The organism is Corynebacterium sp. ZY180755, assembly GCF_054331495.1.
In genome coordinates, this window is the sequence record NZ_CM135811.1 from 691,323 (window position 1) to 800,940 (window position 109,618).

Genomic DNA, 109,618 nt, shown 5'->3' on the forward strand with positions numbered 1-109,618 from the left:
TTATTTGGCCACTGACGTGCTCTTTTTTGTGAAGGAATGAGATTCATGGGATTCAAGTGGCGTGGCAGGCTTTTGCTGTTATATAGTTATCGTTTCATCACCGCTTCGGCGTCGGTTTCGAAGCGGAATAAAACTCTTCTCCGCACGGTAGTACTAAGTGTGGGGTTTAATTTTTATCTACCCCCTGGGTGGCTCGGGAGAAAGGACGAAGCAGGTGCCTATTGGCAAAGTGAAGTGGTATGACGCGGAACGTGGGTTTGGGTTCGTCTCGAATCCCGATGGCGAGGATGCGTTTGTGGGAAAGCAAGTCCTGCCAAAGGGAGTCAAAGAACTGCAGCCGGGCCAGCGGATTGATTTTGACTACGCAGCAGGGCGCAAAGGCCCGCAGGTTCTGCGTATGTCTGTAGTGGAAGAGCCAAAGCGGCGTGTTATTCACAAGTTCAGCCCTGAGGAGCTGAACTCCATGATCTCTGATCTTGCAACGCTGCTAGAAACTAAGGTTCAGCCTAGTTTGCAGAAGGGGCGTTACCCTGAGCGCAAAGATGCCACTCAGATTGCCAAGATCCTCCGCGTTGTGGCTAAGGAGCTTGACGCGTAAAAAAATCGCCTTCCTGTTGAGGAAGGCGATTTTTCTTATTCTTGGTAGTCGTCTGCGTAGTTAGTGCTTAGTGACCACGTGGTGGAGTATGGGGTTTCTTCGCCGTTTTCATCCTGGCCAATCATGACGGAGTTAATTTCCACTACGATCAGCTTAGGCCGCTCGGTGTCTTCACCAAGAGGGTCAACGGTTGCTGGGATGTCCACGCTGGTTTGCTGGTTGGCAGTGAAGTACGTTTCATCATTAGCTGCTGGATTGTCGTAGATCTTCAGTAGCGCCCAGTCATGATCGTGAATATCCTCTGGAATGTCCAAATGAATGGTGTCATTCTCACCCACGGTGACCTTAGGGATGTCATTTTCCTGACACTCAACTCCGGGGGTGCACATTGAGTAGGGGAAAACCTCGAGCTCTTGGTCATTGACTGCTGCCTTTACTGCCACCTCTTGTGGTGGTGTATCAGGGCGGGAGTTCCACCAATTCTGGAACAGGACGCTGACAACTACTACAAGGGCAACGGCAACGATGAGACCCAAAAATTGGATCATGTTCTTGCGCTTGGTTTTACGGCTGGCCATGGGTCACATCCTACTAGCTTTGGGGAACAAAACGGACTTCGTAGAGATCCGGCCAGCGCTTGCCAGTGACATAGAAGGTTTTGCTGCCGGGCGCGGTCTGGGCAATACCGTTAAGCACATTGTTGAGTGCGGCGTCTTGAGTAGATGCATCCGCGTTGTTGGGGAGGGTGGAGGCGTCGATAAGCCCAGTGACGGAGCCGGTGGCTGGGTCGATTCGAGCGATGGTGGTGTCCATGAAGATGTTTGCGTAGACAATCTCATTGCCGTTCGCGTCAGTGGAACAGTCCAGCTCATTGATCTGGTTGAGGGGCTGGCCCTCGAGGGTGACGCTAATGCGGCTGTCCTCTGCGAACGTCTCCGGATCGAGGAATCGGAGTTGGTCGGTGCCATCGGACATAATGAGGCGGTCTTGATAAGAACATAGGCCCCAGCCTTCGCCGTCGTAGCTTACCCGTCCCACTTCTTTAAGATCGTCAGCATTGCGTTTGATGGCGGTTCCGGCTTGCCACGTCAGCTGCCAGACTGTGTCCCCGTGGCGGGTGATGCCCTCCCCAAAGAAGTTGGAATCTAAGTCATGGGAATCGGATTCCACCCCGTCCAACGTAGTGCGATAGATGTGGCTTTCACCCTGCTGCCCGGTGCCCACCAGCAACCTTCCGTCTTCTTCTGCTTCAAGGCCTTGGGTGAAGGATTGTTCGTTGAAATTGTATGTTTTGATAATTTCTACGTTCAGCCGTTCCACCGTCGCAGCTTCCGGGGAGGTTGGGGCGGAAGATTCGGAATCAGAAGCGGAGCATGCGGCCACCGCGCCAGCAGAAATAATAGGTATGCCAATCACTGCAGTGGCTATGCGCGGGATCTCTCGGAAGGTCATGTTACCCATGATGCCTAACAACTGTGGTTTTCCCAAGGTAGTGTCCTAATTAACTAAAAAGGTATGGTTGCTACCGAAAGTAGCAGTCTAGGTAAGAAATAATAGAGCCCGTGTCCAGCAGACGAAACCGCAACAGAAATGCCTCCGGCCCTCTATTGAGCTCAAAGGCGATTGAGGTCGCCCGCCGTGCACTCATTGAATTAGGTGAGGGTAAAGTCGGCCGCCATATCGGCGTGGGCCACATTGGCAAGCATGTAGCCACCCATCGTTTTGCCGCAGAGGTTGCCGGCTACAACGGTTGGGAGTGGAACGCTGTTGTGGCGGTTGCTGATGGGACGAACTGGATCACGGTCAGTGAACTGGCATTGGTGCCTGGAGGCAAGGCGCTGCAGGCACCTGAGTGGGTGCCCTATGAGGACCGCGTGCTGCCGGGTGACTTGGGGCCTACGGATTTCCTGCCACCGGCAAAGGATGATCCGCGCCTGACTCTGGTTAATGAGGATCGGGCGTTCGACCAGGCGTCGGAAAAGAAATTGACGCACTACGGTCTGGAGACGACGAGGCGACGCTGGGGTAGTGGTGATACCGGGCCAAACTCGCTGTTTGCAAAGAACTCACGGTTGAAGTGCGCAACGTGTGCCTTCTTCGTGCCGCTCAGTCAGCCGCTCGATACGTTCGGTGCGTGTGTGAATGAGTTCTCCGCGGACGGGTCTGTGGTTGCCCATGATTACGGCTGTGGCGCGCACTCGGCTACTCCGCCCACGGAGCCACTGAGCAATAATTCCGCGGTAGCGTTCGATGATGAAAAGACTTTGGAGATCTAACGCCTATAACAAGTAGGGTGTCTCTGCAGCTTAAAGGTTATTACCAGTTTGGGTGCAGAAAACTTTCAGTGTTTTGCATGTCTTTATCTATCAAGGGGTAGAAAAGGTGTTACCCCTTAGCTTTTCAAAAACCCTAGTGAAGCTGCATTTTTGTCAATAAAGCACGCATAACGTTTGAAAACGCCAGTTCAAGGTGCAAGTCTATTACCTGAGATTATTCCTTCGTTCTCATGTACTTAGATTTATCTTGGAGAAGTCAATGGCATCTGCGTCCTCCACCACACCTCAGGGTGCTCTGGACAGTTACTTTAAAATCTCCGAGCGCGGTTCCACTGTTGGGTCTGAAATTCGCGCCGGAGTGGTCACGTTCTTCGCGATGGCCTACATCATTATTCTGAATCCACTGATCTTGGGCGGCATCGAGGATGTCAACGGTAAGATCTTGGGCACTGCTCAGGTCGCTGCAGCCACCGCATTGGCCGCTGGCGTCATGACCATCGCCTTTGGCCTCATCGCGCGTTACCCATTCGGTATCGCGGCTGGCCTAGGCATCAATACCCTCGTTGCTGTAACCATGGTGTCGACTGAGGGGCTGAGCTGGGAAGAAGCCATGGGCCTTGTGGTCTTGGACGGTATCATCATTGTCGTTTTGGCTATTTCCGGTTTCCGCACCATGGTGTTCGAAGCAATCCCAAAGCCAATGATCGCGGCCATGAGCGTTGGTATCGGCATGTTCATCACCCTGATTGGTCTGGTGGACGCGGGATTTGTTACCCGTCTTCCTGACGCCGCGATGACCACCGTTCCGGTGGGACTGGGCCAAGGTGGCTCCATCTCTACCTGGCCTACTTTGGTATTCGTCATTGGCCTCGTTATTTGTGGCACCATGGTGGTCCGCAACGTGCGTGGTGGCCTGTTTATCGGCATTGTTGTCACCACTATCATCGCCATGATCGTGGAGGCGCTGACCGGTTCCGGATCATCCGCTGACAACCCTGGTGGTTGGTCTCTGGCTGTCCCCGTCATTCCAGACTCCCTAGGTGGTATCCCTGACCTCTCCCTCGTAGGGGATTTCTCCCTGTTTGGTGCATTCACCCGCGTTGGCGCGTTGGCAGCAACCCTGCTGCTCTTCACTTTGGTTCTGGCAAACTTCTTTGACGCCATGGGCACCATGACCGCGCTGGGTAAGCAGGCCAACCTAGTTAATGAGCAGGATGTTTTGCCAGACATGAAGAAGGCTCTGGTGGTTGAAGGCTTTGGTGCAGTTGTTGGTGGTGGCGTATCTGCTTCCTCAAACACTGTCTACGTTGACTCTTCCGCTGGTATCGCAGACGGTGCGCGCACCGGCCTAGCAAACGTTGTTACCGGCCTGCTGTTCCTAGGCGCGATGTTCCTGACCCCGCTCTACTCTGTGGTTCCTATTGAAGCTGCGGCACCAGTTCTGGTTGTTGTTGGTGCGCTGATGATTTCTCAAATCAAGGATATTGACTTCTCCCAGTTCCACATCGCATTCCCGGCTTTCCTGACCATCGTGATCATGCCGTTCACGTACTCCATTGCTAACGGCGTTGGTGTGGGCTTCATTGCTTTCACTGTGATGGCAGCAGCTGCCGGTAAGGTCAAGGAGATCCACTGGATCATGTGGCTGATCTCCGCTCTGTTCATTGTTTACTTCGCGTCAGATCCAATCATGAACGCCCTCGGCTAACTCATCTCGTTCTTTGACCTCCAGCTCCTAGGGGCTGGAGGTTTTTGCGTTGTAGGATATCGGGGTGCACATTACTGATCCCTCCGATTCCCGCCTTAATGATTTCCGTAACCTCAAGCGCAATGAGCGTGGTGGTCTGGTTATAGCTGAAGGACCACTGGTCATTGGACGATTGTTGAGGTCGCGCTTCCCAGTGCGCCGGATTGTCGGTTTCCCCGATAAAGTTGAGGCCTTTCTTGCGGATAACCCAGTGGGGGACACCGTGGAAGTGCTCACGCTCGATAGAGAGACCCTCGCCGCGGTGGCTGGCTACGACATGCACCGTGGGCTGCTGGCGTCGGCAGATCGTCCCGAGCCGCTGAGTATCGCCCAAGCCATCAGCGGTGCGCACACCGTGGTTGTGCTGGAGGGCGTAGGTGATCACGAGAACATCGGCTCCATGTTCCGTAACGGAGCGTCGATGGGAGTTGATGCGGTGCTGTTTGGCAATGGCTGCGCGGACCCACTGTTTCGCCGTAGCGTTCGCGTGTCCATGGGGCATGTGTTGGGCACGCCGTTCGCCCACTTTGAGGGCAAATCCACCAATTGGCACCACTCCATGGCCGAGCTGCGTGAAGCAGGCTTCCGTCTGGTCTCTTTAACACCTGATGAGAACGCTGAGCACCTAGCTTCTGCGCTTGTCGACGACGCCGGCAACCCTTACGAGAAGGTGGCTCTGCTCGTTGGCGCCGAAGGGCCGGGGCTCACCGAGCGCACCATGCGCTACACCGATGTTCGCGCGCGCATCCCTATGGCGCCCGGAACTGACAGCATCAACGTGGCGACGGCTGCAGCCATCGCGTTCTATGAACGCGCGCGCAGCCTAGTCTTCTAACACGTTGTCATCCAAGCCGTTCCTCGGCTTGGATGGCCGGTCTGAGTGCCGAATCTTATCGCCTAAAATGCTTGCCCCACGCGCGACCGCGGTGCCTAGGATGCGGGCAATCCTACGCGCCTTAACCGAGGCGGAGTCCACAAAGCGTACAAGCTCATCACCATCGGGTCCTTCTGCGTCGTAGTCCTCGTAGTCGTCGTAATCATGCTTGGATCCGATGCCCAGCTTGGTGGTGGACACCGCAGTGACCTCATCAATACTCGCGGTGGATTTCGCGCGCGGAGTGATCTTGGGCTCAGGGCGTCCGTCGATGGCGTAGGCAACCACATTCACATCCGGGCTCGTTTCTGGGTCGAATCCTAGCCATGCTCGCTGAGCCTCAGCGACCAGATCAATTGGAAAGAACGGAAGCGCAATGCCACCCTGCGGCTCGGCCTTTTCCCCTGCCCAGTAGGGAGCCTCAAAGGGTTCAGGCAAACCATGATCCTCATACACCCTGGCCCTGCGTGCGGAGAAGCACCGGCGCAAGTTTCCTCCCGACCAGTGTGCAAACCCGCCTACACCCGTCTTGTCGTTGACTGCAAAGGCGTAGACGTCTGCTGCTGGGAAAGAGTTGCGCAGCTTAGGGTCGATTTCGCTGAGGAGAGTAGCGTCTTCAATGACCGTCTGCACAATGGCGACGCCCGGCAGGCCGGCGATGTAGAACTCGCCTTTGGACGCTTGCGCCGAGCGGTTCAGCGCAAATTGGCCGATTGGTGTGATGGGCCACGAAGGATTTAGTTGGGCCAAATACTTGCGACCGAATCCGCGATCTGCCTTAGGGGAGGAAGCAATCACCTTGGCTGGTTCGGCGGCAGTGACAAACCACAACGTCACTACCGCATGGTGGTCAGTGCCTAAATAAAGATCATCGTCTGCGGCAGAAAACACGGCGTCACGTCCTTGCATAAAGTTCGTACACAATACACCTAAGAAGTTTATAGAAGCACCCCTGCTCAGCGCCCCAGAAACGCCAAAGACCACGGTTTTATCCGTGGTCTTTGGTGCATTACTTGCGTGGGCGCTTGGTGTTAGTACGGACGCCCAACAGGACATCCTCCCAGTGAGGGGTCACTGCCTTACGCTTGCGCTTTGTCGCCGGCTTGGAATCAGGGTGTTGGAGGAATTCATCGCCCTCTACCTCTTGAGTCTCATCGGCCAAGTGTTCATCCGTGACCACAGGGATATCGTCTCGAGTAGTGTCCGTTACTGGCTCACGCTCATCGTCGTGGCTAGTGCCAGGGCCAATGAGGGCGTCCAAACCACGAGGTGCTTCGTTGCTGCGACCAACTGGGCTTAATGTTCGCACTGGCTGAGCGAAGTCAGGGTCGATGAGATCCGCCGCAATGCCGTTGCGGGCAACAGCGGTGGCACTGGACATGCCGTGACGCATGAATGCCCACTCCGCAACGTTTTCAGACAACCCAGCTTTCCAGCTCATCTTAATGACCCACTGTCCAGCAGGATCCTTGTAGGAGTCCCATTCAGTGGTGGTCAGGTCAAGGCCACGGGCAGCGAAAGCAGTAGCCAGCACCTCCCAGAGTGTGAGCTTTGCTGGGCCGTCATCACGTACTGGGTGTGCTTGCTTTGCCATCTGAGCGATGCGGGCACGCTCCAAAAGAACAGGATGCGCATAGGCCTCAATACGGGCTTCAGTCACCCCGTTTTCCTCAGCCAGTTCTGCTACAGACGCACCACCGCGGACCTTTTCCTGGATCTCGCGTGGGCGCATCTTTAGAGGCGTGGATACGCGTGGATCTACCTCACGCTGAGGCCGTGGCTGACGAATTGCGACTGGTTCAGCAGGTTTTTCCGATGCCTCTGCCTCCGCTGACTTTCCCGAATCTTCAGGCTCCGCTTGCGGAGGCTGCTCGTCATCGACAGGTTGCGCCGGGGACTCTTCGGTGGTGGGGGTGTCGGAAGGCGACTCGCCCAAGAGAGTGGCGCGGAGGGAATCATCTACAGCAAGAAAGAACTGCTCATCACCATCAACGGCGCTAAACACCAAAGACTCGCGAGTGGACTCGCTCGGACTGAGAATCAGTTCCCTCATGCTAGAAAACTCCCTTGTACGAATAAAAGGAAGAGCCCAAAGGCCCTCCGGTGGCCAACGTGACGGCCACAATCAACGCTGCGTTCGATCCAACAATAACCCATGTTGGAGCCCATTTGCGCAATTGGGGCAGGAAAACTAGTTGAAGTGAACAAAGTTAAAGCTGGTGCTAAACCCTGAAGGGTTTTAGCACCAGCTTCACGCTGACTTACTGTGCGGCGTAGCCGTTGTCGAGAACGTGATCAATAGCCTTGGTCAGAGTCTCAATGTCTGCAGAATCAATCGCAGGGAACATACCGATGCGTAGCTGGTTACGGCCCAGCTTGCGGTATGGCTCAACATCCAAGATGCCGTTAGCGCGCAGGATCTTCGCCAGCTTCGCGGCATCGATGGAATCATCAAAATCGATGGTGCCCACAACGAGGGAACGCTTAGCGCGCTCAGCAACAAATGGAGTGGTTTCTGCGCGCTGCTCAGCCCAGGTGTACAGGATGTCAGAAGACGCGGTCGTGCGCTTGACCATGCCATCGAGACCACCATTGTCATTCATCCAGGCAACCTGGTTCTCAAGCATGAGCAGGGTTCCCACAGCTGGGGTGTTGTACGTCTGATTCTTGCGGGAGTTCTCCACTGCCGTCTGCAGGTTCAGGAATGCAGGGATGAAGCGATCAGAGGAATTGATTTTCTCAATGCGCTCGATTGCGGCAGGGCTCATTGCGGCCAGCCAGATTCCGCCATCGGAAGCGAAACACTTCTGAGGGGAGAAGTAATAGACATCAGCTTCCTGCATATCCACTGGCAGGCCGCCAGCGCCGGAGGTTGCATCGATAACGATCAGGGAGCCCTCAGAGCCGGATGGGCGAACGACAGGAACCATCGCGCCGGTGGAGGTCTCATTGTGAGCCCAGCCCAGAACGTCGCAGTCGTCCATGGCAACAGGATCTGGGGCGTCGCCAGCGGATGCCTCGATCACGGTTGGGTTCTCCAACCATGGAGCCATCTTTGATGCCTTTGCGAACTTGGAGGAAAACTCGCCGTAGCTTAGGTGGCCAGAGCGCTTTTCAATGAGCCCAAAGGTAGCAGCGTCCCAGAACGCGGTAGCGCCGCCGAGTGAGAGGACGATCTCGTAGCCATCAGGCAGATTGTAGAGGGAAGAAAGGCCTTCACGAATGCTGCCAACTACGTCCTTGACCGCGGCTTGGCGGTGAGAAGTTCCGATGATGGTGTCTTGGCCGTAAACGATTGCCTGAATCTGCTCAGGGCGGACCTTGGATGGGCCACAGCCGAAACGTGGGTCAGCTGGGATGAGTTCAGATGGCAACGTTGGGAACTGATCGCTCATATCTTGCGCTTTCTTGGGGTCCATGGTGCTGTGCTGGCACCAAATCATGGATTAACTATGGAGTAAGAGGTAAGGAAACAATTGGGCGAAGTGCCGTTCCTCAATTAAACAGTGAGTTGCCTTAACAATTCACGGTTAAACGGGAATCTTACGCCCTGAATGTTCGAATCTTCTACAGTTCTTCTGTTATTTTTTGTAAATTATCACCCGTTTGGGGCAAGGGGAGTTGTGGCGCCTGAATCAGTATCATTCACACAGCTTTGTAAAGTTTAAGGTTGCGGTGAGTGGGGTGAGTGTCTAGCGGTAAAACTGCGGGATGTGCCGATAGACGGGGGAGCCGCAAGGCGTCAGAAGTGAAGCCTTGCGAAGTAAATCTTGAAAAAATGTTGGTTGGGTCACAAAATTTGATAGACTGTGCACTATCCCACGAGGACGGTGTGATTTTTAACTGCCGTTCAGTCCCCAAAATGACTTCCGGCTAGCACGGGAACGTGCTGGTTAACGCCAGAGGGGAAGTAAGTTATCGTGTGGTGGAAAAACTTGATAAAACGTAATAGGGAAGCATTGCTCATTGCTCTTTCCTTACCTCTACAACGCTGGCGTGAATTACAGAGTATTTTGGTAGTGGAAGGGCAGTCGGCTACCTCGAGGTGGCCGATTTTGTGTGTCGTCACTGCAGAGCATCTTGCGGTGTCGGCGTCCCTAATGAGCGATGCTCGTTGCCTTTATTTACCTTAAGAAGGCAGTGGGATCTCTAAGACTCAAATTGCATATCATCTGTCGCTTCGAGGATCTCGGGGTGGCAAGACTATTCACATAGATTGAAAGGGAAGCTGTGGCTAACGAAAACAAGGCTGTACTCCATTACCCTGGTGGCGAGTACGAGATGGACATCATCAAGGCTACCGAGGGCAATGACGGCGTCATCCTCGGTAACATGCTCAGCGAGACCGGTCTCGTAACCTTCGACCCAGGCTATGTATCCACCGGCTCTACCGAGTCCAAGATTACCTACATTGACGGTGACCAGGGCATCCTGCGCCACCGCGGTTACGACATCGCTGATCTGGCTGAGAACGCAACCTTCAACGAGGTTTCTTACCTGCTGATCAAGGGCCACCTTCCAAACCAGGAAGAGCTGACCAAGTTCAACGATGAAATCCGTCATCACACCCTGCTGGATGAGGACTTCAAGTCCCAGTTCAACATCTTCCCACGCAACGCACACCCAATGGCTGTGCTTGCTTCCTCCCTGAACATTCTCTCCACCTACTACCAGGATCAGCTCGATCCACTGGATGAGGAGCAGCTGGACAAGGCTACTGTTCGCCTCCTGGCTAAGGTCCCAATGCTCGCTGCTTACGCGTACCGCGCATCTAAGGGCCAGCCTTACATGTACCCAGATAACTCCCTCAACGCGCGTGAGAACTTCCTGCGCATGATGTTCGGTTACCCAACCGAGCCATACGAGGTCGACCCAATTCTGGTTAAGGCTCTTGACAAGCTTCTCATCCTGCACGCTGATCACGAGCAGAACTGCTCCACCTCTACCGTTCGTATGATCGGCTCCGCACAGGCAAACATCTTCGTTTCCATCGCAGGCGGCATCAACGCACTGTCCGGCCCACTTCACGGTGGCGCAAACCAGGCTGTTCTCGAGATGCTCGAGGAGATCCACGCAAACGGCGGCGACGCAACCGACTTCATGAACCGCGTGAAGAACAAGGAAAAGGGCGTTCGCCTGATGGGCTTCGGCCACCGCGTGTACAAGAACTACGACCCACGCGCTGCCATCGTTAAGAAGACCGCACACGAGATCCTCGAGCACCTCGGTGGCGACCCAATGCTGGACCTGGCAATGGACCTCGAGAAGATTGCTCTGGAAGACGATTACTTCGTATCCCGCAAGCTGTACCCGAACGTGGACTTCTACACCGGCCTGATCTACCGTGCGATGGGCTTCCCAACGGACTTCTTCACCGTTCTGTTCGCAATTGGTCGTCTGCCAGGCTGGATTGCACAGTACCGCGAGCAGCTCGCAACCACCACCAAGATCAACCGCCCTCGCCAGATCTACACCGGCGAGCCACTGCGCAAGGTAACCCCTCGCAGCGAGCGCTAAATCTTGCCACGCTAAGCCCTTGCCGGCCTAAGCGTTAACCCCATGGGCCAGCCACTTCACTGCGAAGGTGGCTGGCCCATTTTGGTAGTTTGATGTCATTTACTGCAATAATTGTTAGTTGAAACTTTTACCTAATACTCAAGGAGAGTATCACTCATGGAAAAGCCACAGATTGAGGTGCCAGAAGGCCCAGCACCTGAAGACATTGTCATTTATGACATTGTTGAGGGCGACGGCGCAGAAGCACAGCCAGGTGGCGTAGTTGAGGTTCACTACGTTGGCGTTGACTTTGAGTCCGGCCAGGAATTCGATTCCTCTTGGGATCGTGGCCAGAGCATTGAGTTCCCTCTGTCCGGCCTGATCGCAGGTTGGCAGGAAGGCATCCCAGGCATGAAGGTTGGCGGCCGACGCCAGCTGATTATCCCACCAGAGGCTGCTTACGGCCCAGCCGGTGGCGGACACCCGCTGTCCGGCCACACCCTGGTCTTCGTCATTGACCTCCTTGGCACTAAGTAGAATGAAAAATGATCCGGCTTAAAGCCGGATCATTTTTTGCTTTAGAACTCTTTAGTGCTGCCTGTGAGTGTCATAGACAGTAACTCGTAGTGACGGAATCGCTGTTCGCGGCCAACGCGGGCAGGATTGTTCTCTAGATCGTGTAGAGCTCGGGTGACGTGCGCGAGCACGGTGTCTGCCCAGCCTTCTGGGTCTTCGTCGGCGTTAGCCTCGGGGATGATGTCATCGATGATCTCAGAGGCCTTGAGCGCAAACGCACCCACCTGTTGTTCCTCCATCATTTGAGGTGCGTGCTCGGTGTCACGGTAGATGATAGCGGAGGCACCCTCTGGTGGGAGGGGGCTGAGCCAGCCGTTTGAGGTGGCCAGTACCTTGTCAGAAGGCAGCATGGCCAGCGCGCCACCGCCGCAGCCCTGACCCAAGATAACGGAAACCGTTGGGACGTCTACATACACCAATTCGCCCAGGGTGCGGGCAATGGAACCTGCCATGGCATGCTCCTCAGCATGCTGGGAGAGTTCGGCCCCGGGGGTATCAATAAAAGAAATAAGCGGGATCTGTAGATCGTGGGCCAAAGCAATGCCGCGTCGGGCGAAGCGGAGGGCCTCTGTGCCCATCTCCACGTCTGCATGTGGCTTCTGCGAATGACGGTCCTGGCCGATAATAACCACCGGACGTCCTCCAATGCGGGTGAGAGCCACCTGAATTGCGGGGGACTTACGTCCGTCACCAGAGCCGGATAGCGAAATTACATTTTCTTGGCCGATCCGATCCAAGATGCTCTGCAGTCCAGGGCGTTTTGTGGATCGAGTGGTCTCAATGGCAGCCCACGTGGACTCAGGCTCAACTAGCTCGGCTTCTTCAATCTCTGGAGGGGTAGCGTAATCGCGTGGAGAAAGTAGAACACGCGCCATCTTCTCGATAGCCAAGCGAAGCTCAGAAGGGGAGATTACGCCGTCGATGATGCCTTTGTCTGCCAAATTCTCACCGGACTGGACTCCGTCTGGGATTGGGGTTCCGGTGGTTAGCTCGACCACGCGAGGGCCCAAGAATCCTAGGAGAGCCTCAGGCTCTGCAAAGGTCAAGTGGCCAGCAGAACCCCAGGAGGCCATCACGCCACCGGTGGTTGGATTGCGCAGATAGACCAGGAATGGAAGGTGGGCTTCCTTGTGGCGGTATACAGCGGTGGTGATGGAAATCATCAGAGCAAAGGCTGGGGAGCCCTCCTGCATTCGCGTTCCACCAGAAGAAGGGGAGATCAGCAACGGAAGGGACTCTGCGGTGGCGCGATGAATTCCCTTGATGATGCGCTGGGCAGTAGTAGCGCCGATAGAACCACCGAGGAATCCGAACTCAGATAAAACAACAGCCACGCGTTGGCCAGCTACCAGGCCTTCACCGGTGACGACGGCCTCATCCACGCCAGTCTTCTCTGCTGCCTTAGCGAGCGTGGCCTTGTAATCGTCGGAGATATCCCCGTACTGAGGGGGAGTGTCCCAGCTGACAAAAGAACCGGGGTCCAAGACTTCTTCAATTAATTGTTTCGCGGAAGTTCGTGTCATACGTACTACCTTAGCTGGCATTTTGGGCACAATCTGAAGAACGCCGTGACGAGTTTTAGCCAAAAGGTGTTCAATGGTGTCCATGAGCAACTACACCGAAGTACCAGTTTTCGAACTCAACGACGGGCGAGAAATGCCCGCTGTGGGATTTGGCACCTACAAGCTCACCGGTGACCAAGCTGTCAGTGCCACGCGTTCGGCTATTGACGCTGGGTACCGTCACATCGACACCGCGGTCTTGTACGGTAACGAGGCCGAAGTAGGCGCAGCAGTCAAGGAAGCCATCACCGCAGGGGATACCACGCGTGAGGAACTTTTCATTAATACCAAGGTGTGGCACGACCATCACGAGAAAGCCAAGACGATCGATAGCGTCAAGCAGTCCCTGTCTGCCATGGGACTCGACTACCTAGACAGCGTGATGGTGCACTGGCCATGGCCGCAGGGAGGAAAGTTCCTCGAATGCTACGAAGGCCTTCTAACATTGCGTGAGCAGGGTCTTATTAAGTCCGTAGCAGTAGCTAATTTTTATCCTGAGGTCCTGAAGGAGCTGATTGATGCAACCGGCGTGGCTCCAGTGCTCAATCAGGTAGAGCTGCACCCAGGCTTTTCCCAGAAGCAACTGAGAGATTTCCATGCTGAGCATGGCATCATTACTGAAGCGTGGATGCCCATCGCACGGGGCAAGCTGGTCGATGAACCTGCAATCGTTGAAATTGCGGAGGCCGCGGGCAAGTCCGTATCCCAAATTGCGCTGCGCTGGGAATACCAATTAGGAGTATCTGTGGTGCCAAAGTCTGGCAATCCCCAGCGTCAAGCTGAAAATATCGATATCTTTGATTTTGAACTCAGTGAAGATCAGATGTCTGCTATCACCGCCCTCGACCAGACGGGAGGCAGGCTATCCGGTGATCCACTGACATTCCCAGGCGAAGGCTAAAACCAAAAGATAGAGGATAACGTGGCTGAACTCATTGCGGAACTAACCAACCTACGCATCGAGCAGGAAAACAAGGTACGCATTATTACCATTGTTCGCGACGAACGTAGGAATGCCCTCAACGAAGACATTTGTAACGGCATTGCTGATGCGGTTGACCAAGCCAGCAAGGACGCAGAAACAGATGACTCCGTTCGCGTGGTTATGATTCGAGGCGAAGGAAAAGCCTTCTGCGCGGGTGCTGACCTTGGATCATCCACGCCAACAGAAGGCGCCGACGGCGCAGTCTATGGCGGCGGCTTCCACGATGCACTGTGGCGCATGCTGCATTCCATCACCCATGCCAGCATCCTCGTCGTGGGAGATGTTCAAGGGCCAGCAGTAGGCGCAGGATCCCAGCTCTCCCTTGCTTGTGATCTCATCTTTGTGGGAGAGGACGCGTGGTTCGGTGTACCGGCGGCGCAGCTTGGTTTTGCTCTGGATGCATGGACGATCAACCGTGCGAAGGATCTTCTAGGTGGTGCTAATGCGCGCCGGGTTCTGTTGGGTGCCGCCCGTGTGACCGCTCAGCAGGCTTTAGACGCTGGTTTTGCCTCTGGCCTCGGCACCTCGGAACACGCCATGGCGTGGGCGCAGAAGCTGGCGAATAATGCCCCGTTGTCCGTGTACTCACTAAAGTCCGGGTTGAATACTAATGACGCTAGTTACTCGCTGACGCAGGAGCAGCAAGAGCTTTATGACCTCTGCTGGGCGAGCGAGGATGCGGCGGAAGCTCGCTTGGCTCGTAAGGAAAAGCGAGATCCGGAGTTTAAGCGTCGCTAAAAATTAGAAATAGGGAATTTGCACCAAACTCACCGTAACTCAGAAGGGATGCGGTGAGTTTTTGCTTTGCATAGCGTTGATTCACACAGAGCGGCTAAGGCAACAGCGAAGGGATTGTATACAACATTGCCGGTGAGTGAGTTTATTTTCACGCCTTGACAGATAAGTATTCTTTGCAAAACTACTCTTAACAACTTTTGCAAAGCAGGTGTGGCGTTGGTCATGGGGGTGAGTGACGCGCCGCACAAATGCCACTGTAAGCGTGTGGTGGGGGTAGTAGAAAATCTGCGAAATCTTAAATTATGTGGAACAGTTCACAATTGCAATGTGATCGCGGTAACTTTTTCGCATGGCGAGCTTAGTGGCCCGTATCTGATGTCTGCGAAGAAGGCTACGTGCCTTTTCAGCATGAGATTCGGGGGATTCATTGTCACGCCGTTTCCAATTCTCGGATTAGTGACAGCAAGCACAACACATTTCGCCGCAACGAAATCTATCCATATGCCCTCAAAAATTGGAGTGTGCCCGGAGGCTAGACCTTCCGCGGTGCACCGCCAGGTCTTTTTAAAGAAAGGGAGGATCTGACATGAGTGCACATCCACCAGCGGGACAATCAACCCGCCGCGAACCAACTGCAGCGCAATGGCGTGAAATGCAGAACAGCTCGGAATTTCAGGATCTTAAGAAAACATTCCGCTCCTTCGCGTTCCCAATGTCTATCGCATTCTTTGTGTGGTACGTGTTCTACGTGGTACTCGCCACCTACCAGCCAGAACTGATGGGTAAGGACATGTTCCTTGGGATGAACCTAGGAATCTTCCTAGGCATCCTGCAGTTCGTGACCACATTCATCATCACCGCGGTATACATCAAGTTTGCAAACAAGAATATTGAGCCAAAGGCTGCTCGTATTCGCGAGATTATGGAAGGCTAAGGAGGCGAACAACCAATGAATATTACTTACCTAGCTCAAGAGGACAACGCTGGTAACCCAGTACTGAACATGGTCGTGTTCGGTTTGTTCATCGTAGTGACCATGGCTGTCGTTCTCCGCGCCGGCAAAAAGACCTCCGAGGCATCTGACTTCTACACCGGTGGCGGTTCGTTCTCCGGTAAGCAAAATGGTCTCGCCATTGCAGGTGACTACCTCTCAGCAGCCTCCTTCCTCGGCATCGTCGGTGCAATCGCACTCTCCGGTTATGATGGCTTCCTTTACTCCGTCGGCTTCTTCGTTGCCTGGCTAGTGGCTCTCCTTCTCGTTGCAGAGCCACTGCGTAACGTTGGTCGATTCACCATGGCAGACGTTCTGTCCTTCCGCTTGAAGCAGAAGCCTGTACGTGTCGCCGCTGCATTCGGCACCCTGTTTGTGTCCTTGTTCTACCTGATCGCTCAGATGGCAGGCGCAGGAGCCCTAGTTTCTGTCCTCCTCAACCTGCATGACAAGACTGCGCAGTCCATCGTTGTTGGCGTTGTGGGCGTTCTGATGATCATCTACGTTTTGGTCGGCGGTATGAAGGGCACCACCTATGTGCAGATGATTAAGGCTGTTTTGTTGGTCGGTGGTATTACCATCATGACCGTTCTGGTGTTCGTGGCCGTCAAGGGTGGCTTTGGCTCACTGTTCTCTGAGGCTGTTAACGCTCACGCGGCATCCCAGTACATTACTGAGAAGGGGTACGAGGCATCTCAGCTCATGGAGCCAGGGCTCAAGTACGGCGAAAGCGCTACTACCAAGCTTGACTTCGTTTCCCTCGGCATCGCGCTGGTTCTCGGTACCGCTGGTCTGCCACACGTTTTGATGCGTTTCTACACCGTGCCTACCGCTACCGAGGCTCGTCGCTCCGTCGTGTGGGCAATTATTCTCATCGGTTCTTTCTACCTGATGACCCTGATCTTGGGTTACGGCGCAGCTGCGCTGGTTGGTCCGGACCGCATCATGGCTGCACCTGGTACCGCAAACGCTGCGGCACCGCTTCTGGCGCTCGAACTTGGTGGTTCCGTATTCATGGCGGCCATCTCCGCAGTGGCATTCGCTACCGTTCTGGCAGTGGTTGCAGGCCTTGCAATTACCGCATCTGCATCGGTTGCGCACGATATCTACGACGCCGTTATCCGCGACGGTCAGTCTACTGAGGAGGAGCAGGTTAAGGTTTCCCGCGCTACCGTCATTGTTATTGGCGTTGTTTCTATCATCCTCGGCATCTTGGCAATGGAACAAAATGTTGCGTTCCTTGTTTCTCTGGCGTTCGCTATCGCAGCATCCGCTAACTTGCCAACCATCCTGTACTCCCTGTACTGGAAGAAGTTCAACACCATGGGTGCTCTGTTCTCCATCTACGCTGGTCTGGGCTCCGCGCTGATCCTCATCTTCCTGTCCCCAGCGGTATCTGGATCACCAACGGCTATGTTCCCTAACGCTGACTGGGCTATCTTCCCGCTCACGTCACCAGGCATCGTTTCCATTCCACTGGCGTTTATCGCAGGCATTGTGGGCACCATGATTGGTAAGCCAGACAATTTCGATGATCTCCAGGCTGAGATGGAAGTTCGTTCCCTCACCGGTGTTGGTGTTGAAGCACCTGTTGACCACTAAAACCGGTAGTTAGCTCGGAGCACTTCTTCTTCCGGTATTAGCCGAATCTACAACCGTCGCCCTCCAAAAAAGGGTGGCGGTTTTGTTGTGTTGGAATTAGAACTAAGGCGATTGCAAACACTAGGATGTTTATGGTGGAAAGCAAAGCACATAAGCCGCACATGCGAGGTGATGGACGCCTCAGCACTGTGCTCATCTTGCTCGTTCCGCTTGTTGCCGTCATCGCGCTTCCGTTCGTGGCAGTTGGTTCTGGTGGGGAAGGAGACTTCCGTGCCGTTGCAAGTGTTCAGGGGGCTGGGCAAGGGGCAGCCTCTGGGCAGGCAATTCGCAATGTTCCCAGCATCTTAGGGGATGCGCCAGCAATCGATGAAGACGAACGTGTTCAAGATTCCCTCACCTCCCAGTTGACGTATGTCAATATTGATACCGGTGAGCACATTGGGTCATCGTCGGAACGTTTCATGCGATCGTCTCTTAGTCTTTCCAAGCTTTACATTGCTGATTACGTGTTTGAACACGGCACGAAAAGAGAACGTGCGTACGCCATGAAGATGGTGTCAAGTTCTAGCGATATGCTGGCTAACCGCTTATATGCCAAGTATCCGAATTCCATTACTGAAACTGCCAAGAAGTATGGATTGGAATCAACCCGCGATGAAGATCGGTGGGGGTACTCGCTAACTTCTTCATTTGACGTCGTTTCCTTCATCTCCCAGTTGCTTACTGAACATCCTGACTCGCAGGTGCTTCAGGCTATGCGCAACGCCTACCCATTTGGAGCAGATCGCACCCGCCAAAACTACGGCACGTATATCCTTGACGGCGTTGAGGGGTCCAAGTGGGGATGGTCTGATGACCGCAGTCTGCATTCTTCCGTGAGCTTCGGTCGCAATGAGAAGGGCGAGTTGTTTGTTGCTGCAGCTATGGTCACCGGTACGGCGGAGGATCTGACCACCTACGTGGAAAGCCATCTAGGTGAAACTGTGGGCATTGACGAGGAAAAAGCTAGCCGGTTCAAAGGAAAAGTACAGAAATAAGCAATGCGCCGCTCAGCACATGAGCGGCGCATTGTGTAATGGGTAGCCTTCTAGCTAGATAGCTTGATCAAGGTAGTGATCAAGTCAAGCTCCTGCTGTGATGGGACAGGGAAGGGGATTGCGCCTTCAGGTAGGAGTGAGGAAAGCGCATTGAGTTGCTCTGCCGTGATCGTTGGATTCGTAGCAGTTGGTGAAAGTGGGCTGGTTTCTGTGATATCGACCAGACTCTGATCCTTGGCGGGTGCGCCAGGTAGCCACTGTCCCCAATCCTTAGCGTAGACATTGTTGATGTCCACGGTGATGCCGTCGATGACGCGCTGCTGTGATTGTGGGAGCTGGTGGATGGTGGTGCGGGGGTGGATCTTGCCACCGGATCCCCAGTCATGCATCCAGAAGTATTCGCCCAATCCGTCTTGAGTTGCCCATTCAATGACGTTGTAGTTGCCGTACACGCCTAGTTTGAGGCCGGCTGCTTCCAGTGAAGTTTTGAAGGACTGAAGGTAGGGCCGGATTTGGCCGGTGTACTGGGCGCGGGTTGGATTGTCATCGATTGCGACATAGATAGGCACGCCTGTTGGTCCGCCCGCAGCCTTGTGGATAGCGATGGCTTGCGGTGCATGGACAACCGCACCCGCGGCGCCTTTGAGCCAGTCGGCAGTGTTGGCGCGGCCGTACTGGTACACGGAAGCGGTGGCTAGGCCAAGCGCAGCGTTGGCGGTGGTCTCCGCTAGCCGTACTGGCTTGCCCGCCATCCACTGTGCGTCTGGGCGAGGTTGGGATACGTAGCGAACTGTGCCGAGGTGGCCAGCGGCCTTGATGGAGCTTGCCGACGGCACGCCAGCGGAGAAATCGATCACCGTTCCCAGGATTGGTCCCAGCTGCGCGTGCGCCTTGGGCGCACCCGCGATACCAAGGGTCGCGGCTGCAGCGCCTATGGCTGCGAATTGCAGGAATGAGCGCCGAGAAATTTCGGTCATGATTCTCCCTTGAGTTGTGAAAATGCGTGTTCGGCGATGTATTAACTCACAAAATACATGACAATAGTCCCATAATTCACACTAATTAACAATAGTAACAAGGTTGTTATGGGTTCATTGGTGAGGGTGGGCAGAGATTCGCGTTCACGAGATGGGCGCTGCACGTAGCGCCTAGTCAGTGTCTACTCGGCCTCTTTGCTGGGATCCTCCCCAGCATCGTCAGGCAGGCTTACCTTGTCTGCTGGTTTGATCAGGGAAGCGACAAGCGGGAACAGTAACACCGTGGCTGAGCCGGCAGCCACCAAAATTGACGCGTGATTAGAGTCTAAGATGCCCGAGCTGACTGCCACCTCGGTCACCGCAACGATGATCGGCAGTGCGGTGGCCGAGTACAGGGAGAGCTGGGCGCGCTCGCGCCAGTCGACAAGCCCAGAGCCAGTATTTGTAAACTGCTCCCGCAGGAAGATGGGAAGACCGCGGGTGATGTAGAACAGTGGGACGAGAACGGCCAGTAACCACGGTTCCTCTGCCACTGCTTGTGGGTCTAGGGTCATGCCAGAGCATACGAAGAAGACTGGGATAAGAAGGCCGTAACCTAAAACGTCCAACCGCTGTTCCAAGGCGTAGCTGTAGCGTTCCGGCACTATTGTGCGGAGGATAAAGCCAGCAGCAAAGGCGCCCAGAACTACATCCAGCTCAAATACGGCAGCCACCGCCATGAGGATAGCGAGCATGGTCAACACCATGCGCAGGATCGTTTGATTTGTGGCGCTGGCGCCGTCCACCATAGCTTTAGTAATCCATGGTGCCACGGCTCCCAGGGTGCGCGGAACAATAGCTACCACGACTGCGATAGCTGCGAAGGTGAACAAAACTGTCGCGGTCAACCACGTAGCTCGTGTGGATAGTAGTAGCGCCATAGCCAAGATGGGCGATATCTCACCGATTGCCCCATGGAGCATTAAGGATTTACCTACCTTCGTCTCCAGCATTCCTTGTTGTTTAAGGATGGGGAGGAGGGTGCCAATAGCGGTAGATGTCATGGCAATGGCAAGCACAATCGCTGGGGCGTCTGAACCGATAATCAAGAATGCGCCCGCGAAACTCAGCACCGCGCAGATAAGCCAAGTAGAAAGCCCGGCGCGTGCCTGTTTGCCGCGCAGTAGTTGTGGGTCAATCTCGTAACCGGCCAAGAGGAAGAGCATGCCTAGGCCGAGTTCTTTGAGGATGCTAACGCCGGGCCCGATCTCCGCCAATGACAAAACGTTGGGCCCAATGATCAAACCGAAAGCAATGAGAAGCACTACGGCGGGAATGCGTTTTCCTGTGGCGTAGGAAACGGTTGGGGCTAGCAACGCGGCCACCATTATCCATGCGAACGCCACCAACGGTCCGGGGTCAGTTGCGCCGGCTGCAATCAAAGATACGTGGGTGGCATCGAAGGTCATGCGGCAATAATATATATCGAACGACAGAAATTGGAAATTTTTGAGGCAATATTCAAAGAGAGTGCACTCGACTTACGGCTGGCCATCGTGCAACCTTGTGCACAAAGACATGTGGGCGCCGGCTTCTTCACGCCGACGCCCTACCGCCATAGACGGTGCTCAAGGGTGTTAGATCACGTTGTTACGCTGAGCAAGCAATCGTTCGCACCCGTATACCGAGTTATTCAGACTCAACTCCAACCTCGTTAGAGTTAACGTCACCCATCAGGTGCCCGATTGCAATCTGGGCGTGCAGGCGCACACCGTACTCCAGTGCAGCATCGTTGACATAGAACTGTGGGCTGTGGTTTGGCACAAACCCGCGGCTTGACTCGTCGGTGGGCTCGATAGAGCCATCCTCAGTAAAAACGATATCCTGGCCGCCAAGAAGGGCGTACACACCGCCGAAACGGGCGATGAATTCTGACACGTCGTCATAACCCATATTGACCGGTAGCTCCATCACAGGGTTATCCCCAGCAACCTGCTCGTATACAGGCAGAACTGCATCAATCCATTCTGGAGTGTTGACCACTGGTGGGATCTGATCAAAGAACTCCACTGTGCCGGTGCAGCCGTGTGCCGCAGCAAGATGTTCGACGTAGCGGGAGATCCGCTCGTTAACATCCTCAACCACCGCAGAAGTCACGGAACGCACGGTACCCCAGATCTCTACTTGGTCGCCCACAATGTTGAAGCGTCCTTGGTCTACGATGTGGCCGAGCGAAATGGAGAAGCTCTCCTTAACATCCACCTGACGGTAGATCTGGCCAATATTGCTCAGCACATCACCGACTGCTGGCATAGGATCAATACCCTGCCATGGGGTAGAGCCATGAACCTGCTTACCCTTGATCGTGATTTTCACCGTCTCCGATGCGGCGTGTTGAACGCCACGCGTGTATCCGATGCTTCCCACTGGGCCTGGGGAAATGTGGATTCCAAATGCCATGCTTGGTTGCGGCTCTAGCAGGCCTTGCTCCTGCATCTGCGCGACCATGAAGTCTGCGCCACCATCCTCGCCCTGTGGTGGGCCCTCTTCGGCCGGCTGGAACACGAGCATGATGTCACCATGGATGTCGTCGCGAAGCCCGAAGAGAACCTTAGCTGCGCCCAGCAGCATGGCCACGTGGGTATCGTGGCCGCAGGCGTGCGCGACGGGGAATGGTCCGCCTGGGTAATCCTTATCCACCTTGGTAGATGCGAAGGACTCACCGGAATCCTCACGCACAGGCAGCGCATCAATGTCCGCGCGCAGAAGGACGGTCTTCTTTGAGTCTGAATCAGCTTCGCCGCGGATGAATGCCACAACGCCGTGGCCACCAACACCGCTTGAAATATCGCTGCTGTCGATTCCGATGGTCTCGAGCTGCTTAATGATGAACTGTTCGGTCTCAGTTTCCCGGTTGGGGAGCTCAGGATTCTCGTGGACGTGGTGACGCCACTCAATTACCTCGTCAGCTATCGAGGCTGCGGCCTCATCTACGCGGGTATAAAGCTCCGATAGGTCTGTAGTAGTCATTAGTCATACTCCCATCTCAAACGGATTGTTGCTGACCTAATCCCATACTTTCTATGCCCTGAGTTCTTCTCAGCTTTTACGTATGGGCGATAATCCGAAGTGTACGCCTAAACGCGCAGGAACCGCGGTGAGGAGTGGTTTGCGATTGCTGGTAGAACGTCATTCTCGTCTCTAGTCCTGAAACGCTAAAGTTGATGCTTCCTAGCCTTATCGATGTGCAGAATCTTAGGCGTACACGCAGTTTGTAGTGAGTTTTGTTGTGAACATGTCATCGAATCAAGTAGCCGAGGAAGATGGTTGCCGGAGATGCGTTCTTCATTTCTTCGTTGCCCGCCCGATTTACCCATTGGATTTGAATTACGTTCGTGAATGGATCGTTCGCGGCCATAAGTTAGCGTAGGGAGCCAGTTCGGCAGCGCTCGGGAAATCGTGGCAGGATCCGTCTGTTATGAGGAACGCGGCCGCGGTCTGTGGCAGATATCTAGCATGCCTTGAAGGAATTCTGCCTCAGGTATCTGACCGGTGTGTCTTCTACTTGAACTGCGATAACTTCGCAGTGCTCGAGCTTGGTAAAGCAGTCCGTGCGCAGATTTTCACACCTAAGTTTTCTTCCATATGGCCTCTGATGGCCACGGTTTGTGCGGTTTAAACAAAAAACATTGCGTTGATGGCCGGTTGAGGGGTTATTTGCGCCGTTGCCAGGGGAGGGATTTACCTTCCAGTGTTTGACACAGAAATACCCAGAGAGGATATGTACCTGACCGGGGCTTTAGGCACTGCCCACATCGCGGTGCAGGCTCGGGTGGCCATGGTCCAGCACAGCATTCTGCTGGTGATGTAGCCTGTGGTGCACAGGGACTTGGGGGTGATCTGTGGGGAGGCCGTATCGTGAGTTTCGCCTTTTGTAAGGTTGAGGTTGAAATTAGACGTAGATTTTTGCTTCCTGATTGATGAATGTTGGCAAGTGATTGAGGACGGGTTCGAGGACTCGTTGGCACTCTATGCGTCTTATACGGCTTCGAGAAAAACGCTCTGACAAGGGATTTTGGTTCAAATGTAATCCGTTTGCACTTGAACATGTCTGGTATCGTGTAGAAAAGCTAGCTCGCCCACCGAAAAGCTTCTTTCTCTAAGACTGAAGTTCTGTCGTTGATAAGGGAAAGCTTTTAATCCGTCCTTTGAATACAAGGGAGAGGTTGCTTTTATGGGAAATGGGAAGAAAGAACGTCTCTTACAGTCAGACGGTGTCGTCTTTGCACTACTTGCACTCTTCGTTGCACTTTTTTATGTAGCCTTGGCCTCTGGTGGCGGTATATTCCGCATAAATCAGGCTGTACTTGCGTTTATGTTCGTGCCAGCGGCTTATTTTTGGCGTATGCGACCTGTCTCCTCGGCAATTGCGATGTTGCTTTTGTTATATCTATGGTCCATCAATTGGATAATGGCTCTACCGGAGAACTTAGGTGTAACCCCTTTCATTCTTTTCTTACTGGTAGCAGCTTTTTCAATTAGCCGTTATTTAAAAAGTACTTCGTTCTTGCTACTTTTTGCTGGGTTGTCGTTCGTATATTGCCTCATTTCCCCCTTGATGTGGCAACCTACTGAAACTGGTCTTTTATATAGGTCTTTAGGCCAATCTGTTTCTTGGACTTTGGTTCAGTGGCTCTTGCTACTTGTAATAATGCAGGCAGGGCGTCGTATACAAAGAGAGTCAGAGCATAAGCAGCGAGAACAAAGGGAAAGGGAACAAGCCGCTATTGATGCCATGGCCGTAGTGCAAAATCGTGAGCGTCTGGAGACCGCTCGGGAAATCCATGACGTTCTTGCTCATAGCCTAACCTTGATAAACGTTCAATCATCAGCGGGTATAGTTACTGCCCAAGCTACGTCTTCAGGCGCAGACGAAGATGTTATCGAAATACTGAAGAATATCCGTTCTATTAGCGCAGATTCATTAAGTGAAGTCCGTGGAATTGTAAAGACGCTACGCAGTAGATCAGATACCAAAGAGCTTGGCGGTATGGGGAAAATTGCCGATATCCCACTACAGATTGAGCGGTTTACGAAAACTGGCATGGAAATTAAAACTTCTCTGCCAACTGAAGTTAATCTTTCTCAACTCATTAACACATTGCCAGTACTAGTGCAGCTAGCCATTCGAAGAGTGTTGGATGAATCTCTCACGAATGCGCTACGGCATCAGGGCCATAATTCGAAGGTTGTTATTGAGATTAATGTAGATAAAGAGAAAGGTGAGATTCTTATCTCTATTAGCAGTAGAGGTAAGAAGACTGAACCCAGCAAGATTAAAGGATCTGGAAGCGGCTTAATTGGAATGAAAGAGCGAGTCGAAAGCCTAGGGGGGTGGATTAGTTATCAGCAAGACGGTGACTTGTTTATCGTCAAAGCGATGATCCCTACGGTTCTTGAGATCTAGGTAATAGTTTCAATTATCGGCCTCCGCCCATGTAAAGAATTGAGTTCCTGTGAGTGAAAATATCCGCATCCTTATAGCTGATGACCAACCGATGATAGCGTCTGCATTAAAGACGATATTGAGTAGTAGTGAGGATCTAGAGGTTGTTGCTACAGCTGGTGATGGCTTGAGGGCTGTAGAACTCGCCCGAGAATGGGACATAGACGTCGCTGTATTAGACATTCAAATGCCTCGGATGGATGGCATTGAAGCTGCCAGGCTCTTGTTGAAGGAACATGAGGATCTGAAGGTCCTCATGTTAACTACCTTTAACTCTGAAGATTTAGTTGGGGAAGCGTTGGAAACAGGAGTTCATGGTTTCCTTTTGAAGGATGCGGACCCCGAGGTTCTAGCTGATGCTATTAGAAGAATTCATCAAGGAGCATCGGTTCTTTCTCCAGACGTTACCCAGTATGTTATAGACGGATTTCGTTTGGGTCATATGAAGCGTACTCGGTCGGAGGAAGAAACCAACCTTGTAAGTTCCTTGACTGCGCGCGAAAAGCAAGTCTTATCGCGTGTCGCCAGAGCAGAAACAAATGCTGAGATAGCTGAAGCGCTGTTTATTGGTGTTGCTACCGTTAAAACGTACGTTTCACGGCTCATAACGAAGCTTGGTGTTAGGGACCGCGTAGGGCTTGCTGTATGGGCTCATAAATTCAACGTGGTTGAAAATTAAAGAGACTCTATTCCTCCTCGAGGATGAACGAGAATCCCCCTCACGGATGAAAAAGAATTTCAAAAAATCACTCGCCGGACTGATGTATGGACACTGCCGAGTAACGCACTATTAATACATGATTTCAAATGACTCTTTTTCTCCCGCAATATCCTGTCAAGATCTCCGCATTAACTACTCCGGAAACCAAGTGCTTGATGGATTTTCGATGGATGTAGTTCCCGGCCGTGTTCACGCACTTCTAGGACGAAACGGCGCCGGTAAGTCCACTTGCTTCCGCATGATTCTAGGATTGGAATATCGCGGCGAGGGGAAGGTCGAAGTATTAGGCCGGACACGCAGCAGAGAAAGTTTGAAGGATATTGGTGCATCCATCAATGGCCCTGCTCTGTATCGCCATCTTTCTGCAACAGATAATCTTCGTATCCATGCCAAGTTGTTGGGTTTGGATCGCTCAGAAGTTGATCGAGTACTCGCGGCCGTGGGGCTTTCCATGGCGGGGCGCAAGAAGACCCGAGACTTCTCTACCGGCATGAAAGCTCGCCTAGCAATCGCAATTGCGATGTTGGGAAATCCAAAGATTCTTATCTTAGATGAGCCTCAGAACGGCTTGGACCCCCAGGGAATCGCCGATCTCCGAGGATTCATTCGAGGTTGGGCTCGTCAAGGTGGCACTGTACTTATTAGTTCTCACCAATTGGGTGAAGTTGCCAAGTTAACAGATGACATCACAGTGCTTGCATCCGGCAAGACCCTCTATACCGGCACTTTGAAAGATTTTGCACCGGCTGGACAACTAGAAGAGAAATTCTTAGCTATGACCCAAGGTGGTGTTTCTGTTGCTGCGCACTAAGGAAGATTCTTCGCATCCGCAGTTCAGTGCTGGTTTTCTGGCTTTGATTCAAGCAGAGCTTATTAGAACACGGAATTCCGCCCTCCAGTGGTTCCCTCTTGTCGGGCTTTTGATTGGCGTAATTAGCTCTACTTTTTCATTCTGGTCTTCTGGAGCTGACGACGCATCTGGGGTTCTTAGCTGGCAAGCGATGTTTGTAACAGGAATGGCCGCGCCACTTCTAGCTCTACTAGGCGGACTATCTGAAGACCGTGAACGCTCCGCGCGAAATGGTGGTGTAGACCTTCGGTTTGTTTCGATGCAAGGAACTCGAGCCGCTCGACTGATTGTATTAATTCTGATATCAGCTTTGCTTCATTGCCTAAACTTCGGAACTGCCTGGATGTTATCCGTTCTTGCAGGTAGAGATGGTGCCGGATTGCTACTTGAAGCGGGATTACTATCGTTCATTGCAAACATATCAACAGTTGCTATTTTCGCACTGATCGCACGATTTATTCCGCTTATCGCAGTCCTTTTGCTTGCCATGATCTACCAGCTAATTGGTACCTTGACTGCAGAGAATACGCTCTGGATGTTTATCCCGCCGAGCTGGTCAGTCCGTGTAACGCTTCCAGTGCTTGGTATTCATGCCAACGCTGTGCCCATCGAACCAGGCAACACCCTTCTTGAGGAGTCGCTGGTCCTAGCTCTGGTGCTCTGCACTATTTTTGGTGCCATTGCCTGCTACTTGGTGATAATTGTTTCCCCTAGGCGCCCTAAGGCAATAAAAAATAGAAGAAGCGACAACAATTCTAATTCTGATGGAGACACAGAACTCGAGCAGCTTGGCAAAACCCTAACAGATTCCACTCTTGATGCAGAGACTAATCTACGAACAGAAGCTTCCGCATGGCAGTCGCTGTTAGCCGTAAACGTTGCACTGTTGAAGAGCAGTGCAACGTACCTCTCGGTATTCGCAGTAATTTTGCTTCTAGTGGTTGGTTACGTCTATGACTCTGACTACGTGACCGGTCTCTACACTTACTTTCTCCTACCAGTTGGGGCCGGATTCCTACCTGTTTTGACTTGGAGAGGGGTTTCTACGGCTTGGGCGCTATCAGTTACCGAAAATGCAAAACTGCGTACCGCTTTTCTTGCCTGGCATTTCTTACTGATTCTAATCATCTCAGTAGCAGCCGTTGGTGCATGTATCTTCACAACTAGTCTGACGGGGGATGTGCTTCGAATGCTCCTTTTGTGGGGAACAACAGGAACAATCCTCACCTTTCTGAGCGCAATAATTTGCATCAGATTTGGCTCAGGAGCGGCTATTGCTTGGACAATTTTTGTCACGGTGCTTGCAGCTACATTGGGTGGAGATGTTCTTGCAGAAACTGCCCTCTGGATTGTGGCCCTCCCTGCTTGGCCCGTTATTGCAAATACCCAGATTCGGTTCTGGATAGCTATTGCTATGCAGATTCCTCTTTTTGCAATAGCTATTCCCATTGTTTATAAGACAATGCGCAGCCACGAACGTGCTTCGTAACCTGGAAATAAGGACATCGAGAATAGTAAACACTCTGATTGCAACTAGGTGCGTAAAAGATCTTAAAAGTCGTTTGACTCAAACCGCCGGAGAGCTTCAAATTAATGGAAACAAGATTTCAAGCGACCGCGCGGTTGAGCTTCGTCTCCAAGTAGTTAATGCCGGCTATCGAATGTCAGGGGCCAAAGAGCTTCAGAAACACTTCCACGGAGGATTCTGTGGACATTCATCTCTCTGGCACCCGCTGGAAGTATGTCTGAAAGCCAGCACTGATATTCACTACGACCTCAACCATGTTCGTTAGGCACCCAATCACCCGTGAGTCCTGCAAGATCCATATCTTCGTAGCCGTATTCAGGCATGCTGTTTGAGCACGGTTTCCTTGATGAGAAGCAGCCATGATGGCGGGACGGGCATCGCCTTGTTTTTGAGTATTTCGGTGGGGTGCTGATGTTGTTCTGCCCGACAACGCCTCTACAGCATCCGCCCAGATCGCTAAAGGTGATAGGGGCATGGAGCGGGAATGGTAAGGATTAGGAATTTCTCGCACATGACTAGATGACCACATTACCAACGAACTCATTGCATTCGCGTGAGAAAGAAAACGTGGAATAAGGTCTAACGGTATTGGCGAGCTGGGTAATCAACTAGCTCGCTGATAAATTTTTTCCGCCTTGGTGGCCTGAATGAGGCGGTGCTTACCTAGGAAGATGCCGTTAATGAGTGCACCTCGTTTCGCAAGCAGCAGCGCTGCCGAAGCATGATTTTCGCCGAGTACGAGCAGTAAGAGCTTGGTGATTCTCCTGCCACTGATTGGGCCGATACTGTGTGGAAGGAGGGTGTCCAGCGATGTCGCCAAGCTATTCAAGGTCTCACGCGAATGGGTCTACAACCCTGCTCAAGCGTTACGATCCGAATGGTGTACCCGAAATGATCGGGTGGATAAAGCAGGCCGCGTAACCATCCGATACGCAGGAAAACTATTCCACCTAGGCATCGGACGCGGCTACGCGGGACAGGAAGTCACCATGGTGATCACCGACAAGTACATCACCACAGCCCTAAAGGACACCGGCGAAATCATCGCAGAACACATCATCGATATCTCCCGCGACTACCAAAAACCAATAAAGCGCCAAGAGTCCTAGACAAACAATAAACCGGCGGGTTCAGAACAAAAATCTGAACCCGCCGGTTTGTCCATCATGTCCCGACTCATACTGTCAAGTATGACCCGACTGGTGACAAATGCGCCCCAGAGAGGAATCGAACCTCCGACAAAACCCCACCTACCAGCATCAACCAGCAGATTTAAGCGACTTCCACGACAATCCCACGACAGTAGAAACAGCAGCAGCCACCGCGTCTAAATCGTCCTCAAACAAGTGCGAATACTTATCCAGCGTGACTTTAGCCGACGAATGCCCCAACTGCCGCTGCACTACAAGCACCGACGCCCCGGCACTAATCAGAATCGACGCTGCAGCATGCCTCAAATCATGCGGCGTAACACTCGGGAAAGTCACATCCGCCGCCTGACACTCGCGTATCGCGGTATGCCACCACGACCGCTTAGAAGGGGTGGTGACAAAACCGCCCCGCTGGTTTGTCCACAGCAAAGCGGACGGCAGTTTTCCTCGCACCACATCCCGCAGCGCATCGACCACAATCGGAGGCAAGGCAATCACACGCGCCTTACGATTTTTCACCTCACCAATGACAAGTCCCGACTCGGTCTTTACCACGGACTTGCTAATCATCGCGCGCCCACGCTCTAGCTCCACGTCACCTACGGTGAGCGCCGCGGCTTCACCCCACCGCGCCCCGGTGTAGGCCAAAAACACCACAAGAGATTGATAGCGGCTAGTAGTTCGAATCAGCAGCTCAACCTGCTGGGGCGTGAGCGTCGTGAGCTTCGCCCGAGACTTCGATGGAAGCCGGATACCATCACACGGATTACGGCGCAGCAGACCATCACGCACGGCCATGACACACAGATTCGACAGCAGATGAAAAGCACGCTGCACAACAGTAGGGGATTTACCAGCTTCCACCAGGCCATTCACCCAGCGCTGAACATCCAGAGGTTTGATGCTCGAAATAGACACAGCGCCCCAGCGGGGTTTGACATGAGTATCCCACGACGAGGTGAGCGCCATCAGCGACGATTCGGCGAGGTGGTGCTGAGACGCTTTCCACACAGGCCATAGCGTGGATATCTTCACCCGCCCTGCGTTCGGGTCGATCCAATCACCCTCGCGTACTGCGGTGGCGTTTTTCTCCGCCCAAGCCTGCGCCTCGTTTTTGGTGCGGAAGCCCTGTTTTGTGCGTGACCGCCCATCGGGACTACGGTACTGCACACGCCACGCCGTGCCCTTCGCAGTCGCATATTTTCTAATGCTTGCCATGCTAAAATATCCTTTGCGTACACGCCCACCACTCACCCTGTGATGTGAGCGTTATCTACGATTCACCCCGCTGGTTTTCCGCCAAGAACACCCAGCGGGGTGAAATTTTTATGCCTTAAGCCGGTAGATCAAACACCCACCGGAAGCCAAATGCAGTCAATCGAAGTTCCTGAGCACCTTCTGGAATGTCAAGGTGAGTAACGAACTTCTCTGTATCTCCAGTCCGAAGATCAACCCACCACGGTTTAGTGCTCATGTCCTCAACTAGACACGACTGACTCTGTAGTAAGTCGCGGTTGACGCCATCCTTGTCAAGAACAGACCACTGGGCTGCAAACATGAATGAAGCAGCATCCATATCGTCGAAAATGCCCGCGTTCTCTGCTGGCGCGGAGACTGTGGAGTCCATACGCACTAGGTAAGTGCCGGGGGCTTGTGGATCGAGTGAAGTTTCATCGCACGTGTCTAGCTTCTCAAGAGCGTCGATGGTGAAAAAGACTTCACATTCTTGATCTTCGTTACACATGGTGCCGTGACGTTTGCCTACCTCACCTTTTGTCTCTGTTTCTGGATCTAGTTCCCGGCCTGCTGGAACCGTGTTGCCTTCTTGCTGGGTGGTGGATTCCGCCTGTGTGGTTGCTTCGTTGGCGGCTTCAGGTTCGCTGGTTTCGCCGCATCCTGTTAGTAGGAGTGTGCTTACGGCTAGTGGTGTGATGAGTTTCTTCATGTTGTGATCCTTTCGTTGAGTGTTCTCCACACCTCTAGGAGGTATGTGGTGACGCCTAGCTCGTTGGCGAGGGCGTCGAGGGCGGTGCCGTGGATTTCCTCCGCTAAGGCGTACTCCACGGGGCTGATCAAATAGGTGGCTGCGAAGTGGTCGGCTGCGCGTTCCGCGCGGGCGTCGAACACGGTGCCGGTGGGCACGTCCCCGCGGATGGCATGGCCGATTTCGTGAGCCAACGTTGAGACTAGCTGCCGGTCTGTCAGGTCGTCCCTGAGTGAGATGACCTTCACATGGTGGAGGTAGTAGCCGGTGCCCCTGCCTGCGTGGTATTGGACGTGCAGGCCAAGGGCTTCTGCTAGGCCGAGTAGGTCGTTAAGCTTCGTAATCGCCTGGGTCTCCTTCCTGCTCCTCTGGGGCGTGATTTGCTGCGGCTTGGTCAATATACAAATCGAGTGGGACATCCTCGCGTGGAGCTTTCGAACGCCTACGCGCCTGCAGCTCGTTCATGGTGTCGAGCTTTGCTTTCGCTACTGCGCCCATGGAGACAAGTTCCGTAAGTGACATTTCTTCTTCCGCTAATCGCTTTACAAGTTGAGCGGTGGTAGCTGCTGCCAAGGTGGTGCCGTCGCCTTCGAAGAAGTCGTAAACATCCTCAATTCTTACGAATCCGAGTTCTTGGAGTGCTTGAACTGGGTTGATTTCCCATGCCTCACTGAGCTTAAGAACGTCATCTGCGGTGAGTGCTCCGTTTATTCGCTTGTTGGCTGTTTTGCGCGTGACTTTCAGAATTCCAGCGACTTCCTGGTCGGTGATTGGGCTTCCGACTTGCTGCGCGAACCATTGCTTAATGTCCATGAAATTCATTCTAATGGGTAAAAAACTTCTCATCAAGTATGGGGGTAGCAGGAAAAAGAGAAATTGAATACCCCCATGTGTGTAGCAAGGCTTGACTCTCCCTAAAGGGTGAGTAATCTAATACACATCAACCCAATAAACCCAAGGAGATAGGGAATGTTTTTACTCTCACTCGATGAGATTGACCGCATTAAGCGAATCAATCGGATTGACGGGGTTGTCGATCTAGCCGAAATCACAGGGGTAAACCGCAAGACATGGAGCGAAGCCCTGAAATACAGGACTCCCACACCCAAGGTTTTGCAAGCACTAGCGACTCTAGGTGCTCGCCCTGATCGAATCCTGATCTACGAACCTCAAGACGTAGCCGCCTGATTCAGGAGCCTGGTTGGAAACCTCCGAGGTTCGAGGCCTCGGCAGGCACGAGGGCTAACGCCCAATGTTGTATGTGAACTCAATAGAGAGACCAACCCCGTCGTAGAACGGTAGACGGGGAAGTGTCCTAGCGGGACTACTTACTAGTGCGAGCCGGTGTCTTAGAAGGCCATGACCACTGGTGCCGACAGGCAGAAACCACCTAACCACCGTAGCGGGTCAAGGGTGAGGCAACACCGCGTAAATGGGCACTAAAAACACATGCCGGTAAGTAGCCACTCGTGGGGTGCAAGTCCCCATCCGGCACGGTGAGTAAACTGGGGTGTACTTGCCCGTTTCTTCAGGCGTTAAACGGGACGTTGGAACCACAATAGTGTTGTGAGGTAGCACCCTTTTTTGCTCACTATTTCCGACCAGAACGGGTAGAAACTCACATTTCCTTTTGTCGGAAAACTTGGGGGTCAGGCAGGTACATGCCCCATTTTTGGGGACGCTGGAACGTCGGCTCGCGTCGGCAGGTAGAGACTGATCCCCACTCATGAAATGTAAACCATTTTTATGATTACGTTTGCTGGCCTTTAGGCCGACGCTGGTGAGGGAGATTTTTCCATATCAGTTGGTAATAATTACGCCCTTCCTCACCAGCACAGGGCTTGTCTGATCGGCTGGTGCCGATGCCCAGCAGCTGGGGCTGGGGTTTGGTCTTAAGGGGGTTCGATTCCCCCGCAAGCCACCAAGGGGTAACCTGCACTTATAGCCGTTGCACGCAGCAGGCACGCCCCCCCATCCCAAAAAGAATAAGGAGCCAATCATGGGCATTTTCGAGCATTATGACGAGTCTGATCCTATCCGCGATTTCAACAAGTACGTCGAGCGTAATCCTATCTGCTGTCTCGAAATTGAGGCACTACGAAAACTCCAGCGAGGCGCACAAATCTTCTACCGTGGAGACGCCGGGCTGAAAACGAGCCCCAGTAAAGACGAGAAAAAATACCTCGACTACTACTACCAGGAGACATGGGAAGAGTTCGCACAAAAGTTCGACAAGACGGTCGAGGAAGCAAAACAAGAAATGCTCGACGCCCCCGACGAGATCGTGGATCACCGCGGTGAGACAGTCAGCTTCCATGATCTTGTCTATACCACCGGGGAATATACACCGATTTTTTACCGCGAAAATTGGTTGGACGAGCCCACGCCACTGATTTGGTACTCACATGTACTTAAAGATGACGCGCTGAAGATTTACCTGCGGATTTGTGAAGAGCATGGCGTCACACCCCGATAAACACACCCACCACACATTTTTTACCCACTAATGCCCCTGAGCTACCGCCATAGCTCAGGGGCTTCATTGATCTAAAAAAAAGGAGATCACCATGGATGATACACGGTGGCTGCTCACGAAAGAAGCAGCAAATTACCTCGGTATGCACCCCGATACTCTGCGCGAGAAATACCGGAGGGGCGAGATTCGCGCTGAGAAACCCAAAGACGCCAAGCCTTGGCGCACCCAAAAAGCATGGCTCGACGACTACCTCATGGGAGCTGCAGCATGACCACACCACTATCCACACCAGAACTACGCGAGCTGGAGTACTGGCAGACCACCGCAGAAAAGCGAATCCGCCTCGCATGGGCAGCCTTTGCCGTGGGCATCATCGTGGGCTGCTTCCTGTGGGCATGGCTCACCATCGAACCAGCATGGGTAGGTGAGCTGAATTGTATTCCGTACTGAGCCAAAGATTCCTGAATTGGTACGCCGCGACCGCTGAGCTGGTATCTGACCTTGATTTTGATGAGGGCGAATTCCCACACGACATAGTCAACGTCGTGAACAAAGCCTTCGACGTCGTAGACGACTACGAGCTGCGACCGTTGCTCCCAGGTCTCAGTAAGCAAGGCAGGGAGCTTTTGAAGCAGATTGAGGCCGACTATGGCGAATGAATTGAAGATTCAGTATTGGCTACGCGACATTGAGCGCCTTGACCGTGAGATCACAGAGCTGATTCAAGGTGAGCGCACCACGAGGGCCTACTCCATGTGCATGGAGCGGCTGCGATCGCGTAAATCGATTGCGCAGAACCTCGCTGACGAGGGCATTGACGTGCCGGAGCCACCAATCAGGGGGCTGGTATGAGTCGGTTTGTTGATGAGTTGGAAGAGCTGATCATGCGGTTGCAAGTCGAATACGACGCGCACTGTCACGAGGACGCTAAATACGCGAATTACATTGACGGCAAGATTGCGGGCGCTGAGGAAGCGCTGCGCATTTACGAGGATTTTGGAGACTAGGTATGAGTGAGATTGAACGCGCCGGGGATTTTGAGAAGCTGGTTTTGCAGGCTGCTGTTTTGAAAGTTCTGAACGCGAAGCATAAAGCTTTCAAAGCTGAGGTTACTAAGGCTTTTGAAGCTGGTGATAAGAAGGCTGTGAAGAATGCGCAGGGCGTGGAGCTGGGTAGCGTGTCGATGACCGCGCCTAATATGCGCGCTGTGTGCACGGATGATGCGATTCTGATGGCCATGGCTGATGAGCGTGGCATGGAGATTATCGACGGCTTACCTGCTGACCCAGAGGATTTGCAGAAGTGCTTGAATCTGATTTTTGAGCACGCGCCGGCGTTACTGTCCCAGTCGATTAGTACTGATGATCGGAAAGAGATTGAGCAGGAGGTGCTGGAGCAGTGGCAGGTGACGGGCAAGCTGCCTGTTGGTTGGGAGATTAAGCAGGCGAGTGAGCCGAGTTTGCGCGTGACACCAGCCCGGAATGCTTTGGCGAAAAGGGCGATTGAGTATCAGGTTCAGCAGCATACGGCGCTGTTGGAGTTAGAGGCAGGGGATGACTGATGGGCAGGTTTAACCTGAATGATTATGAGCCTGTTGAGGCTCGTATCCGCCGGTTTAAGCAGGACTGGCCGGACTCGGATATTCTCACTGAGCTGGTGGAAGTGGCTGGTGAAATTGGGCAGTCGCGGTGGACGGTGAAGGCGAGTGTGTGGCGTGAAAAGGGATATGATCGCCCGGATTCCACTGGCTACGCTTTTGAGGTTGATGGTACTGGCATGGCGAATAATACGAGTGCCCTTGAGAATTGTGAGACTTCTGCGATTGGCCGTGCACTGGCGAACCTAAATTATCATGGCAATCTTCGTGTGACGCGCGAGGAGATGGCTAAGGTTCAGCGGGCGGAGCAGCGCACGGAGTACGTCAAAACGCAGTCTCAGAAGATGCTTGAGGCGGAAAAAGCCGGTGACATTGAGGTGCTGCGCAAAGCGCTCGACTACTACTCAAAGCAGAATGACCGCGAACTAGCTTTAATTGCGAGCAACATGGTTAAGCGCATGCAGAAGGCCGCAGAGCAAGTCGTGGAGGACGTTCTAGGTGGTGAAGTGGTTGATGGAGGAGATTAGGCCACTGAACCCGGTGGAAGTTGAGGCTTCTATCCGTGAGCTGACTAATCGTATCGCCAAGGGTATTTCTGTGGTGTCGAAGCGTTACGGGGAGTTTCTGGAAGCCGATCGGCATTTCGATCGCGAGTACGCGACAGCATTTCTCACAGCAGAAGGAAGTATTAAAGATCGGGAGATGGCTGCCAAGTTGGAGTCTATGCCTGCTCGTGAGGAACGTGACCTCGCTGATCAGGCGTACAAGCATGCTGACCGTTTGCGGAGAGCTTTAGAGCTTGAGTTGAGTGCTATGCAGTCTATTTCGGCGAGTATTAGGCAGGCTTATGGTGTCGCTGGTCGTGGTGAGTTCTAGTGGCTAAGGAACGTGTTCCTGAGAAGGTTGCTGCACGAGTTCTTGCCCGCGCGCAAACGATGTGCGAGTTCATGATCCCTGGTGTGTGTACGGGCATGGGGGTGCACCTGCACCATAGGAAGATCAGTGGTCGTGAGCACCGCGTGAGCAACATGGTGTTGGTGTGTATGGAGTGCCACCAGTATGTTCACGCCCACCCTGCTGACGCGTATGGGCAGGGCTGGTTGGTGAAGATGAATTATGAGCCTGACCGGGTGGCTGTGAGCTACAGGGGCAGGCTTTCTTTTTTGGGTGATGAAGGTGGAGTAGAGGAGGTGATTTTAGATGCCGAGGATTCGGACGATTAAACCAGAATTTTGGTCAAGCCCAGACGTGGCAAGAGCTTCCGCAGTAGCTCGATTGACTTATATTGCGATGTGGAATTGGGCGGACGATTACGGTATAGGGACGTTCAATCTCAAGGAGCTTGAGGGGTTTGTTTTCCCGAATGATGATGTTGAAGAACTTAGCGGAGGAAAATCTAGGAAGTTCCGCGACGTAGCGAAGGAAGTTGTTTCCTGCTTTGGTCTGGTCATTTTCGAGGCGGAAAGACGGCTGTTTTACGCGATTCCTGGATGGGAGAAGCATCAACGGACTGAGCGTAAAGCTAAGGGCAAATTTCCTACCCCAGATCAGGGAAAAATAGTTACTGACCAGTGGGTTTCTAAAAGTGTAGGAAGTTCCGAGGAAATACTAGGAATTTCCTACGCTAGTCAAGGAAGTTCAGGCACTGGAACAGGGGAACAGGGGAACAGGGGAACAGGGAACAGTATTTCTATTGCGCATCCTCCGGAAGCGCGTGAGAAAAACACCTACCCGCGACGCTTCGAAGATTGGTACGCGATGTGGCCACGGAAGAAATCTAAGGGCGATGCGCTCAAGGCTTTCAACGCGGCGTTGAAGCGCGTTGGGTTTGATGAGTTGATGTCTAAGACTGAGAGGATTGTGGAGGCGTGGGAATCGCAGGGGAAAGACCTCCAATACATTCCGTACCCAGCGTCGTGGCTTAGGGCTGACGGCTGGGAGGATGACATCACTGAACCCGCAAGGCGTAACAGCAATAGCTTCCTCGAATTCTCGCAAGCCTTAAGGAGCGTGGATGGTGACCAACGAGCAATTGGCTAAAGCGTCGGACGTGCTCGCGTTGGCTGCTGAATACGATGATCGTTTCAGGAATCTTGACCCGCAGGCTACTCGCCAGAAAATTCAGGCGTGGGCTTTCCAGATTGGTGAGACAAGTCTTACGCAGCAGGAGTTGGCTGAAGGGGTGCGTAGAGCCTATTCCCTGCCGGATCGGCCGTTTAATCCGATTGGGGCGATCTTGGCTGAGGCGAAGGAAGCCCGCCGGATTGCTCACAGGGGTGACGCGGTGCGTGAGATCACGGCTGGTGGGGGAACCAAGTCCGGGATTCATGGTGATCCAATCATTGAGGCTTACGAGCATAACAACGCGATCGGTTTGCGGTGCTTCCATTGTGGCGCGCCGGCTGGTGAGTTCTGTGCGGATGGTGAGCAGGATTGCAAGATTCCTCATGCGAAGCGTCTTGCTGACGCTTATGCGAGGACTCCGGAGGGACGGGAGCGTATCGAATCGCGAGAAAAGCATTTACAGCACCATAGAGCGACTTATGTTGCAAAGTGGCACAACTAGTCACAAACCTTATTTCAGGCCGTCACAGCAAAAGCTGGGCGGTGTTTTTCGTATCTTTAGGAGGATACACACAATGGCATTTGATCAAATTCAGATTTTCGGCGCGAAAGTCACCGACAAAGGCGCGGAAATCAAGCAAGCTTCCACAGGCAAGGATTACGCCCAACTCACAGTCATGTGGTCTAGTTCTCGCAAGGATAAAGCCGGTCAGACTGAATACGGCCCAACGAAGTTCGTCACTGTCCGAGTGTTCGGTTTCGAAGCCCAAGATGTTGTCGCAGCAATCCAACCTGGCGACCGCGTAAACATTGTTGGCACGATTGATCATTTCGAATGGCAGTCGCAAAACGGCCCTAAGGATGATTGGTCAATCAAGGGCAGTGTTTACCCGGTTCTTCCACGTGCCCAGCGACAGCAGCAGCATTATTCGCAGCCCACCCAACAGTCAGCGCAGCCGGACGTGTGGAATTCAGCCCCAATGCAGCCACCAGCTGGCGATGAGCAGCCACCGTTCTAAGCAGGAGACAGCATGGAAATTCTGATTCATGAGGAACTCCCTAAAAAGGCTTTCAACCGCGCCCGGAACCCGTTCACCAGAATCAATCTGGAGAAGGCTCAAAAGTGGATTGACGCGGCGGTGAATAACGCCGGGGAGTGGGTGAGCGTTGATGTTAGAGACATTTGCGACGCAGGCCGAATTGAAGGTGAGCCGACTTTGAAGCAGTGGCGCACCCGCGCTGGGAATCTTCGTGGGCGCATTAACGCGGGTATGGCTCCTTGGGATGAGTATGAATTCCGCTGTTTCGTGAGGGATTACACGGTGCTGTGCCTCATGGCTGTGGCTGAGGAAGATGAATGAGCTGGGAGCAACTCGCCCTGTTTGACGACCCGCAGCTCATACCCGTGGAATGTGAGCGCTGCGGTGTGGTGGAGCCTAACGCGTGTATCCGCAGGATTAACCACGGCGTTGTCAGCACCAACCGCCGTTACTGTTTTCGGCAACAAACAGCGATTTGGCGACTCCAAGCCGCCCTGAGAAACCCCTGCTTGAAGTACACCGTTCAACGCCGCATTGACGAAGCCCGCGCGCTAAGGCTCACAGAAAAAGACTGGGAGACCACATGTGACTGATTATGAGGCGCGACGAGAAGTCGTGAGACTCTGCCGGAAATACAAATACGACACCCTGACCATCGAGCTAGCAAACGCACTGGTCAGGGTGTTTCTTTCACTAGAAAGCGATAACCATGAAACTACCAATCATTGTTGACAGCGGGCGAGTGCCGACCCGCGCCCACGCCACCGACGCCGGATTAGACCTGTACGCAACTGAAACAATCCGCATCGACCCACACGAGAACGTCCTCATCGGCACCGGCGTTCGCACAGCAATCCCAGTCGGCTACGTCGGGAAGCTGCATATCCGCTCCAGCCTGGGAGCGAACAAGAATCTTGGGTTAGCCAACGACGTGGGAATCATTGATTCAGCCTACAGGGGTGAGATCAAAGCAGCTGTACAGAATCGTGGTCGTATTTCCCAGTTGGTAAGCGCTGGTGACAAGATCGCCCAGCTGATCGTGGAGAAGATTGAGCTTCCTGATGTGGAGATCGTAGACGAACTACCACCCACGGAACGTGGCGCTGGCGGATTCGGGAGCACCGGCAAATGATCTCACCACGCCTATGCAGCACCTGCAGGCAACTCAAGCCAATTACCGAGTTTTACCGAAGCACCTGCCACGCCGGCGGCTATGAGCGCCGTTGTAAAGCCTGCAGAAGATCACATGGGCGCAAGTCGAAGGAGCGCCCTAAGGATCCTCTCCGGGCTGAGGAAATCCGCTTGTCCATCCGCAAGACCGGTGATGAGCTTTTGCCGTGGGTGGTGAGTGACGGCCAAGAAATCAACGTGGCCTGCGTATCCGTAGGACAAGCGATCGGAGTGAAAGACGTGGTGCTGAAATACCTCACCGACGAAATCCCTGATAACCCGATCAAGGTCGAGTACAAGACCCTGACGGCTTTTGCGCTGCGTAAACGGCAAGTTAGGGCACAAGCGGCATGAGGTGGCGTGTGAAGAAAATCGACGGCCTGTGGACAGCCACTAACCAGACCACCGGCCTGTGCCTGTGGTGCGACACGTTCACCACTGCGCATTCCATGATCAATGGGCTGCGGAGGGCACGATGAGCTACCGAGAAAATCTGATAGCAGACTACGCCGAGTACCTGTCTGGTAACGCGAATAAAAGCCCCGAGTACTACGCCCGCATGCATTTGAGCCGTGGCGCTAAAACCGCGCTCATCAAAATCTACGAAACAGGGGAGTGGACAACAGACCCGGCGATCTTGCATCACCTTCGGCATCACGGTCTTGCGGTAAAAGCGCGCGGCTACCGGCTCACTGACTTCGGGCAACGCCTTGCCCGCGACCTTTCGGAGAAGATGAATGGACTCAGACGATAAGCGCAAAGAAAACATCCTCTACCAAGAAGAAATCAAGGAAGATCACGCTCGCACCGTCGCAGGAACCGGCTGGCACGACCACTACACCGGCCAGCTCGCCACATTCCCAGGCGCCGGTAGACCACCAGTCACCATGCTCGCAGGCACAAACGAGCGCGTCCTCATCCGAGAAGAACGATGGGTACCAGCCCACCTACTCACACCACTAGGAGACAACCCATGGAGCTAACCAGATCACAACGCAAAGCCCTCCGGCGCTTATCGCGCGGGCAATCAATCCCCAGAAGCGCCTACCACGATCCGCTGATCTCCAAGTGCATAGACCGCACGCACTACATCACACCGCCTGACATCAGCACCATGCCGTATCCCGAAAGCATGTTCGTATGGGAGGAATGGGAGGCTAAAGCGCGCAGGACTAACCGACCAAGGTTCAACGATTACGGAAAGCAGCTGCTCAAACAGTTAGAAGCGCAATACCACTAGGAGACCACTAATGACCAAATCGGATTTAATTTACTTGCTAGTAATGGGATTCTTCTTCTCCGCAGCGGTACGCCACCTTGCCCCTGACGCTAGCCCCCTCAAACAGGCATATCTCACACTTCTGCTAATCAGTGGTGCACTAGCAGCCGCATATTCCGTAAGGGCTGAAAAATGATTCGCATAACCGTACAAACCACAACACCCGCCGGTGAAACCATAGAACGCACCCGCGAATTCACCGACTACGACGCGGCAGACCGATACCGCGCTGCCTGTATCCGCAACGGCCGCCCAATCCTCAAAGAGGAGAAAGAAATCTCATGAACAGCACAATCACCACGATCATGCTTATTTTCAACCTGATCACCGGCGTGATCAGTCCACAGGAATGCCCCCACGGTGCCAACTGGCAGTGGTACGAAGCGCACGGAATCTGGGCATGCGGAGGTGAGCAATGAGTACCGTATTCAAAGCAGCGGATCTGATCGGCCGAGAACTAAGCGACTGCCCGAGCTACAGACAGCTGGAGATCGCAAGGATTCTTGATGACGCAGGCTTGCTTGCACCAGACCTGCCAAAACCAGTGCTCGAGTACAAGGACGGCGGAGCCTGCTGGCTAGACAGTGAAATCACCTCGGTCGAATCCCACTACGACTCAGACTCAGACGAGTCCATCATCACTGCTGGCATTGCCTACGACCTCACCCCAACAGAAGCTAAGCAACTCGCCTACGCCCTCCTCGCAGCAGCCCAGTGGGCAGAAAAGGAGCCATCATGATCAGCAACTACCAGCGCGCCCTTGACCTCGCTTACCACATCGCAGAAGTGGACGAAGCCCCAAGAGAACTCGTAAAACAACTTCACCAATACGGACTACTCGCACCAGACCTGCCGGAACCTGACGATAAACGCGCAAACGGCGATGCTAGCTGGGCGATTATCGGCAAAGCGGCCGTGGACACCTGGCACGACGAAGGCGGCCCAGTGGTGGAACTCAGAGCCGGCAGGGGGCGCTACCTTATTCCAGCAGAAGCTAGGCAGCTCGCCCGCATACTCCTCGCAGCAGCCGACCATGCCGAGGTACAGGCCCATGAGTAAAGCACCCCTGCCCCCGCATGTAATGGAAAAACGGCGAATGGCACGCCTAAAAGCAGCAGGGTCAACAGCTCTCACACTGATTGTGCTGCTACTACTAGCCGCGCCGTGGGGGACCAGGTATGCACTGCACTGGTCGGCTGACGACAGTGTGGCGCTAGGCATTGTCACCTACTTTGCAAGCCTCCCGATAGGCGCTCTCACAGGCGTGCTTATCTGTGACACGGCTCAGGAATACAACGTCTACAGGCGTTCCATAGACAAGCTTCACTGGGATAAATACCAGCAAGAGCAAGAGATCATCGACCAACTTCTCAAAGAGGAGGGTCTGAAATAACAGCACGAGGCACAACCAATGGGTAACCCGCTAAAAACCAGCATTTTTATAAGCCCAAAAGAAGTCAGGATCAACGGGCGAACAGTTTACGTCAGCGAGGGAACACTGAAGATTGAAGATGTAGCCAACGGAATAACTGCAGTCACACTCACACTTCTAGTCGACGACCTCTACGTGACCACCGAAGGAACTCTATGATCAGTTTCACCATCCAAGGCGTCCCCATACCCCAAGGCTCCAAAAACGTGGTACGCGGCCGAGTGATCGAATCAAACAAACGCCTAAAACCATGGCGCAAAATCGTTGCTACAGAAGCCCAAAAGCACGCACCCAAAGAACCCATTAACACCGCTGTCCAAGTGGCAGCGGTTTTCGCTTTCCAACGACCCCGCACCACAAAATTCCCCCACTACCCAGCAGGGAAAGTCGGAGACATCGACAAACTCTGCCGAGCAATACTCGACGGGCTCACAACCGCCGGAATCTATTCAGATGATTCCCGCGTCACCACACTCAATGCCACTAAACGCTGGTGCGAGCAAGGGGAAACCCCTCATGCCCACATCACTATCCAGGAGGAACCATGACCACACTAGCTGACATGACACCCGCCCGGCGCTACGACTGTGTGGGGATGTGGGCGACCGTGTCCAGTGAGCATGACTCAGCGGTTGAGCATTACTTAGCGGTCATCGCCCGAATATATGTCGGCAACCCAGACTACGCGCATATGTACTCCCCGGAAATCGACGAATACTACACCTCAAGCCTAGAAAGCGTTACCCCGCGCTTTGACCTGCCCCGCGCATGGTCACCATGCGGCACACCGCCGGATGGAGAATGGCTTGCTCACGGTACACATACCCGCGTAATTCCGAAGAATCGGCGCGCATACGTCACCATGTCTGAGCCGGAGCCATCGCAATGATTCGATTCATCAACCAGCTGTAGACGTGAGCCAAATCGACCAACTACCCACATTGATAGGAGAATACTGATGGGACAACAGCGATTCGTAACCATCCGACCAGTCCACAAAGACAGCGTCGAACAAGCCCAAAAAGACGGTTGGGAACTCGTAGACCAACACCCAACCAACCCCGACTACGTTGTCATGACCAAGGATACGGAATGACCAACCCATACAACTGGGGTGGCTACATCAACCCAGAGAACGAATCAGGGATACACCGCGCCATACGATTCCTTGTTCTCATTCAAGGCCACCGACTAGAAAAGCCCCACCACCGAGCAACAGAGGAACTGCACCACAACCAAAAATACGCTGCCCGCTACAAGCTCAACATGATCATTGATACCGCAACAATCATTGTCAGCATCACCGGCGCAGCAACAGCAACCATCAAAGAAAACCCAGTGACACTAGCAGCATTCATTGTCTACCTCACCATAGGCGCTGCGCTCCTCAATTGGGCAGCCTTCCAGCGTGACCAGTTCCAACAGCGAATACTCGATTGGCAGGAGCGCATCAAAGACATAGAGCAGGAGGTGCTGGATGGACGCTGAACACAAAATCAGGCTCGCTGGCCTGCGAATGATCGCCAGACTACGGGTGGAAACGAGGGGAGTGGGGCAGATTATCCCCGGTAGCGACTCACTGCTTCATACCACCGAGTGGTCAGAGGACGCGGCCAAATCTTGCCCGCCCAGCAATTTTCCGCCCGAGTACTGGCGTATTGAAACCCGCCTGATAATCGACCTAGAGGAGGCTCAGCAATGACCGCACTTGCTGCCATTTTGGATGTCCTAGCCAGCCTGACGATCATCATTCTCAGTATCACACTGGCTCACAGCTTCTACATCGACTCAAAGAAGAAGCGAGCTACCGCTCAATTCCTTGACGCCATCAACACCCGAATTGAACGCGAAAACCGACCAGACACATAACCGCCCCGCACCAAGCACAAAGGAGGTGAATCATAAACCGAGAATTTGAAATCCGGCGCGCAGCTAGATACCTGCAAAGTCTCATGCACGAACTCAATGAGCATAAGCACCTGAAGGGCAAGCCAGTAGGCGAGGTAGTCAGCGGTGGGGTGGGTTTCGGCCCACGAACCCCAGGCAATGAAGACGCCATCAGCCTATATGCGGAGATCGAACGGGAACTCAGCATTTGGCTAAGGGGCTGGAAACCCAACCGCCATGGGGTGCAAGACCAATTAGGGTGGATCGCATTCAATGCCGACTGGGTATCCCAACAGCCAGACTCAGATGGCCTGCTCACCGAACTACATCGGTGGGCCGGACTAGTGGAGCGGGCAGTAGGGCGCGGGCCGACTATCAAAGACCTTGCAGCCCTCGAACGCCGACAATCCGCCGCCAGCATCCGCCGGCGACTCGCAAGCAAAGGCCACCGCGTAACCACCGACACCATCCGAGGCTGGGCGCGCCATGGCCACATCACCACCAAGCCACTACCCAATGGGCACAGTGGATACCTCATGACCGAAGTGCTCGACCACCTAGGAAAGGGAGCCCCGTGACCACCTGTGCGGACTACTTAGCACAACACCCGCTGCCGTGGAAGGTATTCGAAGGCACCACCGTACTCAATGGCGAGCGGCCAACAGCTATCCAAGATGCCAATGGCAACCCAGTTATCGAAGCAATTAATGATTATGGGTATGGCTGGTTGGAAGGAGCGCAAGAACTCGTAAACTTCGTCAACAGTGGCCTGCTAACCCACCAAATCCACTAGCACTTTGCCCACCTGCATGCTATAATGCGCATAAGCTACAACTAACCCCGCAGGACACCACGTCCTAGCGGGGTTTACTCATGCCCACAGTCAGGAGGTGCATCATGGTGTGGACTAGCCGAACCAAGCATGTCCCAACCTCCACCCGAGCAAGAATCCTCAAACGTGACAACCACACATGCATACAATGCGGGGCCAATAACAACCTCGAAATCGACCACATCAACAACACCCGCGGCCCCAACTACAACAAAGACAACAACCTCCAAACACTGTGCCGCGACTGCCACAAAACCAAAACCCAACAAGAAGCACAAAAAGCCCGCCGACAACGGCATAACAGGGCAAAATACCCAACCGAGCCACACCCTGGACTAAAACCCCGCAAGCCCCAGGGGGAAACCCCCTCCCACTGGCAGTAAGACGCCTCGGAGGGCATTGTTGCTCAGGTTATGTACAGGTTTGGGGCCTTTGTTTGTACGTGTGGCACTGAGGATAAACTGTAGACATGTCTAAGAGTGAAGATCTAAAAGAGTTGGCATTGTTGAGTGGCGAGATTAGGGCGTTGGATGAGAAGCGTGCCGAATTGGTCAATAAGCGGAATGGTGTAATTCGACGAGCGAGTTCCGTTGGGGCTAAGTGGTCTGAGATCATGGATGCTTCTGGGTTGTCTAGGGGAATGGTTCAGCGGGCTATAAAAGGGGGATAGTCTAAGCTATTGACCTGTAAAGTATACATGGTATACTCACTAATATATTTTAGAAAGGAGTGGCCATGGACTACAAGAAATTAGGGTTGACAAAGCCAATTGCTGGCGTGCCCAGCTCTGCGGATATTCGCTCGCAGCTTGCGAATTCTGGTGAGGTTGTGTGCGTAGCATTTAGCGGCGGAAAGGACTGCGTAGCCGCTGAGTTAGCATTGCAGGAGGCTGGTGTAGAGACCGTACTGGCGCATTTGTATCTAATACCAGGTCAGGTAGAGGGTGAAACTCTGCGGTTTATCGAGGATGGGCTTAAGAGCTATGAAGATGCTTGGCAAAAGCCTATTCACCGCTATCCTCATCCGTCTTTTTACAGGTGGCTGAATAATTTTGTATTCCAGCCACCAGAGCGGCTTGATGTGATCGAAGCTGCACAGTTGCCCTCACCGACTTATGAGCAGATGTGGCAGCTGATCAAGAGCGATTTAGGACTACCACAAGACACTTGGGTGGCAGATGGGGTTCGAGCCGCAGATTCCCTAGTCCGAAGGGCGTCGATCAAAAAGCATGGAGCAATGAAGCTTTCTGGACATAAGGTGTCGCCGATCTGGGATTGGCTGACTGGAAAGACTTTCGAGTATATCGAGCAGGCTGGCGTGCAATTGCCGGTGGACTATGAGTGGTTCGGCCGATCTTTTGACGGAATAGACTACCGCTTTCTTCAGCCGGTTAGAGATTATGCTCCAGATGATTTTGATCAGATTTTAAAGTGGTTCCCGTTGGCTGACTTGGAGTTGGTGCGCAATGGCTTTTAATTTTTCCGGTGGATCTAATGCCGGTGGTAAGAAAGGCTTTAGTCTCAAGCCTGGCGCAGTCCCAGACCCATTGGCTGATGTCGAGTATGAAAATGATCTAGCAGTAGATGCCGCTAAAGAAATGACTGCGCTCCAAAAAGGCTTCAAAGACAGGGCGACGGCTGAGCGTGATCGCTTCAGAAAAGCCACTGATAGCGAATTTTGGTTCGCTGTATGTTTCGAATCGCGAGAGGAGAAAGAGAAGTTTTTGAGGGCTGCAGGCGTTAAAGCAAAGCTTATGGGTGATAAGTACATTGATGGAAAGCAGCTTGCAAAGATTTTAGGGGTGAAGATGGAGTAATCCCTAAGGCCTGTTGAAAATGGCGCATGACCTACTGGCATGCGCTTTTCTTATATCCATTGGAAGGACAGATTAATGCGGAATATGTATGCGCGTCAGAGAAATGCTACAGCAAATGTTTTCCGCCCAGCAGGTGCGCGCCGGGCGGTAAGCGTGTCAGGTAGTCGAATGAGTGGATCTTAAAAGGAAGGAGAGTAAGACATGCGACAAGCATCGTTATTCACCGTAGGGCCGAGGGGCGGTTTCACAGCTTCTCAAGCCGCAACAGGCCGCCGATCGGCCGCGTCTCGTAGGCTAGGGAGAACTTCAGGGAGCTAAAGATGAATCAGGCCTATATTAATGCTGGCATCGGCGCCTTGGAGCTGTATGCGAATTTAGCAGGTAGGCGATCGAGGACAGCAAATTCCGTGAGGGCTAGCCGACTTTCTGGAAGTTGAGCAAATGTAAGGGGGCCAAAAATTGGCAGGTATGGGGCCGGCGCCTAAACCGCAGGGCAGGCGGGCTAGGCGGAATAAGGACGAAACGCCCACAACGATTCTAAGGTTTGAGGAAGCTGAACAGCCGCCTTTACCGGAATCAGTGCCTTGGCCTGAGGAAACGACCAATTGGTGGAAAATGTGGGGGGAATCGCCACAGGCTGAGCTATTTGGCACTACGGACTGGGAGTTTCTGAAAGATACCGCTTTGCTGCATGCCCAGTTGTGGGGCAATGGTGATATGTCGGTTATGGCAGAACTCCGTATTCGTGTCGCTAAATTTGGCGCGACGATGGAAGATCGTGCGCGCTTGCGTATGCAGTTTGCGGAAGCTGACGAGGCGGATAGTCGTAGGACTAATCGTGTCCAGTCTGCTAGGGAGCGACGTGGTGATTTAAAGATTGTAGATTTCAAGAAGGAATCGTCTTAATGCCTTGGAAACCGCTTTCTGATAATGATTTCCCAACGCTAGGCTGGGAGGTCATTGACTGGATGACCGCTTACCTAGCTCGACCTGATTCGGCTGATTATGAGCCTTTTATCCCTACTGCCGAGCAGGAAGATTTCATTCTCCGTTACTATGAGCTAGACCCCGAAACGGGTAGGCGAAAAATTATCCGTGGGGTTATCTCCCGCCCACGTGGTTGGGGGAAAAGCCCCTTCGCGGGTGCTTTCTGCGCTGTCGAAGCGTTAGGCCCTGTTGTTTTCAGCGGGTGGGATTCCCGTGGGCAGCCGGTTGGTATGCCTTGGAGTGAGAAGCGTACTCCGCTGGTTCAGATCGCTGCTGTTTCTGAAGATCAAACCAAAAATACGTGGGCTGCTTTGTCTGAAATGATGGAGACCGAACAGCTTTATGATGACTACCCAGGGCTTGAGGTCATGGGCGGGTTTATTAATCTCCCTAGGGGGCAGATTAGGCCTATTACTGCGTCAGCTTCTTCCGTTAAGGGTGCTCGTGCTTGCTTCTCTGTGATGGATCAGACTGAGGTGTGGACGTCTGGTAATGGAGGTGTGAGGTTGGCATCTACCATGCGGTCTAACGCCGCTAAGTTAGGTGGCTCAACTCTTGAAACGCCTAACGCGTTTATCCCTGGCGAAAATAGTGTTGCTGAAAGCTCGGCTGCGTATTGGTCTCAGATTGTTAATGGCGAAGCAAAGGACGCGACGCTACTGTTCGATCATCGGGAAGCGCCGGCAAATACTGATATGTCTGACCACAATTCCCTCATCGAGGGACTACGCATCGCATATGGTGATTCTGCGGCGGATGAACGTGGTTGCGTTATCCATGACCCTCCTTGTAACCCTGGCTGGGTTGACCTAGAGCGTATTAAGGCTACGGTTTGGGACCCCTCCACAGATCCGCAAGTTGCGCGTTCAGATTTCCTAAACCAGGTCACACACGCTTCAGACTCATTTCTCTCACAAGTGGATGTTCGTGCAGTGAAAGATGAATCTAAAGATCTCCAACCTGGAGACACTATCGTGCTTGGTTTTGACGGCTCTGGTGGTCGCGTGAGGGGCAACCCCGACGCAACGGCTCTAGTAGCCGCAAGGCCCTCTGACAGGTATATCTGCGAAATAAAGATTTGGGAAAAAGGCCCAAACGACCCTCAAGACTGGCAACCAAATCTACTTGATATTCAATCGACGATTGATGACTGCTTTTCCAAATACCGTGTTATTGGTTTCTACGCCGATCCTTCGGGGTGGCAATCCCAAGTAGCGGAGTGGGAAGCCCGCTATAGGCGTTATTTGCGGGTGCGAGCGTCTAGAAATTCCCCTATCGCAGCGTGGCCTAGGTCGAAAACTTCGGCTGTGTGTGAATGGGTGGAGAATTTTCGGCAGGCAGTCGTGATGGAGGAAGTCAGCTTAGGTAAGTCGCCGCATTTGATTCGGCACTTGTTGAATGCGCGTAGGAGGGCTACGCGGTCGGGATATTTGCTGTACAAGGCTTACCCTGATTCTCCCGACAAAATTGACGGGGCTTATGCCGCAATGTTGGCTTTTAGGGCGATGACAGAAGCGGTGTCAATGGGGTACGCGAATAGGCCAGCAAGGACGGAACGACGAAAGATTGGGGTGTTGTAAATGGCTGTTCTTTCAGAAGCGCATTCTGACTATTTAGCAGCGATGATGAACACTATTACGGTTCGTAAGTCAGCTAATAAAAAATCAGAGCAGTTCTATACTGGGGAGTACATTTCAAACACTCTCAATATTGCTGTGCCACCTGAGCTTTCATCACAGTTGGGGGTGGCCTCAGATTGGCCTTCCACGGTGGTTAATTCCTACGCTGAACGTATGCGATTCCTCGGCTGGACAGGCGCTAAAGCCGCTGGTGTCACAGAAATTGCTGACGTTTCTGGATTGCCGTTAGCTGTTAAGGAATCGGTTCTAGATTCCCTCATTTACGGTATTGGCTTTATCGCGTTGGAGCCTAACGATGATGGTATTTGGGTAGCCCAGTCCGTGCCACCTACTGAAGGCACGTTGATTTGGGATAACTTAAACCAGCGCCCTATAGCAGGAATGAGGGAGCGCACTTTAGTTGATGGGCATTCTCAAAAAATAATTTACGTACCTGAGGGCGTTATTTACGTTTCCAGTAAGAACAGCGAGATTGAGAATTTCGTTCCTCATTCTCTTGGTGTGCCGTCGATCGTTCGCGTGAGAAATAAGGCCCGATCTAGAGAATGGTACGGGCGTTCGATGATTTCGGCACCTGTGAGGTATTACACGGTTGCTGCTTGTCGAACTTTGGAGGGCATGGAGCTTAACCGCGAGTTCTACACCTATCCACAGCGTTGGCTTAAGAACGGCACGATGGATATGTTTGTCGATTCCGATAATCCAACCCGCGAGGAAAGGATTAGAGCTGGTTTCCAGGCCATTACTGGTTCTGTGGTGGCTTTACCTCCTCCAGCAGAGCCTGGCGATCCTGAGATGGAGCTTCATCAGTTTTCTTCTTCGCCACCAACACCGTTTATTGAGCAGGTGCGTACGTATTCACAGTTGATGTCGTCGGCTACTGGTATTCCGGTGGCTTATTTAGGTTTTTCAACTGAAAATCCGCCTAGTGCGGACGCTATTCGTGCTTGGTTGGACAGGTTAATTCTTGGGTGTCGAAACCAACAGGATTTGATTAATCCTGATATTCGGCGCGCCGGTTGGATGGCCGCCTGTTTGAACGGTAATCAATCCACTTGGCAAGATTTCACTTCGCAGGTTAAGGAACGGTGGGAAGATCCCGCTTCTCCAACTTTGGCTTCGGACGCTGACGCTATTACGAAGCTTTCGCAGTTCATTGACCCGACTTCGGATTGGGCTTTGGACAGGCTGCGTATTCCAGACGATCAGCGGGCAAAGATCCGGCAAAGTGCAAGCGCTTCAAAGCTTAGTCAGCTTGTCGAGTCTAGGAGTACCCAACAAACACAAAGCCTAAGCGACGAGGATGCCGCGCTTGCAGATGAGTTAGCTAGTAAGCGTGGTGAACAGTCGTGACTCAAGCTTTACTGACACGTGAACCTGTGGTGGTTAATAACGCTGTCCAGTGGGATTTAATGCGAAACCAACTCGACCAAGTTAACTCTCTCGCAATGAGGGATTTGGTCAGTATCGTGCGCCGGGCGCAGGAGATGAACCCGTGGGAGGGCCGGCAGTATTTAACCGAGGCTTTTGAAGCTTTGGTGAATACGTATGGTGGTGTAGCGGCTGATTTAACTGTTGATTGGTGGAACGAAATCATGGCGGATGATATTTATTTCATCCAGCCAGCCGATATGCCGTCCTTAGAACAACTCACAGTTGAGGTTGCATGGGGCACGGCTCGTGACGCTAATGGGCATGATGATGTGATGTCGCGAATGGCTCTGCTCACGCAGAAGCATATTTTCGGCGCCCACCGTAACACTGTTGATTTGAATTCGTTGAACACAAAGGTTGGCTATGCAAGGGTGGCCAGCCCTGATGCTTGCGCTTTTTGCCGAATGCTCGCTTCACGTGGAGCTGTGTACGGTTCAGAATCAGCAGCAATGTATGTTGGGGCGGCATCAGTAGTTAACCACTACTCAGACGGCAAGCAGCGTGGCACGCGGTTGAAGAAAGGCCGTGTGAGGGGCGTCCAGAAGGCGGGGAGCAAGTATCACGATCATTGCCGATGTATCGTGGCCCCCATTTCTAAAAGCCGGGATCTTAACCTCCCTGAACACGCCAATAAGTACCTAGAGGAGTACCAAGCAGCGGTAGCCGCTCTAGACAAAGAGAACCCTGGTGCTGTGCATTCAATGGCGGATGTTACGCGAATGATGCGGCAACAGGGTAACGGTAAATAGTCGGAAAGACCGAGTTAGTAGCGCGGGAACGCTTCACGAATCATGTGGGGTGGTCGCGCTCTTTTTTATATCCGGAAAGGAAGAAACATGTCCGTTGAAAACACTGAAATCGAGAATGCAGGTGTGGTTGAGGATCACTCTGAGGAGTCTGTAGAGACTTCTAAAGATGAGGCCGGAACCCAGAATTCATGGGAGGACGCTTTCCCAGGCAAGTCCCCTCAGGAAGTAGCTCAGCAGATCGAGGAATGGAAGTCTCACTCCAGGGAGTGGGAGAAGCGGGCTAAGGGGTGGAAGAAACAAACGGAATCGACTCAGACGCGAGGTGATTCGGCTGTAGATACCACCGCTGTAGAGAACGAGTACAAAGCTGAAATCCAAGAATATAAGAAGCAGCTATCGGCTTACGCGTCGGAGAACCTTATGTTCAAGGACTTGATCGCTCTGGAAATTGAAACTGGTGCCCCAGTACCAATTTCTTCGCTGGCGGACTCTATGGCATTCCGTGACGCGTACAACATGCTTGACCGTGAGGAAGATGATTTCGCTGAAAAGCTGAAAACCCTAGTGGAAAAGCGTGGAGTTAAGCACTCGCGCGCCTCGCGTGTATACGAAGTTGCGGCTGAAAAATCTTCAGGCATTGACCTGTACCAACGTATGTTCAACCCTAAGGAGAACTAGAACATGGGTCTAATCATTAACAACGAAAAGACGGGCGGACTGAGCTTGAAGTGGCTCGGGTCTGCTCACGCTTCTAACGAAGCACAAACTGTGACGCTTAAGGTTTCTGCATTCACAGCCTTTGGTGAAAATATCCCCTCCGGTGTTCCGCTGAAGAAGGACACCGACGGGCTTTATGTGCCGGTCGCTGACGCAGGTGATACCTTGGCTGGTTTCCTGCTCACTGATCAGCCAGCACGCGGCGAACACCAGGTTGCTCCAATGATTTGGCATGGGCGTATTCGCGTCGCATACCTGCCAGAGGGTGCATTCGATGTGACCACCTTGACGGAAGTTTCTGACGCTTTCGTATTTTCTAACAACGAAGCAGTGGAGGTTTAACCTATGGCTCTTTACAATGATCTCATTTCTGCATCTGAGCTGACTGTTTTTGCTCGACGTACCCAGCAGGACATTAATGCCCAGAGTGTGTCTTTGGCGCAGTTCTTCCCAGACACGCTCACTGATTCCGATGTAGCTAAGTACACCATCACCGATGGTGGCCTAGTGGCTGCTGCTGAATATCGTTCTTTCGATGCAGAGTCCACGATCGGCAATGCCCGTGGTGGCCGAAATGTCGCAATTCAGCTCCCTGCGGTTTCTCAGAAGAATCGCGTCGGTGAGCTTGACCAGATTCGTGCCCGTTCTGGTAACGAGCAGGCCGAATTGAAGATTGCACAGGTTACTGTAGACACTACTAACGCCGTGCTTAGCCGTATTGAAGCGATGCGTGGTACTGTCCTCGAAACCGGTCGAGTAACCATTAACGAGAATGGTTTCTACGCTGACGAAGATCTAGGCCGTAAGGAGTCTTTGACTACACAGGCGGCTAACCAGTGGGATGACACCGCAGGAACTCCACTCGATGACCTGATCGCGTGGGCGGAGGTATACGAAGATGAGAACGGCGCGCTACCTGGCGCGATCCTAGCCTCCAACAAGGTTATTTCCGCTTTCCAGCGTAGCGAGCAGGTTCGCAACGCGGTTGGTGGCCTTGCTGCCCGTAACGTGGTTTCTCTGGAAGAACTTAATGCTCTGCTGGGGTCGTATGGCCTGCCGGGCTTCACCCGTTTTGGCCGCAAGGTCAATATTGCGGGAACCACGCAGAACATTGTCTCTCCTGACAAGGTATTTTTCCTACCAGCCCCAGGCACTAATGAGCTGGGTCAAACTGTTTACGGAACTACTGCCGAAGCTAACGCACCGGAATACGCTATTGCAGCTCCGGAAGCACCGGGTCTTATCGCTGGCGTGAATCGTGAATTCGATCCTTATGCGTACTGGGTTCGCGTGAATGCTTTGGCTTTGCCTGTAATGACTAACCCGAACGCGTCTATGGTCGCAAAGGTGCTTAACTTTGCAGGTTAAAGACGATTTTAAGGGTTCTATCTTGGTGCATACCCCTCAGGGTGGAGTGTTACTTAAAGCAAGTGACACTATCCCTAGCGGGGTGGTGATCCATGATTCCCTAGTTAAGGCGAGAAAGGGGCGTGGCAATGGCGTATCTAGTGGAACTAAACGACGTACAAAAGCTGCTGCCGAATCGCCAGATACCGCCTGAAGACGAAGCATTTATCAATGCGTTGATTGATGAAGCCTGGGATTTGGTCTGTGCTTATTGCCGTTCGAATTTCCCTAATGGCGCTCCCGACAAGATTAAGCGTGTCGTTACACGAATGGTTGCACGTGCTTATTCATCCGAAATGGGTGGGGGAGACGCCATACCTGATGGTGCTTCAAACGTTTCCTATACTGCTGGGCCTTTTTCCCGATCGGTTGGCTTTGAGTCTGGTTCGACTTCTTCGGGCGTGTGGCTGTCGTCGAATGACAAACAGCGTTTGCGGGGTTACAGATCGAAGGTATTTACGATCTATCCGTACTAAGGAGGAAGCATTTGTCTAGAGAATCGACTCTTGAATTCTATTTCCCTGGGGAGCCAACCGTTGATCGTTTCGGTAACGAACGACTTGGTGTGGGTGAATGGGAAGTAGTTCCGGTTGCTTCGTGGTGGGTAGATAGGTCAGAGGAAAAGACTGGCGATTCTATCCTGCGTACGGTCGACATGCTTCATATTCACGTGCCGGAGGAGTTCGTTCCACTTCCTTCTGGATTGGTGCGTACCCCTGACCAAGCAGAGTGGCAGATTCAAGGCAACGCGGAGAACTACAACCACGGTTGGCACGGCTGGGCCCCTGGGCTTGTTGTTGTGCATGCAGTAAGAGTGGAGGGCTAAATGGTCGATCGTAGAGCTTCTATTCCTGGTGGGTACATTGTGTTCCACGGTGCGGGGTTCGAGGAGCTGTTGAAGTCTGAGCAGGTGCAGGGCCTTGTGAAACGTGCTGCTGCGCAGGCTACGGCTGCTGCGTCGAAGTATGGCAAGCCCGCGGATACGAAGCGGTACGACTACAAGGTTGGTGAGACTGACCGTGCTAGGGCGATCGTGTTCACGGATACCCCGCATGCTATGCGCTCAAATTTGAAGCACAACAGCCTAAAGAAGGCCATTAGGCAGGTGAAGATTTGATCACACCACTTGAGGTGGTCATTGGCTTGCTTGCTGATCGGTTCGCCTGCCCTGTTGTGTCGAAAGTGCCATCTGATCGGCCTGATTTTTTCATTAGGGTCGATCAGGGCACGCCCCAGGCCTTTGGCCCAACACAGGATTCAACGTTCATTATCGTGCAGGTTTATGGCGTTGATCTTGATTTAGTTATTGACACCATTGGCCAAATTCGCAGGTTTCTGCGGTTTGAAGTTGAACACCCAAATGTTTTGGGGTTCACCGAAGATGGTGGGCCAGTGGAATTCCCTGATCCTGATTTACCTGCAGTTTTTCGTTGGCAAACGTCCGGCGATTTATTCACAGACCTCACATGAGTGGGGTCTTTTTTCATACCTAAATGCAAGGAGATTTGATTATGGCTGACGCTCGTAATCGTAAGAACGTGCTGGTTGGCGCACCTGACGTCAATGCGTCCGGTGGTGCTCTGATTGGTGAAGTAGTTAAGGACGCGTCGTTGTATCCGGTGGATGCGACTGCTGCGTTGAATGAGGGGCTTGGTATGGAGCCTGCTGGCTTCATCTCTGAGGAGGGCATCACCAAGACTGTTAATCGCACTACGGAGAAGATTCGTGACTGGAATCGCGACACTGTGATCGTCGTAGAGACTGAGCACGACGTTACTTTGTCGCTGACGTTCTTGGAGTCTGCGAATGCCACTGTTCTTAAGGCTATTTACGGCGATGAGAACGTTGTGATTGAGGGCAACAAGATTCAGGTGATGGACGCTGCGGGCGAGTTGCCGCATAAATCGCTGGCGTTTGAAATGCGTGGTGGTGAGGGCAAGAAGGCACGCCTATTCGCGGGTGATGCGCAGGCCACGAACGTTGGTGACATCACGTTCACTAAGGCAGGTCTGATTCAGTACCAGGTCGATTTTGAGTGCTTTGGTGATGCTGAAGGTAAGAAGCTTCGTGCTTTCTTTGAGATTGATGCCGAGGCTGAGTCGCCTTCAGAGGATCCTGAAGCTGCCTAATTAAAGGTGATGGCCCGCGCGGTACTGGGAGACGCCGCGTGGGCCGCCTGAAGTCTCCCCAAAATTTTTTTCGATAATTACAGAAAGGTCTCCCATGGCTTTGGAAAAGTTTCATTTTGAGCACGGTGGTAAGAAATTTGAGCTGCCGTTGATGTCCAACTTGAAGTTTGGTGTCATCCGCAAGTTACGTAAAGAGTCTGATTCTGAGCAGATGTTCATGCTGCTGGAGCTGGTGGCTGATAAACGCGCGTTGGCTGCGATTGATGATATGACCGGCGAAGAGGTTGGCGCGATGTTCACGGAGTGGCAGAAAGCGTCTGGTGTGGATTTGGGGGAATCCAGTGGCTCTGCGGAGTCCTAGACGATACCACGCAGCGGCGCGCGTTGGAGGGGGATTTGATGCGCGCCGGGATGCGGCTTCGCTGGTTTGGTGCAGGTAACCCAGATTATTCGCTGGGGGATTTAGTCGCGTTTGTGTCCACCCTGCCTGCGGATTCTGCGTTGCAGCGTGAACTGCTGGGCGATGACGCTGGGTGGACGTTGGATACTGATCTGCTGGCGTTGGTGGCTGACCAGCTGGCAATGCTGCGTTACCAACTGACTGGGTCTAAAGGGGCGGAGAAACCGCCGTTGGTGTCTCGCTTCGCCAATAAGCCTGCTCCAACTGCCACGACTGTGCCTGACGTTGCGGGTGATTCACCGGCGGAGGATTTGAACGACCGTAATAAGAGTGGCCGGTTTACTGGCCAGATTCGTTCCACGGCGGAGATCGCCCGCGATCTTGGGTGGGCGTAGATAGGAAGGATTTGCCATGGCTGTCGATTTGGGTACCGCTTATATCAGTATTGTGCCAACCACGAAGGATATGCAGGGCGACATCACTCAAGCTCTGCGTGGTCTGGACAAGGTTGGTGCGAAGGCTGGTAGTGATCTTGGCACGGCTATGGGGAAGTCTGCTGAAAAGTCGTTTGGTGGTGGCTCCTTAGCAGATAAGCTCATGGGTGGCCTTAGCAAAGGCCTTAAAGCTGGTGCTATCGGTGCTGGTACTGCTGTTGCCGGCGCTTTCGGCACGGCGCTAGTAAAAGGCTTTGGGCGCCTGCAGGCCATTGACCAAGCTGAAGCAAAGTTCCGTGGCTTAGGTAAATCGGCGCAGGAAATTGAAAGCATCATGTCTGATGTCACTGCGTCGGTGAAAGGCACGGCGTTTTCCACAGCTGATGCTGCTGATGTGGCTGCTATGGCGTTGGCTGCTGGTGCGAAGCCTGGTGACGAACTGCAGCGAACGCTGAAGCTTGTTGGTGATTCTGCGGCTTTTGCCGGTAGGGGCTTTGGCGAGCTTGGGCCAGTCTTTACCGAAGCCATGTCCATGGGCAAGGTCACGGGCGAAACGCTGGCGCAGATGCGCGATAATTCGATTCCGGCTATTGCTGCATTGTCGGATCACTTGGGTGTGTCGACGGAGGAAGTCCAGAAAATGGCGTCTCAAGGCAAAATTAGCTTTGAGGACTTTGCCACGTCGATGGAAACCTATATCGGTGGGCAGGCGCTAGCCTCCGGCGACACGTTCCAAGGCTCGTTAGCCAACATGAGCGCGGCGATGGGGCGCTTTGGCGAGAAGCTACTCGAGCCTGTATTTGCTAACGCGCCGGCTGTGTTCGCCGCTGTAGGTGGGGCGTTTGATGAGCTAGGTACGAAGCTTGAGCCGGTTATCACACAATTCGCGGAGTGGTTGGCGCCGCGTATGCAGGACTTTGCGGAGAACATTATTCCGCAGGTCGTTGACGGGATCATGGGGTTTGTTGATGGTCTCATCACGATGGGCGAGTGGGTCTCTAACAACTCGGAGTGGCTGGGGCCTTTGGTTGCGGGCATTGGGTCTGCGGTGGGCGCTTTGTACTTGGTTGAGAACGGCACTGACATGGTGTCGGACGCGATGGAGATGGGTAAGGGCGCGGTCGAGAATTTTGGTAAAGGCCTAGATGTTCTTACGAAACACCCGGTAATTGCGGCCATCGCATTGATTACGGGCGCTTTGGTGTATTTCTTTACCCAGACTGAGACGGGGCGCCAATTGTGGGCGCGGTTCACGCAGTTCTTAGGGGACGCGTGGTCTAACACGGTTGCGTGGGTGAAGACCAAGATTGCTGAAATGGTAGTCAAGTTCGTGGAGTGGAGAGCGAACATTAGCAACGCCATTGAGGTTGTTAAGGGTGTTTTTGAGGGATTCAAAAATGCTGCGGTGAACGCTGCTTCTCGCGTAATCACAGGTATCACCCAGATACCCGGCAGGATTAGGGAAGCATTCGCAGGCGCTGGTTCGTGGCTTGTGGACGCGGGTGCGAACATCATTCGTGGTTTGGCTAATGGTGTTCGTTCGATGGCTGGTGCGATTGCGGACGCTGTGCGCGCTGTTGTGCCTGACAATCTTGAGCGTTTTGTCCCAGACTTGCATTTTGGTGGGGTTATTCCGGCGTTTGCGCGTGGTGGTGTGCTGCCACGAATTCCGGGTATCAGTGATTCCGAGCGTGACCCAATTCTGGGGTTGAATGGCAAGGGTATCCCAATTGCGCGTGTGGAGCCGGGCGAGTTTATCGTCAATCGTGAGGCGACGAAGAAGCACCTGCCACTGTTGCGTGCGATTAATGGTGGCCGTGTCAACGGCAAGCAGGGCGATCTTGGCTTACCGCGCTACGCTGGCGGTGGTGTCGTTTCCGCTAAGCAGTTTCTTGATTTTGCGCGTGGCATGAACGTGGACGGGAAGAAGGCTCCGCGTTCGTTGGAGGGCGCGCCTTATGTGTGGGGCGGTGGACTGCTGGGCAACTGGGGCGATTGCTCTGGTGCGATGAGCGGCCTTGCTGCTTTTGCTGTGGGTATGGCGTTGGCTGGCCGGAAGTTCGCCACAATGAACGAGGGGCAAGTTCTGTCCCAGATGGGCTTTAGTCGTGGCACCTCCTCGGGGAAGAATGCGTTTGAGGTCGGCTTCTTCAACGGAGGAAATTTCGGAGGACACACTTCCGGTACGTTGTATGACGCGAACGGCAAGGCTACCCATCTTGAGATGGGTGGCGGCCGTGGTAATGGCCAGATCGGCGGTGGGGCTGCCGGTGCACGACACTCGCAATACACTGACCGGTATTTCATTAATCTGCGTGGCGGTCAGGCTGATGACATCACTGCCGGTGACGTAATATCCACCTCCGCCAAGGGCGTAACGGTTCAAGGCGAGAGTGGCACGACGTACCAGATTGACTGGGGTGAAGCGAATAGCCTCGCGTCGGCGTGGGATTCCCAGTCGCAGCGAGATAAGAAGCTTGCAGAGTGGGAACGTCTTTTCGGTAGCTTCGATCAAGGCGGCATGTTGTCCGGAAAGGGCGTGTTCGCGAAAAACACGCTATCTCCGGAGCGGGTTTTGTCACCATCACAGACTGCCGCGTTTGAGAAGCTTCCATCTGCGCTGGTGAAGCAAGCCCGCGCGATTGATGGGCTAACCGCCCGTCTTGAGTGGCAAAAAGTCGGCGCGGAAATCGGTGCGGGACTGGCTGCTAAGGGCGCTTTTGGTGCTGCCATGCTGGGTGATATTGCTAAGGGCGATAGCCTGCGGGCTTACGCGTCCTCCATGTCCTTGGCTGATGGTGTGGGGTTGACTGACCGCGTGGGCAAGATTCTCGGTATGGAGAAGATCGGCGCCACACTAAATCCAATCGTTGAAGCATGGACTGGCATGGAAGATGCTGCCATTGGCCAGGTGGATGCAGCGGATGCTGTGAAGCAAGCAGAGAAGAACCTGGCTGACGCGCGAGCTAAGGGCGATGCGCAGGCCATTGAGTCTGCGGAGACGGAATTGTCCAAGGCCACTGGTGTGGCTAAGTCGGCTGCTGCTGCGGTTGGCCAAGCACAGGTAGCCATGGCACTGACTGTGGTGGAGACGATCATTGGTCTCGTTGATCTGTTGATTGGCCGCATTAGCGCTGTGGGCGAAGCGCAGGGTAAGGCGTGGGCTGGCATTGAGGATGCGTTCGCATCCATGGGCAAGCTTGCTTCCACTATCGCGGATTTACGTCATGATGTGAACGCGCTGAGCGTTGACTGGGCTATGTCCATGATTGAGCTGAGTAACGCGTACCGTGACCTGCGGATTGTTCAGCAAGACGGTATCGTTGCGCAGCTTGAGGGTGCGGTTGAGGTTGCCGAGTTACAGGCCGAGTTTGAGGCGCAGCGTAAGGCTGACATGCGGGCTGCTGCGGCGCACTACGATGACCTGTCATTGGCTTACGACGCGTTCCGGTGGGCTATGGCCGGTGCGAATCAGCAGGCCATGGATGAGATGGCCGCGTGGTCTGACGAATCTCACCGAATCTACAGTGAGCTGTTGGCTGCTCAGGTGGGGCAGAAGCTGCTGGAGAAGCAGGCCTTATTGGACAATTTGGAAGCGACGTGGAAGCTGGCGCAGGCAAGCTTCAACCTCAACGATGTGACCGCTGATCTGGGTGTGGCAGCACAAAAGTTGGCTGTTGCGTCCGGCGCGGCATTCGGTGTGTCCGAGGGTGAAGCTACCGTGGGTGAGCGGTACGCGACGCTGGTTGCTGAAATGGCGGAGCTTAAGGCCGATAACGCGAAGTTCGGGACGTGGATTAACCCTACGAACTGGGGCAAGAACGGTCTGATGGGCCAGAATAACCGCCGTATTGAGCAGATCGAAGCGGAGCTTGCCCGTATCGAGTCGATGGACGAATTTAAGTCCCTTGATTCGTCGGTCAAGACCCAGGTGGATGATTTGGTCAGCCGTGCTGGTTGGATGGGGTTCTTTGGTGCTGGTGACAAGGTGAGCCAGCTGGTGTCCAACTCTGCTTTGGGTGACGCTGCGCGCGCACTCGACCAGATGGATTTCGAGAATCAGCTGATTGATATTGAGGCTACGCAGGCCGAGCGTCAGCGTGATATTCAGAAGGGTCTGGCTGAGGTTGAGTACTTGCGTCAGTCTTCGCCGTTGGAAGCACAGATTAAGGCTCTTGAGTCCGAACAGGCGTCTTACGAGACGATGGCGAAGTACTGGGAGACCAGTAATGAGGATGTTCGTGCTGCACTGTTGCGCCTTGCTGAGGCGCAGGAGCAGGGCGCCAAGGTGGTGCAGATCACCGGTAGCACGGTGAGCACGGATGATTTGGCTGTCGCATTGGAGCAGTTGGGTATTCGTGTTGAAAAAATTGAGAATCCTAAGCCGGATGCGGCTGCTGTTGTCGCAGGTAGGAGGTAGCTCATGGAGTATTCGATGAAGTACGTCGCGCCTAGTGGTGTGGCGTACGAGTTCCTTACTGGCAGTGACGGCCAACCGTTCATAGAGTTGGACACCATTGAGGGGCTGGTGGGGACTTTTGAGGACACCCCGATTCAGGTTGTGGGGGAGCCCGGTGCGCGGATTGATCTGCGTGATCGGGTTATCCACCGACTTGAGGGAACGTTCACTGTGGTGGTGTTTAGTCGCGATCAGTGGGCGGGGTTGGTGAGGGATTTTTCGACCACAATCCCAGGTGCCTTAGTCCTTAATGTGGGTGGTGTGGGGTTTGAGCTTCGTGTGAAGCTCGCCATGCCACTGCCGTTCCCTACGGTGGTTCCGCAGGCGGGGGCGAGAATTACGGTCTCTGTGATCGCTGACGCGGGCGTGTGGGAATGCCCTGTGAGTAGTGAAGGGACAGTGGAGGTCGCTAATTTTGGTGATGTTCCTGTATGGCCAGAGATCACGTGGTCTGGGTCTGGTGCCGGTGGAGTGGTCGTGTTACCCAGTGGGGCGTCGTTTACGCTACCTGCAGTAGAAACAGAGCATGTTCTGCCGTTGGCGCGCTCCGCATCCGGTGTAGCACGTGATTCTCATGGAAACCGACTGCGTGTGGATGAGGTGGTGTCTGAGATGGTGCCGGTGGGTGAGACACGCACCTTTGTTGTTCCCGATGGGGCGCGCCTAGTCACGCGCGTAGGTGTGCTGAATCCGTGGGCGAGTTAATGCGTAACAGTGACGAAAAGGCCCTATGTATTTACCCCTTGAGGATGTAGAAAAACACTTTATTTTTTGGGGGATTTTTGGCCTTGAGGAGGGAGATCATGGATTTAGTACAGTGGCGTGCCCACATTGATCAAGTCGTGCGGGATGAAGGGCAGTGGCTCGGAATTCTCGACGAGAACGGGCTACCAATGTATGAGCTGGGTGGCGTTGTTTCGGTGAATTTTCCGGAGCAGCGCCTTTCGGCTTCTTCGGTGGAGGTTGTGCTTGCCGTGCAGGCGGGTGATCGGGTGATGGATGACCTGATCGGCGTGGGGCTGGGTGTGCAGGATGATGAGGGCCGTCTTGTCCCTGCGGCTGGTGCGACCAGGTTGCTTTGTTTGGTGCGTGAGGGTGAGCGCAGAGTTGCGACGATTACGCATAGTGTTGCGTCTGGAACGGCTGGGCCATCCTCGCTGACGGTGCATGCGATTGATTTGGTTGATGGTTTGTCGTGGTGGCCGTGCCCATCAATTCCTGTTGAGTGGGTGGATGCTGAGTTTAGCGAGTGGACGACGGACGCTGCCGGTGATGAATACGCGCAGCCACGGGTACTGGCGCAGTTACCGTTTGCTACTAAAGCGCTGGGTTACACAGCGGATGGTCAGGCAGTTACGGTGGTTCGCCGTTTAATTCAGGACTCGTTCGACGCGGTCAATGACCTGTACGGGTGGGTGGATGACCCGCACGCGGTGGTGGAGTACCCAGTCGAGAATGACGCGTCGAAGCGAGTGTTGATTCGCGTGAACGATGACCCGATCATGGACACGATTGGCGAAGCCTGCCGGTCGGCCGGTCTTGATATTGAGGTTGGATTGTGGTGGCCGGGTGACGCGCCGGTTCGTGTACGCACGGGCCGCGATCCAGAAACTTTTGCGGAGCGGGAGTTTTCGCACCCTGTGCAGGTTGTGCGCGTGTTTGAGATGCGGGAGGTGTAGGTGTACCCCTTGATTGCTGATGCTGGCGATTTGACTGTTCTGCGGTCGTTAGCTGCTTTTGCTTATGGCAAGTGGGACGTGGCGTGGCCAGAGTCTGTGCCGGAGGATCAGCGTCCCACCTTGGATGATGAGCGCGATTTTGGTTACGCGGCGAAGCTGCGTAATGAGCCGGGGCGTATGGGTCGCCGGTTTGTGCGAGCCGATGTGAGTATTGAGGCGGCTGAGTATTCCACGGCGGGTGAGATTATCGCCTATTCGGGGTTCTCGGATGTTGAGGACGTATTGGACGATGCAGCGGCTCGCACTGAGGGTGATGCTTTTCCGGAGGCGTCGATTAGTCGTGAGGGTCTTGGGGGTTTGCGTCCTCGCACGGATTTTGATGTGGGTGATCTTGTCCCGTTGTTGAAGTGGGGTAAGACCTTGGTTGCTCCGGTGCGTTCCATTGAGGACGTTGTGGAGCAGGGGCGTGTTGTGGATTGGAATGTGCTGGTTGGTGGTGAGCTGGTTGCTGATTCTGTCGCGCGTGAGACGCAGATTCGTGCTTTGACGCGTGACATGGAGGCGGAGCGTCGTGAGTTGGCTGAGGTTCGTACTGCTGCGCGGGTGGCGCAGGCTACGGCTGATACGGCTGTGGAGGACGCACGTAGGCTTACGGAATCGCTGTCAGGGCCTGATGCGACCACCGCGACCGTGTTTGAGCAGCTGGAGCAGTTGACTGATGATCTGGAGGGGCAGGGTTTACCTGCTCTGGAAGGTTTGCTACCGAACTACATCGCGCTGAACACGCGGCTTTGGGAGCAGCAGGATGAGATCAACGCCCTGCAGGCGGAGATCAATGAGACGGCGTCTGAGGATCGTGAGCAGATCAGGGCGCTGGTTGGTGAGTTGCAGCGCTCCCAGTCGCGTGAGCTGCTGCGCCCCGTGACGTCTTCAGACCCTCGTTGGTCTGTGGATGGGGAAACGATTACTGCGCTGGGGGAGTGGACTGGCACTGTGATCACGTTTGGGTCTAAGGCCACGAAGCGCACTGATTCTAATGAAGGTGGCGAAATTGAGATCAGAGATTGGTATCCGGTTTATAAGACGCGACCGGTTCCGCAGGCGGATGGCTCACGAACCTACGATTACGCGGAGGCCGCGTTTTATCTGATGTCTGAGGGGGAGCAGAAAACACTGACGCGGGCTGGTGGCATGGTGGATGCTGACCGTGGTGCCTTGTTGCACTTGGCGGAGTTTGATTTCGTGGCCGAAACCACCATTGAGGATCTGTATTTGTCCTATGTGGTCTGGTTGGACGCTGCTGATCGTGGCACCCGGTATCGCATTGAGGTGCAGGTCAACGGGGTTACCCGGTATTACTACGAGTCGTCAAAAATTGGCCCTTTGGGGCCTTTGGGCAATGGACACCGGCAAATGGTGATGGAGAAGAGCGGTATCAGTCTCGCTAAAGGTGACGTGGTCACTTTCCACTACCTCACAGAGGGCGAGGAAGCCTCACAGCGTCGCCTGCGCTCCAGTGAGGTTCACATGTCGTGGATTCAGCCAGCTGAGGAAGGAAGCTAGATAAATGACAAAAGTTTCAGGAGATTTACGCCTTGTCACAAACCAGCCTGCGCTGGTGAATCAGGCGTGGGTGCGCGCGGTGGAGACACGCGCGGATGGTGCTGGTGTGATCGTGGATGATCTAGCGCCGGTGCTGGTGCAGCAGGGACAGGTGGAGTTTGAATGCGCCCCCGGTGTTGCGGTACTGGTGCTGGCCTACGCGGGCGGGGTGCCCGCGAAAACAATTCCACTGGTGGTGGCCGGTGACACGCAATCACTGGGTGACGCTGTGCGCGCTGGTCAGGGCGTTGATGGCGCTACGCAATCCGCTCTGGACGCGCTGCGTGAGGACATTGCGCAAACGCTGGCGGATATGAGGGCTGAGGCGTCGGCTGTGGATTCTGTGTCTGCGGAGGTGGGGGAGCAGCTAACTGGCTTGGCTGCTGATGCTGCTTCTTCTGCTGACGCTGCAGCGGAGTCTGCCACCGTGGCTGGTGAGCATGCGAGTGCTGCTGGGGCGAGTGCGTCTGCTGCTAGTGCGTCCGAGCAGGCTGCTGCTGGTTCTGCTGCACTTGCTGGTGAGCACGCCACCACCGCTGACGCTGCTTCTGATTCTGCGTCTGCGAGCGCGCAAGCTGCTGCGGATTCCGCAACGCTAGCCGGTGAACATGCCACCGCTGCTGGGGTTTCTGCACAGGAAGCTGACGCTAGTGCACAGGCTGCTGCCACGTCGGCTGACGCTGCCGCGTCGGCTGCTGCTGACGCTTCCACTAAAGCCATTGCCGACAAGGTTAATGAGCTTTTGGAGGGCGCACCGGAAGCCTACGACACGCTCAAGGAGATTGCGGACACCCTTGAGGCTCATGATGACGCGGCTTCTGCGATGATCACTCAGATCGCGGGCAAAGCAGCTGCTAAGCACACGCATACAACTGGTGAGATCAGTGACGCCAGTGAGCTTGGTCGGCAGGTGTTGTCTGCTGGGTCTGCGGATGAGGCGCGCGCGGTGATCGGCGCGGGCACCTCGTCGCTTGTTTTGGGCACAACAGCAACTACCGCTGCTGCTGGTGATCACACGCACTCCACTGGGCAGATTAGTGGGCTGGATGAGGCACTGGCTGGTAAAGCACCGGCGTCTCACACGCACACCACCGCACAGATAGAAGGGCTAGATGCTATCCTCGGCGGGCTAAAATTCGCCAAAGGCACTGGCAGTGACCCTGACACGATTTATTTCGAGGTGTAGCCGGTGAAACTTTCAGAAGTAAAAAACATCACGCTCGGCACTCAGCAGATACAGCGCGTGTGGTATCGGAATAATATTATTTGGCAGGCTTTCCATACAGGCGTTGAAGAAAAATTCTGGCCTGCCTTTGAATGGCTACAGGCCCACGCCCGAAGCTATTTCGATAATCCTTATTTCGCTGGCCCTATGTTCCATTTTGAATTGGTGGATGGGCCTGGCACCTACAGGCTCGCGGATTCGAACACAGAAGCCTACAACAGCTACAACGCTAGGGAAAACCAGTTCCATGTTGTGATGGAAAATAATGCGAGTTTCACCGTCACACAATCAGGACGCACCGTACTAAGGCTCACAACCACTAGCGACACTATCCATGTCGAGTCCACAGGCACGAGGGGTAAGTATCCTTTGTCGTGGGACGCTCCGTGGCCTGGCGGCCAGCATCTCGTGTCCGCGTCTTTTGGTGTTGATTGGTATGGCTACCGTCTTACGGTCATGATTGATGGTGTTTTGTCTCATGCCGAGACCAACGGCGGCGCGTTTAATCTTTCCGAGGACGTGTTTCCTGATGATGACCTTGGTGATGCGTCGGCGGCGTGGAGTGAGAATGTGCACGCATGGGGGTGGCATTCGTATTGGCTTTTCGATAAAGACGCGACAAACTTTCCGGGCATTGTTAATCGTATTGGTGCCGATACGGTGATCTGGCACGAGTACGTTGAATCTGGCCCTGTCGATGTGTTGTTTCCTATGGGCCGGTTTGAAGCGTGGCTTATTGGTGGCGGCGAAGGCGGTGGAGGTACCGAGACAAGGAGCGGCGACTACGGCACGATCTATCGGCTTCCTGTTTTTACGCTTGGCCAGCAGCTCACGATTGGTGAAGGTGGTGATGGTGATGTATATAGCCATGATGCTGTTCCGCAGCCTGGTATGCCTACCACCTATGGCGATTACAGCTCCGTATTGGGCGATACCACAGCGGATAAGGCTGTGCCATCGGTAAATGGCGCGACTTATGCTCTTGAAGGGATAGGTGAAGGTGGATTCAAAGCCTACTACACCTCAACTGATATTTACGTTGAAGCGAAGCCAGGTAAGCCGGGTGGCATGATTCTCGCCCACGTCTACGGATCAACACCGGCCGAATAACACAAAAACCAACAACCCCGTCCCTTCACAAGGGCGGGGTTTCGTCATGAAAGGGGGGGGCTTCGTTATGGATGTAAGCACCCTCGGTGAAGCCATGGGCTGGTCTCTCAGTCGCGAACGGTACGCCCAACTTCTGCCGAGCTACACGAAACTGCAACGATTCCTCGGCATTAAGACTGTGCAGCAGGCCGCCATGCTGGCAGCACAGTTAGGGCATGAATCCGTAGGGCTTATGTATCAGGAAGAAATCGCCAGCGGTGCAGCCTACGAATGGCGCAAAGATCTCGGCAACGTCTACGCCGGTGATGGTGTGCGATTCAAAGGACACGGCTGGATACAGGTCACCGGACGCCACAATCACACGGCAGTCTCAGCGTGGGCACACGCCCGCGGCCTGGTCCCCACGCCGACGTTCTTCGTGGATAACCCCACCGCACTCGGCGCTGACGCTTACTGCTGGGTTGGTCCTGCGTGGTATCTCACCGCCGCCCGCCCTGGCTGGCTGGCCGCCGCGGCACGCGGCGATATGGAATCTTGCACCCGAATGATTAACGGCGGCCTCAATGGCTTGGCGGACCGCCGTGCGCGCTACAACCGTGCCCTGAAGCTCGGAACGCGCCTACTACCAGACAAGGAGGCAAACACTATGGAAAAAGTCCTTAACTACACGCGTGACCAAGTCAGGCAGGACACTTACTACAACTGTGGGCCAGCATCGACTCAGACCGTCATCCGCGCGGCCACGGGAAAGCTCGTCACGGAGCTGGAACTAGCCCGCAAGCTCGGCACCACGGTCAACGGAACCAACTACATCGGCCAGTTCCCCGCAGTGCTCAACCAATACTTGCCGCAGGCAAAGTACGCCCACCGTGACCTGCCACGCGACCCGGCAACGCCTGCACAGAAAGAACAACTGTGGCGCGACATTACCGGGTCGATTAATGCGGGCTTCGGTGTGGTGGTGAATATCGTTGCGCCGCCTGGAAACTATCCGAAGGCGGTCGCGCCGTCCACAGTCAATTTCCGCTACGGCGGCGGCACGGTCTACCACTACATCTCCGTGATGGGCTATCGCACGGGCGACCGAGCTGTGTGGATTGCCGACAGCGGTTTCTACCCCTATGGCGGCTGGATTAGCTTCGACCAGCTCGCCACACTTATTCCACCGAAGGGCTACGCCTACGCCACGGCTAAGCCTGCACCAACACACAAGAAGAAGGAGGCTCCCATGCCTACGCTTACCAAGCGCATCAAGTCGCTCATTAATCCGTCCAAATCCTTTACCACCGACCAGATTTACGCATTGCTCGACGCGAGCATGTGGAAGGCATCAGTGCTCATTGCCGCCATTGCGGAGAAGGTGGGTCTGGACCCGGACAAGGTCATCGAGGACGCCATCGAGGCAGACCGGAAAGGCGGTAAATAGATGAGCACATCAACTTTTTGGATTGACACGGCCGAGCGCGCTATTAAGACTTTCGCGCAGGCACTATTGGCGGTGCTCGTTGTGGGCGTACCGGTGTGGGACGTGGACTGGGTAGGCGCTTTGGGTATCGCATTGACGGCTACCATCATGAGTGTGCTGACGTCGATTGCTTCCGGCGCGACCGGTGATCCCGCTACTGCCTCGGTCGTGGACTATGTGGGTGAGCGCCGGGCGGAGGGGTAGCCCTGTGGGTATTGATTCATGGGGTGCCAGATTGCGGGTGTGGAAACCGCGTGCTGTTGCCATGATATGGGCCGTGTACGCTGGCCTAACGTCCATGGCCTACATGGGTGCTCGCCCTGAGCAGCTGGAAGTACCGCGCACTATCCTGCCGGTAAGCCTGTGGCAGGCATGGGCAACCGCAGGTGTGCTCCTCACGTTGGGTGCGGTTTTCCCACCCACCGCGTCACCGCGCCTACGCCGTACCGCAAGAATCCTGCGGGTAAGCGGGCTGGCGTTGATCGCAGGCTTGCTGACCATGTGGACAGAAGCCTATATGGGCTACGGTGACAGGGGATGGGTATCAGGCAAAAACTACCTCGCGCTGCTCGTCGCTGCTGGTTTCTCCGCCGTTATCGCAGGTAGAGACGGGGGAGGTGAGCCGTGGCCACAGAAGTCATCGTCGGCATCATCGCAGCCATAGCAGGCCTAGGCACCGGCCTGATTGGCCTAATGGGCAAACTCTCAGAAGGTGTTTCACAGCGCACCACAGCACTGCTTGAGCAATACTCGCAGCGCGTGGATCAACTCGAGGAGCGGCAAGGCAAGCTGGAGAAAAAGCTGGACGAAGTCCGCGCGGAACTCCGCAGAACCCAAGCCCACAACAGCCGTTTCCACCGCGCCCTCTCCGGCGCACTGGAGTGGATCGGCGACGCCGTCGAATGGATGCAAGGCGCACGCGACACACCACACCCCGCTGCACCCGACACCCGCGAATGGCGCGAACTACTAAACAACGTTGATTAACAAAAAGATATGCCCCACTGGCCTTATGCGCCGGTGGGGCGCTTTTTTCATGCCTCAATGTCCTCGATCGTGAAATCGTAATCCGACATGGTCAGCAGCATGATCATGTGGCCTAGCAGGGCGTCGTGCTCACCCACACTCATGTGCTGGCGTGTGAGTGCAGATGAGTCCCTGCGGTAGCGAAGCAGTGTGACTTCCTCACCGGATTCCGCGATCTGCATGACCTGATCGACACGCTCGCACATGGTCTCCCAGCGCTCATCCAGCCAAGTGGCCACATCCAAAGGTGGGGTGTGGGTGGTTTCCCACCGCTGGACGGTGCGGATGTTCACTTCGAAAACATCGGCCACGTCCTGAGCGCTAAGGCCAAGGGCGTGGCGTTTGATGTGAAACTCAGCAGAGTTCATTCTTCTTTACTGTTCCTTGATGATCTGGCCTACCCATGCCCAGCGCTCGTCGTTGCTGAAGAAGTGGCCTTTGACACTGCTGGTCTCTGCGATGATCTCGCGGGTGTTGATGTCTCGCAGGCGCAGGGTGTTAACACCGTTGTTAACCATGGAGATCAGGCGGTACGTGAATGTTTCGTCCACGATGACATCTGCGGTGAAGTTGGTTGGGTTGGCGGTGGTTGCGTTAGCGATGGTGTACTGCATTTTCGGACTCTTTCCGGTGTTTGCGGCCTCTTCCAAGAACTCTTGTGTTCTTTGCCGATACCCTTATTATGCCGTAAGTTATGACATTGCGCAAGTGGGTAAAGCACTAAAACCATGTGAAACAGGCCACAAAAAGAAACCGGTGACCACAACCCACCCAATCACCCACTATGCTAAAAGCATTCCCCGCGCAAGCAGGGATGAGCCGGTCTTGTTGCGATTGACTGCAATTATCCCCGCGTAAGCAGGGCAAAACCCCAGTAGTGATACTGGGGTTCTTTTTTATTTACTCCACCGGGCGATAGTCGGCTGGGGCTTACCCAGCTGCTTCGCCACTGAATACTGGCTAACCCCTAATGCTCGCGCCCTCTTGATCGCCTTATTTCGATCGCGTTCCAAAAGCATGATCTCGCCCTGCAGCTTCTCAATCTTGCGCATAGCAGCGTAGGCGCTAGACAGGGCCTCCATCACAGCCCCGTCCCAGCCATCGAGCAGACCCTCAACCTCGTCCGCCAATGACTCCCAGGTCATGCCATCAACTGGAAGCTCAATCGTCTCACCGTCTGCGCGGGTGAGCGTGACAGTCCCCAGCGAGCCCGTAAGAGGCTTATCCAGCACGGGCGTCCCATCAGAGTATGCGCAGTGGTCTAGCGTGATGTCTATCCCGCTGAGCTGGGCTATCGCATGCTTGTGGTTGGCCTTGAGCGCTGCGCGTACCGCAGGCTCGATCTCGTCTCGGTCTGCGGTGTCTGGCAAAAACTTCACATTGGTCATTAGTGAAGCTCCTGACCGGTGGCTGCACGATAAGCAGGCTCCGCGACAAGCCCCGCGATCTGCTCGAAATTGCCAGCCAAAAGATCAGCTGGAGCTTTGAGGGTGCTGATAACCTCAGAAGCCTGCTCCTTGGTCAGTGCGGTGACGTCTGTAGTGAGGGCGAAGTTGAGCTTGTCTGCTGCGTCCTGTACTACCTGCAGGGCTTTTGCGTTTACCGCTGCGCGATTCTCGTCGGTCTTGAATGCCTTGCGTGCTTCCGTGCGAGCTGCGCGCCTAGCTGCCTTGTCGTCCTCTGGGAGGTTGCTGAGCGCCTGCACGCCTGCGGTGTGGAGCTCTACTTGGAATGCGTATGGGGCGAGGATTGTGGCGTTTTTGTTGATCGTTTCCTCGGTGATGGTGGTGCCGTTCCATTCGGTGCGGAGGGCGTTGATGTAGTTGATTTGGGCGGTGGTGGCGGTGGTCATTTTTGATCTCCTTGGTGGTGTTTCCCTTTGATGATTTAATACTAACGCAGCGTTAGTAGTAACGCAAGTTTAGTATCTAACATTTTTAGCGGGGGTACCCACCTCATCCGAGCACCCTTCTAGACCTCACTCCACCAAAATTCCACGACAATTCCACGACACGCACGACAGTAAACCGCCTTATACCGCCTTAAACCACCGTATACCCAAAAATGAAAAACACCCCACCACCAGCAAAAACACTGGTAGCGGGGTGAAACAAAAAGCGCCCCAGAGAGGAATCGAACCTCCGACACCGGCTTTAGGAGAGCCGTGCTCTATCCACTGAGCTACTAGGGCAGGCAATGGGTGGTTTCCATCAGAGTGGAAAGCTTTAATTGCGATAGATAGCGTACCGCACGGGGAGTGCTAAGTGCTAACCAAGGACGATGAAAGGGGATATCGGACGTTTGACGTCTTAAGTGAGCAAGGAGACAAAACGGTGTAAAAGCTCGACTGTCGTGTGCAAGAAGCTTATGATTAATTGATAGGTCTAAAACGTCTAAGCTTCGTACGTTGGATCTGACCAGTAGGAATGCTGGAGCTGAACTTTATTTTGAGAATGGGCGTCAGTGGGCGTTAATTCTCGCATTTACTAATGATGAGGAGTCATCGCATGGCAGAACTTCACCCAATTTTTAATGACGTAGAGCGCCAGGCAATCATTGCTGAGGTAGTTAAGGAAGGTGAGCAGAACCTTCTGGTACTGAGCGTCCTGAAGGAAGATGGCTCCACTGAGCAGATTTTGAAGCTCAACAAGTTTGACGCTAAGCAGCTTTCTGCAGCATGTGACCGCTACATGCACCAGCAGAACTCCATCGATTACTCTAACGTGAACACCCTTCTGACCGAGAAGGACCGTGTTGAGCTGTATGACGAGGATGAGGACTAAGCCCTAGTCCCTCGCAGTTATTTGAGCTCCAGAATCGCTTAGATTCTGGGGCTTATTTTTTTGGTCGACTAGCAAGGTCGGACGTCTGATGAATTTTTGTCAAAACGGTCACACCAAGTGGTCATAACCTTTAAAATAGTGGTAACGGGACGGCGAGTAATCCGCCATATCAATCCGAAAAGTAATGCAGACCGCTTACTGTGTGCCTTAATTCCTTATTTAGGGGAGCGGTCGAAGTATTACAGCCCACGAATTTCTGTAAACCGCTAGACCTAGACCATAAGGAGATGAATCCCATGTCTGAGCTACACCCAATTTTCCACTGTGTTGACCGTAAGGCGATTGTTGCTGAGATTGAAAAACTTGATGATCAGCACATCCTCGTGATCAGCGAACTGAAGGAGGACGGTTCTACCGTTGAGCTTCTCAGGATGAACAAGTTTGACTCTAAGCAGATGGCCGTAGCGTGTGAGCGCTATCTACATCAGGAAAACTCTGCGGGTTACCACAGCTTGGACAACCTCTCCGATCATGCGCGTATAGAACTTTACGGCGACGATGAAGAGTAATGCTAAGAACCCGTGAAGCCTCGCCGAGAGCGGCGAGGCTTCATCTGTGTCTCCTTCACGCAGTGGGTAGGAGATGTATTGCTCGTCAGAGTAGCTACGGGTAGCTGGGAGCAGTTATGCGGTTGCGAAAGCTGCGTATCGGAGCAATGGGTGCCTTGGGCTAACCGGGAAGTAGGTTAAAGACGGATGATGGCCAAGTAGGTCCAGCGCCGCTACAATCTCCCACGGTAGCCGGCAAGAGCAGTTGTTCGTGAGCTTTAGCTCTTGGTGAGCTCCTGAAGCTTCAAGCGAACCTCCGCGGCATCAGGATTGGTGGCGGTGGTGCCGTCGGAGTACTTCACGGTTGGCACTACTCGGTTGCCGCCGTTAACGGACTTGACCCACTCGCTAGCTTCCTTGTCGGTCTCGACATCAACGAGGGCGTAGTCAGTGTTGGTACGATCTAGCGCGGCGGTGAGTCGCTGGCAGAAAGGGCACCAGTCAGCAGCGTAAATAGTCACGTGTTGTTTACTCATGGTGCTATAGCTTTGTCTATACCGTGGCGCGACGCAAGTTTTGGAACTTATACCGCAAGGCTTTGCCCGCCTGCGCAGGCACGTTGTACAACAGCCGGCCTTCAGCGGACTCGAGCCACTCGGTCTCGCTGACTACTTCAAAGCCGGCGAGAGCCGGCGCGAAAACTGCGGCATCGCCCAAGGTGTCACCCAGATCGACGTCGATAAGCGTGACGATAACCTGATCCACGTGGCCCAACATGGTTGCGTAGACTTGGCCACCGCCGATCACCCATGTTTCCTCGGGGAGGGGATCATCAAGGCCCACGACATTTCCTCCTGCACTCCACGCGCCGGGGTCTTTGCTGGAGACGATGAAATTTGTGCGACCGGGCAGAGGGCGGAATTTCTCCGGAATGGACTCCCATGTGGCGCGCCCCATTAATACTGGCGCTCCCAGGGTAGTTTTCTTGAAGTGCTTGAGGTCTTCCGGCAGGTGCCACGGCATATCTTTGCCGTCGCCAATGATGCCGTCGCGTGACTGTGCCCAGATGGCGCGCATTAGACCGCGACCTCAGCTCGGATGGTCGGATGCGGATCGTAACCTTCGATAACTACGTCGCTGAAAGTGTAGGAATCGATGCTATCGGCCTTGTTGAGCTTCAACTGCGGGTAAGGGCGCGGGTCGCGGGAAAGCTGGAGCGCTACCTGATCTCGGTGATTGTCATAGATGTGGCAGTCACCGCCAGTCCAGATGAATTCGCCTACCTCCAGGCCAGTCTGCTGCGCCAGCATGTGGGTGAGAAGGGAGTAGGAGGCAATGTTGAACGGTACTCCGAGGAACATGTCTGCGCTGCGCTGGTACAGCTGGCAAGAGAGTTTTCCGTCGGCCACATACAGTTGGAAAAGCAGGTGGCAGGGCGGCAGAGCCATGTTGTCTATTTCCGCCACGTTCCACGCACTCACGATATTGCGGCGTGAATCCGGATTGTTCTTGAGCGTTTCGATGGCTTGCGCGATCTGATCAACATGGCGGCCATCTGGGGTTGGCCAGCTGCGCCACTGAACGCCGTACACGGGACCCAGGTCACCGTTCTCATCGGCCCATTCATCCCAGATGGTGACGTTATTTTCATGCAGGTAAGCGATATTGGAGTCGCCGCGGAGGAACCAGAGGAGCTCGCCCACAACGGACTTGAAAGCTACCTTCTTGGTAGTGATGAGGGGGAAAGAATCCGCCAAGTTAAATCGCATCTGAGCGCCAAACAGGCTGGTAGTGCCGGTGCCGGTGCGGTCATCCTTATGGGATCCCTCCGCCAAAATCTTGCGGAGCAAATCCTCGTACGGTGTTGGGATATCAGATGCAGTCATAGGAAACAGCATACAAACCTTGGAGTAAAACAACGAAGCGTTTGCGCGGATTCCTTCTCAAGCTACCCGCATTGCTGCATGGCAAACCCATCCTCACAGCCGTGGGTGAGTTTGATTGCGGTGATGCCAAGTGGGGTAACTGAGCTAACCTGACTGGTTTATAGATCTTCTGGCCCTCATCAGCGCAGCATTCGCACATTAATTTTCATTGCGCTCGCTAAGGCTTGGTGGGTGCATAACAGGCCACATTGCAAATACTCCGTGCGCCCCACGGTGGGCGAACGGAGTTTAGTGGGCTGATGAATCGTCGCCTACGGAGCCTTTTTAAGCGTAGGATCCGTTTTCCTTGAGGAACTGAGCTGCCAGCTCAAGGATTTCTTCTGCCAGTTCCTTGCGGCAGATGAGTACGTCTGGGAGGTAGGTGTCCTTCTTGTTGTACTCAAGTGGGGAGCCGTCAAGGCGTGAGCAGTGTAGGCCTGCTGCCATGGCCACGCCAACAGGTGCCGCGGAGTCCCACTCGTACTGGCCACCGGCGTGGATGTAGGCATCATAATCGCCTAGGAGGACATGCATTGCTTTGGCGCCTGCAGAGCCTAGGGAGCCGGTTTCGAAGCCGAGCTTCTCTGCGATGTGGGAAGCTACGGCTGGTGGGCGGTTATGGGATACTGCGATGCGCTTTGCCAGTGGGCCGGTGACGGCGCGGGAGTCGGAGGAGGTAAAGACAACACCCAGATCAGGGAGTGCCACTGCGGCGTGGGTTGGGGTGCCGTTTTCAACGAGGGCGATGTGGACTGCCCAGTCTTGGCGACCGGTTGCGAACTCCTTCGTGCCGTCCAGTGGGTCAACAATCCAGACGCGGTCCTTGGACAGGCGCTCTGGGTTGTCAGCTGCTTCTTCTGAAAGGAAGCCATCATCGGGGCGGTGCTGCTCGAGCGCCCGTGCGATCCAGTTTTGTGCGAGGTCGTCGCCGGCGTCACCCAGTTCGCGTCCGCGCAGGACGCCTACGCTACGAACACCCTTGAGGATATCCGAGGTGCCTTGGGCGAGTCTGTTGGTCAAAGTTGCATCGTCTAAATGAGCAGTCATAGTTACAAAGTGTAGTAGGTGGGTGAAAGTTTGGTTGAATGGGGTCATGGCTAACGTGAGCCCAGAGGGCATTTTGAAGCGATTCCAACCCCAAGTTTCGGGCTGGTTTAGCAATGTCTTTGCGGCCCCAACGCCGGTTCAGGCGGGCGCGTGGGATGCTATTTCTGCTGGTGAGAACGCTCTCGTGGTAGCGCCTACGGGATCGGGTAAGACCCTCGCCGCTTTTTTGTGGTCGCTTAACCTGCTGTTGAGTGATGTAGGGCAAACCACACTTCCGGTTGGGCGTAAAACCAACAATTCGGGCACGGATTCGTCACTTTCCACTCTTGATTCGCAATCAAGTAGTGGTGTTGCTTCAACAGGCGGCGTGAAAATTCTGTACATCTCACCACTGAAGGCACTGGGTGTGGACGTGCAGCGCAATTTGCGCGCGCCACTGTTAGGCATCAACCGTGAGGCAGCGAATCTAGGCCTGCCGGAGAATGAGATTAGCGTGGGCGTGCGCAGTGGTGACACCCCGGCGGCGGAACGGCGCAAGCAGTTGCGCACCCCACCGGATATTCTCATCACTACGCCGGAATCTGCATACCTCATGCTCACATCCAAGGCGGCAGGCATCCTGGCTGATGTCCACACCGTCATCATCGATGAAATACACGCTCTCGCTGGCACCAAGCGTGGCGTGCATTTGGCGCTCACGCTCGAGCGCCTTGAGATGATCACCAAACAGAAACCGCAGCGCATCGGTTTGTCCGCAACGGTGCGCCCGCTGGAGGCGGTGGCAAGCTTCCTCGGCGGTGATCGCCCCGTGGAAATCATCAACCCTGCCGGGGAGAAGAAATGGGATCTTAAGGTCCGCGTGCCCGTTGAGGACATGAGTGACCTGCCCACACCGGAGCCAGGCTCTACCATTGGCGAGGCCACCATTGACGATCCGCTGGGCCTGTCGACTCCGCTTGTCGACGACTCCGCAGGGTTCACTGCGGAAGAATCTGCCCTGCCACAGCAGGGCAGCATATGGCCCTTCATTGAGGCCGAAGTCTACAAAGAGATCATGGAGCACCGCTCCACCTTGGTATTTGTAAATTCTCGCCGCTCCGCCGAGCGGCTCACCGCCGCGCTCAACGAGCTCTACGCCAAGGAACATGATCCATCATCTTTGTCGCCCGCCACAAGGCGGCCGCCTGCACAGTTGATGGCCCAGTCCGATGTGGCCGGAACTGCCGCGCCGCTACTTGCCCGAGCCCACCATGGCTCGGTCAGCAAGGACGAACGCGCGATGACGGAAACCATGCTTAAAGAGGGCGAACTTCGTGCCGTGGTGGCTACCAGTTCTCTTGAGCTGGGTATTGACATGGGCGCGGTGGAGAAGGTTATCCAAGTGGAGTCTCCACCGTCTGTGGCCAGTGGTTTGCAGCGCGTGGGTCGTGCCGGGCACGTGGTGGGCGCGGTGTCTGAGGGCTCGTTCTACCCCAAGCACCGCATGGATTTGGTGGATTCCACCGTGATCGTTGAGCGCATGCAACACGGCTTGATTGAGGAGCTTAAAGTTCCCGTCAACGCACTTGATGTGTTGCTGCAGCAGACAGTGGCTGCCGTCGCAGTCGCAGGCTCTGGCGACGGCGAAAACGAGGGGCTTGACGTTGATCAGTGGTACGCCACCGTCACTAAGTCCTACCCGTACCGTGGCCTGGCGCGGGAAGTGTTCGATGCTGTGATCGATCTTGCCAGCGGCGTGTACCCATCCACGGACTTTGCCGAGTTGAAACCCCGCATTAACTTTGACCGCATCACAGGTCTCATGACTCCGCGCCCAGGCGCCCAGCGCGTTGCAGTGACCTCCGGAGGCACGATCCCAGACCGGGGAATGTTCGGTGTTTACCTCGTTGGAGGCGAAGCCGGCGCTAGGCGCGTGGGCGAGCTTGATGAGGAGATGGTCTACGAGTCCCGAGTAGGTGACATCTTCACCTTGGGGGCATCCAGCTGGCGGGTGGAGGAAATTAATCGTGACCAAGTACTGGTCACGCCCGCGCCGGGGCACACCGGCCGATTGCCGTTCTGGACCGGTGACAACGCTGGCCGCCCAGCGGAGCTGGGACGGGCCATTGGTGTGTTCAGGCGTGAGGTGCTGGCGGACGTCGACAAGCTCCACACCAATGCAGACCTTGATGCCTTCGCACGCGATAACTTACTGAAGTACTTGGTGGAACAGCAGGAGGCTACCGGCATTGTGCCGGACGAGAAAACACTTGTGCTGGAGCGCTTCAAGGATGAGCTGGGGGACTGGCGCGTTGTTCTGCACTCGCCGTTTGGCCGAGGCGTGAATGCGGCGTGGGCGCTGGCCATTGGTGCGCGTATTTCGGAGCGCACCGGCATGGACGCGCAGCCTGTGTCGAGCGATGACGGTATTGTGCTGCGCCTGCCGGAAGGGGAAACCGAGCCCGGCGCGGACCTGTTCTTCTTTGATCCGGATGAGGCGGAGGAGATCATTAAGGAGCAGGTGGGTAATTCCGCGCTGTTCGCTTCCCGCTTCCGAGAATGTGCTGCACGCGGCCTTCTCTTGCCACGCAAGAATCCGGGCAAACGTGCACCGCTGTGGCAGCAGCGTCAGCGGGCGGCGCAGCTGTTGGATGTGGCGCGCAAGTATCCGAGTTTCCCTATCATCTTGGAGACGGTGCGAGAATGCCTGCAGGACGTCTATGACCTGCCTGAGCTGCGCGAGTTACTGGCGCAGTTGGAATTGCGCAAGGTTCGTATCGCAGAGGTGACCACGGACCAGCCGAGTCCGTTCGCATCCAGCATCCTGTTCAACTACACCGGCGCCTTCATGTACGAAGGCGATAGCCCGCTGGCAGAAAAGCGCGCGGCCGCGTTGGCGCTGGACCCGGCGCTGCTTGCGAAGCTGCTGGGCACGGTGGAGCTGCGCGAGCTGCTCAGCCCTGAAATCATCGCGGAAGTAGATGAGCAGCTGCGCCGCGTGAGCCCGGACCGCAAGGCTAAGACTGCGGAACAGCTGGCGGACACCCTGCGGATGGTGGGCCCTGTTCCCCTCAGTTCGATAGGGGAGCATCTTGAGGAGCCGATGGCTCTTGACGGATTCCTTGCGGATCTGGGGTCTCGGGTGATGCGGGTGCGCATTGGCGGTGTGGAGCATTATGCGCAGTCGCTTGACGCCGCGCTGCTTCGCGACGGCTTGGGCGTGCCCGTGCCCGCGGGTATCAGTGCGCAGGTGGAGACTATCTTGGACGCGCTGACCCAGTTGATCTCGCGCTGGGTACGCACCCGTGGCCCGTTTGTCATGCGTGATCTCCAAACGGCGTTCGGCCTTTCGGCGGGCATGGCACACAATGCTATTCGGGGGTTGGTCGATGATAACCGCCTGATCGCGGGCCACTACCGCCAGGGTGTTGACGATGAAGAGTATGTGGCACCCGAGGTGCTTAAAATCATCCGCTCTCGCTCGCTGGCTCAGGCTCGGGCGCAGACGGCGCCGGTGAGTCACTCCGCGTTCGCGAGGTTTCTACCCGCCTGGCAGCAGGTAGCCCCGATTGACAAGTACCCCGAGCAGCGTGGGCCAGACGCTGTGTTCGCCGTGTGTGAGCAGCTGGCCGGTGTGAGACTGCCGGCCAGCGCGTGGGAAACCTTGGTGTTCCCACAGCGCGTAGCGCGATATAGCCCTACTGATCTGGATGAACTGCTGCAAAATGGTGAGGTGCACGTGGTCGGCGCGGGCAATGCGGGCACCAATGATCCATGGGTGATGCTGCTGCCAGCGGATTACGCGGCGGAGCTGCTGCCGATTCTGGACGAGCAGCCACTGTCCCAACTGCAGGAACAGATCCTCGGTGTGTTATCTCGGGGTGGTGGTTTCCTCTTTAGTGCCATTGCCAAGGAAATCTCTGGTGAGGGTTTTGAACTCGGCCTTGAAACCAAGGCGGGCGCCACCCCGAAGGACATTCGCGATGCAATGTGGCACCTATTCGAAATGGGGCTGATAAGCCCTGATGGCTTCACACCGCTGCGGTCTCGCCTTGCTGGCATCGGCGGTGCGGGTAAAACCGCCCACCGATCCAAGCGCAGCCCCACCCGCTCGCGCCTGCGCATGGGCAGAACCAGCTTTGCCCAACACCACAACGGCGGTGCAGCCCGCGGAGCAGCTGTCCCACAAGACATGGTGGGCCGGTGGTCGTTGACTATCCCCGCTAACCGTGAGCCCAATGCCCGATCCATCGCCCACGGCGAGGCATGGCTGGACCGGTATGGTGTGCTCACCCGTGGGGCTGTGGTGAGCGAAGACGTGATTGGGGGCTTCGCACTGGCGTACAAAGTGCTGTCCCGATTTGAAGAAGCCGGCAAAGCAATGCGTGGTCTCATTATCGACGGCCTCGGTGCGGCGCAGTTCTCTACGCCCGCCGTGATCGACCGGTTGCGTGGCCTAGATGATTCCCCTGATGTGGACGGCTGGCCATCCGGCACCGACTCCCCGGATGTGTATGTGCTCGCCGCCGCAGATCCCGCTAACCCGTACGGCGCGTCAGTGCCGTGGCCGGGAAGCGCTGACGACGAGGAGGACGCGAAGCTCAATTCGTCAAAATCCCGGCATCGCATGACCCGCGCTGCAGGTGCCATGGTGGTGTTGGCAGACGGCCTGTTGCTCGCCCATATCTCTCGTGGAGGTAAGTCCATCACCATCCCGGAGCAGAATTCCGGTATCAATGACATGGTGATCCCGTTGGTGGTGTGGGCTCTTAGTGAGTGCCTAGCAAAAAACATGGCCACGAGGATCCTCATTGAGAAGATCAATGGTGATCCGGCGCTGGAAAGTCCATTAATGAAGGACTTCAAAGCAGCCGGTGCTGGCATTACGCCGAGCGGTATCCGCATCACCGCCAGTACCGCTGATTCCCGTGCCAACCTGAGCGTTTCCGGACACCCGCGGGCGCGCAGCGGGCGTAGATCGGGGGATACGATTACAGGCCCAGGCCGCAGTTTGAGTGACGCGCTGGAGGCGCTCGATGATTCAGTCTTAAGCTTTGACGATACAGATACCGATGATTCGGGATTCCCACCGCCACGAGCAAACGGCGGCTTCACACCGCGTGGCGGCCGTGGGTTTCGCAGGTAAGCACTATCGAGAGGGGAGCGTATGCCTGAGGGCGATTCCGTCTACCAGCTGTCTCGGCGTTTACAGTTCATGAAGGACCGCCAGGTCATGCACACCTCGGTGCGCGTTCCTCGCTACGCGCTAGCCAACTTTGATGGTGACATTGTGCGCCGTGTGTGGCCCTACGGCAAACACTTGTTCATGCTGATCGGGGAACAGGTCTTGCATACCCATCTCAAGATGGAGGGCACGTGGTCCATGCACCTAGCCGGTGACAGGTGGACCAAGCCCGCATACACTGCCCGCGTGGTGCTTGAACTCGACGGCGCACCACAGTACGAGAGAAACATCGAAGTAGTGGGTCACACTCTTGGCTTCGTCCGCGTGTTCCACGAATCCGAATACCAGGATCAGATTGCTCACCTGGGGCCCGATGTCTACGGCCCAAACTGGCTTAGCGACGGGCACAGGGAAGCCAAACGCCGCATGCTCCTGCGCCCCGACCGCGCCATCGGCGCGGCGCTGCTGGATCAAAAAATCCTCGCTGGCGTGGGTAACGAGTATCGTGCTGAAATCTGCTTCCTTGCAGGAATTCACCCCACCACCAAAGTGGGTGACGTTGACATAGACCATGTCCTAGACATCACCTACCGCCTCATGGAAGCCAACAAGCTGTCACCCATCCGCGTATCCACTGGAGTAAAGCGCGCCGGGGAAACTTCCTACGTATTTGGCCGCAACCACAAGCCATGCAGGCGGTGCGGCACGCAGATTAAGAAAGCATCCCTAGGCGGTGTAGATGCCGGCGGGGACGAGGGCGAACTGGAACGCATCATTTGGTGGTGCCCGAACTGCCAACCTCTTGGCAGATAAGCACACCGTGCGTACTGATCGCAACGGTGTAAGTGCAGCTCATTTCGCCTTTTTTGGCGGTAGAATTAGCCCCATGAAAGCGATTTTGAATATTATTTGGCTGGTGACCGGCGGTATTTGGCTGGCCCTCGGTTACTGGATTTTCGGCCTCATCGCCTGCATATTTATTGTTACCATCCCAGCGGGTGTAGCCAGCTTCCGCATGGCTAACTACGCGCTGTGGCCGTTCGGTCGCTCCGTTGTTGAGCCAGTGACCGGCTCAAACTCCATGAACATCGTGAGCAACGTTATCTGGTTCCTCGTCGCTGGACTGTGGCTTGCGCTCGGCCACGTTGCTACCGCATTCGCCCAGGCAATCACCATCATCGGGTTACCTCTAGCATGGGCGAATCTGAAGATGATTCCCGTTACTTGCTTTCCGTTTGGCAAGAAGATTGTCAGCTCTAACGCCATCCCGTTCGGCTACCGCTCAATGGTGAAGATGTAACCACCACCCAACTTACTCATTCAGCCCTTCAAAGCAGTGATTCCATAGCATCGCTTTGAGGGGCGATTTGTTTTGTACACCGGGATGTTTCTAAGCGAAAGACGCTCAGGCATTCTTCCTCCGCTCGTGGAACTCGATTGCGCACATGGGGCGATCTACACGGCGCGGTAGCGGAATTGCTGTCCCTTGGTTGAAAGTAACGTAAGGTGGCTTGAGAATAAGAAAGGGAACTGACATGAACGTTGAAGGTAAAGCACTCGTTGTCACCGGTGCCGGTGGCGGAATTGGTAAAGAAGTAACGATGCAGCTTCTGGCGCGCGGCGCCAAGGTGTATGCACTGGACTTGAATGTTGACGGACTAGCCCAGCTAAAGGCCACCCATGGAGACCGCTTGGTTGAGCACCAGTGCGACATCACCGACGCCGAGCGCGTCCAAGAGCTCGCCACCCAGATGGCCGATGTAGATGGTGTCCTTAACGTGGCAGGTATCATCCAGGACTTCATCCCGATTGCCGAGCTTGATCGGGCCACCATGGAGCGCGTGATGAACGTGAACTTCTGGGGCACAGTCAACATCACTACCGCGTTCCTGCCAACCCTCCTATCCAAGCCGGAGGCAGCGGTCGTAAACATTGGCTCAATGGGCGGACTTGTTCCAGTGCCGGGTCAGAGCTTCTACGGCGCTTCCAAAGCAGCGGTGAAGCTATTCACCGAGGGGCTGTACGCGGAACTGAAGGACACGAACGTACACGTGAGCATTGTGTTCCCTGGTGGAGTGGCCACGGACATCATGGGTAACTCTGGTGTGAAGCGCGATAGCACCAAGGACAAGGACAAGGCCTCTGCGAGCCTTACCACTCCACAGGAGGCGGCACGCCAGATCATTGAAGTCTTGGAGGAGAAGAAGGCTCGCCACACTATTGGCAAGGACGCCTTTGGCGTGGACTTACTGGGACGCCTACTGCCAACCAAAGCCATTGACCTCATCGCGAAGAAGATGAAGGACGTCGGCTAAAACAAAAACGTGAGGGGCTTCCACCATTCGGTGGGAGCCCCTCAACAATTGGTCAAGCTTTAGCGCTTGGAACGGTACCAGCGGATTAGCTCGTCGGTGGAGGAGTCACCGGAGTCAACATCCTGTTCACCGGATACAGCTGGCGCCAAGTCATTAGCCTGCTGCTTGCCCAGCTCAACGCCCCACTGATCGAAGGAGTTCAGGTCCCAGATCACGCCTTGAACAAACACGATGTGCTCGTAGAGCGCGATGAGGGAACCCAAAACGTATGGGGTGAGCTCTTCAGCCAAGATGGTGGTAGTTGGGCGGTTGCCAGGCATGACCTTGTGGTTCACCAAATCCTCGGCTACGCCCTCAGCCGCAATCTCTTCCGCAGTCTTGCCAAATGCTAGGACCTTGGTCTGGGCAAAGAAGTTGCTCATCAGCAGATCGTGCATGGAGCCCTCACCGGTGGCGGTTGGGAGGTCCTGCTTAGGGCGGGCAAAGCCGATGAAGTCAGCCGGGATCAGCTTGGTGCCCTGGTGGATCAGCTGGAAGAAAGCATGCTGACCGTTGGTTCCTGGCTCGCCCCAGAAGATTTCGCCGGTCTGAGTGGTCACAGGGGTGCCGTCGTGGCGAACGGACTTACCGTTAGATTCCATCGTCAGCTGCTGCAAGTATGCAGGGAAACGACCAAGATCCTCAGAGTATGGGAGTACTGCGTGGGTCTCTGCACCGTAGAAATCGTTGTACCAAATAGCGAGCAGCGCCATGAGAACTGGGATGTTCTGGGAGTACTCCGCGGTGCGGAAGTGCTCATCCATGGCATTGAAACCCTCGAGGAAACGCATGAAGTCCTGTGGTCCAATGACAGCCATGAGGGACAATCCAATGGCGGAATCCACGGAGTAACGTCCGCCTACCCAGTCCCAGAAGCCGAACATGTTCTTGGTATCAATACCAAACTCAGCAACCTTCTCTGCGTTGGTAGATACGGCCACGAAGTGCTTAGCCACAGCGTCTTCAGAGCCGAGCTTCTCCACCAGCCAGCGCTTAGCAGCGTGCGCGTTTGCAAGTGTTTCCTGGGTAGTAAAGGTCTTGGACGCAATGACGAACAGGGTGGACTCAGGATCAACCTTGTCTAACACCGAAACCATGTCAGCTGGATCCACGTTGGATACAAACTCTGCATTGATGCCAGCGGTGGCGTAGGAGCGCAGCGCCTTCACAGCCATTGCGGGACCCAGATCAGAGCCGCCGATGCCGATGTTGACGATGGTCTTGATGGTGTGGTCGGTGTAACCGCGCCACTCACCGGAGCGCAGAGATGAGGCGAAGTCGCGCATGCGACCGAGCACCTCGTGAACATCAGCGGCAACATCCTGGCCGTCAACCTCAAGATCCTTCTCAACAGGCATACGCAACGCGGTGTGCAACACCGCGCGGTCCTCAGTGTTGTTGATGTGCTCGCCGGTGAACATGGCCTCGGTGCGCTCGCGGAGATGGGCGGCGTCGGTAAGCGCAACCAACTTGCCCAACGTCTCCTCGCAGACCAAGTTCTTGGACAGGTCTACGCGAAGACCGGCGGCTTCGAACGTGAACTTCTTGGCGCGCTCAGAGTCAGCTGCGAACAGCTCGCGCAGGGTGCCGCCTTTGACCTTCTCGTACTGAGTTTCCAGATCTTTCCACTGACTGGTGGAAGTGATATCCAGGGACATGAAAGGCTCCTTTAAAGCCACAAAATTGGCTAATAGTGATGTAGTTAAAAGTTCATGCGATGCAGAAGGTTTAGATTCCGCACGGATACTTACAACGGTACCTAGAATCACTGCTGTTCGCTTTTGAATAACGAACAGATACTCGCCTGTGCAGGACACTTCGGGCTCAGTGTGGTCAAGATCAAATGAGGGGTGCACATTGGGGGACGACACCGAGTCCATTTTCACTTAGGCTAATAGCTACAACATCCCTTGAAACTCTGTAAGGAAGTTTTCTTATGCGCAAGATCCTTCTCGGCCTCGCCGCCATCTCCACAGCTATTACTCTTTCCGCCTGCAACGACAACGCGGCTTCCGATGACGATCGCGACGACCAGGTCGAACAGGTAGAGCAGCAGGACGCCAACACCGACGACGCCTGCGACGACGAACAAGACGATGCCGGTGACGATGACGGCGCCTGTGCTCTAGATCCGAATGACGCGCAGGACGATGACCGCGACGGTGCTGCTGATGATCGCGATGACAGCGATGATCGTGATGACAATGATGACCGCGACGGTGCTGCTGATGATCGCGATGACAGCGATGACCGCGATGGCACCGACGATGATCGTGATGGTGCCGCTGATGATCGCGATGACAACGATGACCGCGACGACAACAACGACGAAGACTCTGATAACTAAGTGTTCTAATTAAAACCCTGCGCCATGGATTCGGGAGACGGGGCTTCTGTCCTCACACACGCCCACGCGTGTGATGGTGGATGGTAGAAGTATTTGTTTGCCATGCCGGCGGTGACGGATAGACCCCATTCATTGCTGCGGATTCCGCATCAGATCATGTTGCCCGTGGTGAGACGACTATTGCTGGCGGTGCGTCAGATCCGGGTGCATAGTGGAGGCATGACTAATGCATCCAAGAATCACGTAAACGTTACAGAACTCATTGACTCCCTGCCCAAGGGTCTGTTCCTTGGCGGGGAGTTTGTTGATGGCTCCTCCGGCGAGTTTTTAGAGGTGGAAAACCCCGCCACCGGAGAGGTACTAGCTAAGGTAGCATCCGCCACTCAGGAGGACGCCCAGCGAGCTTTGGAGGAAGCCGCGAAGGCGCAGCCAAAGTGGGCGGCAACACCGGCACGCGATCGATCCGAGATCCTGAGGAAGTCTTTTGAGCTCATTACAGAGCACGTTAGAGAGCTCGCCGTGATTCAGTCCCTCGAGCTTGGGCGCGCCCTGCCTGATTCAGAGGGAGAAGTCACTTACGGCGCAGAGTTCTTCCGGTGGTTCGCAGAGGAGGCCGTGCGCGTCCGTGGTGATTATCGTCAAAGCCCTAGCGGTAACGCTCGCCTCATCGTAACCAAGCAGCCGGTGGGGCCAACGCTAGCTGTCACCCCGTGGAACTTCCCGCTCGCTATGGGCACCCGCAAGATTGGCCCAGCCTTCGCAGCAGGCTGCACCATGATTGTGAAGCCGGCGTCCAAGACCCCGCTGACCATGCTGTACTTGGCCAAGCTGATGAAACAAGCTGGACTACCAGATGGTGTGCTCGCCGTGCTGCCGTCGAAGAAGGCCAGCGATGTTTCCTCCATTCTTTCCGACGATCGCCTGCGCAAGCTCACCTTCACCGGTTCCACCGAAGTCGGCCAAGCCTTGGGTGAAGAGGCCGCGAAGCGTTCGCTTCGCGTCTCTTTGGAACTCGGCGGAAATGCGCCATTTGTGGTCCTCGAGGATGCCGATGTGGATGTTGCTATCGAAGCAGTCAAGGGCGCCAAGATGCGTGGCGCAGGCCAGGTATGCATCGCTGCGAACCGTTTCATCGTCCACGAGAGCGTGCACGATGAGTTCGTTGAGAAGGTCACCGAGCTCATGGGATCCTACACGGTGGGCGATCCACTGAATGAGGGTGTGACTGTGGGACCACTGTCTGGTGCGGATCAGCTAGAAACTGTTTCCGGGCTCGTGAAGGATGCGCTCGCCAAGGGAGCCACGCGGACGGTGGGTGATACCCTTCCGGATGGACTTGCCGAGGGTGGGCACTACTATGCCCCTACGGTGCTGACGGGAATCACTGGTGAGATGAAGATCGCCAACACTGAGATCTTTGGTCCAGTGGTAGCAATCCAGAAGTTCAGCGATGAAGACGAAGCCATCAGAGCTGCTAATGACACGCCGTTTGGTCTTGCCGCCTACGTATTCAGCGCGGACACCCTCCACGCCATTCGGGTAGCTGAAAAGATTGAGGCTGGCATGGTCGCTATCAACAAGGGCGCAATTTCAGACGCCGCGGCACCGTTCGGTGGTGTGAAGGAATCCGGTCTTGGGCGCGAAGGCGGGTTCGAAGGAATCGGGGAGTACCTCGAGGAGAAGTTCATCACTCTCCCGATGTAGGTTTTGAACAAGGTGTCCGCTTTTGGGGTGGACGCAGGCAGCCCACATTTTCTAGGCGCTACTACAGCGACGAGAAAACGTGGGCTTCTGTAATGCGGGGTTATCAGCTAGTAATTAGCCTATTACTCGTGCTCACTGGCATGAGTTTTTCCTGGCTTCGTGCCTATTGTGGAAGATTGTCCATTGCGTACTGAGCTTGTTCAGGGGTGAAGCCTTCGGCAAAGGACACGAGTTGGCCATAAATCGCGCCAGTTGACATGTCCATCCGTTGGTAAGACTTGGCCTTCTCCAGCGCGTTCTGGTTGTAGTCCGCTTCTAGATTATCGATTGCGTATTGGGCCTCGGTTTCGGTGAAGCCTTCTGCAAATGAAACTAGCTGGTCATAGATGCCCTGTTGGGACATGTGCGCGGTTTTGGAATAGGATTCAGCCTTCTTCAACGCCACCTCGTTGAAGTCAACATCCAAGTTATCTATGGCGTATTGGGCGGCCTCCGGCGAGTATTGGTCGTACTCTGACGTTAATTGCTCGAGGATGCGCTGCTTAGACATATCCATCATGGTGGCGTAGGTCTCCGCTTTGCGCGCTGCCCTTTGGAACTCGGCTGGAGCGCTATCCTCGTTGTTGGAGGAAACAGAGTCCTCGGCTGGTTGCCCGCCTGGGACGTCTGCCACCTGTTCAGGGGCAGCAGCGATGGTTTCATCAGCGGGGCCAATGTCTTCCGTCGTAGGGGCGTTGGTGTTGTCCCCGCCACCGAAGATTCCTACCGCCACCAGCACTGCCGCACCAGCCACGCCCCACTTCATGCACCCTCCCTTCTTTTTAGACTTCTCGGCTGCTGGTGCGTATGGGGCGTTTGAATCTGAGTAAGGGGACTGTGGGGTTGGGGTTGGCGTATTCATGGCCTTAGACATCCTTGATAATGAGAGGGGAGATGGGAAAAGTATGTGCCGCTGGGGGCAGCAGAGGGACACCGACCCCAGCGCTACATTGTTCCTTTAGAGAGCAACAAGTAGGTGAGAAAAGATTTCGTTGGTCTCTTTCTCACACGCTTAGTCTGCGTTAAGGCGCAGACATTGCCGTTAGACAAGCTCGTATACCTGTTCGAACTAAGGGCATAAAAAGAGGCCCCACCTCAGTGGAGCCTGGTATCGCTGGAGTCTACTTGCCTAGGCGGCCGCGGCCCATGCGCAGCAGAATTGATGCTAGAGCAGGGCCTTCCTCACCAATTTCCTCACGGAACTGGTTGATGATGGCAACTTCTCGGGTATGGACAAGCTTGGTGCCACCGGAAGCCTTACGGGTGCGGCCGATTGCCTGGGATACCTGTGCGCGACGCTTGACCGCCTCTAGGATTTCCTTATCAAGGCGGTCAATTTCTTTGCGATACTGCTGGATTTCCGCATCAGACAGAGGATCATCAGTGCCGGAGGGCATGCGGATTTCGAAGGTGTTGTCAGCATCAGTCATGGGAAATATTGTGCCACGCGCTGGAGGGTTTTAAGAAGTGTTTGTGATCTGGTCTGGGAAATTCGTCATTCACCAGCGTTTTTGCGAGTGTGGGGTAGGGGCGTAACCCCCTTTTGTCCCGTACACGTTGTAGGTTGGTAGGCGATGAATAACAAGTCTCCTTTTAGCGCTTCTCATTCCGACGATCCCAATAACCCCTTCGGTCAGGGATCCCTCTTCGGCGTACCGTCCGCACCGCTTCCAGAACCGGAGGAAGCTCCGCTTCCACCGGAACCCGATGATTATGACGCTCCGCCGCCACCGGAGGAACAAGAATTAGAGGAGAACCCGTTCACACCACAAGAGATTCGTACTTTCACGCCTGGAGGGCAGTTCTCCAATGCGAACTCACCGTCTTCACCGGATGGGGTTGGTTCTGCGACGGATCTCACCGCTGGGTTGAACGACCAGCAGCTTCAAGCCGTTGAGCACATTGGATCGCCCCTGCTCATTGTCGCGGGCGCAGGTTCTGGCAAGACTGCTGTCCTTACTCGCCGCATTGCGTACCTGATGCGCGTGCGTGGCGTGCACCCACACCAAATTTTAGCTATTACCTTCACTAACAAAGCGGCCGCTGAGATGCGTGAACGCGTCGCTGGCTTGGTAGGCCCCATCGCCCAGCGCATGTGGGTGTCTACTTTCCACTCCACCTGCGTACGTATTTTGCGCGAGCAAGCGCAGCTGGTCAAAGGTTTGAACACAAACTTCACCATCTATGACTCGGATGACTCCAAACGCCTGCTGTCCATGATTGCTAAAGATATGCAGCTGGATGTCAAGCAGTTCACTCCTCGTTCGCTGGCTACTGCTATCTCAAACCTCAAGAACGAACTCATTGGCCCCGCGGAAGCGTTGGCGGATGCTGAAAGCGTACGCAATCCGTATGAAACCGTCATTGGCAAGGTGTACGTGGAATACCAGCGTCGCTTACGTGATGCTAATGCCGTGGACTTTGATGACCTCATCGGTGAGACCGTTAACATATTCAAGGAGCATCCTCAGGTCACTGAGTACTATCGCAAGCGTTTCCGTCATGTGCTGATTGATGAGTACCAGGACACCAACCACGCCCAGTATGTGCTCATCCGCGAACTAGTTGGCGAAGGTCCTGACGCCAGTGAATTGTGCGTGGTAGGTGACTCGGACCAGTCCATTTATGCTTTCCGTGGAGCAACCATCCGAAACATCGAGGAGTTCGAGCGTGACTTCTCCAACGCCACCACCATTCTGTTGGAGCAGAACTACCGTTCCACTCAAACCATTCTGGATGCAGCTAACGCGGTGATTTCTCGAAATGAGAACCGCCGTGAGAAGAAGCTGTGGACCGCACTCGGTGAGGGCGAGCAGATCATCGGCTACGTTGCAGATAATGAACACGATGAGGCTCGTTTCATTGCCAATGAAGTTGATGCCTTGACGGACAAGGGTGTGGACTACAACGAAATTGCCATCATGTACCGTACGAACAATTCCTCTCGTGCGGTCGAAGACGTGTTCATGCGAACCGGCATCCCGTACAAGGTAGTAGGCGGCACCAAGTTTTACGAACGCAAGGAAATCCGCGACATCATTGCCTACCTTCGCCTTCTGGACAACCCAGAAGATGAAGTCTCGCTGCGTCGCATCATCAACACCCCTCGCCGCGGTATTGGTGATAAAGCCATTGCATTCCTATCGCTACACGCTGAAACCAATCGCGTGTCCTTCGCGCAAGCGATGCGCGATGCCCGCGACGGGAACGTGAATATGCTCGGTGCCCGAGCCAAAAACGCCGTGAGTGGTTTTGTGGAAATGATGGAAGGCCTCGCGCACTCGGCTCTTCAGGCAGTTGACAAAAACACCAACATGCCAGACATCGGAGCCATGGTCACAGACATACTCGATGTCACCGGTTACAAAGCAGAGCTAGAGAAATCCAACGATCCCCAGGACGGAGCGCGGCTGGATAACCTTAACGAGCTCGTATCTGTAGCGCGCGAGTTCACGTCGGAGGCAGCAAATCAAGTTGCTTTCTTTACTATGGACGGCTCCGATGCGAACGACATGATCCAAGATGGCGAGGCCGCGCCGGGATCACTGCAGGCGTTCTTGGAGCGAGTGTCATTGGTAGCTGATGCGGATCAGATCCCAGATAACGAGCAGGGCGTGGTCACGCTCATGACGCTCCATACTGCTAAGGGCTTGGAGTTCCCGTACGTGTTCCTTACCGGTTGGGAGGATGGCCAGTTCCCACACATGCGTGCTCTTGGTGATCCGAAGGAACTTGCTGAAGAACGCCGCTTGGCGTACGTGGGCATCACACGCGCCCGCAAGCGTTTGTACCTTTCGCGCGCCATGCTGCGTTCCTCCTGGGGCCAGCCGCAAACTAATCCGCCGTCTCGCTTCTTGGCGGAGATCCCAGAGAACCTTCTGAACTGGAAGCGTGAAGAGCCAGAAAATAACTTTGGCGCTTGGGGTGGGGGAAGCTCCTATGGCGGTGGTTCCTACGGTGACTTTGGATCGCGTGGTGGGTACTACGGAGGCAATAGTCAACCAAAGACGTCCTACACCACACCAAAGCCCAAGAAGACTGCGCCGAAACGCAAGCTGAATAAGAATCTTCACTTGGAGGTCGGTGACAAAGTCAACCATGACAAGTACGGTTTGGGTACCGTTAAGGCCGTGGACGGTGGCATGCACCAGTCCGTAACTATTGACTTTGGATCCTCAGGAACGGTTCGATTGATGCTTATCGGTGGCGTACCGATGGAGAAGCTGTAGTGCACAGGAGGCCAGTTCAAATGAACTGGCCTCCTTTTTAATCCTGGCGGTATTTCATGCTGACCTTAGGGGTAGTAAACCATCCGATAAGGAAAGCAAGAAGAGGTATTCCGATGAGGAAGATTATGCAGGCTACCCAGTTATCAGCAAATGAGTAACTCTGGGTGGTAGACAGCTGCACACCATTGGCTGCAACCACACGTTGTTGATAATCAACGGTGGATCCCAAGATGCTTAACAGGTAGCTAGGAATAACCGCAACCGTAGCCATAAGGCCTGTGTAAAGCGAACCGATTCTCCTTAGTGTTCTCTGGCTTGCGCCCATGGCGCTGTACTGCTCAAATGTGAGCCGGATGTGGGGTAGGGAAAGGGCGATTACGAGTCCTAACACCGCAACCACAATTCCTGCAGCGCCTAGTGGAATCGTCACCATAGTTGCATAATCCGAGACGTTTTTGAGCGGCACGTAGGAGTGCTGAATTTTCCCGCTCTCAAACTTCTTGGCGGTGTTCGCAATCGTGCGGTCGTCAGCACCAGACAGAAGTAACACACTGGAAGACTTCGCGGTGATCTCAAGCTCCTCGGCAGCGCCAAAGCTGAAGACCACACTTTCGAATCCATCGGGGAGTACGGCCGCAACAGGCAAGTTCTTCGGAGTTTTACGGATCGTAGTATCGTCACCCCGGTTGTCGTAGGAGTATTCTTCAACCGTTACACGCGTGCTCTCGCTCGAACCATGATGCTTAGCGGCGAGGATTCCGCCGGCTCGTAGTGTTTCGCGAGCTAAGTGTTGATCCGTTTCTTCGAGGTGGAAAATCTCGAGGATGGATTCATCTGCGATCAGGTTCCCGCCCAGGGAAGATGGTAAACCCATGTAGTCCATCATGTTTTCGTAAGCGCAGCGATCGGCGTACTCGACGTCAGTGAGAAGTGCGGACTGCGGAGCGAAGCTATTTTCTGAACATGTTCTGGTGTATGCGGAGTCGATGCGCACGTTTGAGTACGTAGACGAGTAGTAACTATCCGTGGAGTACACAACGATGTCACGGCCTGGTCCAAGATCCTCGCGCGCCCGATTGATAGAGGAAGCGTAAAGACGCTTTACGTTGTGTGCGTCGTTTTCATCCAGATCGTCTACCACGCCAGGGGCAAGTTTCTCCGCATCGGTTGTTGTTCCACTCCAACGTGGAATTTCACTGATTACACCGAAGTTTTGTGAGAATACGCGATCCAACTGTTCGGCTTGGTGCGCGTAGTAATTCGGGGTGCTGGAAGAGGTTGTGCTGCTGATGAACACCAATCCAGCGATGGAGGCAATGACTGGGACTGTCCGCATGGTGTTGCGACGCAGTTCGCGGCCGGCGAGGCGTAATGTCAAAGGTTTGGTGAACGATCCTGCAACGTAGGCAAGGGCCGGTGCAGATAGTGCCAAGCCGATGAGAGCGAAGACGGGCGCTAATGAATAGCTGTATCCAAGATAGAGGGCTACGCCTTCGCTTTTGAGTGGGAAAGCTCTATATGCCGTGTACATCAATACTGTGATAATGAGCAGGATTGGGCCAGCCCACATCCAGTGTCGCCACCGCATGAGCTTGCCAGTGGGCGAGCCGGTAATGCCGGCGATGATATCGATCCGAGAAGCAAGTGTTGCCGGAAGCATGGACACGATTACGGAGCCAATAACCGCGACGATAGGAATGAGAACGATCCAGATTCCGTCAGGCTCGAACGTCCATGTTGGGTAATTGAATCTCCAGGTGGCAAAGGACGCGGCTATACCGACTAGCCAGCCGATAGCTGTACCGATGATCCCCACAACGAGGCCATAGAAGATCACAGCGCGGAATACGTCGCGTTTTGATGCACCTTGGGAACGCATCAGGGCAAATATAGAAGTGTTTTTAGAAGCAGAGATGCTGAATACCGGTGAGATCAAAAGCAGCACGACGATAGCGGCGGTGAGGAATAATGCGAACCAAGCGATGGACTCGTAGATACCTCGGGTACCGTCTCCCGCATTCAGAGATTCTTCTAGATCAGTAAATTGCTGGTACTGTTCGGACTCTGGAACTTCCAGTGCGCTGACTTCATCGCCGAACAACACGAATCCGCTGCGATTGAATTGCTTAACCTCGGACCAGGTGAGCTCATGGGAAGTAAAAACGCTTACGGTACCGATTTGATCTACCGTCGGGGAGGCGTGTGCCGCAATGAGTGGCTCACTAGTGATGGCCTGATTCGCCGGCGTGAGCTCGGAAACTGTTAGCGTCTTCTTTTCGTTGGGTCGGCCTTCGGGCCAAACAGTGACGCTATCGCCCACAGCGACACCGAGGGTTTCGGCGTCCGATTTATCTAAGGCGATCTCGCCGGGTGCAGGGATGTGGTCTTTCAATGGCTCTGACACGCTATTCGGAATCATGCTGTAGGCCATGGGGACACTGTTGTCTGGTCCGGTAGACACCACAATGGGTGAGCGGGAAATCGCTGATACTGACGCACCCGATGGTAGAGCAGGCCCGACGAGCTCAAGGATCTTAACCCCACCGTTTCGGTGGCCTTCGACGTTCTCGCCGGATGGCAGGTTGCGGGCGATGACATCGCCGGTGGCATCGACACAACTGAAGAACCCCGTTTCTGCGTCTTGTTCACATGATCCCCCGTAGTAGGAGGCAATGAGGTTTGTGGAATACAGTGAGCGGACTCGAGTGTGCGCGGAGTCATCTGCCATCATAAAGGTGGTCAACGCGACGGGGAGGGCAATGAGCAGTATTGCTGCGAGACTGCGCAGTTTATGGAACCGCAATTCTCTTAACGCAGGGCGCAGGGATGCACGAATGGGGGCGAAGAACGAGCGATGGTAAGTGGATGTAGTCATGGCAAGGCTCCTCAGTGTGCCTCAGTGAGATGCCCGTCGCGGACGTAAACAATACGGTCAGCGAAGGATGCGAAGCGTGGCTCATGGGTAACTAGAATTCCGCTGGTGCCGGACTCGGTAGTGATGCGTTCACGAAGCACACGCATCACTTTGTCGCCAGTGTTGGTATCCAACGCGCCAGTTGGTTCGTCGGCGAGGATGAGGGAGCGGGTGCCAATTAGTGCGCGTGCAATCGCTACTCGCTGTGCCTGGCCGCCGGATATCTCCTCAGGGAATCGGTCATGAGTGCCTTCGATGCCAACCTCGGCGAGAGCCTTCTCAATGTCTTCCCGAACATCTTTGGGGTTAACGCCATCGAATTCGAGAGGCAACGCAACGTTCTCACCGACGGTCAACGTGGGCACCAAGTTGAAGCGCTGGAACACGACACCGATGTGGCGGCGGCGCAGCTGCGCCAGCTTGGCATCGCTCATCTGCGAGGTGTCTTGACCATCGATAAGAACGCGTCCTGCGGTGGGGCGCTGCAGCAGTCCCGCGATGTTGAGGAGCGTGGACTTGCCGGATCCCGATGGGCCCATGACGGCCACAAGCTCGCCGGGAGAAACGGCCAAGGACACGTCGCAAAGAGCACTAACCGGATGTTCGGCGGAGCCGAACACGCGGCTGACCTGATCAAGTTCGAGTGGGAAAGTAGTCATGAGTTGGCTCCTAGATTTTTCGGCTCTTCAAGGGCCTCAACGCGATCTAGCCACCGAGCCTCCGCTTCAAGGTCGAAAATTTGGCGCTCAATGAGTAGACGCGTTGCATTGCGGGTGATGGGGATTTGTGCTGCTTGATTGTTGAGTTCCCTGATTTGTTTAAATACAGCCATTCGTTGGGAATCCAATAGGGAAGTTAGATCCACCGAGTTCTCGTGGACTGCGAGGGCAATTTTGGTGACGAGCTCGTCGCGGTCGGTCATTGATTTTGTGATGCTTGAGGCCCACCAGGCGTCAAGGGTGTGTTGTCCCTGGGCTGTGATTGCGTATTGGGACACCATGCTGCCCGTACGCCCTTTTTCCTCGCCGGTTTTCTCAATGAGTTCGTCTCTCTCGAGCCGTGAGAGCGTTTGAGAGACTTGGCCGATGTTTAGGGGCCACAGGCCGTCAGTTAGCTCGTTGAACGCGTGCTGAAGCCGGCTTGCGGTGGCTGATTGCGCTTGGTCCTTGGCGATCAGCATCAGTAATGCGTATTTGATAGCCATGTGGGGTCACTTTCCGGAGATGGTCCAGGTGGTGTTGGGGATCGCGAAGGGTTACTTGGTAACCTTTCGGATATCTCAAAGGTTACTCAGTAAGTTTTTGAATAGTCAATACTTTTTTATATTTACATATAAAAAGGGGCTAAGCACGATGTGGTGCTTAGCCCCTTATGGAGAGTTTTAAGTTTTTTTAAAGGGAGATTCCGCGTGATGACAACCATGCAGCTGGATCTACAGCGCCCTGGCCGTTTGGGTGAATTTCGAAGTGGAGGTGGGATCCGGTTGAGAAACCGCGGTTGCCCATGCCCGCAATGACCTGGCCAGCTTTAACCAGTTCGCCAACAGCAACGTTGAGAGTTTCCATGTGGCCGTAGACGGAAATAGAGCCGTCATTGTGCTGAATGCGGATCCAGTTGCCGTAGCCGGAAGCAGGGCCAGAATCGATTACGGTGCCGTCCATCACGGCCAAAATTGGGGTTCCCACAGCGTTTGCAATATCGATGCCGGCGTGGAAGGTGCCCCAACGTGGTCCAAAACCGGATGTAAAAACGCCCTCAGCTGGCTTAGCTACGGAAACCTTAGGCTTGCGTGCTTCCTTGTCTGCTTCAGCGCGCTCGCCGGCGTATTCAACAGCCTTAGTGAGCTGGTCTGCCAAGTTGACTGCTGGCTTGAACTCAGCAATAGCGAGAATCTGAGGGGCGGAAACATTTTCCGGCAGAGTTGCGGAGTCACTAGCAAGTGCAATTGCTGGTTCCTCGGAGCTGGAGGTGTGTGCAACTGCTGCGCCAGTAGCGCCTGCAGTTGAAACTACGCCAGTAGCGGCTGCAACGACGGCAACGCGTCCCTTGATGTTAGAGTTCTGCTTGCGGTGCTTGCCACTAGCGATCTGGCGCTTCTGCTGCATCTAACTCTGCTCCTAATATTTCCTACGATTTCAAGCCGTGTGGGCCACTGAGTCCTTATGAACTCGTTTGTTGGCCGCTTTGTAACCAACTTGTTATCTACCGAAAGTTAAAGATAGCCGTTTGTTACATGATGAGCAAGCGCCTTTTCTATCGATTTTATTGGGTTATCCTTAAAAAAGTAGGGGGTACCTTGGGGTTTGTGGCGCGAAAACTTTCAAGAAAAAATCTGAAAAAGTAATAGATGTGCCCTGTGTGACTAGTGTTTTTGCGAAAATTCAGCGCTTGTTACAAAAAATTCACCGAAATTCTGTAACGCTTTGTAACGCGGTTGCGATCATCATCGCTTCAACTGCGCGTGGGAGCGTTAGGGGTACTGGGGGATAACTGTTGTTACCGGCGATCGGCAGTGCGGGCGAGACGGTCTGCCTTTGTTAAATTTTTTAGCCTTATACCTTATATATAAACCTTCCTTCTATATTGTGCGCAATAGAGTAGGAGAACATGAGTATTGTCCCGCGGGTTGTATGAGGAATGGCAGGTGGGGGCCTGAGTAGTTAGGACAGATGTCAGAACAGTATCGGTTGCTCAAGGCTAATTGTCAATATCTTTTGAAATAGCTGTGGAAAGAATTATTGGCCGTGTGAAAGCCAAAAACTAGCTAGTTCATGGCACAGTTAGTGGAATGAACGTTAAGTCCAGTCCTTCCTCACCTTCGGGGCCTAGTCGTCGAGGACGAGGTTCCAAAAGAGCTCGGGTACGATCCACCAGTTCGCCGTCTGTTGCGTCGAAGCAGCCGGTTGAATCTACGCGTCCTGGTGGGGGAGTACGGGGATTTGGAAAGCGTAAGCGTACATCCGCTCAGACGGACGTGGGGCCCACCTTTACCTCGCGTCTGCGCTCCTTCTTGCCGGTAGCTGCGCTGCCTAACGGCATCGTGGTTATGGTGGCCATTGTTTTTGCTCTTATCGCGCTGATTGCAACTTCAAGTTCAATGGCTGCGTTGCCATCTACTATCGCCCAGTTCTGGTTAGTGGTGAACATGGTGCCAGTCCAGGGGGCTGCGCACACCATCGGTTACTTACCCATGCTTCCGGCGGCGCTGTTGGCGCTGGTCGTGGCAAAGCGCGTGCACGCTTTAGTGAAAGAGAAAGTAAGTCTCGCTGATCTGGGCGTTTTGCTGCTGTGTGTTCTGCTTATTCCTATACTTCTTACATTGACCGCCGCGGCGATGTTGTACGATGCCTCAGTGGTGTACCCCGTGGGTGTTCCCAACATAGCCGTCGCGATGGGGATGACTGCGCTCCTGCACGGATCTGCCTTCGTCATCGGTATGGGCAGGCGTCTGTGGCGGGCAATTCTGCGAAGGTTTAGCATGCCAACGTGGCTGGTTGAATCTGCGTTGCTCGGCGCGCGCGGTATCGCTGTATTGGGGGCGGTTTCCCTAGCTGCAGTGATCATCAGCTTGGGAATCCACTACCGCGCTGTGGCGGATTCTCTTAATGCGTACGACTCGGGGGCAGGCGTTCTAGGGGTTGTTGCGCTGAGCGTGCTCTATCTACCGAACGCGATCGTTGCCGCTTTAGCCATGTTTGCCGGATCGGAATTCAACTTCGGTGAGGGCTTGTACTCATTGTTCGGCGTGAACTCAGTTCCACTGCCACCAGTTCCTCTTTTGGGAGCGCTGCCCGCCTCCGCACATCCTTGGGCGGCCATCTTGTTGGTCGTTACCGGGATATGCATGGTGAACGCTGTGTATCGGAATGTCCCTCGATTGGGCACCGGTCTGGCTGCTGCTATCTTTGCAGGCGTTTACGCATTGGTCCTGAGCATCTTTGGTTCAGGTTCTTTGGGCGTTTATGGCAACGTTGGGCCTCACATCTGGATGACCGCAGGCTTCATCCTTGCGTGGTGTGCTGTTGTGAACACCCTTGCGGTTGCGGTTGTGGCCTTGGTGTCTCGCCGGGTAGCTAGTGGGGAAGCAGATGATTCGGATTACGTAGACGACGGTCTTTCCGCTGACAAGGACGTTGCTGAACCTACTGATGAGCTACCGCCTGCAGCGGATAATCAGGGCGATGAAACAGAAGAGGATGAACCTGGCGCAGGCGATGAAGAGGTTGATGAGACTCATGATCCGACAGCCGTAGCCGAGGAAACAGCATCAAGTGAGGTGGAGTCAGGTTTGGATGACTCTGATAACGCACCTCAATCAGGTGATGCTGCTGAAGAACCAGTGCCTGAAGAGGCTGAAGAAGACGAGCACGTGAATGAAGAACCAACGCCCGAAAATCCTCCCGTAGAGGAAGAAGCGGAATCAGCGGAGGATGGTGAAGCTACCGCGAACACGGAGCAGGTTCTTAATGCGACTCCCGCTACGGAACCGGATTCCACCGAAGAAACCGTAGCCGTACAGTCTCATGGGCGTGCTTGGCATGCTGATGCATTTGATGATGAAGATCCGGAAGCGGTTGTGGGGGAACGGGAATCGCTTTCTTCGGTAGCTGATCAGGTGCAGCAAGAGGCGCTGGAGGAGTACCACGGCGGTGAAGTAGAACAAGAGCCCGTAGCGGATAAGTCCGCCTCGGTGAAGAGGAAGCGCCGCCGTGGCGGTATCTTCCGGCGTAAATAGCTATTGATTCGCGATCGAGTATTGGTACTGACAAGTAAGGTCGAAGGGTAGCCACCGTGATGAGTGCTCACGGTGGCTTTTTTCGTTTTCCGTTTAACTCTCGGCTGAAATCTGGTCTAGAAACCTGGCTAACTGGATATGACATCGTGGGGGGAATTATGGGCGTAGATGCGGGGTTCTTGGCTTCAGAGGGTGGCTAGCGGGGTAGCAAGGGGCTTAAGATTGGTTCCCGTGACCAGCACTGAAACTTTCAATATGCAATTGGGATCAAGCAACGAGACCACAGACGTTGTGGTCCTAGCTTCTGGTTCTGGAACCTTGCTGCAGGCGATTATTGACGCCCAGGAGGGCGCCGCCTACCGCGTGGTTGGCGTGGTCACGGATGTTGAATGTGAAGCCGTCGAGCGCGCAAAGCGCGCGGGCATTGAGACTGCGACCGTTCCCCTAGCAAAAGGCGACGACCGTGGTGCGTGGAATGAAAAACTCGCTGAGGTCGTCGGAAAGCATGAACCCGCGCTGGTTGTATCAGCGGGGTTCATGCGCATTTTGGGCGCAGAATTCCTAGCTCGTTTTGGTGGCCGCATCATCAACACCCATCCTGCGCTTCTGCCATCATTCCCCGGCGCCCATGCTGTGCGCGATGCGCTGGCTTACGGCGTGAAGGTCACCGGATCTACGGTGCACTTTGTAGATGAGGGAGTGGACACCGGCCAGATCATCGCCCAAGAACCTGTCAAGGTACTCGAGGGAGAAGATGAGGCTGAATTGCACGAAAGAATCAAGCAAGTTGAGCGCACGCTCATCGTCAACGTATTGAACTCCGCAACCGTGGTCATGGGTGCGGACAACAACTCAGGAAAGGTGTCCTTCGCTTATGAGTGATGACCTTAAGGCAATCAAGCGCGCGCTGATCAGCGTGTATGACAAGACCGGTCTGGAAGACCTCGCCCGCGCCCTCGACGATGCCGGCGTGGAGATTGTTTCCACTGGCTCAACCGCAGCCAAGATTGCTGCCCTTGGTATCGACGTAACCCCTGTGGATGAGCTCACCGGATTCCCCGAGTGCCTCGAAGGCCGCGTGAAGACTCTGCACCCACGTGTTCACGCTGGAATTCTCGCTGACACCCGCAAGGAAGATCACCTGGCTCAGCTCAAGGAGCTGGAGGTGGAGCCGTTCCAGTTGGTTGTTGTGAACCTGTACCCGTTCACCGAGACGGTTGCCTCCGGTGCTGACTTCGACGCATGCGTCGAGCAAATCGACATTGGTGGCCCTTCCATGGTGCGCGCCGCCGCCAAGAACCACCCATCCGTTGCGGTTGTTGTTGATCCCGCGAAGTACGGCGACGTTGCTGAGGCTGTCAAAAATGGCGGCTTCACCCGTGCCGAGCGTACCGCGTTGGCCGTGGACGCATTCCGCCACACCGCTTCCTACGACGTGGCCGTTGCTTCGTGGATGGGCTCCCAGCTAGAGTCTGACTCCATCTTCCCAGAGTGGACCGGTTCCACCTACCAGCGCACCAACGTGTTGCGCTACGGTGAGAACCCACACCAAGCTGCGGCTCTCTACTCTGATGGAACGGGTCTTGCAGGTGCTAAGCAGTACCACGGCAAGGAGATGTCCTACAACAACTACACTGACTCTGACGCTGCATGGCGCGCAGCATGGGACCACGAGCGTCCATGCGTTGCGATCATCAAGCACGCCAACCCTTGCGGCATCGCTGTGTCTGACAACTCCATCGCGGAAGCCCACCGCAATGCACACGCGTGTGATCCAGTATCAGCTTTCGGCGGTGTAATCGCCTCTAACCGCGAAGTCTCTGTGGAGATGGCTAAGCAAGTTTCTGAGATCTTCACCGAGGTGATCATCGCCCCTAGTTATGAAGACGGTGCCATCGAGATTCTGGAAAAGAAGAAGAACATCCGCATCTTGGAGGCTGCCGCACCTGAGGCTCAGCAGTTCGAACGCCGCGGAATCTCTGGTGGTCTTCTCATCCAAGAGCGCGACCGAATCACCGCTGAGGGGGACACCCCAGAAAACTGGACCCTCGCAGCTGGCGAGAAAGCTTCCGATGAAGTGCTCGCTGAGCTAGAGTTCGCGTGGCGCTCTGTACGTGCCGTCAAGTCCAACGCGATTCTGCTGTCCAAGAACGGCGCCACGGTGGGCGTTGGCATGGGTCAGGTCAACCGCGTGGACGCAGCAAAGCTCGCTGTTGAGCGTGCCAACACACTCGCAGGCGAGACTAAACGAGCAGAAGGTGCCGTTGCTGCTTCTGACGCCTTCTTCCCATTCGCTGATGGTTTCCAAGTCCTTGCTGACGCTGGCGTCACCGCCGTGGTTCAGCCTGGTGGTTCTATCCGCGACGCTGAAGTCATTGAAGCCGCAAAGGCCGCAGGTGTCACTATGTACCTGACTGGGGCGCGTCACTTCGCTCACTAGCCAAAACCTCTCAGGGGCTCATCGCACACATTATGGCGATGAGCCCTCGCGCTATTCTGCCAGCGGCGTTGGAGCTTTAGTGGCTCTTCCGGTTTTAGAGTGCATTGATCTTGTCCGCGAGTTGGCCGGAGTGGATCAGGCAGCGCAGGATGTAGTGGGTGAGGTTACGGAATCCTAGGGCGATTCCGCGCAGGTGTTCTAAGCGTCCGTTGATAGCTTCTACCGGCCCGTTGGATACGCCTTTGTCGAAATACGCCAGGATGTCCTTGCTACGTTTGGCTAGGGTTCGCCCGAGTTGAGCCAGCTCTGGCAGCCCGGTGTTGGTATATCTGGCCAGGGTGGTGATGAGCTCACGCATGTTTTTCTTTCCCCGCCTTTTATCACCGTCTTGATAACAATCAATGACCTGCTGGTATATCTTCCACGTTTCCTGCAGCGGCGCATAATCATCATCAAACGTGAACAGTGCCTTTAGCCTGTCTTTTTGCTTGTCGGTGAGAAACGCTGTGCGGGTCAACAAGGATTTTTACGATTCCGATACAGCGGATCTGTCGATATTCCACGCCGGCCAGTAGTTTCACGCTGCAGCCGCTGGCGACACTTAGTGACCTTGTCACCAGCAAGACGCACCACATGGAACGGGTCCATGACTTTGGTGGCTTTGGGGATGACTTCATCAGCAGCACTGGCATAGCCTTGGAACCCGTCCATGCTGATGATTTTCACCTTGTCACGAAAGTCTTGGCCACGAGCATAAAGCCATTGCTTTAAAGCGGTAGCGCTACGGCCTGGGACAACATCAAGCAATCGGGCCGGTGCTTTGTCTGCGGTGGACTCTTGGGGGTTGTGCCCGGTCATATCAACGATGATGGTGACATACCCGTCGCCGTGTGTGCGCCGGTTATGAGACCACTTGTGTTCATCGACACCAATAACACTGACCCCTGCCAGGTGTTGGGGATCGTTGTAGATCAATTCGTGGCACATCTCTAGGGCTAGCTGGCAGGTCAAGTCCCAACCGATACCTAAAGATTTAGCGGTCGCTGAGATGCTCATGCGATCAATAGCCAGGCGTTGGAGTATCCAGCGGGTGACTCGGTCAGTAACTTTAGTGTGGTCGCAGGCACAGGCTAGTCCTGCCTGGAAGTACTTCTGGTCACAGCAGTCGTTGGTGCACCGGTAGCGCGGCAGGCGGACTTTTAATGTGGTGGGAAAACCCACAATTGGCAGGTCGGTAAGGGTGCGTATGGTGTGGTCGCGGAATACGCCCGCGTGGCGGCATTGTGGGCAGGCGTTGATCGGGTCGATGGCTTGGCACTCAATGATGGTTCTAGACCCTGCGTCTGCTGCGCCGGTGATGGTTAATCCGAGTTCTGCGGTGCGGCAGATGGTGTCAGCGATGAGGTTGCCAGTAGACTGCATCAGTAGAGCCCCTTGCGGTAGAGGTTGGATTCGACACCCTTAATCTTTACTCGCAAGAGGCTCGTTTACTAATGTATGCCGCGCTACTGAATGCACTCTAAAACCGGAAGAGCCGCTTTAGTTGGCTGGCTAAAACATGTCCACCCTAGCGCAGTGGGTAGGTACGGTACGGTGAGGTACTGTGTAATACCGGCTAGTTCGTTAGCCGTTCTGCTGTGAGTGTAAGGGCTGTTGATGGTTTCGGATGCGCATTTCCTAGACGAAGATTCCTTAGATAATGAGAAGGCTTGCGCGCCGACGCCAGACTCTCGGCGCCGGTGGGCTATTGTCCTCATCGCGGTTGTAGCACTGATTGTGAGCGCGTTGCTGGTAGGTGGATTGGTGAACTCCTCAGGCCTTGGGTCGGACTCGCAGGAGACGTCGGCAGAGCCTGTGCCATCTGAGGAGACGAAAACCCCACGGCCGGAGTTTCCCACTTTGCCTAAGGGAGCGGAACCAGTAAACGATGCTGCGCGTAACGGAAAACCATCCGGCAACTTTAACAATGTGTGGCGTGGCACTGCTAACACCAGCGCGGATTTTGCGCTTGCGGTGCGGGAGACTTATGTGCGCCACTATCTAAGAACCGGTGAGTTCAACGCCAAGATCACGGTGTTTAGTGAGGTAGTGCAGCGTAATTTTCCCCTGACATGTACTGACAATGATTCGTTTGTTACGTGCACACTGGGCAGAGACGTTGTAGTTTATATCGCCTAGCAGGCGATTGGCACGATGTGAGGGGTCTTGCCGACGCCGGCAGACATCACACAAGACGAGTACCGTGGCCGGGCCAAGATCACAGTGGCCCACGGCTTCCATGGCAGCTATGAGCGCTGCGCCAAGCGCGCGCATCGTGAAATCGTCGAGGGGCCAAGGCCACGGAACGATTCCATACTCACCGGACGAAATCAGATACCTCGTTGCTGAGCTGTCACTAGAATCGGTAACCATGACGTTGCATATTCCAGGACCTGCAATTTTGTTCGCGCCAGCAGGACGGGCTGAGATCATTCCCAAGGCAGCCTCCAAAGCTGACATGGTCATCCTCGATCTTGAAGATGGCGCAGGCGATGTGGACAGGCAAGTAGCCTATGAGAACATTCGCAGCTGTAATTTGGATCCAGAATCCACCATCGTCCGTGTGGTGGGGCCCATGGACGATCACTTCGATCAAGACGTTGAATTTGTGCGCACCACGAAATTTACCACCGTCATGGTGCCTAAAGTTTATGACGGAATTCCAGCAAGCCTAGAAGGCCTGAACATCATTGCGATGATTGAAACCCCGCAGGCGGTTGTGCATGTAAAAGAGATCGCGGAACACCCGTTTGTTGTGGGACTGTTCTGGGGCGCAGAGGACCTCACAGCCTTGCTCGGCGGAACCCACTCACGGTTCCTAGATGATGAGGCCAATTCTCTTGCTTACCGCGACACTATGCGCCTCACCCGAGCGATGATGCATATCCACGCTGCCGCCGCTGGAAAGATCAGCATCGACGCCGTCCACGCGGACTTTCATGATGAAGAGGGTATGTTCGCAGAAGCAGTGGACGCCGCTCGCTCCGGTTTCGCTGGAAGTGCCTGCATTCACCCCAAGCAAGTAGACACCGTACGGCGCGCCTACAAGCCGGGCCAGAAGCAAATCGAATGGGCAACAAGGGTAGTGGCTGAATCGAAGAACCACCCAGGGGCATTCAAACTGGATGGAGAGATGGTGGATGCACCGCTGATTGCCCAAGCGCATCGGGTGATCGAGAGAGCAGCGCTGTAATGAAAAAGAGGTGTTCATTGCTGAACACCTCTTTTTCATAACTCGTTAGCTTCCTCAACCTGTTTAAGTAGGTTCAGCGTACGCTCAATGCGATTCTCGGGCAGCTCAGCGCCAAGGACCGCGAGCACGGAGTCTGCGAGCATGATTGCTAGTTCCGGAAGGGAATCAAGCGTAAGCGGTTCAGGGACAACGCCATCATTTGGACGCATCTCGATAACGGACAGGGCGATGTGGAACGGCAGGCGGGCGCGTGGATCATCCTCGCCCACGATTTCAGCTGCGAACTCATTGAAGATGTTCTGCAAATGAGCGCGGGCATCGTGGTACTCGTTGAATTCCTCACTCGCTGCGGTTGGCAGCTGGTACAGACGCCCAACATTCCATCGCGTGGACAATAGCAAACGAGCTTCGGCTGCTGTCAGTGCCCACAGACGGATAGCAGGGTCAGAATCTTGCTCCTTAGCCAACGCCTCAACCAACTTGGTGGACGGCTCAACTGTGGAGTTCAGTAGCGTCAGGAAGATTTCCGTCTTGGACGGGAAGTGGTAGTACAACGACGCCTGACGGATACCCACTGCATCAGCAATCTGGTGCGTGGAGGTAGTGGCAAAGCCTTGGGTGGTGAAGAGCTCTGATGACGCATCAAGAATTTCTTCCCGAGCCGTACTTCCACGACGGCGAGGACTCTTTTTGCGTGGGCGGCCGACAGCTCCTGCCATTAATGCCACACCCCTTTCAAGAACGTGCTCAACTGACTTCAGGTGGCGGCGATCAGACTTTCTGCTGAACGCGTGAAATAATATTCTATACCTTGACAGAAAAACTTTGTTAGTCGCACGGCTAATCTTGTCGCATAATGCATTGTTGACTACACAGATTAGCCAGAGTGGAAGTTATTGAACCGAGAGGTTGTTGGATTCTGCGAGGGTGTAGAGGACATCCGATACCATGCGGGCGGACGCGCCGAAAATGCTCCTCTGAATAGATGGCAGTGACTCTGCCGTGGCCTCGTTTTTGTGGACCCCATCCGCCCATCGGCGGATCTGCAGCTTCAAACCAGCGTCCCAGGCTTGCTTCAGGTAGTCGCCTTGCTGTTGGGAGAGTTTTCCGCCATCAATGCCAGCCTGAATGCGTGCGGATGTTGCAAGTTCCCTAGAGCCTGCGGAAACTGCTGCCCAACGAGCAATAGCGATGACTGGGTAGAGGAGCTCCTTACGCACATCTACTGGGACCTCCCGATCGGGGAGACCGGATTCGGTGCGGATTGCCGCCGGCGGGCGGTGGTTGATCGCGTCGACAAGCAGGGGAGAATGATCGTCCAAAGCAACGACGGCATCAAGGAAGAAGGTGCCCGCATCCGCAAACACTGCCATTTCCTTGCTGGAGCAGCCCTCAATCATAGACAACCATTCGTCCTTGGTGCGGGCTTTGACCCCAAAGCTGGTTTCATCTGGAACCAGGCCAACCCCCGCAATGAGATCAGCCAGGGGTTTAGTGTCCTCGTGGCCCTCGCCAACGGTCAACCACTTGACGGATGAGTACGGCAGCGCGTCGCGGCGTCCCACAGCGCCGGTAAGGATGAGAGTAGCCCCGCCGCTCATCTGTTTGACGGCTGGGGAGTGAAGCACGTCTCGTACCAGCTGAGAGAACCAAATAATTAATGGCTCAGGGCTTTCACCATGCTCAACAGCATTGCGCAGAAGATCTTGTGCCTCAGCTAGGACGCCACGGGCTGTAGCTGGCTGTTGGCACAGTGGAGCTTGCTCAGCCATTTCAAGTAGGGAAGTGTGCAACACAGGGATACTTTCTATGTATGTCGCCGTACACACGGCACCTGGAAAGTTTTAACAGATAGCAATCTACAGCACCAGAGCCGGAAATTGTGCATTATGTGCTATTCAACAACGAAACGCTCGTTTCTCAATGTGAGAAACGAGCGTTCAAAGCTGTCATCGCGCTCAGTGGGCACAGGCCACCGAGAGCGTTGTTAGGTCACCCAGACGATTTAGCGGCTGGTGAACGGCAGGAGAGCCATCTCGCGGGCGTTCTTAACCGCGGTAGCTACCTGACGCTGCTGCTGCGGGGTCAGGCCGGTAACACGGCGGGAACGGATCTTGTGGCGATCAGAAATGAACTGACGAAGGGTGTTGATGTCCTTGTAGTCCACCTTCTCGATGCCAGCAGCCTTGAGAGGGTTCTTCTTTGGGCGGCGGGACTGCTCCATGCGCGCCTTCTTCATGTTTGTGCGCTTCATTGCAAACTCCTGAATTACCAGCTGGACTTACGAACGCCAGGCAGCTCACCACGGTGAGCCATCTCGCGCATACGGACACGGGAAACACCGAACTTGCGCAGGTAGCCGCGTGGGCGGCCGTCCTTTGCGTCCCGGTTACGTACGCGAGCTGGAGATGCATCGCGTGGCTGACGGTTCAGTTCGAACTGTGCATCCAGACGGTCCTCGTCAGAGGTGTTTTCATTCTTGATGATTGCCTTGAGCTCAGCACGGCGCTCCGCGTAACGGGCGACGATAGCCTTGCGCTGCTCGTTCTTGGCGATCTTGGACTTCTTAGCCATAGATTATCGCTCCTCGCGGAATTCGACGTGCTTGCGTGCAACTGGATCGTACTTCTTGAGAGTGATGCGATCCGGGTTGTTGCGCTTGTTCTTACGGGTGACGTAGGTGTAGCCGGTGCCAGCCGTAGACTTCAGCTTGATGATTGGACGGATGTCATTACGTGCCATCTTTTAGATCTTCTCCCCACGTGCGCGGATCTTTGCAACAACGGACTCGATGCCGTCGCGGTCGATGACCTTCAGACCCTTGGTGGATACGTTCAAAGTGATGGTACGGCCTTCAGATGGAAGGTAGAACTTGCGACGCTGCACGTTGGGATTCCAACGGCGAGAGGTGCGTCGGTGCGAGTGTGAGACCTGCTTGCCGTAAGACGGCTTGCGTCCCGTGACCTGGCAAATAGCCGACATGGGTTTCTTTCTCCTAGCCGCCCACATTCAACATCTAAGAACCATTCTTTAGCGGATAACTCCAGCTAGAGACATGGAAAAGCCAGCTGACGGGGCGATAAACGAACAATTTCGACAACAGCAAGGAGTGAGCTTACATGCTTTTACTGATTTTTCCTAATCTGTAAGCAAATATGAAAGCTGAGTGAACCACTGTTACTTGAGTTGGTGATGTTTTAAATGCTGGCGCCTTTTTACTAGGAGGTGGCTTTTAGGCGGTAAATTCGTGCGGGCTCAGCCTTCCTTTATATAAGAGGTCAACTCGGTACTTGGGGGTAACTATTCCGTGGTGGGTGGTGGCTAGTGGTACTGCAGTAATGAGTTGTGGTTGCTTCTTGGGGTTTTCGTGGCCTGATTTTAGAAAAAGCGCTGATAGGTGTAAGGTATTCAAAGTTGTCATCACGCGGGTTTTGTCATGCGATAAAATCGGCGTGTTGGTAAAGATCAATGCGAGCCCAACTCAGGCACGATCTACACCGTGAGATCCTGTATTTCCGTGAAGATGTGTAGAACCGACCTGAAGTATCAATCCTGAGGGAATCGAGATTATATGAAGAAGGACATCCACCCGGACTACCACCCAGTGGTATTCCGTGATGCAGGTACTGGTCACCAGTTCCTGACCAAGTCAACTGCAAAGTCTGACCGCACCGTTGAGTGGGAAGACGGCAACGAGTACCCGCTGATCGTCGTTGACGTTACCAGCGAGTCCCACCCATTCTGGACCGGTGCGCAGCGCGTCATGGACACCGCTGGCCGCGTCGAGAAGTTCAACCAGCGTTTCGGTGGCATGGCCCGCCGCAAGAAGAAGGCTTAAGGAGGGAAAACCATGGCAGTACCAAAGCGTCGTATGTCCCGTGCGAACACGCACTCCCGCCGTTCCCAGTGGAAGGCAGACAATGTTGCCCTCCAGGAGGTAAAGGTAAACGGCCAGACCGTTCGCATTCCACGTCGTCTGGTAAAGGCAGCTCAGCTTGGCCTTGTAGACGTAGAGCAGTTCTAATTTCTGCTTTCATAAGCTTTATATAGCTGAATCCTAAACCGGTTCGTGGTCCTTGATGAAAGGATCACGAACCGGTTTTTGCTTACCCTTGGATTATTTCTGGTGGCCATCTCACGAGTTCACCATGGCGAGAGTTGAGCTCCTGACCTGCGAAGACAGCCTAAGACAATGCTGATCCACAGTGCGTCATTTCCGCCCTGAAGCATATCGCTTACGCCGAGGATCGGTCACGATGCGAGGCGGCATGGTGGGGTAACCCCGTGGAAGTTTACGGCGAAACCCTGAGGGTAAGCAGGTAGTATCGAACCCACATTCTCGCCGTCCCTGCCTTGAATCCCACGTTCCTGGCGTGTGAGCACGGTGAATATGTTTCTCACCTGGTCTAGGTTTCCAGCTTGAGCCTAGGCGCGTTTGATCACACAGGAAGGCAAGGCAAGTACTTTTTATGAGAATTGTTGTAGTCGACGATGAGCACGCTATCCGCGAATCCCTGCGCCGGTCACTGACTTTTAATAACTATGAGGTCTTTCTCGCGGAAGATGGAGAGCAGGCTCTCGAAGTCATTGAGAAAGAGCAACCAGATCTCGTAATATTGGACGTCACAATGCCCCGAATGGACGGCCTAGAGGTGTGCCGCACTCTCCGCTCTGGTGGTGATGATCGACCAATTCTCCTACTTACCGCCCGTGATGGTGTGTCCGATCGCGTCGCAGGACTCGACGCGGGGGCAGATGATTACCTCCCAAAACCATTCGCTCTGGAAGAACTACTTGCGCGCATGCGCTCCTTGTTACGCCGTGCAGCGGCGGCCTCTAGTGGGACTCCTCATCACGGAGAACTCGAATTTGATGACCTTCGTCTGAACTTAGAAACCCGCGAGGTGACCCGCGGCGGTCGAC

General features: G+C 54.5%; 126 protein-coding genes, 1 tRNA gene and 1 pseudogene (1 of these 128 running past the window's edge). 92 read left to right on the top strand and 36 right to left on the bottom strand.

Annotated features, from left to right (window positions below):
• The first annotated feature begins 214 nt into the window (after nucleotides 1–214).
• Nucleotides 215–598, top strand: coding sequence for a cold-shock protein (locus ACXM2N_RS03145; protein WP_458489923.1), 384 nt, complete (start codon nucleotides 215–217; stop codon nucleotides 596–598).
• 35 nt (nucleotides 599–633) lie between these two features.
• On the opposite strand, the gene ACXM2N_RS03150 is transcribed toward ACXM2N_RS03145, so the two are convergent.
• The gene (locus ACXM2N_RS03150) at nucleotides 634–1,176 is read right to left on the bottom strand and encodes a DUF2771 domain-containing protein (RefSeq protein ID WP_458489925.1); all 543 of its coding nucleotides are present in this window, start codon (nucleotides 1,174–1,176) and stop codon (nucleotides 634–636) included.
• Between the two features lie 13 nt (nucleotides 1,177–1,189).
• Nucleotides 1,190–2,050 (bottom strand): glutaminyl-peptide cyclotransferase, encoded by an 861-nt coding sequence (locus ACXM2N_RS03155; protein ID WP_458490983.1) that lies wholly within the window; start codon nucleotides 2,048–2,050, stop codon nucleotides 1,190–1,192.
• Nucleotides 2,051–2,160: 110 nt separating this feature from the next.
• Between ACXM2N_RS03155 and ACXM2N_RS03160 the strand changes: the two genes are divergently transcribed.
• The 3 genes from ACXM2N_RS03160 (at nucleotide 2,161) to ACXM2N_RS03170 (ending at nucleotide 5,456) form a co-directional block, all read left to right on the top strand.
• Nucleotides 2,161–2,874 (top strand): DUF3027 domain-containing protein, encoded by a 714-nt coding sequence (locus tag ACXM2N_RS03160; RefSeq protein WP_458489927.1) that lies wholly within the window; start codon nucleotides 2,161–2,163, stop codon nucleotides 2,872–2,874.
• 259 nt (nucleotides 2,875–3,133) lie between these two features.
• On the top strand, nucleotides 3,134–4,582 hold the full coding sequence (locus tag ACXM2N_RS03165) for an NCS2 family permease (RefSeq protein ID WP_458489929.1): 1,449 nt from the start codon (nucleotides 3,134–3,136) through the stop codon (nucleotides 4,580–4,582).
• 64 nt (nucleotides 4,583–4,646) lie between these two features.
• A complete protein-coding gene (locus ACXM2N_RS03170) occupies nucleotides 4,647–5,456 on the top strand; it encodes a TrmH family RNA methyltransferase (protein ID WP_458489931.1) in 810 nt (269 codons plus the stop codon).
• Here ACXM2N_RS03170 and ACXM2N_RS03175 read toward each other — a convergent pair.
• The 3 genes from ACXM2N_RS03175 to serC form a co-directional block, all read right to left on the bottom strand.
• Nucleotides 5,445–6,386: a DUF6928 family protein gene (locus ACXM2N_RS03175; RefSeq protein WP_458489933.1), complete on the bottom strand. Its 942-nt coding sequence runs from the start codon at nucleotides 6,384–6,386 to the stop codon at nucleotides 5,445–5,447. The genes ACXM2N_RS03170 and ACXM2N_RS03175 overlap by 12 nt on opposite strands.
• Nucleotides 6,387–6,504: 118 nt before the next feature.
• A complete protein-coding gene (gene sepH / locus ACXM2N_RS03180; RefSeq protein ID WP_458489935.1) occupies nucleotides 6,505–7,548 on the bottom strand; it encodes a septation protein SepH in 1,044 nt (347 codons plus the stop codon).
• A gap of 208 nt (nucleotides 7,549–7,756) precedes the next feature.
• Nucleotides 7,757–8,890, bottom strand: coding sequence for a phosphoserine transaminase (gene serC, locus ACXM2N_RS03185; RefSeq protein ID WP_458489937.1), 1,134 nt, complete (start codon nucleotides 8,888–8,890; stop codon nucleotides 7,757–7,759).
• Between the two features lie 835 nt (nucleotides 8,891–9,725).
• Here serC and ACXM2N_RS03190 point away from each other — a divergent pair.
• Together ACXM2N_RS03190 and fkpA are read left to right on the top strand one after the other, a co-directional pair.
• Nucleotides 9,726–11,012 carry a citrate synthase gene (locus tag ACXM2N_RS03190; protein WP_458489939.1) on the top strand — a complete coding sequence of 429 codons (1,287 nt, stop codon included), beginning with the start codon at nucleotides 9,726–9,728 and terminating at the stop codon, nucleotides 11,010–11,012.
• A gap of 156 nt (nucleotides 11,013–11,168) precedes the next feature.
• On the top strand, nucleotides 11,169–11,528 hold the full coding sequence (gene fkpA / locus ACXM2N_RS03195) for an FKBP-type peptidyl-prolyl cis-trans isomerase FkpA (protein ID WP_458489941.1): 360 nt from the start codon (nucleotides 11,169–11,171) through the stop codon (nucleotides 11,526–11,528).
• A 41-nt stretch (nucleotides 11,529–11,569) separates the two neighbouring features.
• On the opposite strand, the gene ACXM2N_RS03200 is transcribed toward fkpA, so the two are convergent.
• Entirely contained in the window at nucleotides 11,570–13,090 is a 1,521-nt protein-coding gene (locus ACXM2N_RS03200; RefSeq protein WP_458489943.1) for a carboxyl transferase domain-containing protein, read from the bottom strand.
• Between the two features lie 73 nt (nucleotides 13,091–13,163).
• Here ACXM2N_RS03200 and ACXM2N_RS03205 point away from each other — a divergent pair, with 73 nt between their 5' ends.
• The 5 genes from ACXM2N_RS03205 (at nucleotide 13,164) to ACXM2N_RS03225 (ending at nucleotide 18,482) form a co-directional block, all read left to right on the top strand.
• A complete protein-coding gene (locus ACXM2N_RS03205) occupies nucleotides 13,164–14,030 on the top strand; it encodes an aldo/keto reductase (RefSeq protein ID WP_458489945.1) in 867 nt (288 codons plus the stop codon).
• A 21-nt stretch (nucleotides 14,031–14,051) separates the two neighbouring features.
• Nucleotides 14,052–14,852 (top strand): enoyl-CoA hydratase, encoded by an 801-nt coding sequence (locus ACXM2N_RS03210; protein WP_458489947.1) that lies wholly within the window; start codon nucleotides 14,052–14,054, stop codon nucleotides 14,850–14,852.
• 586 nt (nucleotides 14,853–15,438) lie between these two features.
• The gene (locus ACXM2N_RS03215) at nucleotides 15,439–15,786 is read left to right on the top strand and encodes a DUF485 domain-containing protein (protein WP_458489949.1); all 348 of its coding nucleotides are present in this window, start codon (nucleotides 15,439–15,441) and stop codon (nucleotides 15,784–15,786) included.
• 15 nt (nucleotides 15,787–15,801) lie between these two features.
• The gene (locus ACXM2N_RS03220) at nucleotides 15,802–17,445 is read left to right on the top strand and encodes a solute symporter family protein (protein ID WP_458489951.1); all 1,644 of its coding nucleotides are present in this window, start codon (nucleotides 15,802–15,804) and stop codon (nucleotides 17,443–17,445) included.
• A gap of 131 nt (nucleotides 17,446–17,576) precedes the next feature.
• Nucleotides 17,577–18,482, top strand: coding sequence for a hypothetical protein (locus ACXM2N_RS03225; protein ID WP_458489953.1), 906 nt, complete (start codon nucleotides 17,577–17,579; stop codon nucleotides 18,480–18,482).
• Between the two features lie 50 nt (nucleotides 18,483–18,532).
• Here ACXM2N_RS03225 and ACXM2N_RS03230 read toward each other — a convergent pair whose 3' ends face one another.
• The 3 genes from ACXM2N_RS03230 to ACXM2N_RS03240 all read right to left on the bottom strand — a co-directional run bounded on the left by ACXM2N_RS03230 (nucleotide 18,533) and on the right by ACXM2N_RS03240 (nucleotide 22,468).
• Nucleotides 18,533–19,459: a DUF1906 domain-containing protein gene (locus ACXM2N_RS03230; RefSeq protein ID WP_458489955.1), complete on the bottom strand. Its 927-nt coding sequence runs from the start codon at nucleotides 19,457–19,459 to the stop codon at nucleotides 18,533–18,535.
• A 182-nt stretch (nucleotides 19,460–19,641) separates the two neighbouring features.
• Nucleotides 19,642–20,907 carry a cation:proton antiporter gene (locus ACXM2N_RS03235; protein WP_458489957.1) on the bottom strand — a complete coding sequence of 422 codons (1,266 nt, stop codon included), beginning with the start codon at nucleotides 20,905–20,907 and terminating at the stop codon, nucleotides 19,642–19,644.
• A 220-nt stretch (nucleotides 20,908–21,127) separates the two neighbouring features.
• A complete protein-coding gene (locus tag ACXM2N_RS03240) occupies nucleotides 21,128–22,468 on the bottom strand; it encodes an amidohydrolase (protein ID WP_458489959.1) in 1,341 nt (446 codons plus the stop codon).
• Nucleotides 22,469–23,672: 1,204 nt separating this feature from the next.
• On the opposite strand from ACXM2N_RS03240, the gene ACXM2N_RS03245 reads away from it, so the two are divergent.
• The 5 genes from ACXM2N_RS03245 (at nucleotide 23,673) to ACXM2N_RS03265 (ending at nucleotide 29,152) form a co-directional block, all read left to right on the top strand.
• Entirely contained in the window at nucleotides 23,673–24,905 is a 1,233-nt protein-coding gene (locus ACXM2N_RS03245) for a sensor histidine kinase (protein ID WP_458489961.1), read from the top strand.
• Nucleotides 24,906–24,954: 49 nt separating this feature from the next.
• Nucleotides 24,955–25,623, top strand: coding sequence for a response regulator (locus ACXM2N_RS03250; RefSeq protein ID WP_458489963.1), 669 nt, complete (start codon nucleotides 24,955–24,957; stop codon nucleotides 25,621–25,623).
• Nucleotides 25,624–25,741: 118 nt separating this feature from the next.
• Nucleotides 25,742–26,476, top strand: a complete 735-nt coding sequence (locus ACXM2N_RS03255; RefSeq protein ID WP_458489965.1) for an ATP-binding cassette domain-containing protein — start codon at nucleotides 25,742–25,744, stop codon at nucleotides 26,474–26,476.
• Nucleotides 26,454–28,004 carry a hypothetical protein gene (locus tag ACXM2N_RS03260; RefSeq protein WP_458489967.1) on the top strand — a complete coding sequence of 517 codons (1,551 nt, stop codon included), beginning with the start codon at nucleotides 26,454–26,456 and terminating at the stop codon, nucleotides 28,002–28,004. Before ACXM2N_RS03255 ends, ACXM2N_RS03260 begins: the two co-directional genes overlap by 23 nt.
• 839 nt (nucleotides 28,005–28,843) lie before the next feature.
• Entirely contained in the window at nucleotides 28,844–29,152 is a 309-nt protein-coding gene (locus ACXM2N_RS03265) for a hypothetical protein (protein WP_458489969.1), read from the top strand.
• Between the two features lie 150 nt (nucleotides 29,153–29,302).
• On the opposite strand, the gene ACXM2N_RS03270 is transcribed toward ACXM2N_RS03265, so the two are convergent.
• The 4 genes from ACXM2N_RS03270 to ACXM2N_RS03285 all read right to left on the bottom strand — a co-directional run bounded on the left by ACXM2N_RS03270 (nucleotide 29,303) and on the right by ACXM2N_RS03285 (nucleotide 31,991).
• Nucleotides 29,303–30,412 (bottom strand): tyrosine-type recombinase/integrase, encoded by a 1,110-nt coding sequence (locus tag ACXM2N_RS03270; RefSeq protein WP_458489971.1) that lies wholly within the window; start codon nucleotides 30,410–30,412, stop codon nucleotides 29,303–29,305.
• 115 nt (nucleotides 30,413–30,527) lie between these two features.
• A complete protein-coding gene (locus ACXM2N_RS03275; RefSeq protein WP_458489973.1) occupies nucleotides 30,528–31,139 on the bottom strand; it encodes a hypothetical protein in 612 nt (203 codons plus the stop codon).
• Nucleotides 31,136–31,597, bottom strand: a complete 462-nt coding sequence (locus ACXM2N_RS03280) for an ImmA/IrrE family metallo-endopeptidase (protein ID WP_458489975.1) — start codon at nucleotides 31,595–31,597, stop codon at nucleotides 31,136–31,138. The genes ACXM2N_RS03275 and ACXM2N_RS03280 overlap by 4 nt, the downstream gene beginning before the upstream one ends.
• Nucleotides 31,509–31,991, bottom strand: coding sequence for a hypothetical protein (locus ACXM2N_RS03285; RefSeq protein WP_458489977.1), 483 nt, complete (start codon nucleotides 31,989–31,991; stop codon nucleotides 31,509–31,511). The genes ACXM2N_RS03280 and ACXM2N_RS03285 overlap by 89 nt, the downstream gene beginning before the upstream one ends.
• Before the next feature lie 156 nt (nucleotides 31,992–32,147).
• On the opposite strand from ACXM2N_RS03285, the gene ACXM2N_RS03290 reads away from it, so the two are divergent.
• The 59 genes from ACXM2N_RS03290 (at nucleotide 32,148) to ACXM2N_RS03580 (ending at nucleotide 69,195) form a co-directional block, all read left to right on the top strand.
• Entirely contained in the window at nucleotides 32,148–32,366 is a 219-nt protein-coding gene (locus ACXM2N_RS03290; RefSeq protein ID WP_458489979.1) for an XRE family transcriptional regulator, read from the top strand.
• An 811-nt stretch (nucleotides 32,367–33,177) separates the two neighbouring features.
• Entirely contained in the window at nucleotides 33,178–33,654 is a 477-nt protein-coding gene (locus ACXM2N_RS03295; RefSeq protein WP_458489981.1) for a hypothetical protein, read from the top strand.
• A gap of 91 nt (nucleotides 33,655–33,745) precedes the next feature.
• Entirely contained in the window at nucleotides 33,746–33,925 is a 180-nt protein-coding gene (locus ACXM2N_RS03300; protein ID WP_458489983.1) for an excisionase family DNA-binding protein, read from the top strand.
• Entirely contained in the window at nucleotides 33,922–34,104 is a 183-nt protein-coding gene (locus ACXM2N_RS03305; protein WP_458489985.1) for a hypothetical protein, read from the top strand. The genes ACXM2N_RS03300 and ACXM2N_RS03305 overlap by 4 nt, the downstream gene beginning before the upstream one ends.
• Complete coding sequence (locus tag ACXM2N_RS03310) at nucleotides 34,089–34,313, top strand: hypothetical protein (protein WP_458489987.1); 225 nt, start codon at nucleotides 34,089–34,091, stop codon at nucleotides 34,311–34,313. The genes ACXM2N_RS03305 and ACXM2N_RS03310 overlap by 16 nt, the downstream gene beginning before the upstream one ends.
• Nucleotides 34,303–34,506 carry a hypothetical protein gene (locus tag ACXM2N_RS03315; RefSeq protein WP_458489989.1) on the top strand — a complete coding sequence of 68 codons (204 nt, stop codon included), beginning with the start codon at nucleotides 34,303–34,305 and terminating at the stop codon, nucleotides 34,504–34,506. The genes ACXM2N_RS03310 and ACXM2N_RS03315 overlap by 11 nt, the downstream gene beginning before the upstream one ends.
• Nucleotides 34,503–34,661, top strand: coding sequence for a hypothetical protein (locus ACXM2N_RS03320; RefSeq protein ID WP_458489991.1), 159 nt, complete (start codon nucleotides 34,503–34,505; stop codon nucleotides 34,659–34,661). Before ACXM2N_RS03315 ends, ACXM2N_RS03320 begins: the two co-directional genes overlap by 4 nt.
• Before the next feature lie 2 nt (nucleotides 34,662–34,663).
• Nucleotides 34,664–35,215 carry a hypothetical protein gene (locus tag ACXM2N_RS03325; protein WP_458489993.1) on the top strand — a complete coding sequence of 184 codons (552 nt, stop codon included), beginning with the start codon at nucleotides 34,664–34,666 and terminating at the stop codon, nucleotides 35,213–35,215.
• Nucleotides 35,215–35,778, top strand: coding sequence for a hypothetical protein (locus ACXM2N_RS03330; RefSeq protein WP_458489995.1), 564 nt, complete (start codon nucleotides 35,215–35,217; stop codon nucleotides 35,776–35,778). Before ACXM2N_RS03325 ends, ACXM2N_RS03330 begins: the two co-directional genes overlap by 1 nt.
• Nucleotides 35,750–36,127, top strand: coding sequence for a hypothetical protein (locus tag ACXM2N_RS03335; RefSeq protein WP_458489997.1), 378 nt, complete (start codon nucleotides 35,750–35,752; stop codon nucleotides 36,125–36,127). Before ACXM2N_RS03330 ends, ACXM2N_RS03335 begins: the two co-directional genes overlap by 29 nt.
• Nucleotides 36,127–36,474: a hypothetical protein gene (locus ACXM2N_RS03340; protein ID WP_458489999.1), complete on the top strand. Its 348-nt coding sequence runs from the start codon at nucleotides 36,127–36,129 to the stop codon at nucleotides 36,472–36,474. The genes ACXM2N_RS03335 and ACXM2N_RS03340 overlap by 1 nt, the downstream gene beginning before the upstream one ends.
• Entirely contained in the window at nucleotides 36,452–37,291 is an 840-nt protein-coding gene (locus ACXM2N_RS03345) for a hypothetical protein (protein WP_458490001.1), read from the top strand. Before ACXM2N_RS03340 ends, ACXM2N_RS03345 begins: the two co-directional genes overlap by 23 nt.
• On the top strand, nucleotides 37,266–37,817 hold the full coding sequence (locus tag ACXM2N_RS03350) for a hypothetical protein (protein WP_458490002.1): 552 nt from the start codon (nucleotides 37,266–37,268) through the stop codon (nucleotides 37,815–37,817). The genes ACXM2N_RS03345 and ACXM2N_RS03350 overlap by 26 nt, the downstream gene beginning before the upstream one ends.
• Nucleotides 37,818–37,890: 73 nt before the next feature.
• Nucleotides 37,891–38,334 (top strand): single-stranded DNA-binding protein, encoded by a 444-nt coding sequence (locus tag ACXM2N_RS03355; RefSeq protein WP_458490004.1) that lies wholly within the window; start codon nucleotides 37,891–37,893, stop codon nucleotides 38,332–38,334.
• Between the two features lie 12 nt (nucleotides 38,335–38,346).
• A complete protein-coding gene (locus ACXM2N_RS03360; RefSeq protein WP_458490006.1) occupies nucleotides 38,347–38,676 on the top strand; it encodes an uL15m family ribosomal protein in 330 nt (109 codons plus the stop codon).
• Between the two features lie 388 nt (nucleotides 38,677–39,064).
• Nucleotides 39,065–39,487 carry a dUTP diphosphatase gene (gene dut / locus ACXM2N_RS03365; RefSeq protein ID WP_458490008.1) on the top strand — a complete coding sequence of 141 codons (423 nt, stop codon included), beginning with the start codon at nucleotides 39,065–39,067 and terminating at the stop codon, nucleotides 39,485–39,487.
• The gene (locus tag ACXM2N_RS03370) at nucleotides 39,484–39,879 is read left to right on the top strand and encodes a hypothetical protein (protein WP_458490010.1); all 396 of its coding nucleotides are present in this window, start codon (nucleotides 39,484–39,486) and stop codon (nucleotides 39,877–39,879) included. The genes dut and ACXM2N_RS03370 overlap by 4 nt, the downstream gene beginning before the upstream one ends.
• A 67-nt stretch (nucleotides 39,880–39,946) precedes the next feature.
• Nucleotides 39,947–40,279 carry a hypothetical protein gene (locus tag ACXM2N_RS03375; RefSeq protein WP_458490012.1) on the top strand — a complete coding sequence of 111 codons (333 nt, stop codon included), beginning with the start codon at nucleotides 39,947–39,949 and terminating at the stop codon, nucleotides 40,277–40,279.
• The gene (locus ACXM2N_RS03380; protein WP_458490014.1) at nucleotides 40,263–40,508 is read left to right on the top strand and encodes a hypothetical protein; all 246 of its coding nucleotides are present in this window, start codon (nucleotides 40,263–40,265) and stop codon (nucleotides 40,506–40,508) included. Before ACXM2N_RS03375 ends, ACXM2N_RS03380 begins: the two co-directional genes overlap by 17 nt.
• Nucleotides 40,509–40,936: 428 nt before the next feature.
• Nucleotides 40,937–41,089, top strand: a complete 153-nt coding sequence (locus ACXM2N_RS03385) for a hypothetical protein (RefSeq protein WP_458490016.1) — start codon at nucleotides 40,937–40,939, stop codon at nucleotides 41,087–41,089.
• The gene (locus ACXM2N_RS03390) at nucleotides 41,086–41,223 is read left to right on the top strand and encodes a hypothetical protein (RefSeq protein WP_458490018.1); all 138 of its coding nucleotides are present in this window, start codon (nucleotides 41,086–41,088) and stop codon (nucleotides 41,221–41,223) included. The genes ACXM2N_RS03385 and ACXM2N_RS03390 overlap by 4 nt, the downstream gene beginning before the upstream one ends.
• The gene (locus ACXM2N_RS03395) at nucleotides 41,220–41,543 is read left to right on the top strand and encodes a hypothetical protein (protein WP_458490020.1); all 324 of its coding nucleotides are present in this window, start codon (nucleotides 41,220–41,222) and stop codon (nucleotides 41,541–41,543) included. Before ACXM2N_RS03390 ends, ACXM2N_RS03395 begins: the two co-directional genes overlap by 4 nt.
• Entirely contained in the window at nucleotides 41,540–41,863 is a 324-nt protein-coding gene (locus tag ACXM2N_RS03400; protein ID WP_458490022.1) for a hypothetical protein, read from the top strand. Before ACXM2N_RS03395 ends, ACXM2N_RS03400 begins: the two co-directional genes overlap by 4 nt.
• Nucleotides 41,856–42,197: a hypothetical protein gene (locus ACXM2N_RS03405; protein WP_458490024.1), complete on the top strand. Its 342-nt coding sequence runs from the start codon at nucleotides 41,856–41,858 to the stop codon at nucleotides 42,195–42,197. Before ACXM2N_RS03400 ends, ACXM2N_RS03405 begins: the two co-directional genes overlap by 8 nt.
• 194 nt (nucleotides 42,198–42,391) lie before the next feature.
• Nucleotides 42,392–42,784, top strand: coding sequence for a RusA family crossover junction endodeoxyribonuclease (locus ACXM2N_RS03410; RefSeq protein ID WP_458490026.1), 393 nt, complete (start codon nucleotides 42,392–42,394; stop codon nucleotides 42,782–42,784).
• Entirely contained in the window at nucleotides 42,781–43,125 is a 345-nt protein-coding gene (locus ACXM2N_RS03415) for a hypothetical protein (protein WP_458490028.1), read from the top strand. The genes ACXM2N_RS03410 and ACXM2N_RS03415 overlap by 4 nt, the downstream gene beginning before the upstream one ends.
• Before the next feature lie 69 nt (nucleotides 43,126–43,194).
• Entirely contained in the window at nucleotides 43,195–43,332 is a 138-nt protein-coding gene (locus ACXM2N_RS03420) for a hypothetical protein (RefSeq protein ID WP_458490030.1), read from the top strand.
• The gene (locus ACXM2N_RS03425; protein WP_458490032.1) at nucleotides 43,329–43,724 is read left to right on the top strand and encodes a hypothetical protein; all 396 of its coding nucleotides are present in this window, start codon (nucleotides 43,329–43,331) and stop codon (nucleotides 43,722–43,724) included. The genes ACXM2N_RS03420 and ACXM2N_RS03425 overlap by 4 nt, the downstream gene beginning before the upstream one ends.
• Before the next feature lie 210 nt (nucleotides 43,725–43,934).
• Nucleotides 43,935–44,105: a hypothetical protein gene (locus tag ACXM2N_RS03430; protein ID WP_458490034.1), complete on the top strand. Its 171-nt coding sequence runs from the start codon at nucleotides 43,935–43,937 to the stop codon at nucleotides 44,103–44,105.
• Between the two features lie 83 nt (nucleotides 44,106–44,188).
• Complete coding sequence (locus ACXM2N_RS03435) at nucleotides 44,189–44,701, top strand: hypothetical protein (RefSeq protein ID WP_458490036.1); 513 nt, start codon at nucleotides 44,189–44,191, stop codon at nucleotides 44,699–44,701.
• A complete protein-coding gene (locus tag ACXM2N_RS03440) occupies nucleotides 44,698–44,916 on the top strand; it encodes a hypothetical protein (protein WP_458490038.1) in 219 nt (72 codons plus the stop codon). Before ACXM2N_RS03435 ends, ACXM2N_RS03440 begins: the two co-directional genes overlap by 4 nt.
• A 104-nt stretch (nucleotides 44,917–45,020) precedes the next feature.
• Nucleotides 45,021–45,338 (top strand): HNH endonuclease, encoded by a 318-nt coding sequence (locus tag ACXM2N_RS03445; protein ID WP_458490040.1) that lies wholly within the window; start codon nucleotides 45,021–45,023, stop codon nucleotides 45,336–45,338.
• 86 nt (nucleotides 45,339–45,424) lie between these two features.
• Nucleotides 45,425–45,625, top strand: coding sequence for a hypothetical protein (locus tag ACXM2N_RS03450; protein WP_458490042.1), 201 nt, complete (start codon nucleotides 45,425–45,427; stop codon nucleotides 45,623–45,625).
• Nucleotides 45,626–45,690: 65 nt separating this feature from the next.
• Nucleotides 45,691–46,431, top strand: coding sequence for a hypothetical protein (locus tag ACXM2N_RS03455; RefSeq protein WP_458490044.1), 741 nt, complete (start codon nucleotides 45,691–45,693; stop codon nucleotides 46,429–46,431).
• Nucleotides 46,421–46,771: a hypothetical protein gene (locus tag ACXM2N_RS03460; protein WP_458490046.1), complete on the top strand. Its 351-nt coding sequence runs from the start codon at nucleotides 46,421–46,423 to the stop codon at nucleotides 46,769–46,771. The genes ACXM2N_RS03455 and ACXM2N_RS03460 overlap by 11 nt, the downstream gene beginning before the upstream one ends.
• A 468-nt stretch (nucleotides 46,772–47,239) precedes the next feature.
• Nucleotides 47,240–47,677 carry a phage terminase small subunit gene (locus ACXM2N_RS03465; protein ID WP_458490985.1) on the top strand — a complete coding sequence of 146 codons (438 nt, stop codon included), beginning with the start codon at nucleotides 47,240–47,242 and terminating at the stop codon, nucleotides 47,675–47,677.
• Entirely contained in the window at nucleotides 47,677–49,338 is a 1,662-nt protein-coding gene (locus ACXM2N_RS03470) for a hypothetical protein (protein ID WP_458490048.1), read from the top strand. The genes ACXM2N_RS03465 and ACXM2N_RS03470 overlap by 1 nt, the downstream gene beginning before the upstream one ends.
• Nucleotides 49,339–50,751 carry a phage portal protein gene (locus tag ACXM2N_RS03475; RefSeq protein ID WP_458490050.1) on the top strand — a complete coding sequence of 471 codons (1,413 nt, stop codon included), beginning with the start codon at nucleotides 49,339–49,341 and terminating at the stop codon, nucleotides 50,749–50,751.
• Complete coding sequence (locus ACXM2N_RS03480) at nucleotides 50,748–51,581, top strand: VG15 protein (RefSeq protein ID WP_458490052.1); 834 nt, start codon at nucleotides 50,748–50,750, stop codon at nucleotides 51,579–51,581. Before ACXM2N_RS03475 ends, ACXM2N_RS03480 begins: the two co-directional genes overlap by 4 nt.
• 87 nt (nucleotides 51,582–51,668) lie before the next feature.
• Nucleotides 51,669–52,259 (top strand): hypothetical protein, encoded by a 591-nt coding sequence (locus ACXM2N_RS03485; protein WP_458490054.1) that lies wholly within the window; start codon nucleotides 51,669–51,671, stop codon nucleotides 52,257–52,259.
• A 3-nt stretch (nucleotides 52,260–52,262) separates the two neighbouring features.
• On the top strand, nucleotides 52,263–52,640 hold the full coding sequence (locus ACXM2N_RS03490; protein WP_458490056.1) for a hypothetical protein: 378 nt from the start codon (nucleotides 52,263–52,265) through the stop codon (nucleotides 52,638–52,640).
• Nucleotides 52,641–52,643: 3 nt separating this feature from the next.
• Complete coding sequence (locus ACXM2N_RS03495; protein ID WP_458490058.1) at nucleotides 52,644–53,666, top strand: major capsid protein; 1,023 nt, start codon at nucleotides 52,644–52,646, stop codon at nucleotides 53,664–53,666.
• A gap of 140 nt (nucleotides 53,667–53,806) precedes the next feature.
• Entirely contained in the window at nucleotides 53,807–54,181 is a 375-nt protein-coding gene (locus ACXM2N_RS03500) for a hypothetical protein (protein ID WP_458490060.1), read from the top strand.
• 11 nt (nucleotides 54,182–54,192) lie between these two features.
• On the top strand, nucleotides 54,193–54,531 hold the full coding sequence (locus ACXM2N_RS03505) for a hypothetical protein (RefSeq protein WP_458490062.1): 339 nt from the start codon (nucleotides 54,193–54,195) through the stop codon (nucleotides 54,529–54,531).
• A complete protein-coding gene (locus ACXM2N_RS03510; protein ID WP_458490064.1) occupies nucleotides 54,532–54,822 on the top strand; it encodes a hypothetical protein in 291 nt (96 codons plus the stop codon).
• A complete protein-coding gene (locus tag ACXM2N_RS03515) occupies nucleotides 54,819–55,175 on the top strand; it encodes a hypothetical protein (RefSeq protein WP_458490066.1) in 357 nt (118 codons plus the stop codon). Before ACXM2N_RS03510 ends, ACXM2N_RS03515 begins: the two co-directional genes overlap by 4 nt.
• A 41-nt stretch (nucleotides 55,176–55,216) precedes the next feature.
• Nucleotides 55,217–55,834, top strand: a complete 618-nt coding sequence (locus tag ACXM2N_RS03520) for a hypothetical protein (protein WP_458490068.1) — start codon at nucleotides 55,217–55,219, stop codon at nucleotides 55,832–55,834.
• Nucleotides 55,835–55,928: 94 nt separating this feature from the next.
• Nucleotides 55,929–56,195 (top strand): hypothetical protein, encoded by a 267-nt coding sequence (locus tag ACXM2N_RS03525; protein ID WP_458490070.1) that lies wholly within the window; start codon nucleotides 55,929–55,931, stop codon nucleotides 56,193–56,195.
• A 38-nt stretch (nucleotides 56,196–56,233) separates the two neighbouring features.
• Entirely contained in the window at nucleotides 56,234–56,629 is a 396-nt protein-coding gene (locus tag ACXM2N_RS03530; RefSeq protein WP_458490072.1) for a hypothetical protein, read from the top strand.
• A 16-nt stretch (nucleotides 56,630–56,645) separates the two neighbouring features.
• Nucleotides 56,646–61,088, top strand: coding sequence for a tape measure protein (locus ACXM2N_RS03535; RefSeq protein ID WP_458490074.1), 4,443 nt, complete (start codon nucleotides 56,646–56,648; stop codon nucleotides 61,086–61,088).
• 3 nt (nucleotides 61,089–61,091) lie between these two features.
• Nucleotides 61,092–61,832, top strand: coding sequence for a hypothetical protein (locus ACXM2N_RS03540; RefSeq protein ID WP_458490076.1), 741 nt, complete (start codon nucleotides 61,092–61,094; stop codon nucleotides 61,830–61,832).
• Between the two features lie 98 nt (nucleotides 61,833–61,930).
• Complete coding sequence (locus ACXM2N_RS03545) at nucleotides 61,931–62,806, top strand: hypothetical protein (protein WP_458490078.1); 876 nt, start codon at nucleotides 61,931–61,933, stop codon at nucleotides 62,804–62,806.
• Between the two features lie 9 nt (nucleotides 62,807–62,815).
• Complete coding sequence (locus ACXM2N_RS03550; RefSeq protein ID WP_458490080.1) at nucleotides 62,816–64,369, top strand: hypothetical protein; 1,554 nt, start codon at nucleotides 62,816–62,818, stop codon at nucleotides 64,367–64,369.
• A 4-nt stretch (nucleotides 64,370–64,373) separates the two neighbouring features.
• Nucleotides 64,374–65,594, top strand: coding sequence for a hypothetical protein (locus ACXM2N_RS03555; RefSeq protein WP_458490082.1), 1,221 nt, complete (start codon nucleotides 64,374–64,376; stop codon nucleotides 65,592–65,594).
• A 3-nt stretch (nucleotides 65,595–65,597) separates the two neighbouring features.
• The gene (locus ACXM2N_RS03560; protein ID WP_458490084.1) at nucleotides 65,598–66,743 is read left to right on the top strand and encodes a hypothetical protein; all 1,146 of its coding nucleotides are present in this window, start codon (nucleotides 65,598–65,600) and stop codon (nucleotides 66,741–66,743) included.
• Nucleotides 66,744–66,810: 67 nt separating this feature from the next.
• Complete coding sequence (locus tag ACXM2N_RS03565) at nucleotides 66,811–68,169, top strand: C39 family peptidase (RefSeq protein WP_458490086.1); 1,359 nt, start codon at nucleotides 66,811–66,813, stop codon at nucleotides 68,167–68,169.
• Nucleotides 68,170–68,412 (top strand): holin, encoded by a 243-nt coding sequence (locus tag ACXM2N_RS03570; protein WP_458490088.1) that lies wholly within the window; start codon nucleotides 68,170–68,172, stop codon nucleotides 68,410–68,412.
• Nucleotides 68,413–68,416: 4 nt separating this feature from the next.
• Entirely contained in the window at nucleotides 68,417–68,872 is a 456-nt protein-coding gene (locus tag ACXM2N_RS03575) for a hypothetical protein (protein WP_458490090.1), read from the top strand.
• Nucleotides 68,833–69,195 (top strand): hypothetical protein, encoded by a 363-nt coding sequence (locus ACXM2N_RS03580; RefSeq protein WP_458490092.1) that lies wholly within the window; start codon nucleotides 68,833–68,835, stop codon nucleotides 69,193–69,195. Before ACXM2N_RS03575 ends, ACXM2N_RS03580 begins: the two co-directional genes overlap by 40 nt.
• A gap of 47 nt (nucleotides 69,196–69,242) precedes the next feature.
• On the opposite strand, the gene ACXM2N_RS03585 is transcribed toward ACXM2N_RS03580, so the two are convergent.
• The 5 genes from ACXM2N_RS03585 to ACXM2N_RS03605 form a co-directional block, all read right to left on the bottom strand.
• Complete coding sequence (locus ACXM2N_RS03585; protein WP_458490094.1) at nucleotides 69,243–69,602, bottom strand: hypothetical protein; 360 nt, start codon at nucleotides 69,600–69,602, stop codon at nucleotides 69,243–69,245.
• 6 nt (nucleotides 69,603–69,608) lie between these two features.
• Nucleotides 69,609–69,848: a hypothetical protein gene (locus tag ACXM2N_RS03590; protein ID WP_458490096.1), complete on the bottom strand. Its 240-nt coding sequence runs from the start codon at nucleotides 69,846–69,848 to the stop codon at nucleotides 69,609–69,611.
• Nucleotides 69,849–70,130: 282 nt separating this feature from the next.
• Nucleotides 70,131–70,622 (bottom strand): hypothetical protein, encoded by a 492-nt coding sequence (locus tag ACXM2N_RS03595; RefSeq protein ID WP_458490098.1) that lies wholly within the window; start codon nucleotides 70,620–70,622, stop codon nucleotides 70,131–70,133.
• Nucleotides 70,622–71,086: a hypothetical protein gene (locus tag ACXM2N_RS03600; RefSeq protein ID WP_458490100.1), complete on the bottom strand. Its 465-nt coding sequence runs from the start codon at nucleotides 71,084–71,086 to the stop codon at nucleotides 70,622–70,624. Before ACXM2N_RS03600 ends, ACXM2N_RS03595 begins: the two co-directional genes overlap by 1 nt.
• A gap of 266 nt (nucleotides 71,087–71,352) precedes the next feature.
• Nucleotides 71,353–71,425 (bottom strand) — tRNA-Arg (locus ACXM2N_RS03605).
• Nucleotides 71,426–71,741: 316 nt separating this feature from the next.
• On the opposite strand from ACXM2N_RS03605, the gene ACXM2N_RS03610 reads away from it, so the two are divergent.
• Nucleotides 71,742–72,017 carry a hypothetical protein gene (locus ACXM2N_RS03610; RefSeq protein WP_458490102.1) on the top strand — a complete coding sequence of 92 codons (276 nt, stop codon included), beginning with the start codon at nucleotides 71,742–71,744 and terminating at the stop codon, nucleotides 72,015–72,017.
• 296 nt (nucleotides 72,018–72,313) lie between these two features.
• Nucleotides 72,314–72,586: a hypothetical protein gene (locus ACXM2N_RS03615; RefSeq protein ID WP_458490104.1), complete on the top strand. Its 273-nt coding sequence runs from the start codon at nucleotides 72,314–72,316 to the stop codon at nucleotides 72,584–72,586.
• Between the two features lie 257 nt (nucleotides 72,587–72,843).
• On the opposite strand, the gene ACXM2N_RS03620 is transcribed toward ACXM2N_RS03615, so the two are convergent.
• The 4 genes from ACXM2N_RS03620 to ACXM2N_RS03635 form a co-directional block, all read right to left on the bottom strand.
• Nucleotides 72,844–73,101 (bottom strand): mycoredoxin, encoded by a 258-nt coding sequence (locus ACXM2N_RS03620; RefSeq protein WP_458490106.1) that lies wholly within the window; start codon nucleotides 73,099–73,101, stop codon nucleotides 72,844–72,846.
• Between the two features lie 16 nt (nucleotides 73,102–73,117).
• The gene (locus ACXM2N_RS03625) at nucleotides 73,118–73,642 is read right to left on the bottom strand and encodes a dihydrofolate reductase (RefSeq protein WP_458490108.1); all 525 of its coding nucleotides are present in this window, start codon (nucleotides 73,640–73,642) and stop codon (nucleotides 73,118–73,120) included.
• Nucleotides 73,642–74,451: a thymidylate synthase gene (locus ACXM2N_RS03630; RefSeq protein WP_458490110.1), complete on the bottom strand. Its 810-nt coding sequence runs from the start codon at nucleotides 74,449–74,451 to the stop codon at nucleotides 73,642–73,644. The genes ACXM2N_RS03625 and ACXM2N_RS03630 overlap by 1 nt, the downstream gene beginning before the upstream one ends.
• Nucleotides 74,452–74,775: 324 nt before the next feature.
• Nucleotides 74,776–75,537, bottom strand: coding sequence for a 3'(2'),5'-bisphosphate nucleotidase CysQ (locus ACXM2N_RS03635; protein ID WP_458490112.1), 762 nt, complete (start codon nucleotides 75,535–75,537; stop codon nucleotides 74,776–74,778).
• A 46-nt stretch (nucleotides 75,538–75,583) separates the two neighbouring features.
• Here ACXM2N_RS03635 and ACXM2N_RS03640 point away from each other — a divergent pair, with 46 nt between their 5' ends.
• The 4 genes from ACXM2N_RS03640 (at nucleotide 75,584) to ACXM2N_RS03655 (ending at nucleotide 83,016) form a co-directional block, all read left to right on the top strand.
• Nucleotides 75,584–80,662: an ATP-dependent helicase gene (locus tag ACXM2N_RS03640; RefSeq protein WP_458490114.1), complete on the top strand. Its 5,079-nt coding sequence runs from the start codon at nucleotides 75,584–75,586 to the stop codon at nucleotides 80,660–80,662.
• Nucleotides 80,663–80,683: 21 nt separating this feature from the next.
• Entirely contained in the window at nucleotides 80,684–81,514 is an 831-nt protein-coding gene (locus tag ACXM2N_RS03645; RefSeq protein WP_458490116.1) for a DNA-formamidopyrimidine glycosylase family protein, read from the top strand.
• Between the two features lie 73 nt (nucleotides 81,515–81,587).
• Nucleotides 81,588–82,001, top strand: coding sequence for a YccF domain-containing protein (locus ACXM2N_RS03650; protein ID WP_458490118.1), 414 nt, complete (start codon nucleotides 81,588–81,590; stop codon nucleotides 81,999–82,001).
• A gap of 235 nt (nucleotides 82,002–82,236) precedes the next feature.
• Nucleotides 82,237–83,016, top strand: a complete 780-nt coding sequence (locus ACXM2N_RS03655; protein ID WP_458490120.1) for an SDR family NAD(P)-dependent oxidoreductase — start codon at nucleotides 82,237–82,239, stop codon at nucleotides 83,014–83,016.
• A gap of 59 nt (nucleotides 83,017–83,075) precedes the next feature.
• On the opposite strand, the gene pgi is transcribed toward ACXM2N_RS03655, so the two are convergent.
• The gene (gene pgi, locus ACXM2N_RS03660; RefSeq protein ID WP_458490122.1) at nucleotides 83,076–84,713 is read right to left on the bottom strand and encodes a glucose-6-phosphate isomerase; all 1,638 of its coding nucleotides are present in this window, start codon (nucleotides 84,711–84,713) and stop codon (nucleotides 83,076–83,078) included.
• Between the two features lie 278 nt (nucleotides 84,714–84,991).
• Between pgi and ACXM2N_RS03665 the strand changes: the two genes are divergently transcribed.
• Complete coding sequence (locus ACXM2N_RS03665) at nucleotides 84,992–85,402, top strand: hypothetical protein (protein ID WP_458490124.1); 411 nt, start codon at nucleotides 84,992–84,994, stop codon at nucleotides 85,400–85,402.
• A gap of 219 nt (nucleotides 85,403–85,621) precedes the next feature.
• On the top strand, nucleotides 85,622–87,106 hold the full coding sequence (locus tag ACXM2N_RS03670; RefSeq protein WP_458490126.1) for an NAD-dependent succinate-semialdehyde dehydrogenase: 1,485 nt from the start codon (nucleotides 85,622–85,624) through the stop codon (nucleotides 87,104–87,106).
• Between the two features lie 163 nt (nucleotides 87,107–87,269).
• Here ACXM2N_RS03670 and ACXM2N_RS03675 read toward each other — a convergent pair whose 3' ends face one another.
• Both ACXM2N_RS03675 and ACXM2N_RS03680 read right to left on the bottom strand, forming a co-directional pair.
• The gene (locus ACXM2N_RS03675; RefSeq protein WP_458490128.1) at nucleotides 87,270–88,007 is read right to left on the bottom strand and encodes an Ltp family lipoprotein; all 738 of its coding nucleotides are present in this window, start codon (nucleotides 88,005–88,007) and stop codon (nucleotides 87,270–87,272) included.
• 259 nt (nucleotides 88,008–88,266) lie between these two features.
• Entirely contained in the window at nucleotides 88,267–88,575 is a 309-nt protein-coding gene (locus ACXM2N_RS03680) for a chorismate mutase (protein WP_458490130.1), read from the bottom strand.
• Nucleotides 88,576–88,719: 144 nt separating this feature from the next.
• On the opposite strand from ACXM2N_RS03680, the gene pcrA reads away from it, so the two are divergent.
• On the top strand, nucleotides 88,720–91,374 hold the full coding sequence (gene pcrA / locus ACXM2N_RS03685; protein ID WP_458490132.1) for a DNA helicase PcrA: 2,655 nt from the start codon (nucleotides 88,720–88,722) through the stop codon (nucleotides 91,372–91,374).
• 37 nt (nucleotides 91,375–91,411) lie between these two features.
• On the opposite strand, the gene ACXM2N_RS03690 is transcribed toward pcrA, so the two are convergent.
• From ACXM2N_RS03690 to ACXM2N_RS03705, 4 genes are all read right to left on the bottom strand, one after another.
• Nucleotides 91,412–94,249, bottom strand: a complete 2,838-nt coding sequence (locus ACXM2N_RS03690; protein ID WP_458490134.1) for an ABC transporter permease — start codon at nucleotides 94,247–94,249, stop codon at nucleotides 91,412–91,414.
• An 11-nt stretch (nucleotides 94,250–94,260) separates the two neighbouring features.
• Nucleotides 94,261–94,947 (bottom strand): ABC transporter ATP-binding protein, encoded by a 687-nt coding sequence (locus tag ACXM2N_RS03695; protein WP_458490136.1) that lies wholly within the window; start codon nucleotides 94,945–94,947, stop codon nucleotides 94,261–94,263.
• Nucleotides 94,944–95,492 carry a PadR family transcriptional regulator gene (locus ACXM2N_RS03700; protein WP_458490138.1) on the bottom strand — a complete coding sequence of 183 codons (549 nt, stop codon included), beginning with the start codon at nucleotides 95,490–95,492 and terminating at the stop codon, nucleotides 94,944–94,946. The genes ACXM2N_RS03695 and ACXM2N_RS03700 overlap by 4 nt, the downstream gene beginning before the upstream one ends.
• 187 nt (nucleotides 95,493–95,679) lie before the next feature.
• A complete protein-coding gene (locus tag ACXM2N_RS03705) occupies nucleotides 95,680–96,393 on the bottom strand; it encodes a M23 family metallopeptidase (RefSeq protein ID WP_458490140.1) in 714 nt (237 codons plus the stop codon).
• 683 nt (nucleotides 96,394–97,076) lie between these two features.
• Between ACXM2N_RS03705 and ACXM2N_RS03710 the strand changes: the two genes are divergently transcribed.
• From ACXM2N_RS03710 to purH, 3 genes are all read left to right on the top strand, one after another.
• Nucleotides 97,077–99,023 (top strand): cell division protein PerM, encoded by a 1,947-nt coding sequence (locus ACXM2N_RS03710; protein WP_458490142.1) that lies wholly within the window; start codon nucleotides 97,077–97,079, stop codon nucleotides 99,021–99,023.
• A 255-nt stretch (nucleotides 99,024–99,278) separates the two neighbouring features.
• Complete coding sequence (purN, locus tag ACXM2N_RS03715; RefSeq protein WP_458490987.1) at nucleotides 99,279–99,905, top strand: phosphoribosylglycinamide formyltransferase; 627 nt, start codon at nucleotides 99,279–99,281, stop codon at nucleotides 99,903–99,905.
• A complete protein-coding gene (gene purH / locus ACXM2N_RS03720) occupies nucleotides 99,898–101,463 on the top strand; it encodes a bifunctional phosphoribosylaminoimidazolecarboxamide formyltransferase/IMP cyclohydrolase (RefSeq protein WP_458490144.1) in 1,566 nt (521 codons plus the stop codon). Before purN ends, purH begins: the two co-directional genes overlap by 8 nt.
• 94 nt (nucleotides 101,464–101,557) lie before the next feature.
• Here purH and ACXM2N_RS03725 read toward each other — a convergent pair.
• Nucleotides 101,558–102,885 (bottom strand): annotated as a pseudogene (locus ACXM2N_RS03725) (ISL3 family transposase).
• 234 nt (nucleotides 102,886–103,119) lie between these two features.
• Here ACXM2N_RS03725 and ACXM2N_RS03730 point away from each other — a divergent pair.
• Together ACXM2N_RS03730 and ACXM2N_RS03735 are read left to right on the top strand one after the other, a co-directional pair.
• Complete coding sequence (locus tag ACXM2N_RS03730; protein WP_458490146.1) at nucleotides 103,120–103,641, top strand: hypothetical protein; 522 nt, start codon at nucleotides 103,120–103,122, stop codon at nucleotides 103,639–103,641.
• A 232-nt stretch (nucleotides 103,642–103,873) separates the two neighbouring features.
• A complete protein-coding gene (locus tag ACXM2N_RS03735) occupies nucleotides 103,874–104,695 on the top strand; it encodes an HpcH/HpaI aldolase/citrate lyase family protein (protein ID WP_458490989.1) in 822 nt (273 codons plus the stop codon).
• A 35-nt stretch (nucleotides 104,696–104,730) separates the two neighbouring features.
• Here the strand turns inward: ACXM2N_RS03735 and ACXM2N_RS03740 are convergent, their stop codons facing one another.
• The 6 genes from ACXM2N_RS03740 to rpmB form a co-directional block, all read right to left on the bottom strand.
• Nucleotides 104,731–105,414 (bottom strand): TetR/AcrR family transcriptional regulator, encoded by a 684-nt coding sequence (locus tag ACXM2N_RS03740; protein ID WP_458490148.1) that lies wholly within the window; start codon nucleotides 105,412–105,414, stop codon nucleotides 104,731–104,733.
• Nucleotides 105,415–105,588: 174 nt separating this feature from the next.
• Nucleotides 105,589–106,467 carry a putative nucleotidyltransferase substrate binding domain-containing protein gene (locus ACXM2N_RS03745; protein ID WP_458490150.1) on the bottom strand — a complete coding sequence of 293 codons (879 nt, stop codon included), beginning with the start codon at nucleotides 106,465–106,467 and terminating at the stop codon, nucleotides 105,589–105,591.
• Nucleotides 106,468–106,700: 233 nt separating this feature from the next.
• Nucleotides 106,701–106,949: a 30S ribosomal protein S18 gene (gene rpsR / locus ACXM2N_RS03750; protein WP_458490152.1), complete on the bottom strand. Its 249-nt coding sequence runs from the start codon at nucleotides 106,947–106,949 to the stop codon at nucleotides 106,701–106,703.
• A 14-nt stretch (nucleotides 106,950–106,963) separates the two neighbouring features.
• A complete protein-coding gene (gene rpsN, locus ACXM2N_RS03755) occupies nucleotides 106,964–107,269 on the bottom strand; it encodes a 30S ribosomal protein S14 (RefSeq protein ID WP_458490154.1) in 306 nt (101 codons plus the stop codon).
• Between the two features lie 3 nt (nucleotides 107,270–107,272).
• Entirely contained in the window at nucleotides 107,273–107,437 is a 165-nt protein-coding gene (rpmG, locus tag ACXM2N_RS03760) for a 50S ribosomal protein L33 (RefSeq protein WP_012359793.1), read from the bottom strand.
• Nucleotides 107,438–107,440: 3 nt separating this feature from the next.
• The gene (rpmB, locus tag ACXM2N_RS03765; RefSeq protein ID WP_458490157.1) at nucleotides 107,441–107,677 is read right to left on the bottom strand and encodes a 50S ribosomal protein L28; all 237 of its coding nucleotides are present in this window, start codon (nucleotides 107,675–107,677) and stop codon (nucleotides 107,441–107,443) included.
• 589 nt (nucleotides 107,678–108,266) lie between these two features.
• Between rpmB and ACXM2N_RS03770 the strand changes: the two genes are divergently transcribed.
• From ACXM2N_RS03770 to ACXM2N_RS03780, 3 genes are all read left to right on the top strand, one after another.
• Entirely contained in the window at nucleotides 108,267–108,533 is a 267-nt protein-coding gene (locus tag ACXM2N_RS03770) for a type B 50S ribosomal protein L31 (protein WP_458490159.1), read from the top strand.
• 12 nt (nucleotides 108,534–108,545) lie between these two features.
• Nucleotides 108,546–108,719, top strand: a complete 174-nt coding sequence (gene rpmF / locus ACXM2N_RS03775; protein WP_458490161.1) for a 50S ribosomal protein L32 — start codon at nucleotides 108,546–108,548, stop codon at nucleotides 108,717–108,719.
• A 445-nt stretch (nucleotides 108,720–109,164) separates the two neighbouring features.
• Nucleotides 109,165–109,618 carry the 5' portion of a response regulator transcription factor gene (locus ACXM2N_RS03780; RefSeq protein ID WP_458490163.1) on the top strand. It continues 239 nt past the right edge of the window, so 454 of the gene's 693 nt are visible here — the first part of the coding sequence; the start codon lies at nucleotides 109,165–109,167; the stop codon falls past the right edge of the window.

What these genes read in the sequence shown, in the direction of transcription:
- ACXM2N_RS03150 (WP_458489925.1), bottom strand. Translation starts at nt 1,176, where the DNA reads ATGGCCAGCCGTAAAACCAAGCGCAAGAACATGATCCAATTTTTGGGT.
- ACXM2N_RS03155 (WP_458490983.1), bottom strand. Translation starts at nt 2,050, where the DNA reads ATGACCTTCCGAGAGATCCCGCGCATAGCCACTGCAGTGATTGGCATA.
- ACXM2N_RS03165 (WP_458489929.1), top strand. Translation starts at nt 3,134, where the DNA reads ATGGCATCTGCGTCCTCCACCACACCTCAGGGTGCTCTGGACAGTTAC.
- sepH (WP_458489935.1), bottom strand. Translation starts at nt 7,548, where the DNA reads ATGAGGGAACTGATTCTCAGTCCGAGCGAGTCCACTCGCGAGTCTTTG.
- serC (WP_458489937.1), bottom strand. Translation starts at nt 8,890, where the DNA reads ATGAGCGATCAGTTCCCAACGTTGCCATCTGAACTCATCCCAGCTGAC.
- fkpA (WP_458489941.1), top strand. Translation starts at nt 11,169, where the DNA reads ATGGAAAAGCCACAGATTGAGGTGCCAGAAGGCCCAGCACCTGAAGAC.
- ACXM2N_RS03200 (WP_458489943.1), bottom strand. Translation starts at nt 13,090, where the DNA reads ATGACACGAACTTCCGCGAAACAATTAATTGAAGAAGTCTTGGACCCC.
- ACXM2N_RS03205 (WP_458489945.1), top strand. Translation starts at nt 13,164, where the DNA reads ATGGTGTCCATGAGCAACTACACCGAAGTACCAGTTTTCGAACTCAAC.
- ACXM2N_RS03215 (WP_458489949.1), top strand. Translation starts at nt 15,439, where the DNA reads ATGAGTGCACATCCACCAGCGGGACAATCAACCCGCCGCGAACCAACT.
- ACXM2N_RS03220 (WP_458489951.1), top strand. Translation starts at nt 15,802, where the DNA reads ATGAATATTACTTACCTAGCTCAAGAGGACAACGCTGGTAACCCAGTA.
- ACXM2N_RS03225 (WP_458489953.1), top strand. Translation starts at nt 17,577, where the DNA reads ATGGTGGAAAGCAAAGCACATAAGCCGCACATGCGAGGTGATGGACGC.
- ACXM2N_RS03230 (WP_458489955.1), bottom strand. Translation starts at nt 19,459, where the DNA reads ATGACCGAAATTTCTCGGCGCTCATTCCTGCAATTCGCAGCCATAGGC.
- ACXM2N_RS03235 (WP_458489957.1), bottom strand. Translation starts at nt 20,907, where the DNA reads ATGACCTTCGATGCCACCCACGTATCTTTGATTGCAGCCGGCGCAACT.
- ACXM2N_RS03240 (WP_458489959.1), bottom strand. Translation starts at nt 22,468, where the DNA reads ATGACTACTACAGACCTATCGGAGCTTTATACCCGCGTAGATGAGGCC.
- ACXM2N_RS03245 (WP_458489961.1), top strand. Translation starts at nt 23,673, where the DNA reads ATGGGAAATGGGAAGAAAGAACGTCTCTTACAGTCAGACGGTGTCGTC.
- ACXM2N_RS03255 (WP_458489965.1), top strand. Translation starts at nt 25,742, where the DNA reads ATGATTTCAAATGACTCTTTTTCTCCCGCAATATCCTGTCAAGATCTC.
- ACXM2N_RS03270 (WP_458489971.1), bottom strand. Translation starts at nt 30,412, where the DNA reads ATGGCAAGCATTAGAAAATATGCGACTGCGAAGGGCACGGCGTGGCGT.
- ACXM2N_RS03275 (WP_458489973.1), bottom strand. Translation starts at nt 31,139, where the DNA reads ATGAAGAAACTCATCACACCACTAGCCGTAAGCACACTCCTACTAACA.
- ACXM2N_RS03280 (WP_458489975.1), bottom strand. Translation starts at nt 31,597, where the DNA reads ATGTCCCACTCGATTTGTATATTGACCAAGCCGCAGCAAATCACGCCC.
- ACXM2N_RS03285 (WP_458489977.1), bottom strand. Translation starts at nt 31,991, where the DNA reads ATGGACATTAAGCAATGGTTCGCGCAGCAAGTCGGAAGCCCAATCACC.
- ACXM2N_RS03290 (WP_458489979.1), top strand. Translation starts at nt 32,148, where the DNA reads ATGTTTTTACTCTCACTCGATGAGATTGACCGCATTAAGCGAATCAAT.
- ACXM2N_RS03295 (WP_458489981.1), top strand. Translation starts at nt 33,178, where the DNA reads ATGGGCATTTTCGAGCATTATGACGAGTCTGATCCTATCCGCGATTTC.
- ACXM2N_RS03300 (WP_458489983.1), top strand. Translation starts at nt 33,746, where the DNA reads ATGGATGATACACGGTGGCTGCTCACGAAAGAAGCAGCAAATTACCTC.
- ACXM2N_RS03305 (WP_458489985.1), top strand. Translation starts at nt 33,922, where the DNA reads ATGACCACACCACTATCCACACCAGAACTACGCGAGCTGGAGTACTGG.
- ACXM2N_RS03315 (WP_458489989.1), top strand. Translation starts at nt 34,303, where the DNA reads ATGGCGAATGAATTGAAGATTCAGTATTGGCTACGCGACATTGAGCGC.
- ACXM2N_RS03320 (WP_458489991.1), top strand. Translation starts at nt 34,503, where the DNA reads ATGAGTCGGTTTGTTGATGAGTTGGAAGAGCTGATCATGCGGTTGCAA.
- ACXM2N_RS03325 (WP_458489993.1), top strand. Translation starts at nt 34,664, where the DNA reads ATGAGTGAGATTGAACGCGCCGGGGATTTTGAGAAGCTGGTTTTGCAG.
- ACXM2N_RS03330 (WP_458489995.1), top strand. Translation starts at nt 35,215, where the DNA reads ATGGGCAGGTTTAACCTGAATGATTATGAGCCTGTTGAGGCTCGTATC.
- ACXM2N_RS03345 (WP_458490001.1), top strand. Translation starts at nt 36,452, where the DNA reads ATGCCGAGGATTCGGACGATTAAACCAGAATTTTGGTCAAGCCCAGAC.
- ACXM2N_RS03350 (WP_458490002.1), top strand. Translation starts at nt 37,266, where the DNA reads ATGGTGACCAACGAGCAATTGGCTAAAGCGTCGGACGTGCTCGCGTTG.
- ACXM2N_RS03355 (WP_458490004.1), top strand. Translation starts at nt 37,891, where the DNA reads ATGGCATTTGATCAAATTCAGATTTTCGGCGCGAAAGTCACCGACAAA.
- ACXM2N_RS03360 (WP_458490006.1), top strand. Translation starts at nt 38,347, where the DNA reads ATGGAAATTCTGATTCATGAGGAACTCCCTAAAAAGGCTTTCAACCGC.
- dut (WP_458490008.1), top strand. Translation starts at nt 39,065, where the DNA reads ATGAAACTACCAATCATTGTTGACAGCGGGCGAGTGCCGACCCGCGCC.
- ACXM2N_RS03370 (WP_458490010.1), top strand. Translation starts at nt 39,484, where the DNA reads ATGATCTCACCACGCCTATGCAGCACCTGCAGGCAACTCAAGCCAATT.
- ACXM2N_RS03380 (WP_458490014.1), top strand. Translation starts at nt 40,263, where the DNA reads ATGGACTCAGACGATAAGCGCAAAGAAAACATCCTCTACCAAGAAGAA.
- ACXM2N_RS03385 (WP_458490016.1), top strand. Translation starts at nt 40,937, where the DNA reads ATGATTCGCATAACCGTACAAACCACAACACCCGCCGGTGAAACCATA.
- ACXM2N_RS03390 (WP_458490018.1), top strand. Translation starts at nt 41,086, where the DNA reads ATGAACAGCACAATCACCACGATCATGCTTATTTTCAACCTGATCACC.
- ACXM2N_RS03395 (WP_458490020.1), top strand. Translation starts at nt 41,220, where the DNA reads ATGAGTACCGTATTCAAAGCAGCGGATCTGATCGGCCGAGAACTAAGC.
- ACXM2N_RS03400 (WP_458490022.1), top strand. Translation starts at nt 41,540, where the DNA reads ATGATCAGCAACTACCAGCGCGCCCTTGACCTCGCTTACCACATCGCA.
- ACXM2N_RS03405 (WP_458490024.1), top strand. Translation starts at nt 41,856, where the DNA reads ATGAGTAAAGCACCCCTGCCCCCGCATGTAATGGAAAAACGGCGAATG.
- ACXM2N_RS03410 (WP_458490026.1), top strand. Translation starts at nt 42,392, where the DNA reads ATGATCAGTTTCACCATCCAAGGCGTCCCCATACCCCAAGGCTCCAAA.
- ACXM2N_RS03415 (WP_458490028.1), top strand. Translation starts at nt 42,781, where the DNA reads ATGACCACACTAGCTGACATGACACCCGCCCGGCGCTACGACTGTGTG.
- ACXM2N_RS03420 (WP_458490030.1), top strand. Translation starts at nt 43,195, where the DNA reads ATGGGACAACAGCGATTCGTAACCATCCGACCAGTCCACAAAGACAGC.
- ACXM2N_RS03425 (WP_458490032.1), top strand. Translation starts at nt 43,329, where the DNA reads ATGACCAACCCATACAACTGGGGTGGCTACATCAACCCAGAGAACGAA.
- ACXM2N_RS03430 (WP_458490034.1), top strand. Translation starts at nt 43,935, where the DNA reads ATGACCGCACTTGCTGCCATTTTGGATGTCCTAGCCAGCCTGACGATC.
- ACXM2N_RS03435 (WP_458490036.1), top strand. Translation starts at nt 44,189, where the DNA reads ATGCACGAACTCAATGAGCATAAGCACCTGAAGGGCAAGCCAGTAGGC.
- ACXM2N_RS03445 (WP_458490040.1), top strand. Translation starts at nt 45,021, where the DNA reads ATGGTGTGGACTAGCCGAACCAAGCATGTCCCAACCTCCACCCGAGCA.
- ACXM2N_RS03450 (WP_458490042.1), top strand. Translation starts at nt 45,425, where the DNA reads ATGTCTAAGAGTGAAGATCTAAAAGAGTTGGCATTGTTGAGTGGCGAG.
- ACXM2N_RS03455 (WP_458490044.1), top strand. Translation starts at nt 45,691, where the DNA reads ATGGACTACAAGAAATTAGGGTTGACAAAGCCAATTGCTGGCGTGCCC.
- ACXM2N_RS03460 (WP_458490046.1), top strand. Translation starts at nt 46,421, where the DNA reads ATGGCTTTTAATTTTTCCGGTGGATCTAATGCCGGTGGTAAGAAAGGC.
- ACXM2N_RS03465 (WP_458490985.1), top strand. Translation starts at nt 47,240, where the DNA reads ATGGGGCCGGCGCCTAAACCGCAGGGCAGGCGGGCTAGGCGGAATAAG.
- ACXM2N_RS03470 (WP_458490048.1), top strand. Translation starts at nt 47,677, where the DNA reads ATGCCTTGGAAACCGCTTTCTGATAATGATTTCCCAACGCTAGGCTGG.
- ACXM2N_RS03475 (WP_458490050.1), top strand. Translation starts at nt 49,339, where the DNA reads ATGGCTGTTCTTTCAGAAGCGCATTCTGACTATTTAGCAGCGATGATG.
- ACXM2N_RS03485 (WP_458490054.1), top strand. Translation starts at nt 51,669, where the DNA reads ATGTCCGTTGAAAACACTGAAATCGAGAATGCAGGTGTGGTTGAGGAT.
- ACXM2N_RS03490 (WP_458490056.1), top strand. Translation starts at nt 52,263, where the DNA reads ATGGGTCTAATCATTAACAACGAAAAGACGGGCGGACTGAGCTTGAAG.
- ACXM2N_RS03495 (WP_458490058.1), top strand. Translation starts at nt 52,644, where the DNA reads ATGGCTCTTTACAATGATCTCATTTCTGCATCTGAGCTGACTGTTTTT.
- ACXM2N_RS03510 (WP_458490064.1), top strand. Translation starts at nt 54,532, where the DNA reads ATGGTCGATCGTAGAGCTTCTATTCCTGGTGGGTACATTGTGTTCCAC.
- ACXM2N_RS03520 (WP_458490068.1), top strand. Translation starts at nt 55,217, where the DNA reads ATGGCTGACGCTCGTAATCGTAAGAACGTGCTGGTTGGCGCACCTGAC.
- ACXM2N_RS03525 (WP_458490070.1), top strand. Translation starts at nt 55,929, where the DNA reads ATGGCTTTGGAAAAGTTTCATTTTGAGCACGGTGGTAAGAAATTTGAG.
- ACXM2N_RS03530 (WP_458490072.1), top strand. Translation starts at nt 56,234, where the DNA reads ATGCGCGCCGGGATGCGGCTTCGCTGGTTTGGTGCAGGTAACCCAGAT.
- ACXM2N_RS03535 (WP_458490074.1), top strand. Translation starts at nt 56,646, where the DNA reads ATGGCTGTCGATTTGGGTACCGCTTATATCAGTATTGTGCCAACCACG.
- ACXM2N_RS03540 (WP_458490076.1), top strand. Translation starts at nt 61,092, where the DNA reads ATGGAGTATTCGATGAAGTACGTCGCGCCTAGTGGTGTGGCGTACGAG.
- ACXM2N_RS03545 (WP_458490078.1), top strand. Translation starts at nt 61,931, where the DNA reads ATGGATTTAGTACAGTGGCGTGCCCACATTGATCAAGTCGTGCGGGAT.
- ACXM2N_RS03555 (WP_458490082.1), top strand. Translation starts at nt 64,374, where the DNA reads ATGACAAAAGTTTCAGGAGATTTACGCCTTGTCACAAACCAGCCTGCG.
- ACXM2N_RS03565 (WP_458490086.1), top strand. Translation starts at nt 66,811, where the DNA reads ATGGATGTAAGCACCCTCGGTGAAGCCATGGGCTGGTCTCTCAGTCGC.
- ACXM2N_RS03570 (WP_458490088.1), top strand. Translation starts at nt 68,170, where the DNA reads ATGAGCACATCAACTTTTTGGATTGACACGGCCGAGCGCGCTATTAAG.
- ACXM2N_RS03585 (WP_458490094.1), bottom strand. Translation starts at nt 69,602, where the DNA reads ATGAACTCTGCTGAGTTTCACATCAAACGCCACGCCCTTGGCCTTAGC.
- ACXM2N_RS03590 (WP_458490096.1), bottom strand. Translation starts at nt 69,848, where the DNA reads ATGCAGTACACCATCGCTAACGCAACCACCGCCAACCCAACCAACTTC.
- ACXM2N_RS03595 (WP_458490098.1), bottom strand. Translation starts at nt 70,622, where the DNA reads ATGACCAATGTGAAGTTTTTGCCAGACACCGCAGACCGAGACGAGATC.
- ACXM2N_RS03600 (WP_458490100.1), bottom strand. Translation starts at nt 71,086, where the DNA reads ATGACCACCGCCACCACCGCCCAAATCAACTACATCAACGCCCTCCGC.
- ACXM2N_RS03610 (WP_458490102.1), top strand. Translation starts at nt 71,742, where the DNA reads ATGGCAGAACTTCACCCAATTTTTAATGACGTAGAGCGCCAGGCAATC.
- ACXM2N_RS03615 (WP_458490104.1), top strand. Translation starts at nt 72,314, where the DNA reads ATGTCTGAGCTACACCCAATTTTCCACTGTGTTGACCGTAAGGCGATT.
- ACXM2N_RS03620 (WP_458490106.1), bottom strand. Translation starts at nt 73,101, where the DNA reads ATGAGTAAACAACACGTGACTATTTACGCTGCTGACTGGTGCCCTTTC.
- ACXM2N_RS03625 (WP_458490108.1), bottom strand. Translation starts at nt 73,642, where the DNA reads ATGCGCGCCATCTGGGCACAGTCACGCGACGGCATCATTGGCGACGGC.
- ACXM2N_RS03630 (WP_458490110.1), bottom strand. Translation starts at nt 74,451, where the DNA reads ATGACTGCATCTGATATCCCAACACCGTACGAGGATTTGCTCCGCAAG.
- ACXM2N_RS03635 (WP_458490112.1), bottom strand. Translation starts at nt 75,537, where the DNA reads ATGACTGCTCATTTAGACGATGCAACTTTGACCAACAGACTCGCCCAA.
- ACXM2N_RS03640 (WP_458490114.1), top strand. Translation starts at nt 75,584, where the DNA reads ATGGCTAACGTGAGCCCAGAGGGCATTTTGAAGCGATTCCAACCCCAA.
- ACXM2N_RS03645 (WP_458490116.1), top strand. Translation starts at nt 80,684, where the DNA reads ATGCCTGAGGGCGATTCCGTCTACCAGCTGTCTCGGCGTTTACAGTTC.
- ACXM2N_RS03650 (WP_458490118.1), top strand. Translation starts at nt 81,588, where the DNA reads ATGAAAGCGATTTTGAATATTATTTGGCTGGTGACCGGCGGTATTTGG.
- ACXM2N_RS03655 (WP_458490120.1), top strand. Translation starts at nt 82,237, where the DNA reads ATGAACGTTGAAGGTAAAGCACTCGTTGTCACCGGTGCCGGTGGCGGA.
- pgi (WP_458490122.1), bottom strand. Translation starts at nt 84,713, where the DNA reads ATGTCCCTGGATATCACTTCCACCAGTCAGTGGAAAGATCTGGAAACT.
- ACXM2N_RS03665 (WP_458490124.1), top strand. Translation starts at nt 84,992, where the DNA reads ATGCGCAAGATCCTTCTCGGCCTCGCCGCCATCTCCACAGCTATTACT.
- ACXM2N_RS03670 (WP_458490126.1), top strand. Translation starts at nt 85,622, where the DNA reads ATGACTAATGCATCCAAGAATCACGTAAACGTTACAGAACTCATTGAC.
- ACXM2N_RS03675 (WP_458490128.1), bottom strand. Translation starts at nt 88,007, where the DNA reads ATGAATACGCCAACCCCAACCCCACAGTCCCCTTACTCAGATTCAAAC.
- ACXM2N_RS03680 (WP_458490130.1), bottom strand. Translation starts at nt 88,575, where the DNA reads ATGACTGATGCTGACAACACCTTCGAAATCCGCATGCCCTCCGGCACT.
- pcrA (WP_458490132.1), top strand. Translation starts at nt 88,720, where the DNA reads ATGAATAACAAGTCTCCTTTTAGCGCTTCTCATTCCGACGATCCCAAT.
- ACXM2N_RS03690 (WP_458490134.1), bottom strand. Translation starts at nt 94,249, where the DNA reads ATGACTACATCCACTTACCATCGCTCGTTCTTCGCCCCCATTCGTGCA.
- ACXM2N_RS03695 (WP_458490136.1), bottom strand. Translation starts at nt 94,947, where the DNA reads ATGACTACTTTCCCACTCGAACTTGATCAGGTCAGCCGCGTGTTCGGC.
- ACXM2N_RS03700 (WP_458490138.1), bottom strand. Translation starts at nt 95,492, where the DNA reads ATGGCTATCAAATACGCATTACTGATGCTGATCGCCAAGGACCAAGCG.
- ACXM2N_RS03705 (WP_458490140.1), bottom strand. Translation starts at nt 96,393, where the DNA reads ATGCAGCAGAAGCGCCAGATCGCTAGTGGCAAGCACCGCAAGCAGAAC.
- ACXM2N_RS03710 (WP_458490142.1), top strand. Translation starts at nt 97,077, where the DNA reads ATGAACGTTAAGTCCAGTCCTTCCTCACCTTCGGGGCCTAGTCGTCGA.
- purN (WP_458490987.1), top strand. Translation starts at nt 99,279, where the DNA reads ATGCAATTGGGATCAAGCAACGAGACCACAGACGTTGTGGTCCTAGCT.
- purH (WP_458490144.1), top strand. Translation starts at nt 99,898, where the DNA reads ATGAGTGATGACCTTAAGGCAATCAAGCGCGCGCTGATCAGCGTGTAT.
- ACXM2N_RS03730 (WP_458490146.1), top strand. Translation starts at nt 103,120, where the DNA reads ATGGTTTCGGATGCGCATTTCCTAGACGAAGATTCCTTAGATAATGAG.
- ACXM2N_RS03735 (WP_458490989.1), top strand. Translation starts at nt 103,874, where the DNA reads ATGACGTTGCATATTCCAGGACCTGCAATTTTGTTCGCGCCAGCAGGA.
- ACXM2N_RS03740 (WP_458490148.1), bottom strand. Translation starts at nt 105,414, where the DNA reads ATGGCAGGAGCTGTCGGCCGCCCACGCAAAAAGAGTCCTCGCCGTCGT.
- ACXM2N_RS03745 (WP_458490150.1), bottom strand. Translation starts at nt 106,467, where the DNA reads ATGGCTGAGCAAGCTCCACTGTGCCAACAGCCAGCTACAGCCCGTGGC.
- rpsR (WP_458490152.1), bottom strand. Translation starts at nt 106,949, where the DNA reads ATGAAGCGCACAAACATGAAGAAGGCGCGCATGGAGCAGTCCCGCCGC.
- rpsN (WP_458490154.1), bottom strand. Translation starts at nt 107,269, where the DNA reads ATGGCTAAGAAGTCCAAGATCGCCAAGAACGAGCAGCGCAAGGCTATC.
- rpmG (WP_012359793.1), bottom strand. Translation starts at nt 107,437, where the DNA reads ATGGCACGTAATGACATCCGTCCAATCATCAAGCTGAAGTCTACGGCT.
- rpmB (WP_458490157.1), bottom strand. Translation starts at nt 107,677, where the DNA reads ATGTCGGCTATTTGCCAGGTCACGGGACGCAAGCCGTCTTACGGCAAG.
- ACXM2N_RS03770 (WP_458490159.1), top strand. Translation starts at nt 108,267, where the DNA reads ATGAAGAAGGACATCCACCCGGACTACCACCCAGTGGTATTCCGTGAT.
- rpmF (WP_458490161.1), top strand. Translation starts at nt 108,546, where the DNA reads ATGGCAGTACCAAAGCGTCGTATGTCCCGTGCGAACACGCACTCCCGC.